Origin of the sequence: Pleomorphomonas oryzae DSM 16300 (assembly GCF_000422965.1) — a bacterium.
Taxonomy (GTDB): Bacteria; Pseudomonadota; Alphaproteobacteria; order Rhizobiales; family Pleomorphomonadaceae; genus Pleomorphomonas; species Pleomorphomonas oryzae.
In genome coordinates, this window is record NZ_AUHB01000015.1 from 1 (window position 1) to 113,108 (window position 113,108).

Genomic DNA, 113,108 nt, shown 5'->3' on the forward strand with positions numbered 1-113,108 from the left:
GGCCTTGCCCGAGCCGTTGCGCGCCTCCGTTACCTTCGACAATGGGGGCGAGTTTGCCCGTCATCACCGCCTCGCAGAGGAGCTCTCCTTGCCCACCTACTTCTGTGACCCGCACAGGCCCTGGCAGAAGGGCGGCATCGAAAACGCCATCGGACGCATGCGCCGCTACCTGCCCAGCACCACAGATCTCCAAGCCATTCCGACAGATGGAGTTGAGACCGTCATGCGCCAATACAACGAAAGCCCGAGAAAGATCCTTGGCTACAGGACACCCGCAGAGGTATTCAAAGACTTCATCTCTGTTGCGCTTCAAACGTGAATCCATCCTGCGCCTTCGCGCAGGATGACAGTTTGATAATGAGGGGCGACAACCTATCCAACTGTTCCCATTATATAAATCTGTCATCCTCTGCGCAGGCAGAGGACCTCGGGCAGGATAGGGCGGGACGCGCATATAGGGCTGCTTCACTCGGCGGTTGGATATAAATTAACAGGAAGACTTGCAAGTTTTCCTGCTGAGTCGTATGTCTCGGCCATGAGCACTCCCCCAGACCTGCCGCCAGAGGCCATCGTCACCGAGTTGACGATGGCTGTCGGCCAGTTGCTGCGCCGCCTGCGCAGCGAGACCAATCCTGACGGCCTTTCCTGGTCGCAGAGCACGGCGCTGGCCCGGCTGGAACGGGGCGGGCCGACGACGACGGCCGATCTGGCGCGGGCCGAGGCGGTGAAGCCGCAATCGATGGGCGCCACGCTGGCCGAGCTGGAGCGCGAGGGGCTGGTCATGCGCCATCCGCATCCGACGGACGGCCGGCAGGTGCTGTTCGCGCTGACGGGGGCCGGCGTCGAGGCGCGGCGCAAGCGCAGCGCCGCCAAGCAAAAGTGGCTGCTGGCCGCCTTGGGCGGCCTCGATGCCGACGAGCAGCGGCTGCTGGTCTCGGCCATTCCCCTGATCAGGCGGCTGAGCGAAGCCGACTGAAACCCATCCGGCCCCGTGGAGCGATCCCCATGACCCTGACCGCCATCGACCCCAGGACGGCGCTAGTCGTCGTCGATCTCCAGAAGGGCATTGTGGCCCTGCCCACCGCCCAGCCGATCGTCGATGTGGTGGCCAACGCCGCCGCGCTGGCGGACGCGTTCCGCTGGCGGAGCCTGCCAGTGGTGCTGGTCAACGTGGCCGGCGCCGCGCCGGGTCGCACCGAGGTGCCGCGCACGCTCAAGGGCTTCCCGCCCGGCTGGACCGAGCTGATCCCCGAACTCAACCGGCAGCCTCAGGATCACCTGGTGACCAAGCACACGCCGGGCGCCTTCACCGGCACCGGCCTCGACGACTACCTGAAGGCGGCCGGCGTGACGCAGGTGGTGATCGCCGGCGTCGCCACCAGCAATGGCGTCGAGGTGACCGCCCGCCAAGCCTTTGAGCTAGGGTTCAACGTGACGCTGGCGACCGACGCCATGACCGACATGCGCGCCGAGGCGCATGCCTATTGCGTCGCCCAGGTGTTCCCGCGCATCGGCGAGACGGGGGCGACGCAAGAGATCATCAACCTGCTGACAGGGAGCGCCTGACATGAACTGGCTCTACGATCTCGCCTATCTCCTGGGTGGCGCCTTCCTGTCCAATGGCGTGCCGCATTTCGTCTCCGCCGTCATGGGCCGGCCGTTCCAAAGCCCGTTCGCCAAGCCACCGGGCAAGGGGCTGTCGTCGTCGACCGTCAACGTCGTCTGGGGTTTTGCCAATTTCGTCGCCGCCTATCTACTGATCGTCCATGTCGGCAGCTTTGACATCCGAGCCGGGGATCAGGCGGCCGCCGTCGGCCTCGGCATTCTGGCGCTGGGGCTGGTGTCGGCGCGGGGCTTCGGCCGGTTCCACGGCGGCAACTCGGCTAAGGGCGCCTGACGCATGGCCACCGCGCCCGACAGCGAGCGGCTAAGCCCGGAGGTCTGGAAGGTTTCGGCCGTGGCGCTGTTCGGCACGCTGCTGTCGCAGCTCGATGCCACCATCGTCAACGTGTCGTTGACCAGCCTCGCCACCGATCTTCATAGCAGCTTGTCCGTCATCCAGTGGGTGACCAGTGGTTACCTGCTGGCGCTGACGCTGGTGTTGCCGCTCAACGGCTGGCTGGTCGACCGGATCGGCGCCAGGGCGCTCTACCTCTGGTGCTTTACCGCCTTCACCATCTCCTCGGCGCTGTGCGGCCTTGCCTGGTCGGCGCAATCGCTGATCGCTTTCCGCGTGTTGCAGGGAGTGAGCGGCGGCCTCCTGGCGCCGATGGCACAGATGATGATCGCCCGGGCGGCTGGCCGGCAGATGGCGCGCGTCGTCGGCCTTATCGTGGCGCCGGTGCTGCTGGCGCCGGTGCTCGGGCCGATCATCGCCGGCGCCATCCTGCAATATGCCTCTTGGCGCTGGCTGTTCCTGGTCAACCTGCCGGTGGGCGTGGTGGCCTTACTGCTGGCTGTGTTCCTGCTGCCAGCCGATCGCGACGCGGCGACGCGGCGCAAGCTCGACTGGGTCGGCCTGATGCTGCTGTCGCCCGGTTTGGTGCTGTTTCTCTATGGCTCGGACAAGCTCGGCGACACGACGGGCCGGATGAGCTTCGGGCTGGGCATCGTCATGATGGCCGCCTTCCTGATGACGGCGCGGCGGAAGGGCGGCGACGCGCTGGTTGATCTTCGCCTGTTCAAGTCAAAGGTGTTTTCCACCTCCGCCATCACGCAATTCCTGTCGAACGGCGCCCTATTCGCCGGTCAGATGCTCATTCCGGCCTTCCTGATCGCTGCCTGTGGCCGCACGCCGGGCGAAATGGGCTGGATGCTGGCGCCGCAGGGGCTGGGCATGATGGTGACCTATCCCTCGATGGGCTGGCTCACCAAGCGCTTCGGCATTCGCCAAGTGTCAGCGGGCGGCGCGCTCGTCGCCTGTCTTTCCACGCTGGCCTTTCCCTATCTCGCCCATGCGGGCTTCGCTCTCGGCGTGCTCATTCCGGCGCTGTTCTTGCGCGGCATGGGCATGAGCGCGGTGGGCCTGCCGTCGATGACGGCGGCCTATGCCTCGGTCAGCAAGGCGAGGCTGCCGATGGCGACGACGTCGATCAACATCGTGCAGCGGCTCGGCGGCCCGACCATGACGACCATCGCCGCGACATTCCTGGCTTGGCGGTTGGGGGCGAATGCCGGCGGACCGGCCATTTCCACGGCCTATGCGGCGGTCTTCCTGCTGCTCGCCGCGCTGCATGCCGCCACGTTCCTGTCGGCGATGCGGCTACCACGCCGCCTCAACGACGTGGCGCCGCCGCCGGGAGAATAATGACGGTCAGGCCGCCTTGCTGGCCGCTTGTTGACGATCGAGCGGGCCGCGGCGGAGGCGGACGAGGAAGTCGTTGACGGTTGTGGCGAGGCGATCGCCTTCCGAGGAGAGAGTGCTGGAGGCCTTGAGCAGTCCTTGCGCCAAGTCCGCCGTCTCGTGCGCAGTGCCGGTGATGGAGGAGATGCGATCGGAGACCTGCCGAGTGCCATCGTGGGCGCTGTCGACATTTTGGGCGATTTCCGCGGTGGCCCGGATCTGTGTCTCGATCGAGGCGCGCATGCCGGAGGTCAGCGTATGGATTTCGGCGATAGTGCCGCCGATACCCTCGATGCTGGCCACCGCCGCCTGGGTGGCGGCCTGCACTTCGCCGATGTTGCGGGCGATCTCCTCGGTGGCCTTGGCGGTCTGGCCAGCCAGGTTCTTTACCTCGGACGCGACAACTGCAAAGCCTTTGCCCGCTTCGCCGGCGCGGGCCGCCTCGATGGTGGCGTTGAGCGCCAGGAGGTTGGTCTGGCCGGCCACCTGTTCGATCAGCCCGACCACCGCACCGATCCGCTCGGCGGCGGCCGACAGGCCGTCGACGATGCGGCGCGTTTCCTCGGCGCGGGCCACGGCGCCCTGGGCGATGGCGGCGGACCGCTCGATCTCGGCGCCGAAATCATTGGCAGACGCGGACAGCCGGCTTGCCACCTCCGATGCCTTTTCCACGTCGGTCGAGGCGCTCTTCGAGGTGGCGGCGGCGTCATTGGCGCGCTGGTCGGTGGAGTTGGCGCCATCGCGCAGGTGCGTCGCCGTCGTTCCCATGGTGTTGGACGCCGCGACGAGGCCTTCGACGATCGAGTTGATGGTGGCGCTGAAATCGTCGGTCGACTGCTCGAAGGCGGCGACCTGACCCTGGATCACGTCGGTGGCGTCGTTGATGGTGCGGGAGGCGCGAAGCAGGGCGCCTTCCATGCCGTTGCGGAGGATGCGGCGGTAGAAGCGGTTCTGGCGGACCGCGTCCATCGAGGCGCTGGCTTCGCGGACAAAGGCGTCGAGATGGTCGGCCATGTCATTGAGAGCTTCGGTGAGCGCGCCGGCGTCGCCCTTCTGGTCGAAGGTGAGGATGCGGGTTTCGAAATCGCCCGAGCTGAGCGCCCTGGCCAGGGTGACGGCGCGCCCGATAGCCCGATGGGTGCGGAGGGCGAGCGCCGCCGACGCCAGAGCGGCGAGCATCGCAAGGGCGAACAGCACATATTCGGCGGTGGAGAGATCCAGCCAGGCACAAAGCGCCGCCGCAGCGATGATCAGGGCCGTGACAAGGCCGGGCACGATCGCCTCAAAGGGAGAAGATGAGCTCGTCATAGCTGGACGCCTTTGATTTCACGATGTTGTTCAGCGCGGCATAGGAGGCGACAAGCCCCTCTTTGGCACCTTTGTCCGATGCTTCGATCTTGAGGAGTTCGCCGTAGAGCGGCTCGATCACCTCGCGCACCACTCGCCGGTCGGGCACGCGGCGGTTGGAGTGATAGCCGACCATGGTGCCATCAGCGTCATAGGAGGGCGTGACATGGGCGAACACCCAGTAGTAGGCGCCGCTCTTGGCCATGTTCTTGACGTAGGCGAAAACCTCGTGCCCGTCCTGAATCCGGTCCCACAGCAGCTTGAAGACGCATCGCGGCATGTCGGGATGGCGAATGATCGAATGCGGCTGGGTCATCAGTTCGGCGCGGCTGTAGCCGGAGACCTTGGCGAACACTTGGTTGGCGTAGGTGATCCTGCCCTTGAGATCGGTTTTGGAGACGATGATTTCATCCACTTGGAAGGTGACTTCCTCGGATGTCGGCCGAACGCTCATTTGACTCATTCCGGCTTGCAAGACGCGGGATGTCCGACACCTAGTGCAAGTTCGTAAACAAGTTTTCCATGTCGCTCGTTCAATGCATCCTTTCCTGGCACACCTTTCGTCGCAGTGGGCGACAGACGAGATCGCGAGGGTGCCGGCAGGCTCCGCTCCAAGCGGCCTAGGCTGGCGGCGCTTCGTAGGTCCAGACGCGGAAGGCTTTCAGGACGTGCGGCCCGAATGAGTTGATGAGCGGGACGTCGGCGGCGTCTCGGCCGCGCGCGATGACGATGCGGCCGATCCGGCGGGCGTTGTTGCGCGGATCGAACGTGTACCAGGCGCCGTCGAGAAAAACCTCGATCCAGGCGCTGAAGTCCATCGGGTCGAGAATGGGAACGCCGATGTCGCCCAGGTGTCCATTCACATAGCGGGTGGGGATATTGAGGCATCGGCAGAAGGTCACTGCCAGATGGGCGAAATCGCGGCACACTCCGACGCGCTCGTGGTAGGCCTCGAAGGCGGTGCGCGTCGCTCTGGCCTGCATGTAGTCGAAGCGGATGTGGCCCTGCACGAAGTCGCAGATCGCCTGCACTCGACCCCAGCCGGGCGGCGTCTTGCCAAACAGGTCCCAGGCAATCTGGCTGAGACGATCGGTCTCGCAATAGCGGCTGCCCATCAGATAACCGAGGCAGTCATCGGGAAGGTCAGGCACCGGCGTTTCTCGGGCCTCGGGAACGAAGGCGTCCAGCTGGCCGTCGTCCTCGACGGTGGTGTCGCCCCAGATCATGAAGTCGCCGGCCGGCGCGACGAGCCGTCGGCAGCGATTTCCGAACATGTCGAGATAGGTGGAGACCGGCACATCCGGCTGGGTGAAGTGGGTCTCGGCCCCTCGGATGTCGGCCGCGCGATCTTCATGCACCGACAGAAGGCACACCAATGCAGTGGGTTGGGGGCAGGTCAGGGTGATCTCGTAGCCACATCGAATCAGCATCAGGCCCCCTATCGGAAGTCGGTGGTGGTGAGGGTGTTCGTCTGGCGATGGCTGCCGGTGTAGACCTTGAGGGCGACATCCTGGATGGAGGCGCGCATCGCGTCGAAGGCCGAAAGATACTGCTGTTCCGATACCGGCGAAGGCTGATGCCGGGCGAGCACCGCCGCCTCGACGAAGAACGCGATTTCGAACATGCCATCATGGCCGGAAAAACTGACGCCGCGGCGTGTTTCGTTGAAGTTTCGGCTTGGATTGGGGAATGACAGCGTCATGGTGGATGTCCTGCTTCGAGGGGCGTTAATGGTGTGGAACTCACTCGACAAGGACGGTCGGCCGTGCTGACGGCAAGTCCGTCACTGGCTCGTTTTGCGAAAGAGGGACCATTTGCTCGCTGCTTATGACGGCTGGCGAGCGGCTCTCACAGCACCGCTCATCCTGATAAAGGCGGTAGCTATAGGCTGAGGCGACAGCCACGAACACCATCAGAACGACATAGAGGAAAGGGCGAGGCATCGGTGGCAGTCCTTCTGGAATAGCGATTGACCCGGTGGACCCGAGATATGACCGGCAGAACGATCAGGCCGGCAGCAACGCGAGGCCAAGTCTAAAACCATTCCGCACGAAAGAATAATTTAGATTTTTTGCAGATCAAAAAGTGCTCTATTGAGTTCTAAATATATAATATTTATCGAAAATATCAATGGCCGTTCTTGATTAATGATAAATCAGGCCCACTTCAATTAGTAGCGACTATGCCGACAAAACTGTCCCGGATGGAATTTCGGGCCTGTGCAAATGGGACTCGGCAAATTCAGACTTGAAATACAGTGGCGTGCGAACTCCGGCGCCAATTTGTCTTGCTGTTCGTCGCGTCGGCGAGGGACAACTATCCGAGGCCGATGGTGCTCGCCGGGTGCCTCCGGTTTTCCGCTGCATCGCCCAACCCAGAAGGATGTCGACCATGGCCAAGCAACAGAAGCGCAATGGCAAAGAGGCGCGAAAGCCGAAGGGCGACAAGAAGAAGCCGGCGGTCAGTGCCAGCGTGTCATCGTTGATGGCCAGCAGCGGGCCACTCGGGCGGATGCCCAAAGCGAAATCCTGAGAGACATCATGCCCGACAGAGAAGTTGAATCCACCGTCACCTTTCACCACCCGGTCGTCCTGAGGGATTTCGAAACGCCGCAGGCGGCGGGTACCTATCGGCTCGTCTACGACATGCAGGAAATCCAGGGCCTGTCCTTTGTGGCGACGCGGCGCACTGGTATCCGCCTGCATCTGCCGGCCCTGTCGGTTTCGGCCTTGCCGACGTCGATCGTCACGATCAGCCAGGGCGAACTGGATGCCATGATCAAGAGCGATGCCAACCCGCGATGACCGTCACCCGGCGATCACCAGGTGAAGCCGATGGATGACGGTGAGCCGAGGGCTTCCGCAGCCTTCTGATCGGCCACCGCCCGTCGAGCCAGCCCTTCAAGAAGGAACGACCGCCATGACCAAGGTCAACCGAATTGCCTTCATCGGCAACTCCTTACCTCGACGATGTGGGATCGCCACCTTCACCACCGAGCTGCAACAGGCGGTGGCCACCACCAAGCCCAGCCTCAAGACGTCGATCGTTGCCATGAACGACGGCGGGCGAACCTACGCCTATCCCGATACCGTTCGCGTCGAGATCGCTGAGGACCGGCCGGAGGATTATCTGGCCGCAGCCGAAATCCTCAACAGCAATCAGGTCGACGTGGTCTCCCTCCAGCACGAGTTCGGCATTTTCGGTGGCGAAGCGGGCAGTGACATCCTGCCGCTGTTGTCCCGTCTGGCGGTACCGGTGGTCACCACTCTGCACACCGTGCTGGCCGAACCGTCGGCCGCGCAGCGCCATGTGACCGAGCAAATTGCCAAAGTCTCGGCGAAGGTGGTGGTGATGGCCGAAAAGGGTCGTCGGATGCTGATGGACATCTATGGCGTACCGGCGGAGAAGATCGAAGTCATTCCGCATGGCATACCGGACGTTCCCTTCGAGACGTCGGACCGCACCAAGCATGCCGAGGGCTATGACGACCGCAAGGTCATCCTCACCTTCGGCCTTTTGTCGCCCAACAAGGGCATCGAAGTGATGATCGATGCCATACCGACCATTCTGGCGGCATGCCCATCCGCCGTCTATGTGGTGCTCGGCGCCACTCATCCGAGCTTGATCCGCGCCGAAGGCGAGGCCTATCGCAGACGGCTGATCGCCCGCGTCGAAGCGTTGGGTATCGCCGACCACGTGGTGTTCCTCAATCAGTTCGTCGATCAGGCGACATTGCTCCGCTGCATCTCGATGTGCGACGTCTACGTCACGCCCTATCTCAATGAGGCGCAGATGACCTCCGGTACGCTCGCCTACAGCTTCGGGCTGGGCCGGGCGGTCGTCTCGACTCCCTATTGGCACGCCGCTGAACTGCTGGCCGATGGCGGTGGCATGCTGGTGCCCTTCAACGATCGCGATGCGATCGGCGAGGCGGTGGCCGGCCTGCTTGCCGACGATGGCAAGCGGCAGGATCTGGCGCTCGGCGCCTATCGGCGCAGCCGTTCGATGACCTGGAAGCACACAGCCGAGCGTTATATCAAGACGTTCGAGGGCGTGGTTGCCCAACGCTCGCAGCGCATGGTCGCGAGCGAAGATCCGACAGCTATCACCCGGGCGGTCACCCGCATACCGGAACTCAGGATCGATCATTTCCTGTCGATGTGCGACGATACCGGCCTCTTCCAGCACGCCGTCTACACGATCGCCGACCGGGACCATGGTTACTGTGTCGATGACAACGCCCGCGCGCTGCAGTTGGCAACGGTGCTGGAGCACGCTGGCGAAGCCGGTCCGCCAGATCACGTGGCGGGCCGCTTCGCCGCCTTCGTTCAGCACGCCTTCAACCCCGATAACGGACGCTTTCGCAACTTCATGAGCTTCGATCGCCGCTGGCTGGAGGATGTCGGCTCCGAAGACAGCCATGGTCGTACGATGTGGTCGCTCGGCGAATCTGCCCGCCATGCTGCCGATCTGTCGCGACGGCGCTGGGCGTCGGATCTTTTCGCCAAGGCCCTGCCGGTAGTCGAAGACTTTCGCTCACCACGCGCGCTCGCGGCCACGCTGCTGGGTCTCGTGCCGTTCCGTGCCGCTCGTCCTGACGACGAAACAGCCGGCCGACTGCAATTGCTTCTTTCCGACCGGCTGATGGCATCGATCGCCGCCGTAGAGTCGCCCGACTGGACGTGGTTCGAAGAGGGACTGTCCTATGATAATGCGCGGCTGCCGCAGGCCCTGATTGCCACAGGTCTTGCCATCCGGGAGGGCGCGCTCGTTCGGGCTGGCCTCAGGGCCCTCGATTGGCTGGTGAACGTGCAGACGGCACCCTCCGGGCTGTTCCGTCCCGTCGGGTCGCACTCATTTGGGGCGTTGCGCCAGGCACCGGAGCCGTTCGATCAGCAGCCCCTTGAAGCCGCTGCGACGATCTCAGCCTGTGTCGTGGCGTGGAATGCCACCAAGAACCTAAAATGGAAGATCGAGGCAGAACGCGCTTTTGCCTGGTTCATGGGCGCCAACGACCTTTCCATCCCGCTCGTCGACATCAAGACGGGTCGGTGTCGCGACGGCCTGCATCCCGATCGTGCCAATGAGAACAGTGGCGCGGAATCGGTCGTGTGCTACCTGCTCAGCCTCGCCGAAATCCGCCAGCTGGCTCAGGTCCGCGAGGTTCAGTCGGACAGCGGGACGGTCGTCAAGCAGCTATTCCCACGCCGGCACTTGATGGCTTCGACGGCGGCCCAATAGCCTTCCCGCTTGGGGCGCGGCGCCTCCCGGGGATTGCGCCCTGGGAGCCGCCGCCGCAAGTGCTAGATCTGCATGCCGCCGGAGACTTCGATGCGCTGGGCGTTGACCCAGCCGAAGTCGTCGGAGAGCAGGGCGGCGATCACCGGGCCGACGTCGTCGGGCTGGCCGACACGGCCAAAGGCGGTGTGGGAGGCCACCATCTTGTTGACCTCGGGGTTGTCGCGGACGATGCCGCCGGAGAAATCGGTGGCGATGGCGCCGGGTGCCACCATGTTGACGGCGATGCGGCGCGGCCCCAGTTCCTGCGCCATCTGGCGGGTGAGCGCCTCGACGGCGGCCTTCATCGGGCCGTAGATGGCACGGCCGGGCATGGTGACGCGGGCAAGGCCGGAGGAGATGTTGATGATGCGGCCGCCGTCGTTGATCAGCGATAGCAGCGCCTGCGTCAGCAGGAACGGCCCCTTGAAGTGGACGGCGAACTGCTCGTCGAGCTCCGCCTCGCTGCCGCTTGCCACCGTGGCGGACGACGAGGTGCCGGCATTGTTGACGAGATAGTCGAAGCGCGTCGTACCCATTTTGCCGAGGGCGGCCGACACCCGCTGAGCGAAATCGGCGAAGGTGGAGGCCTTGGCGACGTCGAGCTGCAGGGCGATGGCCGGTGCGCCGGCTTCGGTGGCCAGCGCCACCACCTTGTCCGCTTCTGCCTGATTTTGATGGTAGGTGAAGATCGAGCGCACGCCGCGTTTGGCGAGCGACAGGACGGCGTTGCGGCCGAGGCCCCGGCTGCCGCCGGTAATGATGGCGATCTTCTTGTTTGAATTCGCTGCATTTTCTTCGGTCATGATCCGCTCCTTTTTGAGAACTGTTGGCAAGTATAAGGGCGGGAGGCGGGGCACTTGAATGCCTGGATACGGCGAATTCTTGCCTAATCCTGCTCATCCGCCTAGGCTTGGTAGCGGAAATCAGCAGGGTGGCGGTCATGATGGAAGAGTTGGCGGCAGCGATGCTCGCCTATACCGAACGGCAGACGGGCGATAGCCCCTATGTCACGGCCATCGGCACCATGGCCATTCTCCGCTCTGACCGGCCGAAGCCGCCGGACCATCGGCTGGTGCAGCCGGCCATGTGCATCGTCGCCCAGGGTGCCAAGTGGGCCAACTTCGGTGACGAGCGCCTGGATTATCGGGCGGGCGAGGCGCTGGTGATCGGCGTCGAGGCGCCCTCGGTGGGGACGGTGAGCATGGCGAGCCCCGACAAGCCCTGCCTGGTGTTGGCCTTCGAACTCGATCTCGGCATTATGCGGGCGGTGGCCGCCGAGCTGCCGGCGCCGCCGCGGGCGAGCAAGGCTGGGCGCGGCGTGTTCGTGGTGGATGTCACGGGGCCGCTGACCGATTGCGCGTTGCGCCTCGTGCGCCTGCTCGACACGCCCGAAGCCATCCCGGTGCTCTATCCGGTGATCATGCGCGAGGTCTGCTACTGGCTGCTCACCGGGCCGCAGGGCGGCGACATGGCGCGCATGGCGCTTCACAATACGCCGTCGCAACGGGTGCTGCAGGCCATGCACTGGATGCGCGATCATTTCGCCGAGCCGATGCGCGTCGACGACGCGGCGGCGGTAGCGCAGATGAGCCCCTCGGCCTTCCATCGCCAGTTCAAGGCGCTGACGGCGCTGTCGCCGCTGCAATACCAGAAACAGATGCGGCTTCTGGAGGCGCGGCGGCTGATGGCCTTGCACGGCAATACGGTGGAAGCGGCCGCCTTCGCGGTGGGCTACGAGAGCCCATCGCAGTTCAGCCGCGAATATGCCCGCCTGTTCGGCGAGCCGCCGAGGCGCGACCTCAAGCGCCTCATCGCCAACGCCGAGCTGGCCGACGAGGAGGTGCGGGGCGTCGCCTGAGGGCGCATATTGGCGCAATTCGGTGGGAGAAGCGCGACCATGACCGACGCCAAGACCAGGATTTTAGCCGCCGAGCCGCAGCTTTTCGTCGCCGACCTCGAAGCCGCCTTGGCCTTCTATGTCGGCAAGCTCGGCTTCAACGTCGTCTTCGCTTATGGCGAGCCGCCGTTCTATGCGCAGGTATCGCGCGACGGTGCCCGGCTGAACCTCAGGCACGCCGACGGCCCGGTGTTCGACAATGGCTTTCGCAAGCGCGAGGCCGACGCGCTGTCCGCCACGCTGACGCTCACCGACGCCGAACCGCTCTATCGCGAATATCGGGCGGCCGGGGTGGCGTTCCACCAGGCTCTCAGGACCGAGCCTTGGGGCGCCCGTACCTTCGTGGTGGCGGACCCCGACGGCAATCTCATCGCCTTCGCCGGCAGCTGACGCTCGCCGTGGGCGGCGGCGGCGACGCATTGAAGGTGACCGTGCGCCTGCCTCCTCCGACGATCGCGCACCCAGCGGTGGGCCGAAGGGCTCCCATGGCGACCCTGAGGGGGGAGGACGACGCTTTCGAGGCGAAAAACGGCAGCGTTAACCGGATCTCTGTGGTGCTATCAATCTTTCGGTCATAAATCCTGACCGATATATACATAATTGATTATACGTAGAGCGCCCGATTAGCCGCAGCGCGATACGTACAAGGAATATACTGGGCACTCGCCCGCCTGACGGCCGCAGGGCCTTCGGGCGAACCACTGGAAAAGGGGGCGACGAGAACAGATGTTCGATCAACTGATTGCCCTCAGCCAGGAGACGTCCAGCACCAGCCGTGCCGATCTTCTTAAATCCCTGTCTGGCCTGTTCGCGGACGGGGTCGAGAGCCATACCGACCGAGAAACCGAGCTGTTCGCCGACATTCTCTGCCGGCTGATCGATCAGGTTTCGATCGAGGCGCGCGCCGAACTATCGCACCGACTGGCGCCGCTCACCTTCACGCCGCATGCCGTGGCGCTGCGCTTGGCCACCGACGCCGAAAGAGAAGTGTTCGCGGTGATGCTGGAGCACTCGGTCGTACTGACCGACGCCGACCTCCGCGCCATCGCTAGTTCGCAGAGCCAGGGGCATCTGCTGGCGATCACCCGGCGCAAGGGGCTCAGCGAGCGGGTGACCGACGTGCTGGCCATTCGCGGCAACGCGGCGGTACTGATCGCGGTGACCGACAACGCCTCGGCGCGCTTTTCCGAGCCGGGCGTCGAGTGGCTGGTCATGCGCGGCATCGACTATCCCAAGGTGCTGATGGCGCTGTCGCAACGCGCCGATATGCCGCGCGAGCGCCTTGTCCGTGCCATGGCCATGCTTGACGCCGACGCGCGCGCCAGGTTGGAAAACCTCGTTGCCCTGGCGCCACGCCTTGCACTCATGCTGACGACCGAGGCGAGTGACAGCGCGCGGTGGAAAAAGGAAAGGCTGGAGCGGGAAATCGCCTCGCTGATCCGGCGCGTCAAGCAAGGCTACGTCACCCTTGACGATTGCATCGCCCGCTTTGCCCGCGAAGGCCGGATCGAAGTGATGGCCGAGCTGTTGACCCAGGCGACCGAGCTCGAGGAGGCGCACATTGCCAAGGCGCTTGCGCGCGGCAACGATCTGGCGCTGGCCGTGGTCTGCCGCAGCCTCAGCGTCAGCAACAACGCCTATCTGATGCTGGCCCACATGCTGGCTGACCATCTCGGCCTGACGGCGAAGGATGCCCGGAGCTGGGCCAAGAATTATGCCGAGGTAGACCGCGCTTCGGCCGTGCGTGCCTTGCGCTTCCACCGGATGCAAACTGGCGTTGTGCAGGGCAGGACCACGCCCGGCCGCATGATGGCGGGACGGCCGAGGTAGCAATACCCGGCTGGCGAATGAGAAAGATTTGAATTTTCCCCGCAAGACTTTCGTAACGGTAATCTCGCGCAACTGTGGCATTCAACCACGTGTTAATGGTTGCAGATCAAGTTTCCCCTATTGGTATTTGCGTAGTTGGCATTTGGCGTCGCCGAAAACACCTCAGTCTCTGAGGGGAAATCGACGAAGTCTGACCGCCAGAGCAGTCGCCCGCCGACCATATTGGGTCGTATGGCCGGCGAGTGCTCCTGAAGGGGCGACTAGATCATGCTGTTCGATAGATTGATTGCTCTCAGTCAGGAGAAGACCAGCGAAAAGCGCCGGGATCTCCTCGTCTTGATCTCCGAGCTGTTTACCGACGGCGCGGGAAACCATAGCGACGCGGAAACCAAGCTGTTTGGCGATATCCTCTGCCGGCTGGTCGATCAGGTGTCGGTGGATGTGCGAGCCCAGTTTTCCGAGCAGATGGCGCCGATGGCCTGCACGCCGCATTCGGTGGCGCTGCGCCTTGCCCAGGATGAAGAACTTGCCGTTTCCGGCGTGATGCTGGAACAGTCCGAGGTGCTGACCGACGCCGATCTGCGCCAGATCGCTGGCTCACTGAGCCAGGGGCATCTTCTGGCGATCACCCGGCGCAAGGGACTCAGCGAAACGGTGACCGAAGTGTTGGCCGACCGTGGCGACGTGGAGGTTCTGGAGGGCGTGACCCATAACGCCACGGCGCGTTTTTCCGACTTCGGCCTCAAGCGGCTGGCGACGCGTAGCCTCGATTACCCCGAGGTACTGAGAGCCCTGTCGCGGCGGGCGGATGTGCCGTCCGACCGTCTGGCGCGGGCCGTGGCCTCGTTCGATGCCGAAGCGCGCGCCAAGCTGGAAAACCTCGTGGCTCTGTCGCCGGACTTTGCAGCCCTTCTTGTCAGCGAAGCGGCCGGCATCGCGCGCGAGCGCAAGCAGGAGCTCGAGCAGGAGATCTCGGCTCTGTTGCGGCGGATCAGCCAGCGGATCGGCACGCTCGACGAGAGCATTACCGAATTCGCCCGCGATGGCCGGATGGAGGCGGTGGCTGAGCTGCTGACCCAGGTGACCGGGCTCGAAGACGCTCACATCGCCAATATTCTCAATCACGACAATGACTTCGGCCTCGCGGTCGTCTGCCGCAGCCTGAGCATCGGCGACGAAGCTTATCTGAAGCTGTCCCAGTTGCGCGCCGAGCATCTCGGCCAGGCGGCATCGATCGCCGACGCTTGGGCCGGCAATTATGCCCAGATCGATCGCGCATCCGCCGATCGCGCCTTATACTTCCACCGCATGCGCGTCGCCGCCCTGCGGGGCGAGAAGAGGTGATCCCCTTACGGTCGGCATATGGCCGCGACGATGCCGCGCAGCCAGCGGTGTGCGGGATCGGCCTCAAGGCGCGGGTGCCAGGTGAGCGATATGGCGATTTCCGGCGTTTCGACCGGAAGGTCGAAGGCGACAAGGTCTTCGGCTAGTGCCGCGCCGCCTACCGGATGGAACGATGAGCGGGCGACCAGGGCCACCAGATCGGTGCGACGGGCTATGGCCAGCGCATCGGGAAAGCCGGGGACCACTGCGACGATTTGTCGCTTCAGGCCGAGATCTCCGAGCGCCGTATCGACCGGTCCCTCGGTCTCGCCTCGGCGCGACACCACCACATGGCGGCAGGCGGCATAGCGCGCCGCCGTCACCGGTTCGCCGAGCAGCGGGTGGTCGACACGCACCGCGCCGACGTAGCGGTCGCGGAACAACAGCGTGGTGCGCACTTCCGGCGAAGCGGCGCCGAGCACGCCGATTTCAAGATCGATCTCGCCTTCGCGCAGCGCGGTCGCGTCCTTCACTGGCTTGGGCGCAAAGCGCAGCCGCGCGCCTGGCGCCGCCTCGCTGACGGCGCTGACCAGCGGTGCGGCGAACACGGCGAGAAACCCTTCGCTGGCACACAGCGTGAAGGTGCGGTCGAGTGCCTTGAGATCGAGGCTATCACGACGCGGGCTCAGCACCGCTCTCGCGTCGCGGGCAAGTTCATGCACTCGGCCGGCTATCTCCTGGGCGCGCGGCGTCGGCACCAGACCGCGCCCGGCCCGCACAAGCAGCGGATCACCGGTGGCCTCGCGCAGGCGGGCGAGGGTGCGGCTCATGGCCGAGGCGCTGAGGCCGAGACGGCGGGCGGCGCCGGTAACACTGCCTTCCGTGAGCAGGGCGTCGAGGGCCGGCAGAAGGTTGAGGTCGATGTCATTCATGGCGGGCAGCATGGCCTGGGCATGGCGTCTTGCGCAACATATCAATGCAGGCTGTGCGTCTGGCGCCTCATCCGGGTAGCGCGCATATGCGTTCCTGGTACATTCAGGAAAGGCATTGCCATGACCCTTGGCTTCAAAGGCGACATCCTTCTCATCGGCGCGTCGCGCGGCCTCGGCCTCGCCATGGCCAGCGAATTCGTCAGCCGGGGCTGGCGCGTCACCGGCACGGTGCGCGGCACGAAGCGGACGGGGCTGCAGGACCTTCAGGATCAACAAGGCGAGGCGGTGGAAATCGTCGAGCTCGACATGACCCGCATCGAGGATATCACCGCCCTGCATGAAAAGCTGGAAGGCCGCCGCTTCGACATGCTGTTCGTCAACGCCGGCATCGCCAACGCCAACCCGGAGGAGACCATCGGCGCCGTCTCCACCGAGGAGTTCGTGCGGGTGATGGTGACCAACGCGCTGAGCCCGATGCGGGTGGTGGAGCGGCTCGACCATCTCGTGGCGCCCGAGGGGCTGATCGGTGTGATGACGTCGGGCCAAGGCAGCATCACCAACAACGTCAAGGGCGGGCGCGAAGTCTATCGCGGCAGCAAGGCGGCGCTCAACCAGTATATGCGCAGCTACGCCGCCCGCGAGACTGGCCGCGCCCTGCGTTTGGTCGCGCCCGGCTGGATCCGCACCGACCTCGGCGGCCCCGATGCGCCCTTCACCATTGAGGAAACCGTGCCGAAGATCGTCGATCTGCTGATCGGCGACATGGGCAAGCCGGGGCTGAGATATCTTGACCGCGAGGGTAAGGATGTGCCGTGGTGAGGCCGCATTCTATGGGGACAGGCAAAAGCCGCTAGGGTAAGCTCAGGGGCTCGTTCGAGGATTCTCATGGTCCACTCAGCAGATTTGCCCGCCTTCATCCTTTCCGAAATCCGCATCGGTTCGGTGGCGGAGATCGGCCATAGCGGCATTCGATCGGCGATCGGCAAGCGCCCACTGGGAGCGCCGATTCGCATCGATCTCAACGGCCCCGTAGGCGACCAGCATGCTGAGCGCTTCCATGGCGGGCCCGAGAAGGCGGTGCTGCACTATGACAGCGCCCACTACGCGGCCTGGCAGGCGGAGTTTCCCGACATTGCCGCGGCCTTCCAGCCGGGCTCCTTCGGCGAGAATTTCGTGAGCATCGGCCTCTCCGAGGCGACGGTCTGCGTCGGCGACATCATGCGCGCCGGCAGCGTGCTGCTGCAGGTTTCGGAATCGCGCCAGCCCTGCTTCAAGCTCAACCACCGCTTCGGCAAGGACGGCATTTCGCGTCGCGCACAGGAGAGCGGCCGCACCGGTTGGTTCTACCGGGTGCTCGAACCCGGCGAGGTGGCGGCGGGCGATGTCATCACCGTGGTGGATCGACCGTTGCCCGATTGGCCGATCACCCGGCTGCAGCGCTACCTCTACCATATGACCGACAACGTGGAAGCGGCGCGGCTGCTCAGCGAACTGCCCCATCTGTCCCCCGGTTTCCGGGCGCTGTTTGCCAAGCGTGTGGAGACTGGCCGGGTAGAGAACTGGGAGAGCCGGCTATCGAACGGGCCGGTGGGCAGACGCCCGTCGGCTTAGGGCAGTTTTCGCTTTCGCCCTTGCAGGCGCCGGTGCAGGGTGTCATGACTCCGCCATGACCGACCTTGCCGACCTCAGCCGTCTCGTCTGGTGGCGCTCCTTCTAGGAGCGGCAGTCGTCATTTCATGTCTGACCTTGCCGCCGTGACGCGGTAAGGTCCTTTGCAAAATTCCCTCAATCCGACGATCGCGGCGGCTCCTTTTCTGGAGCAACCATGTCCATTCTCAAATCCAAGCCGGTGATCCTGACCGGAGACCGCACCACCGGGCCGCTTCACCTCGGTCATTATGTCGGCTCGCTGAAAAGCCGGGTGACGCTGCAGCACTCGCACGAGCAGTTTCTGTTGCTCGCCGACACCCAGGCGCTGACCGACAATGCCGACGATCCGGCCAAGGTGCAGCGCAACGTGCTGGAAGTCGCGCTCGACTATCTCGCCGTTGGCATCGACCCCGACGTCACCACCATCTGCGTACAGTCGGCACTGCCGGCGCTGGCCGAGCTGACCATGCTCTATCTGAACTTCGTCACGGTGGCCCGGCTCGAGCGCAACCCGACCATCAAGACGGAGATTCTACTTCGTGGCTTCGAGCGCGACGTGCCCGCCGGCTTCCTCTGCTATCCGGTGTCGCAGGCGGCCGACATCACTGGCTTCAAGGCCACGATCGTACCTGTGGGCGAGGATCAGGCACCGCTGATCGAGCAGACCAACGAGATCGTCCGACGGGTGAACCGCCAGATCGGCCGCGACCTGTTGTCCGAGGCGACGGCGATGATCCCGAAAGTCGGTCGCCTGCCGGGCATCGACGGCAAGGCCAAGATGAGCAAGTCGCTTGGCAATGCCATTCCGCTTTCCGCTTCGGCTGACGAGATCCGCACCGCCGTGCGGCAGATGTACACCGACCCCAACCACCTACGCGCCGCCGACCCCGGCCGGGTAGAGGGCAACGTCGTCTTCACCTATTTCGACGCTTTTTGCGGCGATCAGGCCGCCGTCGCCGACCTCAAGGCCCGCTACCGGGCGGGTGGCCTCGGCGACATGGTGGTGAAGCGTCAGCTCGAAGACGTGCTGCAGGCGCTGCTTGCTCCGATCCGCGAGCGGCGCGCCCATTACGCGGCCGATGCGGGATACGTGCTGGACAAGCTCCGGCAGGGCACGGCGAGGGCGCGGGCGCGGACGGAGGAAACGCTTGATGAGGTGAGGGAGGCTCTGGGGCTGTTCCGGTTCGCGGGTGATGCGGCTGCATAGAGGAGCCTGATATCGGCCGCTTGTTCCATCCAGCAGGCGAGGACCTCAGGACGAGTAGGGCGAACGGCGCGTATAAGACACACCGCTCGCTGACTTGTTCCATCACACCTGCGCCGAGCCACCATCGACGAACAGCTCCGCGCCGTTGACGAAGCTGGACTCGTCGCTGGCGAGGAACAACACTGCCTTGGCGATCTCTTCCGCCTCGCCGACACGGCCGAGCGGCACGGTGGAGGCGAGATAGTCGAGCAGGCCCTGCTGCTGCGCCTTGTCGTCGCCAGCCAGCTCGACGAGTCCTGTGGTGTGCGTGGGGCCGGGGGCGACGACGTTGACGCGGATGCCGCTGCCCTTGAGGTCGAGCGCCCAGGAGCGAGCGAGGTTGCGCACCGCTGCCTTGGAGGCTGAATAGACCGAGAAGGCAGCCGTGCCCTGGCTGCCGGCGGTGGAGCCGGTGAGGATCACCGACGATCCGGCTTTCAAGAGCGGCAGCGCCTTCTGCACGGTGAAGATCACCGCCTTGACGTTGCGGCCGAAGGTGTCGTCCACCTGCTCCTCGGTGATCTGGCCGAGCGGCAGCATGCCGCCGCCACCGGCATTGGCGAACAGCACGTCGAGGCGGCCGTGCTTCTTCTCGATCTCGGCGTAGAGACGGTCGAGGTCGGCATTGCTGCTGGAATCGGCCTGCACACCGGTGACATTGCCGCCGATCTCCTTGACGGCCGCATCCAGCACCGACTGACGCCGGCCGGTGATGGTGACGTGGGCACCCTCGCTGGTGAAAAGCTTGGCGGTGGCGAGGCCGATGCCGCTGGTGCCGCCGGTGACGAGGGCGATCTTGCCTTGAAGTCTGTTGGTCATGTGGATCTCCATGGGCGAGCGCGAGGGTTCAGCCGGGGCGCTCGGGCTGCTGGGTAATGTTTCGGTTTTCGAGGTTGCCGGCGGGGCTGGGCCATCTGGCCATCGCAGCGCCGTGTTCGATGACCGGAAGCTAGGCGGTCAGACGCCGCGCGAGAAGCCAGCGCCCGTGGAAGGATTATTCATCGGCATGGATAATCTGATGGACGCCTTATCGCCGCCCATGGGCAGCGCAGATGCCGGCGATCCAGTCGGAGAAGGCGCGGAGCTTCTGGCTGGGGAAGCGACTGGCCGGGTAGACCAGACTGAGCACGCGGCTTTTCGGCTTGAATTGGGCCAGGAGCTCGACCAGTGCGTCCGGGTGCTGGCGCATCATGAAGCCGAACGTCTGGCCGATGCCAAGGCCAGTGAGCAGGGCAGTGATGTGGGCGGTGCTCTCGTTGACCGACAGGCCCGACGGGGCAAGGATCTCGATCGGCTCGTCGTCTTGGATATAGCGCAGAGGCTGGGTACGTCCGGTTTCGGCGGAGAAGTAGGCGATGAGGCGGTGGCCGCGCTCAAGGTCGGCCGGCACGTGTGGCAGCTCCCGCCCCGCAAGATAGGCCGGCGCAGCGCAGGTGACCCGATCGAGCTCGCAGAGCTTGCGGGCAATCAGCGAGGTGTTGTCCGGCAGCGGCCCGACACGCAGCACGCAATCGACGCCCTCGCCGATCAGGTCTACCACTCGGTCGGTGATGCCGAGCTGCAGGTCGATCTCGGGATAGGCGGCGTGAAAGGACGGTAGCGCCGGGATCACCAGGATATTGGCGAGGCTGGAGCCGACATCCACCCTCAGCCGGCCCTTCGGCGCGATGCGCCCGCCAGCCACGGTGCTGTCCATCTCGTCGATCTCGGCCAGCACTCGCGCCGCCCGCTCGCGATAGGCGGCGCCCTCGTGGGTCACCGTCACGGCGCGGGTGGTGCGTTCGACCAGCTTGGTGCCGAGATGCGCCTCGAGGTCCTGCAACAGCTTGCTCACCGAGGAGCGCGGCAGGTTCATGGTATCGGCCGCCTTGGCAAACGAGCCGGCCTCGGCAATGCGGACGAAGGCGCGCAGGGCGAGAAGATGATCCATGGGGTGCTCCGGCAGATGACGGCCCATCATCCACGGAGATGGATAATCTGTCCATCGCCACGCGCTTCTGCCAGCTGCCCGCTCGCGCTAGCTTTCCCTCACGGCCACCGATTGAAGGCGGCCCGTGAAGGAGAGACACCATGTCACAGGACATCGCAACGCTGATCGACCGCAACCTTCAGGGCGTGTTCGGCGAAGGCGACGCCGCGCTGCGCCGGGCGACGGCGGCCGAGATCTACGCCGACGACGTCGTGTTCGTCGAGCCGCACGGCGTCTATCGCGGCCGCGACGAGGTTGTGCGCACCGCCGGCGTCATCCGCGCCAAGCACCCGAGCTTCCGTTACGAGGTGATCGCTCCGGTGGAGGTGCTGCGGGACGCGGCGCTGCACCAGGAGATCGGCCGGGCGAAGTGGGTGTCCGGCGCGCCGGGCGAACCGCCGGCCTACGCGGGCACCGACGTGGTGCTGGCCAGAGATGGCCGGATCACCGCCATCTACATGTTCTTTGACGGCTTGCCGGACCCAACCCATTGAGGGCGGCGATGGCTTGCCAAAGGCTCGCCGACGGCCATAGTTTCTGTCGGGTCGTCCCGCCAAGGCAGGCAACGCGCCTGGCTCGGGACCTGCCACGACGATCGCGGTGCTCGGAGATGCCCTGTGAAATCCATCGCTACATCGCATTGGCGTCTGGAGCTGCTGCCCGCCTCGCCCTACTCAGTGCGCTATGTCGTGGCGGAGAACGAGATCGGCTTTGCTTATGATTGGCAGAGCGGCGAGCACGCCATCGGCACCGACCGGCGATCCACCTTCAAGGTGCGGGCCAATAGCCTGGCGGTGCGGGCCCGGGGCTGCGACATCTATTCCAGTTCGCGCCGAGGCGGCGAGTATCTGCGGCTGGTCTCGGAGGATATCGACGTCCGGCACTCGCGCAGCGATTTCATGGACGAGGGGGCGGTCGGCATTGCCCACCGGCTCAGAAGCCTGCTTCTCACCCACGCCGACCCGCTCGATTGCGAGGCCCTAGCCCTGGCCCTCCGCGACCGGGTGGTCGGCGTTTGCGAGGCGCCGCAGGAGGCCGAGCCCGGCTGGATGACGCCCCAGCGGCTACGCCGCGTCGACGAGATGATCGACGCGCGGCTGTCGGAGCCCATTCTGGTCGCCGATCTGGCGGCGGCACTCGGCCTGTCGACGCGTTACTTTTCTCGCGCCTTTCACCAGGCGACGGGGCGCTCGCCGCGCGAACACATCATCGAATGTCGGCTGCGTCGTGCCCGGACGCTGATCGAGACGACCGACCATCGCCTGACCGACATCGCGGCGGACTGCGGCTTTTCCTCGCATGCCCACATGACCTCGCAATTCGCGATGCGGATCGGCGTCGCGCCGAGCGCTCTCAGGGCCTGACGGCTGTCGCACCGTCGCGTTCATGTTCGATTTTTGAAAGCCCGTGGCTCCGGCCTCCGCTAGCTTTGCGGCAAAGGAGGCTCCCATGCAGCTTACGCAAGATGACATCGAAGACGCCTTGGCCGTGGTGCGGCGGGTCGTGCCGCCAACTCCGGCCTATGCCTGGCCGCTCTTGGCCCGCGAGACCGGAGTGGAGGTGATCGTCAAGCACGAAAACCACACGCCAACCGGCTCGTTCAAGGCGCGCGGCGGGCTGGTCTTCGTCGATGCGCTCAAGCGCGCCGGGCTTCCCAAGGGCCTGATCACCGCCACCCGCGGCAACCATGGCCAATCCATCGCCATCGGCGCGCGGCAAGCCGGCATACCCTCGGTGATCGTTGTGCCGGAGGGCAACTCGCGGGAAAAGAACGCGGCCATGGAAGCCTTCGGCGGCGAGCTCTTGATATCCGGGCGCGATTTCGACGAGGCGCGGCGGGTGGCGGCCAGCGAGGCGAGCCGGCGGGGCTTTCAATTCGTGACCTCCTTCAACCGCGACATCGTGCGCGGGGTGGCCACCTATGGCTGGGAGCTGTTCACCCAGCACCGCGATCTCGATGCGGTGTTCGTGCCGATCGGCATGGGCTCGGGCATCTGTTCGCTGATCGCCGTGCGTGATCTCCTCGGCCTCAAGACCGACGTCATCGGCGTTTCAGCCGAGCGGGCGCCGGCTCACGCGCAGTCGTTCCAGAGCAAACGCCGGGTGATCGGCAGGGAGGCCGCGACCTTTGCCGACGGCATGGCCTGCAAGGAGCCGCCCGAGGAGGTGGTGGAGATCGTGCTCGCCGGGGCGGCCGATGTGGTGACCGTCAGCGAAGACGAGATCGCCGAAGCCATCCGCTCGCTCTACAGCGCCACGCACAATGTGGCCGAAGGCGCCGGCGCCGCCGCCTATGCCGCCCTGGTGCGACACCGCCAGCGGTTCCAGAACAAGAAAGTCGCGGTGATCCTGACCGGCGGCAACATCGATCGCGAGCTGATGGCGATGGTTCTCGCCGGCCAGACGCCGCAGGTGTGAGCGAGGGCGGCGGTGTTGTTGAGTGGGTGAGGCTCGCGCCTGCCCAGAAAGCCGCCGCGGAGCTCGGCTTCAGCCGGTAAAGACGACTATTGTTGCGGACATATCTGCACTCCGCACCACGCGATACGCACACCGGCATCGAAGACGATGATGGCGTCGCCGGCGTGATCCGCGCCACGCCCCCCCTAGCATCCGCTACGAGATCATCGTCCTCATTGAGGTGCCGCCGGGCGATATCGCCCGCGCCAAGTGGATCTCCAGTGCCCCGGTGAGCCGCCAGCCTCTGGCGGCACCGACGCAGTACTTGCCATGGACGGCCGGATCACCGCCATCTACATGTTCTTCGACGGCCTGCCCGACCCGACGCATTGAGTGGCGACCCGTTCGCCGCCGCTAGCGCCTACGCAAAAACACCGATAAGTTGTCTGCGAAGGGGAATCGGCCATGCGGACAATCGATGAGGGCGTTGCGAGGCGGGCGACATGAGCGGCGCGGATCATCCGCTGTTGCGTCACCGCGATGGGCACCATGCCCGCGTGACCTTCGAGGAACTGTTCTTCGACCTCGTCTACGTCTTCGCGGTCACCCAGCTCAGCCATGAGTTGCTCGGCAACCTGACGCTCATGGGCGTCATCGAAACGCTGATCCTGTGGTTCGCGGTGTGGCTCGGCTGGCAATATACCTGCTGGACCACCAACTGGTTCGACCCGGAAACGCCGCGCATCCGCAGTTTGCTGTTCACGGTGATGCTGGCGGCGCTGATCATGGCGGCGGCCATTCCCGGCGCCTTCGGAGAGCGCGGCCTGGTGTTTGCGCTGGCCTATGCGGCGATCCAGGTGGGGCGTACCGCCTATATCGTCTGGGAACTGGGGCCGGACCATCCGCTGTCGGCCAACCATCGGCGGATGCTTGGCTGGCTCAGCATTGCCGCGGTGTTCTGGATCGGCGGCGCCTTTGCCGAGGGGGCGGCGCGCATCGGGCTGTGGGCCGTGGCCGTCGCCTGCGAATATGGCTCACCGATGATTGGCTTCGCACTGCCAGGCCTTGGCCGTTCCACCACGGCTGACTGGACGATCGAGGGCGGCCACATGGCCGAGCGCTGCCAGCTGTTCGTCATCGTGGCTCTCGGTGAAACGCTGCTGGCCACCGGCGCCACGCTGGCCGAGTTCGAAAGCTGGAACCCGGCGCTGCTCTCGGCCATGCTCGCCACCTTCCTCGGTACACTGGCCATGTGGTGGCTCTATTTCGGCACCTCCTGCAAGGACGCCACCGAGGCGATCACCCATGCCGCCGACCCCGGCCGCATCGGCGCCTATTTCCACTATATCCACGCGATCCTGGTGGGCGGCATCATCGCCACCGCCGTGGGCAACGACCTAGTGATGGCCCACCCGCACGATGGGGTGAAGGCGGCCTATGCGCTGACCCTCTGCGGCGGACCGGCGATCTACCTTCTGGGCAGCGCCGTTTACAAGAAGGTGGTCTATGGCGCGCTGCCTGCCTCGCATCTGGCGGCCGCTCTGGTGCTCTTGGCACTGCTCGTCGCCGCGCCGTTCGCCGACCTCCTCACCATGGGCTGGCTGACCACGCTGGTGATGATGGGCGCCGGCCTCTGGGAAGGGCGGGTGCGCAGCCGGCATCGGCACGGGACTGCTGGCGCGGGGTTTGCGCCACGCGGCTGAACGACAGGCTTTACGGCCGGTCGTCGCAGTCACCTATGTAACGCATTCACGCTCGCGCCCGTGCGTAGCGAGCGATTGGGATAGGCCGGGTTACGGCTCCGGTCGGTGGATCACCGAACGGACGAGCAGCCGGCTGAATGGCTCATCTGCGGCACGGGCTCCGGACGGAACTGGGGGCTGGGTATGCCGCCGATGTTTCTTGGAGGGGTCATCAATGAGCATGAAGAAATATACCGCCGAAGCGATCGGCACATTTTGGCTGACGCTCGGTGGCTGCGGCAGCGCGGTGATCGCCGCTGGCCTGCCGAACGTCGGGATCGGTTACCTCGGCGTTTCGCTGGCCTTCGGTCTGACCGTGGTCACCATGGCCTATGCGATCGGCCACATCTCGGGCTGCCATCTCAACCCGGCGGTGACCGTGGGCCTTGCTGCCGGCGGCCGTTTCCCGGCCAATCAGATCCTTCCCTATATCATCGCCCAGGTGATCGGCGGCGTGGTTGGCGGCGCCATCCTCTATGTGATCGCCACCGGCAAGGCCGGCTTTGATGTCAGCAGCGGCTTTGCCTCCAACGGCTACGGCGCCCATTCGCCCGGCCAGTATTCGCTGCTCGCCTGCCTGGTAGCCGAGTTCGTGCTGACGGCGGTGTTCCTGTTCGTCATCATGGGTGCTACCCATGGCAAGGCGCCGGCCGGCTTCGCACCCCTGGCCATCGGCCTTGGGCTGACACTCATCCACCTGATCAGCATCGACGTGACCAACACCTCGGTGAACCCCGCCCGCAGCACCGGCGTGGCGGTGTTTGTCGGCGGCTGGGCGCTGCAGCAGCTCTGGCTGTTCTGGCTGGCGCCGATCGCCGGCGGCATCGCTGGCGGCGTCACCTACCGTTGGCTCAGCTCCGAACCGCGCGGTGAGATCGTCGGCTCCGTGCCGGCCGAGTAAGGGTGAGGGAACGAGATTGGTGTGGTGCCCCGCTCGGCGGGGCAGGCATGGAAACCTCGCGGGGCGGGGAGGTTCGCCCCGCGAAGAGGGTGAGGTGTTGGGGGCGCGCAGGGCTGGCTGCCTTAGCCCGCCGGCTCCACCTCGGCCTCGCCGTCCATATCCAGTTCCACATCTTGGCTCAGCTTGACGGTGTTGCGCCCCGCCGCCTTGGCCTCGTAAAGTGCGGCGTCGGCGTCTTTGATCAGTTGTTTGAGCGGGGCGCCGCCTGCCGGGGAGATGGCGATGCCGGCGCTGATGGTGTTGCGAACGCCGGCGATGGCGGTCGCTTCTACCTCGGCGCGCATGGTGTTGGCGACGGCCAGCGCGCGAGGGGCACTGGTGTTCGGCAGGAACAGAATGAATTCCTCGCCGCCATAGCGGGCGAGAATGTCGCCGCTTTCGAGATGGGTAGAAAGGGCGCGCGCCATGGCTTGCAGCACCTCGTCGCCCACCGCATGGCCCCAGCTGTCGTTCAACTTCTTGAAGCGGTCGGCGTCGAAGACGACGATGGCGTCGCCGGCCTCCAGATGTGTCGGCACGGTGGCAAAGAAGGAGCGGCGGTTCCTGAGGCCGGTCAGCATGTCGGTGTGGGCGAGGCGGTCGAGCTTCACCACCGCTCGTTCCATGGTGAGGATCATCACCGAAAGAGCGATGGCGAACATCAGCGTCAGGATCAGCACAAAGGCGAGCACGGGCGCCGGCCAGAACTGGCCGAGGGAAAACTCCACGGCCATGACCAGGCTGACCAGACCCGCTGCTGCGATGGCCAGCGTGACGATGCGGCGCCCCGGCAGCGGCTCAGCCCGGCCGTCGCGATGGAAGATCCAGGCGGCGGTCAGCATGGTGACGGCGGCGATGCCGTTGAACACCGTGGCGCGCAGCCAATTGATGGCGTGAAAGCCGGTCCAAAGGCCGATGGCCAGGGTCAGGACGGGCGGCAGCAGCACGATCCAGAATGGGCGGACCGGCGAGCGGCGGCTGAGCTCCATCGCGCCGATGAAGAACAGCGCATAGCCGAGCGTGCCAAGCGTGATGTTGATGAGGCTCAGACGCGCGTAGTCTGCGCTGTTGACCTCGGCCTTGCTGGCCACCATGGCGCCAGCGGCCAACACCAGAAAGGCAAAGGCGATGATCTCGGCACCGGCCGCGTCGGCTGAGCGATAGCGCGCATAGGCCAGCGCCGTGGCTCCGGCAATGTAGGAGGCCTGAAGCACAAAGAGAACAGTAGGCAGATCGAGCGCGATCGTCATGGAGTTTCGGAGGTCCGTTTGACGATCAGTCTAGGCCATATCCAATGAGAACAGGTTAACCGGAAGGTCCTATCTTCTTGTTGTAGCGCAATTTTAAGGCGCAAGACCATGCGGCGGCGTTGCGGAGGTTGATCGAAGCGCGTGGCGAATGCGCCGGTCCGACTGGGACGGACAGGCCGGCGCGCCAGTCGTTACTTGCCTGTCGTCAGCTTGGGATTAAGCGAATAGGTGGCGATGGCTTCGCCTTGGGCGAGGACGTGGCCCTCGACGGCTTTCTCCAGAGCAGCACCATTGAAAGCGCCGGAGAGGCCGAGCGTCGGAACATCCAGGGCATAGACGCGGATGGTGTAGTGATGCCGGCGCTCGTCGTTCATCGGCGGGCAGGGGCCGTCGTAGCCTCCATAGGTACCGGCCATGTCGGGGTTGGAGGCGAGGAAGCCGGTGAACACGTTGGCGCCGCGACGGCCGTGATCGGTGTCGCCGATCGGCTTGCCGTGCGGGGTAAGGGTGTCGCCCTCGGCGCCCTTCTTCAGCGCGGTGATATTGGCGGGAATGTCGGCCAGCACCCAGTGATGGATGGTGACGCGCGGCGCACCGTCGTCGATGGTGGTGCCGGGCTTGTTGATCAGGCTGAGATCCCTGGGCACGTCGGGGTCGGTCATGGTCAGTGCGTAGGAGCGGGTACCGGCCGGGCCGGCCGACCAGGAGACGGCGGGGCTCACATCCTTGGCGGCGCTGGTGGCAGGCGGACAGAAAGCGGCATCGTCGGCAAAGCGGCCGGAGGCGTCGAGCCCGTCAATGGTCACGGTGAGGCGGTCGGCGGCGGCGGCGAGCGAGGCGGTGGCCAGGAGGACGAAGGCGACGGCGGAAAGGCGATAAAGGGTTTTCATGGGTATCCTCTTGCTCTGAAACAGCGAGAGGATAGGCAAGCGGCAGTGTGCCTGTGCGCCGGGGTTGCTCAGATTTGCGCCCGATCCGATCAGGAGGTGACGTGGTCCTTGGCCTCGGGCCGGAAGGGGCGCGGGATGGACATGGGGCACCCTATCTAGGTCGCCGCGCTTTTTTCCAGGGCAATGCGGGCGATTTCCGCCAGCGTGGTGGCGCCGTAGATCTCGACGAGCCTGGCTTCGGCGGCGGCATGGGCGGGCCGCGCAAGGCCGGCGACGGCACGCCCAGCCCGTTCGGCATGGTCAGGCGTGCTGAGGGGCTGCTCGGCAGCTTGCCCGAGCCGGCGGCGCTGCCCGGCTGGCTGGAGGAAGAGACCTTCGAGCGCCTCGTCGAGACGTTTCGGCGGACGGGCTTTACCGGCGGGCTCAACTATTATCGCAACCTCGACCGCAACTGGGAGCTCCAACAGGCCTGGTCAGGCGCGAAGGTGGGAGTGCCGGCTTTGTTCCTGATCGGCGAGCGCGACACCGGCCTAGCCATACCCGGCATGGCTGAGATCATCGCGGCGATGCCAGATCTGGTGCCGGACCTCAGGGGATCGCACATCCTGCCCGGCGCTGGCCATTGGTTGCAGCAGGAACGGCCGGCCGAGGTGACGGAGCGGATCCTGGCCTTTCTCGGCAGCCTAGGTGCCTGATGACATCAGCTTCGCCACCACGACCCGCAGACGTTCGATATCGTCTTCCGATAGGCGTCCGGCGGTGACCGCGCCGAAATTGTTGGGGATGTGGGAGATGGAAGTGAAGCCGGGGATGGGGATGGTACGGTCGGAGGCGCCGAGGATCCAGGAGAGGGCGCCTTGCGACAGGCTGCGGCCGCCGGTGGTGAGCGCCGGGGCGATCTTTTCCAGGATGGCCACATAGCTGGGGTTGGCGGCGCCCTTCTTGAAATACTTGAGCCAGGGCGCCGTGCCGGATCGCACGTCCGTGTCGGCAAGTGGCGCCGAGGCGTTGTATTTGCCACTGAGCAGGCCCATGGCCAGCGGCAGCCGCGCCAGCGAATAGAGCCGGTGCGCCTCCACGAAGCGCAGCATGTCCCAGGCGTTGTCGAACACGTTGAGATCGTGCTCGACGATGCGGAAGCCGGGATAGTCGGTGACGGTGGCGAGCTGGCCGACATGGTCGGTACTCCAGCCATAGCACTCGATCAGGCTCTCGGTGCGCAGGATCTCCAAGGTGTCGAACACTGGGCGCGCCTTGGCGGGGTCAAGCTCGTTGTGGTGCAACAGTACGGCGTCGATCATCGGCCGCTTCAGGCGGGCGAGCGAGGCTTCCACGCCCTTTCGGATGGCGGCGGGGCTGAGGTCCACCGGGGCGATCCGCCGGGTGGCAGGGTCGCCGGTGAAGCCGCATTTGGTGACGATAACGGCGTCGGCCTTGTCGCGTAGCGCCTCGCCCAGGATGAGTTCGGCGTTGCCGGCGCCATAGGCGGCGGCCGTGTCGAACAGGCGGATGCCGAGATCGTAGGCGCAGCGGATGCCGGCGATGGCCTCATCCGGCGTCACCCGCCCATAGCTGACCGGGCCGTCCGGCCAGATGGTGAGGCCGCCGGCCGCCCAGGTGCCGAGGCCCATGCGAGGGATCGTCACGCCGTTCCAAAGATTGATGGTCTCCATGGCCGCTCCGTTGACGGGTTCGACGCTTGGCACTCGGCAAGCGCGTATGCGTAACATCTTTTGCGTGCGTTGTTGAAGCCGGGAGTGGGGTGGGAGCGCGATAGGGGGCCGTTCTGCCTGAGGTCCCTTGCCTGCGCGAAGGATGGCAGCCGAGTAAAAGAACGCACCAATCTATCCCATTGTTTCAATTATATAAAACTGTCCTCCTTCACGAAGGCGAAGGAGTTCGGGCAGGATGGAGCGAAGGGCGAATATAGGGTGGCGGGCCGGGTCAGCTCGCCAGAGCGGCGGGGTAGGGCGCCAGCGCTTCGAAAGCGGGTTTGCCGAAGTAATAGCCCTGGAACAGGTGGGCGCCAAGGTCGGTGAGCACGGCGAATTCCGCCTCGGTCTCCACGCCTTCGCAGAGGGCGGCGACGCCGAGGTCGTCGAGCATCCTCAGGATATTGCGGACGATGACGCGGCGGGCGGGATCGGCATCGATGCCGCGCAACAGGTCCATGTCGATCTTGACGATATCAGGCTGAAAATCGGTGAGGAGCTTCAGGCCGGCATAGCCGGCGCCGAAATCATCGATGGCCGTCTTGAAGCCGATCTCCTTGTAGGTCTTCAGGATCTTGAGGAGATGGGCGCTGTCGAGCCGCTCGTTTTCGGTGAATTCGAAGATGATGGCTTCGAGCGGAAAGCCCACCCGCCCGGCGGTCTCCAGCGTACGGCGAATGCAGGCGCGCGGCTCGTAGACGGCGTTGGGCAGGAAGTTGATGGAAAGCTGGGTGGTGCCGCCGGCTGGAAAGAGCCGAGCCGCCAGCTCGATGGCTTTGACGCGGCACTGCTGGTCGAAATAATAGCGGTTGTCGGCATCGACCTTGGAGAGAACACCGCCGGCGCCTTCACCCTGAATACCGCGCACCAGCGCCTCATGGCCAAAAACGCGGCGGTTGGCGATGTCGATCAGCGGCTGAAAGGCCATGGAGAAGGGCATGGGAAAGCCCTCGTCGCGTTGGCATGCTTGACAGCCCTGGTGCATGGCGGCCCTTCCGGACATTCGTCTCGTCTTCGTGAGACATAGCCGACTTCGGGTTACGGCGGCGTAAAACCAGCCGCACACAGAAAAAAAAGCGCCTTTCGGCGCGGCGGGGCTGAACCGTTGGGCATGGCTGTGCGTAGTTCTCCTGTGGTCGCTTGACCGCTGCCAACGAGAGGAGAACGACCATGACCCTACGCCGTCAGATGCCGAGGCTCGGCGCGTTCGTCGCCGCTTCGCTCGTCTCAATGTTTCCAACCGCCAGCTTCGCCGCCAACGATCCGTCGCCCTTTGGCCTGTGGGCGCGCGGCGACGGCAAGGCCAAGGTGCGGGTCGAGCGCTGCGGGGCCGATCTCTGTGCCACCAACACCTGGGTGCGCGAGGGCACCAAGGGCGAAAAGGCCGGCGACGTGCTGGTGATGTCGGTTAAGCCGGACGACCCCGCACATTGGTCCGGCACTGCCTTCGACCGGCAGCGCGACATGACCTATCGGATGACGCTGAACGTCGGCGAGACGTCGATGACTACGGAAGGCTGCGTGCTGGCCGGCATCGTCTGCAAGGAAATGGACTGGACACGCATCGCCGGCAATTGAGGAGGGCGCGGTCGAGGTTCGTCCGCCTTGGTCATAGATACTTATGCGGCATTGTGCCGACGCGTCGGTGAATTTATATAACGATCGATGCAGAAATCTATGACACCTTCCCGATCCGAGGAAAAGCCGCGCGGTCGCGGCCGCCCGCGCGCGTTCGACCGCGAGGCGGCGCTGGCCGAGGCCACACGGCTGTTCTGGACCAAGGGCTATGAGGCGACATCGATCGCCGATCTCACCGAGGCCATGAAGATCGGCTCGCCCAGTCTCTACGCGGCCTTCGGCTCGAAAGAAGCGCTCTATGCCGAGGCGCTCGACTATTACCGGCGCCATTACGATGCGCTGGTGTGGACTAACTTCACGTCGGCCGACACAGCCCGCGAGGCGGTTCGGGCGCTTCTCATGGATTCGGCGGCAGCACTGACTGGTGCGGTCGTCGAGGTACCCTGCGGCGGCTGCATGGTGACGCTGTCGACCGTTGGCAGCGAGGGCCACGCTGAGCTGGGGGAACTGGTCCATTCGGCGCGCTCTGCCTCGATCGGCCGGGTGAAGGTGCGGCTCGAACGGGCGGTCGCCGAGGGCGAGATTCCCGGAACGACCGATATCCACGCGCTCACCCGTTATATCCAGACCGTGCAGAACGGCATGTCGCTGTTGGCGCGCGACGGGGTGAGCTGCGGGGAGCTGCGCAAGGTGGCCGAGGTCGCCATGCTGAGTTGGGACGCCTACATGGGCAGCCCCGCCGAACCGGTGCCGGAACTGACCTAATCCATTGACGAGTCACCAATTTTCATGGGACGCCGTCTTCCTTCACTCATTTGTGTAATGATCGATATAAAAATACTTGACGGAATGCCGTCGCGACGGTTACATTTTTTGTAGTGATCAATATAGATATGCCATGAGTGACATGGCCTGGAAAGCGGGCGGGACGATTTTCCTCCGGCGTCTCGCGCTTTCATTGCCTTCAAGGCCGTGGCTCTGGCCCGGTGATCTTCCATCCAGACGCGAGGTTGGCTCGCCAGCCGGCACGGCATCCGTGTCGGCCGCTTTTTTCGCTCACTCGATAGGGACGGCTTATGAACAGCAATCCAGCAACGACGGACTCTCGCAATGAGGCCCGAACCGAGGCAGCCTGGGCCGGCGTTGCCTCTCTTGCCCTCGGCGTGTTCGGCCTCGTGACGGCGGAGTTTCTGCCGGCGAGCCTGTTGACGCCGATGTCGCACGATCTCGGCGTCAGCATCGGCGCGGCCGGCCAGTCGGTGACCATGACCGCCGTGGTCGGCGCGATTGCCGGCCCGGCCGTGGTGGTGGGCACCAGCCGCTTCGACCGGCGCCACACCCTGTTGGCGCTGACGTCGATGCTGATCCTTTCGAGCTTCATCGCCGCCTTTGCCACCGGGCTGCCCCTGCTCCTCCTGGCGCGCGGCCTGCTCGGCATCGGCCTTGGCGGCTTCTGGGCCATGTCGCTGGCACTTGCCATGCGCCTTGTGCCAAGCGAGCTGATGCCACGGGCGATGGCCATCATCATGGGCGGCGTGTCGGTGGCCACCGTCTGCGCGGCGCCGGTCGGGGCCTGGATCGGCGACGTGCTGGGCTGGCGCTATGCCTTCGGTATCGCCGGCGGGCTTGGCGTGCTGGCGCTCATCGCCCAGGCGGCGACGCTGCCGGCCATGCCCTCCACCGGTCCGGCCAGCCTGAGCACCATGGCCGCCGTGCTGCGCCGGCCGGCCATCCGCATCGTGCTTCTGACCATCCTGCTGACGGTGGCCGGCCACTTCGCGGGCTTCACCTTCATCCGCCCGTTCCTCGAGGATGTGCCGCACTTCGGCATCGACGGCGTGTCGCGCATCCTCCTGGCCTTCGGCATCGGCGGCTTCCTGGGTAACTTCGCCGGCGGCTTCATGGCCGAGCGCAACACCTCGCTCTCCCTGGCGCTTGCGGGCGGTGGCATTGCCGTCATGGCCCTGCTGCTCACCCTGGCCGGCGCCTCGCCGGTGATCGCGGCCGTTGCCACCGCCCTCTGGGGCTTCGCCTTCGGTGCCTTCCCGGTCAGCGTGCAGAGCTTCGTCAACCAGGCGGCGTCCGACGAGCCGGAAAGCGCCGGCGCGCTGATGCTGACCACCTTCCAGGTGGCGATCTCCAGCGGCGCAGTGTTCGGCGGCCTGATCGTCGACTTCGAAGGGCCGTCCGGCGTGTTCATGTTCGCCGCCCTGTTCGCCCTGGCGGGCGCCACGCTGATCGGCTTCGCCGGCCGCGCCCGCGTCGTTCCAGCCATCGGCGAATGAATCTGCCGACGCCCGGCCTTGCGCCGGGCGCCTGCGTTATCTGATGGACTTGAGCTCGGCGTTCTCATGCAGGTGACGGCCGGCGCCAGTGCGGCCGATCAGCGCCACGATGGCGTCGGCCACCGTCTCGGCGCGGATGGCGGCATAGCGGGTGAGCGGGCCGGCCATGATCGGGGTGAGCGCGGCGAGCACAGTCTGGCTGATCGCCTCCAACGGCCGCGGCTCGGCGCGGTGGCCGAGCAACACGCCGGGGCGGATCAGGTCCACCCGGTCGAAGCCGAGGTGGACGACGGCCTCTTCGATGGCGCCCTTGGTCTTGAGGTAGAAGCCGGGGCCGCCGGCGCCGGCCGAGGTGACCAGGATGAATTGCCGAGCACCGAGCGCCCGCGCGCCCTGGGCGACGGCCAGCACATAGTCGTGGTCGACGCGAAACATGGCCGGCTGGGACCCGGCGGTGCGGATGGTGGTGCCGAGGCAGGAGATCGCCACGTCGAGCCCCTCGGGGGCGAGCGGGCTCAACAGGGCGCCGGGCGTGGCGCAGAGCTGTTCGAAGTCGATGGGTTCGCCGGGCGCCGCCGATCCCTGGCGGATCAGGCTGATGAGATCGACATCGCGGCGGGTATCGAGGCGGGTGCGCACGAGGCCGCCGATCAGCCCCGAGCTGCCGGCCAGAAGAACACGTTGGGTCATCCGAAGACCTCCCTTGATACCGGTATCGGTCTCCGGCCGATGCCGGGAGCACTGAATTTCAGCTGGCTGAACGGCTGATAACTGAATGCTAGATAATGGCGCCCGGAGGTTGCGCAAGCCTGACTTAGGATTGCATTCGCTATTTGATGAATCGCAAGCGGTTTCAGGCCTGTGTCTGCCATTCCGGCAGCGGGAACACCCGGTCGTAGCCCCAGTTGAAGACGAAGGCGTAGGCCATGTAGAAGAGCGCGAAGGATACATCCATCGCCAGCGCCTGCCAGAGCGATATGCCGAGATAAACGGCAATGAAGGGCAGCAGCACGCAGAGCAGTCCGGCCTCGAACAGCACGGCGTGGAACACGCGCAGCACGCCGCCCTTGGCGGTGGTGCCAAGGGTACGCGTCATCGCGAGATCGAAAAGATAATTGTAGATGAGGTTCCAGGCCGTGGCGATCATGGCGCTGACGACGCTGACCACGCCCATCTCCTGCATCGGCAGATCGAACACCAAGGCGCCCATGGGGGTGACGAGGAGAAGGCCGATCGCCTCGAAGCTGATGGCGTGGCGAATACGGTCGGAAACGGAGCGCATGGATCCCTCCAAGGGCCCGGGTCGTCCCGAGCGATTGAAACCCCTGAAGGGGGAGGTCGTCCTCGCTTTACGAGCGGGTAGATAAGGGCGGAACGGCGGAAATGCAACGGTTCAACGGGAAGGGCTGATGGGCGCGGGGTGCATGGTCATCCCGTGAACGCGGTCATTGCCGGATGCGCAACCCGGTGTCGGCGTCGAACAGCTGCGTCGAGGCAGTAGGCAGGTTGAAGCGCAGGGTCGTTTGGTTCTTGAGGCTCCAGCGCTGACGGAGTTCGGCAGCCAGAACGACGCTCGACGCGCAGTCGGCGTGAACGAAGGTGGAGGCGCCGAGCTGTTCCACGGTCTTGACCGATGCGGTGAGCGCGCCGTCGTCGGTGATCTCGATATTCTCCGGCCGACAGCCGAGCACCACGCGGCGGCCGGGCGTGAGACCGCCGACCGGCGATGGCAGGTCCGCCGCGTATCCGTTGGGACGGAGCCGTCCGTCGGGCTGCACCTCGGCGGTGAGGAAGTTCATGCGCGGCGAGCCTAGGAAGCCGGCTACGAACAGGTTGTCCGGGTCGTCGTAGAGGTCGAGCGGTGCGCCGATCTGTTCGACGCGGCCGGCCCGCAGCACGACGATCCGGTCGGCCAGCGTCATCGCCTCGACCTGGTCGTGGGTGACGTAGATCATGGTTGCGCCGAGGCGGGCGTGCAGGGCGGCCAGCTCGCCGCGCATCTGCACGCGCAGTTCGGCGTCGAGGTTGGAGAGCGGCTCGTCGAACAGAAAGACGTCGGGCTCGCGGACGATGGCGCGGCCGATGGCCACGCGCTGGCGCTGGCCGCCGGACAGCTGGGCCGGCCTGCGGTCGAGAAGCTCGGTGAGCTGGAGGAGGGCGGCGGCCTTTTCCAGCCGGGCGGCGGCTTCGGGCTTGGGTACCCGGTTCACCCGCATGCCGAAGCCGATATTCTGGCGCACCGTCATATGCGGGAACAGCGCGTAGGACTGGAACACCATGGCGACGCCGCGCTTGGCCGGATCGACCTTGGTGACGTCGTGGTCGCCGATGACGATCTGACCGGCGGTGACGTTCTCCAGCCCGGCGATCAGGCGCAGCAGCGTCGACTTGCCGCAGCCGGACGGGCCGACGAAGACGACCAGCTCGCCGTCGGCGATCTTCAGATCGACGCCGGAGATGATCTCCGTGAGGCCGAAGGCCTTGCGCAGGCCCTTGAGTTCCAGACCACTCATGGCGTCATCCCTTGATGCCAGAGCCGGCAAGGCCCTGCACGTAATAGCGTTGCAGCGGGATCAGCAGCAGCATGGGGATCAGCGCGGTGATCACCGCCGCCCCGAACAGCTGGTTCCACGCCGTTGTGTACTGGTCCTGGAAGGCGGCCATGCCGACCTGGATCACCTTGAACTGCTGGGCCGGCATGGCGAGCAGCGGCCACAGGAAGGCTTCCCACTGGAAGATGAACAGCATCAGCCCGGCCGAGATGCAGGTGGGCAGCGACAGCGGCACGTAGACCGACCAGAGGATGCGCAGCCATCCCGCGCCTTCGAGGCGGGCCGCCTCGTAATAGTCTTTCGGCACCTGCTGGAAGAACTGGTAGAACAGGAAAACGGCAAGGCCGTTGGCGACCGACGGCACCACCAGCGCCGCCACGTGGTCGATCCAGCCGAGCTGGCTCACCACCGAGTAGAGCGGCATGGCGATGGCCTCGAACGGCAGCATGAAGCTGACCACCACGATGCCGAGCACGGCGGATTTGCCGGGAAACTCGAACAGCGCAAAGGCATAGCCGGCGAGACCGTTGACGATGAGGCCCAGCGCGGTCGTCAGTCCGGCAACCAGCAGCGTGTTGGCGATGATGGTGCCGAATCCGCGCTCGAAGATCGCCACATAGGCGTCGAGCGTGAAGGGCTCGGGCCAGAGCGCCCTGGGCGTGAAGGGGAAGAGGTCGCGGAAGATCGCCTCGTTGGGGCGGAACGACGACAGGATCGCCCACCACAGCGGCAGCACGAAGACGAAGGCCACCGCGGCGATGGCGAGATAGATCAGGGCCTTGCGCAGGATGGGCGGCATCACTTCGCCTCCTTGGGCGCGGAGGACAAGAGGCGGAACTGGATGGCGACAATGACCAGGAGCAGCGCCACCAGGCAGACGACGATGGCCATGGCCCGCCCCATGTCGCCAAAAACGAAGCCGGACTTGTAGGCCTCGTACATCAGCACGTTGGTCGAGCCGCGCGGACCGCCGCCGGTCAGCATGAACACTGGCGCGAACAGCAGAAAGTTGATGGTGATGTCGGCCACCAGCACGAACAGCAGCGTCGGCCTCAGAAGCGGCAGGGTGATCAGCCACAGCCGCTGCCAGGGGGAGGCGCCTTCGAGCCGCGCCGCCTCGTTGATCTCGGGTGGTATGTTCTGCAACCCGCCGACCAGGAAGATCATCCAGTAGCTGATGCCCTTCCAGGTGGCGATGGCGATGATCGAGTAGAGCGCGAAATCCGGGCTGGTCAGGAAGCGGTAGGGGCCGAGGCCGACGATGCCCAGGGCGCCGTTGAGAAAGCCCTCCGGCAACAGCACGATGCGCCAGATGATGACGGCGACCGGCAGCGAAATGCCGATGGGGATCAGGAACAGCAGGCGGAAGAAAGCCATGCCCGGCAGCTTCTGGACGAACACCAGGGCCAGCGCCAGGGCGAGCGCCACCTGCAGCGGATTGATGATCAGGTTGAACCACAGCGTGACGCGCAGCGACTTCCAGAAGCCGACATCGGTCAGCAGCATCAGGTAGTTGTCGAAGCCGGCGAACACCCGCTCGCCGCCGATGGTGGTGTAGAGGCTCTCGTAGAGGGCGAGGCCGATGGGATAGGCGCGGAACACCGCCAGCCCCAGCAAGGCCGGCGCGAGCGTCAGGACCAGGAGCGGGATGGGCGAGCGGTTCATGCTCTGGCTCTTTACTGGGCGCGACCGCGCCTTTCGGCGCGGCCGTCCGGGCGAAGGATTACTTGCGGTTCAGTCGGGCGGCGGCCTCATTATAGGCGTCGACCGCCGTGCCCAAAGCTTCGTCCACGGCAACGCCGTTGGCAATGTCGGTGAAGGCGGTACGGAAGGCGTCCTGCAACTGGCTGAAGGCGACGGTCACCGGACGCGGGGCGGCGGTGTTGCGCGATTCCCAGGCCGACAGGCGCATGACGTTGGCCGGGAAGGCGTCGAAGGCCGGGTCGGCATTGATCTGGTCGAGCAGCCGGTTGGTGGTGGGCAACTGGTTGAGCGTCTTGAACCAGACGTCAGTGCCTTCGTCGCTCAGCGCGGCGTATTTGGCAAAATCGGTGGCCGCCGCCGTGTCGGGGCTCGCCTTGGTGACGGAGAGATACCAGCTGCCGGTGGGCGTCGCGGCCTTGCCGTCGGCGAACTTCGGGTGCGGGGCGATGCCGAAGTTGATGGAGGATTTCGCCACCGCCGGCACGTTCCAGGTGCCGCCGACGAACATGGCGAGCTGGCCGTTGGTGAACATCTGCGCCGCCTCGCCGAAGCCGAGGGAGCGCGGGCTGACGTTGGCCTTGTTGAACAGATCCGACCACCAGGTGGCGGCCTTGGTCCAGGCGTCGCCGTTGAGATAGCCGTCGGCCGTCTTGGCATCAGTCGAGATCAGCTCCGAGCCCAGCGAGGCGCCGAGCGGCTGCAACTGGTAGAGCTCGGCGAACTGCTCGAAGGCGAAGCCCCAGGGCTTGCCCTTGCCGCCTTCGTCGCCGGACACCGCCTTGGCGGCCTCGGCGACCTGCTCGAACGTCCAGCGGTCGCCGGTGGCGAGCTGGGCGATGGCGTCGGGCTTGGTGATGCTATCGCGGGTCAGCCCCTTGGGCGGCGTCACGCCGGCTGCCTTCAGGAGATCGGCGTTGTAATAGAGAACCTGCGCCGACGAGTTCATCGGCAGCGAATAGAGCTTGCCGTCATAGGTGCCGGTGGCGACCGATGGGGCGACCAGCTTGGCCTTGGCATCGTCGGCAATGGCGGCGTCGAACGGCAGGATGTAGCCGTTGGCGGCATAGGAGGCGACGACCGGCGCATCGGTGTAGATCAGATCGACGGCAGCATCCTTCGACTTCAGCCGCATCTCCGACACCTGGAAGAACTGGTTCCAGGGCAGGCTCTGGATCTCGACCTTCACATCCGTATGCTCGCGCATGTACTGGGCGGCCACCGCCTCCATCGCGCCCTTGTCCAGGCCTTCGATCATCAGGACGGTCAGCGTGGTTTCGGCATGGGCGGTGGCGGTCAATCCAAGCGCCAGCGCAGTGGTCAACATCGGCAACCGGGTCATGGGCTTCTCCTCGGGGCAGGAACTTAGTTGCGGTACTAGCGGTCCAATTTTTCGTTATGCGTTGTTGGCGATGCGTTTGGCGGCCTCGACCAGCGCGTCGGTGACGCGGGCGGCAAGGCGCGGCCGGTCGAGCTCGAGCGCCACGTCGATGCGCGGCAGATGATCGGGCGCCCAGGTCCGGCGGTCGGCGTCGGTGGCGCCATAGCGCGGACCGGGCGACGTTTCCACCGTCACCGGCAGGCTTTCGGTTTGAAACAGCGTCGGGTCGATCAGCCAGGCCACCGGGCAGGTGTCGTGCAGCGACGGTCCGTGCACCCGTCCGGCCGCCACGTCGCCGGAGCGCTCGGTGTAGAACTGGATGATGTCGGCGACAGGGTTGGGCGCGGGCACGGCGGCCCGGAGCCGGGCGAGGTCGTCGGTGTCGATGAAGGCCCGGTTGGTGACATCGAGGCCGAACATGGTGGCCTTGATGCCCGAGCGCAGCACGATGGCGGCGGCCTCAGGGTCGGCCCAGACGTTGAACTCGGCACGAGCGGTGACGTTGCCGCCGACGATGCCGCCGCCCATGAACACCAGCTCGCGCACCTTGGAGGCAAGGTCCGGATCGAGCGCCAGGGCGAGCGCGAGGTTGGTCATCGGCCCGAGCACGACCAGCGTGATCTCGCCCGGCGCGGCGTTGACGCGGGCGGCGATCTCCAGCGCCGCGTGGCCGGGCGCGACGGCTCGGCGCGGCGGCGGCAGCGTGGCGCCGGCGGAGTCGAGCCCAGTGACGCCGTGGAAGGCGGCGGGAAACTCATAGCGATGGAGGAGCGGCGCCACCGCTCCGGCATAGACCGGAATGGATGTGCCGAGCGCGTCGGCGATGGTCAGCGCGTTGGCGACGGTTCGATCGAGCGGCGCGTTGCCGCAGACGGCGGTGATGGCCTCGATATCGAAAGCGCCTGATGTCACCGCCAGCGCGATGGCCGCGAAATCGTCGTGGCCGGGGTCGCAGTCGATGATGAGGCGGCGGCGGGGCATTGGTTGGGCTACTCCTGTGGCGCCTAACAATGCGGCCTTTCGGCCGGCGGCAAAATCGACGCTTTGTCCTTTCGATTGAGTTTGGCTCAAGTGTCGGCGCCCCAGTCGTCGATCAGCCGGGTTTGGCTTTGGTTGCGCAGACGGCAACAAGCGTGTTGGCGGGATGCGCCAAGTGCGCCGACTGGTGGGGATTTGATCCAACCCGATCAATCAGCCGATGAACAAGAGCAGCTCGTGCCGCGTCACAGAGACTTTGACGGGGCGAACGGCGGATCGCTTCTGCCCCGAAGGGGACTCTCGCTCCGCATGGACAAGGCGGCAACTTTTCGCCCCGGTGTGGTCAGGAGATGCATCCTGTCGGGTGGGAAAGCCGGACACTCGACGCAGGCGTCGGCACGATGCGGAGATCGTCCGTCAGGGAAACACGGATACAAACCAATAACTTGCGGGCGCCGTGTGCAGCGCCCGCTTCTGTTGTTTTCCGCCTCAGATGAACGGGCGACGCCGTCCGCGCTTCCGTCACCCCCACCCCGTATCGTTTTCTACCGTCTCACGAATAGGGGCTCGGGGGCTGTGGTCCGCAACTCGGTGGCGAGCAGCTCGGCGGGCAATAGGGTTCGCAGGAGGAGTCATCGGGCGTGCAGGGCGCACACAGCGGTTGGCACATGGGATCGCACGAGCTCGGCTCGCACACGGGGTCGCAAACGCTGTCTGGTCCGCAAGGGTCGCAAGGGTTGCAGGTCGGGTCGCATTTGTCAGGTTGGCAGCCGGCGAAGAGCACGCGGTGCGCCGGGTCCGTCAAGAGTTCAAATCTGTAATTCGGCATAATCCGACTCCTTTCGGTATGTGGCTTTGAGCGTTGCAATGAATGCGTCGGGTGGGGTCCATGTCCCGGTCTCCGGCACGTAGGTGCAGTACCAGGGCTTGGCGAATTTGCCGGCCCCACAGGCGTCGGGGCGGCAATCGAAGCAGAAGTACCGGTATTCGCAGGCGGAACAGCTTGCGACCTGGTCCTTGGTCAGGTGCTGGATACCGGGGTCGAGGATGTCGCCAAGAGCGCCTGACCTGAGGTTGCCATGGCTGAAACGTCGTTCCATGACGCAGGGAAAGACTTCAAGATGGCAATCAATATAGATGTTGCGGGCAAAGCAATTGTGCCCCGTTGCTTTCGCCCGGACATCGGACAGGGACTGAGCGCGGCGGAAATTATTCTGGGTGATGAGCTTTCGTCTCAGCATGGCGTCGTTATAGAGCGCCAGGTCCGCTCGCCCGGTCAGCCGCACCAGATCACGTTTGTTGATCGGGTAGGCATTGGTCTGGCCCGGGTCGATCTCGGCGATCTCCACGCCGCAGATCCGGTATTTCACGGCGTGGGAGCGCAGCAGTTCGATGCTTCGGGTGGTCCGTTTGAAGGATCCTCTGGTGCGGGTCATGCGGTCGTGTTGGGCTTCGTCGCTCGAATGGAGCGACAGCGCAACACTGACGTCCAGGGTCTTGAGGTCCTTGACGAGTGGTTCTTTCAACAAGGTCGCATTGGTGAACACTTCGACGGAGTCGAAGTGATCGCGATACTGGCGGATGTAGGCTGTCAGCCTTGACCCGAGCAGCAGGGGTTCGCCACCGATGAACTGGATCTTGCGAATTCCGTAGTCGCAAAGGCGGTGCATGGCGAGGTGGAAGTCCTCCTCCGCCATTTCGTCTCCGTTGGTTGGGCTGGAGTCCTCGTAACAATGCAGGCAGCGCATGTTGCAGCGCTGGGTAACTTCGATCCATGCGAAGTCCACGCGCCGATCATCCAGGGGCGAAATCTCAAGGATCTTGAGAGCACCAGTCGCTTCGACAGGCCGAACAAGGCCAGCCGTTTCGAACTGTTCGATCAGGTTGGTCTCCTCGGTCCCGAGCCCGTCGACACCTTGGGTCGCAAGGCGCTGGAGGAGGCCAAGCGTATCGTTATTGATGTGATAGACCGTGCCGCTGCCATCGTGGAAAAGGCAATGGCTCATCGCACCCGAAATGAGACGAACATGTTGGTCCAGTTGGTAATAGGTCATTGGACGTCATCCAATGGACAACCGTTTTAGCCCTAACCGAGAAGCTGTCTCGCAGGCCCTCTACTGCGAGACTGGCAATTATACGCCGGCGCACTCTGGGGTTGAACGCCCAGATACTACCGATGAACTTAGGGAGTAGGCGCGAACACAGCAGCATGCGGCAAGCGCGTTCCCCGCTGCGGTTGCTGCTGCGCGTGCGGCAAGGCCGAACGGAACTGACGTGAGGAAGAACGCGGTGGACAGGGATATTCGCATTGGGGCGGGAACAGATACTGACTTCCCCGACCCAATGTGTGCCGGTTTTCCGCGTCGTCATCTCGGAGCCGTCAGTCGGTGGATGGCCAACTTCGGTCCTCCAAGCGCTGTGGGCCACTGCCCCCTTCTGGCGCAAACCGATCACGCCCTCGTGGCCCAGCCGTCCATCCGACGAAACCCGAACTCACTGGTACCAGACCTGAGCAGCCAGGATGGCTATCGCCTGTAACCCGTCAAACCTCTGTGCAGACGGTAATCGGCTGCCCTAGTCTCTGGCGCCCCAGCCGTCGATCAGCCGGGCGCTGAGGCCGGCCTTCTCGGATGCTGGCAGGAAGGCGTGGCGGACGGCTTCGAGATTGTGGGCGAGGAACTCGCCGGCCCGCCAGCCGAAGCACTTGGCGAGGCGGCGATACTCCAGCGACAGGCTGAGCGGCGCCACCGTGCGGGCGTCGGTGTTGATCGACAGCGACAGGCCGCGCCGCGACAGCTGGTCGACTGGGTGGTCGCCATAGGCGCCGAACACGCCGACCTGGATGTTGGACGACGGGCAGATCTCAAGGTGCAGGTTGCGCGCCTTGATCTCGGCCAGAATGTCCTCGCTCTCGATCGCCCTGACGCCATGGCCGATGCGGGCGGGGCGCAAGAGGTCGATGACCTCGCGGAGGCTGTCCGGCCCGGCCGCCTCGCCGGCATGGGCGGTGACGGGCAGGCCGAGTTCGTGGGCGCGGTTGAACACCGAGCGATTGGCCGCCGCCGGATGGCCCGCTTCGTCGCCGGCGAGATCGACGCCGACCACGCCGCGGTCGCGCCAGCGGTGGGCGAGATCGATCACCGGCAGGTTCTGCTCGGGCGTATAGTCGCGCAGGGCGCAGAGGAGGAGGCCGGCGGTGATGCCGGTGGCTTCCATCCCCGCCGCGAGGCCGTCGGTGACCGCCGCCATCACCTCGTCGAGGCCGAGGCCGCCGCCTTGATGGGTGTGCGGCGCGAAGCGGATTTCGGCGTAGATCACGCCGTCGCTCGCCAGGGCGCGCAGCAGTTCCTCCATGGCGATGCGGAGGGCCGGCGCGGTCTGGAGCACGGCGCAGGACGGCTCAATGGCCATCAGGTAGGTGAGCAGCGTGCTGCAGCGTTCGGGCGCGGTGTAGATCCGCCGGAAGTCTGTTTCGCCGATCGGATCGCCCAGCCGGTGGAGGGCGCTTCTCATCAGCGAGCAATCGAGATGGATGTGCAGCTCGATCTTGGGCTGGCGGGTAAAGTCGGGCGTGCCGGTCACATCCACGAGCATGGTCAGTCTCCGTCGTCGGAGGACTGTCGCGGCATATGCCCGGACCGGCAATCGAGTTTTCGGATTTTCAGTTGAGGGACGCTCAACTCTCGCCGAAAGCGGCGGCCTCCGAAGCGGCGAATTCGGCCTGGAACCAGCGCAGCGCCGACATGTGCAGCGCCGAGGTCTGGTCGGTGCGCCAGAGCAGCGCCCAGTTGCCGTCGCGCTTGTAAAGGCCGAGCGGCGCCACCAGCTCCCCGGCGGCGATGGCGTCCCAGACGGCGGGGCCGGGCGCCAGTACGGCGCCAAGGCCGGCCTCGGCCGCCTTGATGGCGAACAGCAGCCGTTCAAAGCGCAGCATGGGCGACTCCGGCAGTGCCACGCCGCTTTCCACCGACCAGTTGCTCCACATGGCGGTCGGCCACACCGTGGTCAGCCGCTGGACGCCCAAGATGTCCTCGGGCGGCCCGCCCTCCGGCAGCAGCGCGGGGGTGGCCACGGGGCCGAAGGTCTCAGGGCCGACGATGTGCCTGACCATGCCGGGGATGGCCGTTTCGCCGCCGACCACTACGTGCATGTCGATGGAGCGGTCGGTGGCGACGGGGTCCTTGTTCCAGGCCACCACGTCGATCTCTGTTCCCTTGAGGCGGGCCAGCAGCTTGGGCAGGCGCGGCAGGAACCAGCGGACGAGAAACGTGGCGGGCGCCGCGATCACCAGACGGCCGCGCTGGCCGGAGCGCTCGGTCCGCTCGACCGATCGTACGATGCTCTCGAAGGCGGCGGCCAGCGACTGCGCCAGCCGCTCGGCCGGCTCGGTGAGGATCAGCTTGCGATGGCCGCGAATGAACAGCTCGGTCTTCAGCGACGCTTCCAGAGCCCGGATCTGCTTGGACACCGCCCCATCGGTGACCCCAAGCTCCATCGCCGCCAGCCGCACGCTGCCAAGCCGCGCAACCGCTTCGAACACGCGCAAGGCCGACAGGTGATCGAGAGGGTCGAGCATGGTTGGTGAGCGTGGTTCGGGGGCGAGAGGAGGATGACGGAAGAGGGCGCCATCCTTGTCGGGCAACTCTAGGCCATCGTGCCAAGGGATTGGAAGATCTCCAGGGCATGCGGTAGGATTCTTTCAAGGCGACGATTGTCTTGAAGACCAGTCGTCAAAGCACGCCGAAGCGCGATACCAGCCGTATTGCGCGGATATAGGGCGGTCCATGGCAGCGGGCGCGCCGGTGGCAATCAAGCTGCTCCCACCACCTCACCCGCCAGAATCCTGTCGACGATCGTCGCCAGCTTCTCATCGATAATGTGGAGATACTCCGTCCAGTCGGCGAACTTGGTCACTTCGGCCTTGCCGTCGGATATGCCGCGTAGGCTGAGCATTGGCACGCCGAATTTCTGCGATGCGCGCCAGACGGCGAAGGTTTCCATGTCGACCATGTCGGCGTCGACAAGGTCATAGGCAGCGCCGGAGACGACGTTGCCGCCGGTGGAAAGGCTGGCTTCCGGCACGCCGGGCAGGCGCAGCGGCAACGGCACGACGGCCGGTAGATCGAGGAGCGGCGTGGTGCCCTTGGCAAAGCCGAGCGGGGAGGCGTCGATGTCGCGATAGGCGATGGATACAGCCTGATAGACCTCGCAGTGATTGAGCCGGCGCGAACCGGCCGAGCCGAGGCTGACCACCAGTTTAGGCAGACTGCTTCGTTGGGCGCGGGCGCTGAGCTCGACCGTGAGATTGACGGCGGCCTCCACCGGGCCGACGCCGATCATCACCGGTTTGATGCGCGCCCGAAGCGCCGGGCCGTATTCCTGCTCCGCGGCCATGGCAAACAGTATCGATCCGCTCATGGGAGCCCCTTTCGAATCCCTACTGAAATCGAAGGATTGGTAGCCGAAATCGGCCGATACGGCGAGGCTTCGCCTCCATGGTCGCGCTTTATTGGCGCCCGCCGATGAGCTAAGATTTTCCGCACCGTTCGCCTGTTTGGGAGCCCTGCGCCCGAACGTTCCGGAGCCCAAGGAAGCCATGAAAGCCGCTGTTCTTGCCATGGCGGGTCTTGCCGCCCTTTCGGTCGGCGCCCGCGCTGACGACCGCATCTGGCTGGGGCTCGACTACGAAAGCGGCGCCTCGCTTGTTTATGGCGTGCCGGAAAGCGACGACGCGCCGATCGCTTTCGTCTGCGAGCTGCCGGCGCGCGAGCTGATCATGGACCTGTCGCTCGGCGAGGCGTTCCAGCCGCGCTCGGGCAAGGTCAACGTGAAGATCACCGCCCCGCCGACGACGGACAGCCTGGCACTGGGCGGCGAGGTGCAGGTGTCCGAGGAAATCGGCGATGTCATTCTTGAGGCGCGCGGCCGCCTCACGCCACAGCTGTCGAACATGCTCGCCAAGGGCAAGGAGCTGATCATCGCCATCGGTGAGGAGAAGCGGACTTTCCCGCTCACCGGCGCGTCGGAGGCGATGCGTCCGCTCAGCAGCGCCTGCGGTGAGCCGAAGTAGCCGCCGTTCAGTCGGATTGACGCTGCGAGAACGCCCGTGCGGCCATCAGCACCGGCATCAGGGCCAGGCCCAGGGGCGTCAGCGTATAGTCTACGCGCGGCGGCTGCTCGCCGAAATCATGCCGGGAGATCAGGCCGTCGTTCTCCAACTGCCGCAGATGCTGCGTCAGCATCTTCTGCGAGACGCCCTCGATATCGCGCAGCAGCTCGGAGCTACGTAGCGACGGTGCGGCGAACAGGCGGAACAGGATGGGCAGCTTCCAGCGCCCGCCGAGCATGCGCAGCACCCGGGCGACATGCGCTGCCGATCCGTCCGGCCCCAGGCAGGTCGCCCGGTCCTCCAGCTCTACAGGCACTTTAAAGTGCGTAATTGCCTCGCTCGTCATTGCCGTTTCCTATCGGTGCCGCATCTCGGCATGAGGAATAGATGATGGATTTGCAGCTTGAGGGAAAGGTTGCGCTGGTCACTGGCAGCAGCAAAGGCATCGGCGAAGGCATCGCCCGGGGGCTGGCGTTCGAGGGTGCCGTGGTGATCGTCCACGGCCGCGACCGGGCCAAGACCGAGGCCGTGGCCAGCGACATCGTCGCCAGCGGCGGGCGGGCGCAGGCGGTGGTTGGCGATCTCACCGTCGACGACGAGGTGGCGCGTTTGATCGAGGCGGCGCAAGCCGCCGGGCCGGTGGAAATCCTCGTCAACAATGCTGGCGGTGCCGGTCCGGCGGAGGATTGGTCCGCGACGCGGCCGGAAAGCTGGGCCGCCGGCTACGACCGCAACGTGCTCGCGGCCGTGCGGGTAACCACCGCCCTGCTGCCGGCCATGCGGCGGGCGAAATGGGGGCGGATCGTCAACATTTCCAGCCTGGCGGCGCTGATGGCACCGGCCGCCCGGCCCGACTACGGGGCGGCCAAGGCGGCGATGCTGGCGATGACCGCCTCGCTCGCCAAGGCGGTGGCAACAGACGGTATCACCGTCAACACCGTCTCGCCCGGCACCATCCATAGCGACAGCCTGGACCGGGCTTTCCGCAAAGCGGCGGTCGAGCGAGGCCTGGCGCCCGACGCGCCCTGGGCGGAAGTCGAGGCAGCGGTGCTGCCGCTGTTCGCCGCCGTGCCGCTCAGGCGGGTCGGTACGCTCGCCGAAATCGCCGACGCGGTGGCCTTCCTCGTCAGCCCGCGGGCGGGCTACATCACCGGTGTGAACCTGAGGCTTGATGGCGGCCTTTGGCCAGGGTTCTAGAAGCCTGGCGGCAAACCAAGCGAAGTGACCGGGCGGTCGGCCTCTGTGTTGAGCGTGGCTGTAGCCGGGGTATCGTGCTTTCTTGCAGAAAAGACCAATCCCTCGGCGGAAACGACATCCGCATTTAGAATGATATACTATTGATGCACTACTTCTTTCTGGAACATAGATCATACTCGCCCAGTTAATTCATTGTCCGATTAGAATGTATTCAGTCGCGGGCGGCTTCAGCCAAAGCGAGAAAAACATGACGACATTTACCCAGTATCAGTTGGAAGCCATTGCTGGTGCGCTGGGGGATACGCCCGGCGGCCTCACCGAAGGCGAGATTTCGGCGCTGCTCGAAACAGCCAGTATCCCCGATCCCGACGCCGGCCTGGAGACGAGACAGCGCCTGTTCAGCGCCTTTGCCGACGTTCAGACGACGCGTAACGATCGCACGCATATCTTGGCCTTCATCTCCACCGCCTTGAGGCCCGAGCGCTTCGCCCGGGAGCCGGAGCGCTTCGAGACGATGCGCGTCAATATCAACCGCGCCTTGGCTTTGGCCGGCCTGACGATCAGCGAGGAGGGCAAGCTGGAGGCGATGCGGGCGGCGACCAAGCTCAGCGAGGCCGCCAAGCGGGCGCGCGAGCTGCGCGCCGATCTCACCTATCGCGGTGCTCATCCCGAGGTGATGCGCTACTGCCAGCAAGAACTCTTGGTCGACAACTACGTCCTCGCTGTGCAGGAGGCGGTAAAAGGCATTGCTGACAAGATCCGCCGCCGCACCGGCCTCAACGACGACGGCGCTCGCCTCGTCGATCAGGCCTTCGCGGGCGATCCGCCTCTTCTTGCGATCAACTCGCTCGCCAACGAGGGGCATGTTGGCGAGCAGAAGGGATTTACCAGCCTGCTCAAGGGCGTGTTTGGCATGTTCAATGATCCGGCAGACAGCGAGCCAAGGCCGCACTGGCACATGACCCGGAACGACGCGGAGGATCTCCTCAGTCTCATTTCGCTGATCCACCGGCGGATCGACGCGGCCAGCATGCCGCAGTTGATGTGAGCATTCAGCAGCAGTCGGCGGCGCCTTCGTCATCCGGCGACGCGCCGCCCGAACAGTTGAAAGGACCAAAGTGGGTGGAGCGGTCGCCGAACACCCGGAAATGCCGGCCGAACCGACTGCCGCCGATCATGGCGGCGGTGTTGCCGCAGACCAACATGGGCTTGCCGGCGATGAAGCTGTGATGGTCGTCGAGCGCGAAGCGGTGCGGATGGTTCGGCAGCGTGCCGAGATAGGTCGCCACCTGGCCGTAGTCCTCGCAGATATCTTCAAGCCCATCGACCTTGAGGGCGCGCACCTTGATCGACCAGAAGGTCGTCGGCCCCACCAGAAGCTCGGCATAGGGGTGGCTGATGGCGATCTGACTGCGCCTGACAATGCGGTAGTCCGGCCAGCCGACCTGGCGCATGAGACGGCGGAAATCCTCAACATAGAGGGCACCACCCAGGCACTCGCCGATGAGCAGTGGGTCGGATGCGACTTCGTCCGGCAGGCGGCGGCTGGCAAACACATCGGAGAATAGGAGTTCGCCGCCCGGCTTGAGCACCCGATGGATCTCTGAAAACACCCGGTGCTTGTCAATGGCAAGGTTGATGGCGCAGTTGGAGATGACCACATCGACGCTTTCCTTGGCGATGCCGAGGGTGGCGAGGTCTTCGAAGGTTCCTTCCAGGAATGTGATGTTAGACTTGGCATGACCGAAGGCGCGAGCCTGGGCGGCCTGATGCTTGCGGCCGATGGCGAGTTGCTCCGGTGTCATGTCGACGCCGACGGCTCGCCCCGCTTCGCCCACCAGGGCGGAGACCATGTAGAGGTCCCGCCCGGCGCCGCAGCCAAGATCGAGAACGGTACAGCCGTCGACATCGTCGGGGATGGGCGAGCCGCAGCCATAGAAGCGGGCTGAAATCTCCGGGTCGATCTGGCGCAGGATGGCCTGGTGGACAGGGGACAAGGCTTCCGTCGAGCAGCAGGCCGCGGTCTTGAGATCGTGAGACCCTTGCAAATCCTTGCCATAATAGGCCCGAACGGCGGCCGTTGCCTTGTCCATCATGCCCTCCAGGCCCACTTCACAAAGAAGGTCTCATTCGGGAGCATGGCGCCGATCGGGGCGGAGGTCTGTCAGAAAGAGGACAGGAAAAGAAAAGGAAAGTCGGCTGGGTGACTCAGTCGGACCGGACGGTGGGAAGCCTTCCGGAGGGACCTGGCTGCTCGGTTTATCCTACCCGAGGCGCTTACGCCCCGGAGATGAAGCAGTCTGATGGATCGGTGCTAAAGCTTCAGTTTCATGCCTTCGTGGCTCGCTTCGAAGCCTAGCCGTGCATAGAAGGCGTGGGCGCGGGTGCGGCTCTTGTCAGTGGTGAGTTGAGCGAAGCCGCAGCCACGGGCACGGCACTCGGCGATGGCCCATTCGAGCATGGTGCGACCGATGCCGACGCCACGGCGAGCCCGGGCAACGCGGACGCTCTCGAAGAGGGCACGCCACTGGCCCATGCGCGATAGGCCGGGGATGAAGGTGATTTGCAGGCAGCCGACCACCGCTCTGCCATCGTCGGCCACGATGAGCAACTGGTTCTCATCGCTGGAAATCGCGTCGAAGGCTGCGACATAGCCTTGGTGGAGTGGAATTCGCGGGTCTTCGCGCGTGCTGCCGAGATCGTCATCGGCGAGAAGACCGACGATCGCCGGCAGGTCTTCGCGTGTTGCCACTCTGATTTCAATCATGATGCCCGTTTCCCTGGTTCGAACTTGCATAATGCATGGGGGCCTGCCGCGTCACGGCGGGAAACGGCGGAAAGGATGACGTCCCGGTTGGTTGGTGCGCCTCATGATCTTTCGGCGCACCAGACCGGCGTTCGGCTTGGTTGAGGCTCGGATTTAGCCGACACAAATTTATTCGCGACGTCGGGAACAACTATTCTCCTCCCGAGTTTAGCGCGATGGAGCCAGGTAAAAGAGGCGGGTAAATATTTCCTGATAATCCTCCGGCTTCGATTATTGCAATCAATGACGATGGTTACGGAAAAATGCGTATAATTTAAGTATGACTTAAAGAGCTATGCTCCAGAGGCATAGCAATCGGGAGTTATATTTCTTGATATTCTTCACGTTAGTGTTATCTTTTCCGGGCAGTGTTGCGTCGAACATGTTTGGGAGGATGTGTCATGAACGTCACCGAAGTGTCTTTCGTCGCAGCGGCCGCTGCAGCGGCGAACGGAAAGGCTTTGCCGGCCATTGGCCAGACGCCGGCGCGCTATGCCGGTCACGCCTTTGAGACAGGTGCTGATGCGCCTGATCGCCCAGGTGTTTTCGTCCTGACCACCCAGCTGTCCGGCCGTGCTCATCCGGTGTATGTCGGCGAGAGCGACTCTATAATCGTGGCCGTTTCGGCCATTATGGCCGCCAACCCCATCCTGAAGCGGCTCACCGCAGGCGTCTTTTGGAAGGTGTCGCCTTTTGCTCTCGACCGGAGGCATCTCGTCGAGGAATTGGTGGAAGAATATCAGCCGCATTTCAATGCGGTGGCCGAGGCCGAGAAGCATACGTCCGAGCATTTGTCCGACCGGGATGACTGGGTGCGCGATCCCCTCGAGTTGATTGCGCGCTTCTGATCGGTCGTCGGTCCGATTGATAGGGACCGCAACGTAAAGGGCCTCGAACCGCGGCGGTTCGAGGCCCCTTCTTTATGCAAGCGAGAACGTAAGTCAGCCTTCGTTTGGCTGCATGGCAAGACGCATGTCGAGATAGCGGCCGCAGTGGTCGATCAGCTCATCAATCTTCTGCTCGAAGAAGTGGTTGGCGCCTTCGATGATCTTGTGATCGATGACGATACCCTTCTGGGCCTTCAGCTTATCCACCAGGGTCTGCACATCCTTCTGCGGCACGACCTTGTCGATGTCGCCATGAATGATCAGACCCGAGGAGGGGCAGGGGGCCAGGAAGGAGAAATCATTGAGGTTGGCCGGCGGGGCGATCGAGATGAAGCCCTCGATTTCCGGGCGGCGCATCAGAAGCTGCATGCCGATCCAGGCACCGAAGTCGAAACCGGCCACCCAGCAAAAGCGGGCCTCCGGATGGATCGACTGCACCCAGTCGAGCGCCGAGGCGGCATCCGACAGTTCGCCCGAGCCATGATCGAACTGACCTTGGCTGCGGCCGACACCGCGGAAGTTGAAGCGCAACACGGCAAAGCCGCGCTCCTTGAACATGTAGAACAGCCGATAGGCTATCTGGTTGTTCATGGTGCCGCCGAATTCCGGATGCGGATGCAATATCATGGCGATCGGCGCGTTCCGCACGGTGGCCGGCTGGTAACGGCCTTCGATGCGCCCAGCAGGGCCGTTGAAGATCACTTCGGGCATGTTGTCCTCGATCTCGACTTTTCCTGGCGCCGTTGCCGTCATCGGCAGGGGCCGTCGTATTGACGCGGGAAAGGTCTGGTCCTAGATTTAGAATGACTCAAAACTGATGCAAGCACTGCATCGTTTCGGCTTGTGCGCTTGCACTGGACCGCCGGCCGGTCCGGCGTCAAGAAAAATCGCATCTCCGAGCATTGTTGAGCGGCCCGAGGCCGATCTGGCAGGCCAAAAGCAGATAGTATAGTGAACGCAACGATCGGCCGATCGTTCCGGACGGCTGTCGATAATGGGGTAGGCATGGCGGAGGCGCGGCTTTATTTCGACTGGAACGCTGGGGCGCCCATGAAGGCGACCGCCCGGGCGCGCCTTGTCGATCTCATCGACCGCGCCGGCAACAGTTCGTCGGTGCATGCCGAAGGGCGGGCGGCGCGCTCAGTCGTGGAGGGCGCCCGTCGCTCGGTGGCGCGGCTCTGTGGCGCCGAGGCGAAGGGCGTCACGTTCTGCTCGGGCGGAACGGAAGCCGCCAACACGGTGTTGACGCCGGATTGGACGTTGTTCGGCAAACCTTACCACCTCGATCGGCTTCTGGTGTCGGCGGTCGAACATCCGGCCGTGGCGCGTGGTGGCCGCTTTCCAGCCGACCGTGTCGAGGTTATCCCTGTCGATGGTAACGGCCTTGTCGATCTCGCCTTTATCGACCGGCGTCTCGCCGAACTCGCGGCGGAGGGCAAACGGGCGCTCGTGTCGGTGATGATGGCCAACAATGAGACCGGCGTCATCGAACCGGTCAGCGAAGTGGCGCGGATGGCCCGTGCGCATGGCGCCGTCTTCCACACCGATGCCGTGCAGGCGGCCGGCAAGCTTCCGATCGATATCGAGGCGCTCGGAGTCGATGTGCTGACGCTCTCCGCCCACAAGATCGGTGGCGGGCAGGGGACCGGTGCCGTGGTGCGCAGCCGCAACGGATTCGCCTTCTCGCCGCTGATCACCGGCGGTGGCCAAGAGTCCTGGGCGCGCGCCGGCACGGAAAACGTCGCGGCCATCGGTGCCTTTGGCGCGGCGGCCGACGCGGCCCTTGCTGATCTTGCCGGCATGGCTGAGGTTGCGACGCGACGCGATCGTCTCGAGGCGATGATCCGGGATATCGTGCCGGACGTGACCATCTTCGGCGAGGATGTGTCCCGGCTGCCGAATACGCTGTCTTTTGCCGTACCGGGCGTTTCCGCTGAAACGACGGTCATTGCCTTCGATTTGGCCGGCGTGGCGCTATCGTCGGGTTCGGCCTGTTCTTCGGGTAAGGTGACGGCGAGCCCGGTGCTGATGGCGATGGGCGTCGACCCCGCGCTCATCAAGGGCGGCCTCAGGGTATCGATCGGCCCGGAGACCACCGACGAGGAGATCACCCTCTTCGGTTTGCGGGCGCGCAACGTCTTCGCCGCTATGAAGAAACAACATGGGACCGCCGCAGCCTGAGTGACTACCGGCCGCGAAAAAAAGCGACTACATTGAGGACAGATTTCCCACGGTCCTTGAAACCGCGTGGAAGGAGCGAGAGATGGCAGCAGTTAAGGAGACGGTCGATCACGTCCTGTCGATCGACGTCGACAAATACAAGTATGGCTTCGTCAGCGACATCGAGTCGGATGTGGCGCCGAAGGGACTGGACGAGAGTACCGTCCGCTTCATTTCGGCCAAGAAGGACGAGCCGGAGTGGTTGACCGAATGGCGGCTCGAGGCGTTGCGCCGCTGGCGGACCATGGACGAGCCGACCTGGGCGCGTGTTGACTATCCGCCCATCGACTTCCAGGATTTGCATTATTACTCGGCGCCGAAAAAGACAGCCGGTCCGAAGAGCCTCGACGAGGTCGATCCGGCGCTGCTCGAGACCTACAAGAAGCTTGGCATTCCGCTGAAAGAGCAGGAAATCCTGGCTGGTGTCGAAAAGGGCGAACGGCTCGTCGCCGTTGATGCCGTGTTCGACAGCGTCTCGGTGGTCACCACCTTCAAGGCCGAGCTTGCCAAGCACGGCGTGATCTTCTGCCCAATTTCGGAAGCTGTGAAGACGCATCCGGAACTGGTGAAGAAGTATCTCGGTTCGGTCGTGCCGGTCAGCGACAACTTCTATGCAACGCTGAATTCGGCGGTGTTTTCAGACGGTTCCTTCGTCTACGTGCCGAAGGGCGTGCGCTGCCCAATGGAGCTGTCGACCTATTTCCGCATCAACGAGAAGAACACCGGCCAGTTCGAGCGGACGCTGATCATCGCCGACGAGGGCGCCTACGTCTCCTATCTCGAGGGCTGCACCGCGCCGAGCCGCGACGAGAACCAGCTGCATGCCGCCGTGGTCGAACTGATTGCCCTCGACGATGCCGAGATCAAGTACTCCACCGTCCAGAACTGGTATCCGGGCGACTCGGAGGGCAAGGGTGGCGTCTTCAACTTCGTCACCAAGCGCGGCGATTGCCGCGGCAAGAACTCCAAGATCTCCTGGACGCAGGTGGAGACCGGCTCGGCCATCACCTGGAAATATCCGTCCTGCATCCTGCGCGGCGATAATTCGCGCGGCGAGTTCTACTCGATAGCCATCTCCAACGGCCGCCAGCAGGTCGATAGCGGCACCAAGATGATCCACATCGGCAAGAACACCTCGTCGAAGATCATCTCCAAGGGCATTTCGGCCGGCCGGTCCAGCAACACCTATCGCGGCTTGGTGTCCGTCGGCCGCAAGGCCTCCGGCGCCCGCAACTTCACCAACTGCGACAGTCTGCTCATCGGCAACAAGTGCGGTGCACACACCGTGCCCTATATCGAGAGCAAGAATGCCTCGGCCATCGTCGAGCACGAAGCCACCACGTCGAAGATCTCCGACGATCAGCTCTTCTACTGCCTGCAGCGCGGCCTGCCTCAGGAAGAAGCCATCGCCCTGATCGTCAACGGCTTCGTCAAGGACGTGCTGCAACAGCTGCCGATGGAATTCATGGTGGAGACGCAAAAGCTGATCGGCATCAGCCTCGAAGGTAGCGTCGGCTAAGTTTGCTGGGCGCGCCCACGCGCTCTTCTCTCAAATTAACGACAACGAGCCTCCGCCATGGGCGTCGAGGCCAAACGGACGACAGGACAAGACCATGCTTGAGATCAAGAACCTCCACGCCCGGATTGGCGACCGCGAGATCCTGAAGGGCCTCAGCCTCACCGTGAAGCCCGGCGAAGTGCACGCCATCATGGGGCCGAACGGCGCCGGCAAGTCGACGCTGTCCTATATCCTGGCCGGCAAGGACGACTACGAGATCACCGAGGGCGAGGTGCTCTTGAACGGTCAGTCGATCCTCGAGCTGTCGCCCAACGAGCGCTCGGTGGCCGGCCTGTTCCTGGCCTTCCAGTATCCGATCGAGATCCCCGGTGTCGCCACCATGACCTTCCTCAAGGCGGCGCTAAACTCTCATCGCAAGGCCAAGGGCCAGGACGAGCTGACGACGCCAGAGTTCATGAAGCTGGTGAAGGGCGTCGCCGAGAAGCTCAACATCACCTCGGACATGTTGAAGCGGCCGGTCAACGTCGGCTTCTCCGGCGGCGAGAAGAAGCGCGCCGAGATCATGCAGATGGCGCTGTTGCAGCCGTCGATCTGCATTCTCGACGAAACCGATTCCGGCCTCGACATCGACGCTCTGAAGGTGGTGTCCGAGGGCGTCAATGCGCTGCGTTCGCCCGATCGCGCCTTCGTGGTGATCACCCACTACCAGCGTCTTCTCGACCACATCGTGCCGGATATCGTTCACGTGCTGTCCGATGGCCGCATCGTCCGCACCGGCGGGCCGGAGCTGGCGCTCGATCTCGAGAAGAACGGTTACGCCGCCTATGTGGCGGACGCGGCCGCTTGAGGGGAATGACCATGGTTGCCACCCCCGTCCGTACGCCAGCCGAACAGGCGCTTGCCGCCCGCTACCCGGCTGAGAGGACGTCGCTGCCCGGAACGGCCGACGTCATCGCCATCCGAGATGCCGCCTTCGGCGGCGTCGACAAGAGCGGCTTGCCGCATCGCCGTGTCGAAGATTGGAAATACACCGATCTGCGCGCCCGGCTGAAGACGTTCCCGCCCGCCGCCGGCGCTGCCGACGTGGCACGCCTGCTGATCGCCGCTCCGGCGGTGGAAGGCGATAAGGCGCGTCGTCTGGTGATCGCCAATGGTCGTTACCGCCCCGAGTTGTCCGACCTCGATGGGCTGGAACATGGCCTCTCCATCTTCTCGCTCGCCACGGCGCTGGAAGCGGGCGATGCCACCGTACTCGCCGCATTGAAGCTTGAGGATGGCGTCGCCACCAACACGGCCGTGGCACTCAATACCGCGTTCATGACCGATGGCCTGGTCATTACCGTCGCCGATGGTGCGGAGATAGGGCGTCCCGTGGAGTTGGTTCATATCGCGGAGGGCGAGCCTGCCGCTTCGACGGCGGTGCGTCATCTCGTCACTGTCGGCAAGGGCTCCAGGTTGACGTTGATCGAGACGATCGAGTCGCTCGACACCGTGGCTCATCATTCCAACGTCATGACCGCGCTCGAGGTGGGGGACGGTGCCAAGGTCGACCACATCCGTCTGCAGCTCGAGCCGGACGAGGCGGTGAGCCTGACCTCGCTGGTGGCGAAGATTGGCCGCGAGGCGAGCTTCGATACGTTCAACGCCGCGCTGGGCGCCGGCCTTGCCCGGGCGCAGATTTTCGCTGAGTTCGTTGGCCGCGACTCGCGCGCCGGCTTCCGTGGCATCACCATGCTCAGCGGGCGGCGCCATGCCGACACGACGCTGTTCCTGGTGCACGGCGCCGAGAATTGCCAGAGCCGCGAGCTCTACAAGGCGGTGATCGACGACGAGGCCCGCTCGGCCTTCGCCGGTCGGATTGCCGTGCCGGCCCATGCCCAGAAGACCGACGCGCGCATGATGACGGCGTCGCTGCTGCTGTCCGAGGAGGCCGAAGCCGACGCCAAGCCGGAGCTTGAGATCTTTGCCGACGATGTTCAGTGCGGCCATGGCGCCACCTGCGGCGCCATCGACGATGATCTTCTGTTCTACCTCCTGTCGCGCGGCATTCCGAAAGCCGAGGCCGAGAGCATGCTGATCCTCGCCTTCCTCGGCGAGGCGATCGACGAGATTCAGAACCAGGCGGTCCACGATGCCCTGATCCACCGGGTCGAGGGCTGGTTGAAAGCTAGGGCGGCGTGAGCCGGCATGGCCGCCCGGCGTGCTGGGTGGCTCAGATAAGAGACGATGATGATGTCCGTTCCGTCCTATGACGTCGAGACCGTCCGCAAGGATTTCCCGATCCTTGGCGAGATGGTCTACGGCAAGCCGCTGGTCTATCTCGATAACGGCGCCTCGGCGCAGAAGCCTTTGGCTGTGCTCGACCGCATGCGCTACGTCTATACGCACGAATATGCCAACGTTCACCGCGGCCTGCATTATCTGTCGAACGCGGCCACCGAAGCCTATGAAGATGCTCGTGAAGCGGTGCGCGCCTTCCTGAACGCGCCATCGACCGAACAGGTAATCTTCACCCGGTCCTCGACCGAGGCGATCAACCTGGTGGCGGCGAGCTATGGCGGCATGGTGCTCAATGAGGGGGACGAGGTCATCCTCTCCATCCTGGAGCACCATTCCAACATCGTGCCGTGGAATTTCCATCGCGAGAAAAAGGGTGTCGTCATCAAGTGGGCGCCGGTCCACGATGATGGCGGCTTCGACCTCGAAGCGTTTGAAAAGCTGTTCACGCCGCGTACCAAGATCGTTGCCATCACCCAGATGTCCAACGTGACCGGCACGATCGTGCCGATCCGTGAAGTGACGCGCATCGCCCATGCCCACGGCGCCGTCGTGCTGGTCGATGGCAGCCAGGGTGCTGTGCATTTGCCGGTCGATGTCCAAGACCTTGATGCCGACTTCTATGTGCTGACCGGCCACAAGGTCTACGGTCCCACCGGCATTGGCGTGCTCTACGGCAAGCAGCACCTCCTCGAGGCTATGCCGCCCTGGCAGGGCGGTGGCGAGATGATCGAGACGGTGACCACCGAGGGCGTGACCTATAACGAACCGCCTCACCGCTTTGAGGCAGGTACGCCGCCGATCGTGCAGGCGATCGGCCTGGGCGCTGCGCTTCGCTACATGGAAAGCCTCGGCCGAGAGGCCATTCTCGCCCATGAGACCGATCTGCGCGATTATGCCATGCAGCGGCTCGGCGAGATGAACTCCGTCCGCATTTACGGCACTACCAAGGAGAAGGGCGCCATCGTCGCCTTCTCGATGAACGGCGCACACGCGCATGACGTCGCCACGGTCATCGACCGTTCAGGCGTTGCCGTTCGCGCCGGCACCCATTGCGCCATGCCGTTGCTCAACCGTTTCGGCGTGACATCGACCTGCCGTGCTTCTTTCGCCCTTTACAACACGCGCGCCGAAGTCGACGCGCTCGTCACGGCCCTCAGGAAGGCCGAGGCCATGTTCGGATGACAGAAATGACCGACCAAGCCGATCCGTCCCCCAATCAGCCTGAGACAGTCGCCGGCTCTGCCATCCCGCCGGCTGACCTGGAGCGCCTCACCGATGACATCATCGCGGCGCTGAAGACCGTCTATGACCCGGAGATCCCGGCCGACATCTACGAGCTCGGCCTGGTCTATCGAATCGATATCGATGATGATCGTCTCGTGACCATCGACATGACGCTGACCGCGCCGGGCTGCCCGGTGGCAGGCGAAATGCCTGGTTGGGTGGAGAACGCCGTCGGCGTGGTGCCCGGCGTTTACGGCGTCAAGGTAAACATGGTGTTCGACCCGCCTTGGACGCCCGATCGAATGAGCGAGGAGGCTCAGGTCGCTACCGACTGGTATTGATCCTCGTTCTGCCATTTCTCACTGACGTAACCTGTGGCCGCCGGAGAGATCCGGTGGCCGCCTGTCTTTTGACCATCTGTCTTTTCAATCGTCTGTCCTTTGGCCGCCTTGCCTTGACGGCTGCGGCGCTCTATGCGCATTTAACCGTATGGGTAAATACGCATCCGACCTCGACATGGTGTTTCTGGCGCTGGCCCACCCGGCGCGCCGGGCCATGTTGGCGCGGCTTGGCCAGGGCGAGGCGACGGTCGGCGAACTCGCCGAGCCGCTCGGCATATCCCTTCCGGCGGTGACCAAGCATCTCAAGGTGATGGAGCGGGCGAAGCTGATCAGTCGCAGCCGCAATGCTCAATGGCGGCCTTGCCGGCTGGAAGCCGGGCCGCTCACGGCGGCGTCCGGCTGGATCGACGAACAACGGCGGGTATGGGAGGGGCGGTTCGACCGCCTCGAGACCTATCTCGGTGCACTTGAAGGCGAAGAAGGACGACGCGATGACCGATGAAGCGGACCGCGAATTGGTATTGCAGCGGGAAATTCCCTTTCGACGCGAGCTGGTGTGGAAGGCGATGACCGATCCGGTCCACGTCAACAAGTGGTGGGGACCGAACGGCTTCACCTCGGAGGACGTTCGCATGGATTTCCGCGTCGGCGGCGCCTGGGTCTTCACCATGGTGGGGCCGGATGGCACGCGCTACCCCAACCACTCGGTGTTCAAGAAGATCGTGCCGCCGTCCAAGCTGGTGTTCGACGTTGGTGACGGCAAGAAAATCTGGTTCGAGATGACCGTCACCCTGTCCGAGAAGATCAGCGGCACGCTGGTCATGCTGCGCCAGCTTTACGCGACGGCGGCGTTCCGCGACGAGGTGGTCGAGAGGTCCGGCGCCGTCGAGGGCGGCAAGCAGCATCTCGCCAAGCTGGAAGCCTATATCCGGCAACACCTTACGAAGTGACTTCAGGGTTCGCATTGCGGCCATGCGGCAAGGCGCTTGTCCACGATGCATTTGCTCCCTATTTTCAGGTCTGTCGTCTCGGCCTTGAACCGAGGCGGCTTCGGAGATTGATGACATGGCTCTCGCCAAGTTCGCCGTTATGACGCTGACCGAATCCGCTGCCGAACGCGTGCGCGAAATCGTCGACAATGCCGACGATGCCGTGGGCATCCGGCTTGGCATCAAGAACGGCGGCTGCGCCGGCATGTCCTACACGATCGATCTGGCCCGCGACGCCCAGCCGGGCGACGAGCGGGTCGAGGGGCACGGCGCCACTGTGTTCGTGGAGGCCAAGGCGGTGCTGTTCCTGCTCGGCACCGAGCTGGATTTCGAGCAAACGCCGCTCCGCACAGGCTTCGTCTTCCGCAATCCCAATCAGGTCGGCGCCTGCGGTTGCGGCGAGAGCGTCAGCCTGAAGCCGGCCGAGCAGATCGACGCCTGAGGACGACGGTTGTTAAGGCGACTTTGAAATAAAAGAAGGGGAGCAGGACGATCATCCTGCTCCCCTTTGTCTTTACGTGTCGCCGTCGTTCACCAGTTATGCTGGTGGGCGCCGATTTCTTCCAGGATGCGGTCGACGTCCGCCTTCCGGCAGAGCTGTGTACCGGGCATCATCACCGAAGCGGTACCCGAGGCAACGCCCAGGCGGAACGCATCTTCCGGAATGAGGCCAGAGGCGAGGCCGTAGACCATGCCGCCGACGAAGCTGTCACCGGCACCCGAGGCGCTCTTCACTTCGACATCGGGCGCCTTGAGGAAGAGATGATTGTCGGCGGTGACTAGAAGCGCACCGTCTCCACCCATGGTGATGGCGATCATTTTCACCTTGCCGGAAGAGATGAGCTCCTTGGCGGCGGGAACCATATCGTCGACGGTGGGCAGCGGTCGGCCAACCAGCTTGGCGAATTCGCTTTCGGACGGCTTGAACAGGGTGATGCCGCCGCGCGCCAGCGCCAGCTCCAGGGGTTTGCCGGAGGTATCGAGCACCAGGTTGCTGCCACGGTCGATCACCAGGTCGGCGAGCTGGACGTAGAAATCCTCAGGCATGCCGCGCGGCAGCGAGCCCGAGCCGACGCACCAATCCCACTCGAGATCCTTGAGCGCATAGAGGCAACGCTTCCACTCGATCTCGCTGACCTGAGGGCCTTCCGGGATGAAGCGGTATTCGAGCCCGGTTGAACGCTCGTAGACCAGATGGGCGACGCGGGTACTCTGGGCGATCGGAATGCGGCGGCGCGGAATGTTGTGAGCCGCCAGCAGCTCATCGAACATCTGGCCGGTCGTGCCGCCCGACATATAGAGAGCGATGGAGCTGCCACCCAGTTCCTGAATCACGCGCGTGACATTGATGCCGCCGCCGCCCGGATCGTGCTGCTCGTTGGTGATGCGAATCTTGTGGGTGTGTCGAACGACCTCGGCTTCAGCCGTGTCGTCGATGGATGGGTTGAGTGTGAGCGTGACGATCGGTTTCATTGGTCGCTATTTCATCGCCCGTTCGTTGTTTCGTAACGGCCCAGTTCCAGACGCTTCCTGCTTTCCACCGGTCTTTGCGCCGTGATCGGCGTCTCTTACCGGTCCTATCGGCGCTTTGGGCTTGCCCACTACGCCTTTTGGACTGGTTGTCGGTTTAACTCGGTTTCGCTACAAAAACTATGTCGTAGATCAACTACACTGGCATAGAGTGTACGTATCGCTACGATAGTTTTCTTTGCACAGAAATTTATGCAACCAAAAGTTGCTTATGCGCTGGCTGCACTTTAGTTCTGAATCTGGTCCCCGCCTATCTCGCCTTGGTTTTGCTTCGGAACGTCGCTCCGAGTGCGCAGCCAAGTCCAGCCTCAAACTCCCAGCTTCAGGCTTTCCATGGCGCACTGTTCTCCCCCGCGCGCCACGGTTGCCTTGGAAATCGCTTGCTGAAATCGTTTCGTTTCAAGCAAGACCTTTCATCATAGGTCTTGGCACAGCTAAGCCTTTTGTGCAAGCGCCGAGGTACTACGAAAGGTCAATCGAACGTTAGCAACCGTGGTGTTCAGCTGTCAGAACCGATAGATGCGAACGCCGGTTGTATCGCCGTCAGTCAGAAATGCCCAAAATCAAGGTTTTCGGTCGAGGTTTCGGAATGTGGCTCATTTCGGCTCGCCGTAGGCGCGTGGCGCATTTTTCGACACGAACGGTTCAAGAAAAAGCAGCCATGCGTCGGCGGGCCGCTTGCTCGGATCGCCGAGGCACTGGTATCTCCCTTAAAGGCGGAATCGGCTAAATGCCGGAAGAGGTGGTTCTGGTTCCGCAGGCGAATCTGGGGCCGGAATCCACGGGGGCGGGGTGTCATGGAACCACAGCAAGACCCGGTCGTCGTTCGCCATCGAGAGCTCGAGCGGATCGCCAACATGGCTCTCCGGGCCGGTCGCATCATGATGGAGAGCGGTGCGTCGGTATCCGTGGTTCACAACGGCGTCGGCATGATCGCCCGCGGCTTTGGTGTCGACGACGTCGGCATGCGCTCGGGCTACGCCTCGCTGGAGGTGACGGTCCATGCCGGCGGCAACACCATCACCCGCATGATGCAGGTGGGTCGGCTGGGGGTGAACCACCGGCTCGACCAGGCCATCCGCCGCTTGGCGGTGCGCGTGTCGCACGGCGGTATGAGCGTCGATGAGGTGGAGGCCGAGATCGCCCGCCTCGTCAAGGAAACGCCGCGCCATCCGGCCTGGGTGGTTGCGGTGGCCGTCGGTATTGCCTGTGCCTCGTTCGGCCGGCTTCTCGGGGTCGACTGGCCGGCCTTTACCGCCATTCTGATCGCGGGAACGGTGGGGCAATATGTACGCCATCAGTTGCTGCACAACGGCGTCAATGTGTTCATCGTCGCCGGCCTCATCGCCTTCCTTTCGGCGACGCTGGGCGGCGTCGGAGCGATCCTTCTGAAAAGCGGCACGATCAGCCTCGCCATGATGGCGTCGATTCTGCTGCTGGTGCCCGGCGTTCCCTCGACCAATGCCCAGACCGACATCATGGATGGCTATCCCACCATGGGCAGCGCCCGGGCCGTCTGGGTATTGATGATCATGGTGTTTGCCTCCGTCGGCGTCTGGTTCGCGGAGGCCTTGCTCGGGTTGAGGTCGCTCTGATGGTCGAACTTCTGCCGCATCTCCTCCATCAGGCCGTATTCGGGGCGCTCGCCGCCGCCGGATTTGGCGTGCTGTTCAACTTCGGCTTCCGGGCGCTGCCTTGGTGCGCGGCGGCCGGTGCGCTGGCGCTCGCCGTGCGTACTGTCGGTCAGGATCTCGCCTGGAGCCTCGAAGGCGCCTCGTTCGCTGCCGCCATCGTGACGAGCTGTTCGGTGTCGGCGCTCAGGAAGCAACTCGGCCCAGCCTGCAATGCCGTGGGGCTTGCCGGCTGCATCCCGATGGTGCCGGGCGCCTTTTTCGGGCAGGCGCTGCTTGGCTTCCTGTCGGTCACCGCGCCCAACCTCGTCGACGCCGAAGCGACCCTGATCCTCGCCGTCCAGTCCTTGCTACGGGTGATCTTCACCCTCGGGGCAATCGGAGCCGGTCTGCTCATTCCAGCCCACCTTCTCAGGAATCAGGATTTCTAGGAGACATTTGCTCCGGCCGTTCGGCAGGGCATTCGCAGCGAGTTTCGAAACAGCTCCAGACAGTAGCTTTGCCTTAGGCACGCACTGGACAAACCAGCACCCGAGCCGGTAAAGCCTTTGCCTTCAAACAAGCCGCTTACCCGCGTTGTCTGCGGGAGTGAGCGAGAAAAGGACCGACCATGATCCACGTTACTTTCCCCGACGGTTCGCAGCGCGAATACGCTCCGGGGACCACCGGCGCCGAGATCGCCGCCCAAATTTCCAAATCGCTGTCGAAGAAGGCCGTCGCCATGGCGCTCGACGGCGTGCTGTCCGACCTCAACGATCCCATCGTCACCGACGCCCGGCTCGAGATCGTGACGCGCGATGATCCGCGTGCCCTCGAACTGATCCGCCACGATGCGGCGCATGTGATGGCAGAGGCGGTGCAGGAGCTGTTTCCCGGCACGCAGGTGACCATCGGCCCGGTGATCGAAAACGGCTTCTACTACGACTTCTTCCGTCCGGAAGGGCCGTTCACCACCGAGGATCTGCCGAAGATCGAAGCCAAGATGCGGGAGATCATCGCCCGCGACAAGCCGTTCACCAAACAGGTCTGGAGCCGCGACGAGGCCAAGGACTGGTTCGAGAAGAAGGGCGAGGCATTCAAGGTCGAACTGGTCGATGCCATTCCGGCTGACCAGAAGATCAAGATGTATGCGCAGGGCGACTGGATGGACCTCTGTCGCGGTCCGCACATGACCTCGACCGGCAAGATCGGCAATGCCTTCAAGCTGATGAAGGTGGCCGGTGCCTATTGGCGCGGCGATTCCGACCGCGACATGCTGACCCGCATCTATGCCACCGCCTGGCACACCGAGGAGGATCTCAAGGCCTACCTCACCATGCTGGAAGAGGCCGAGAAGCGCGACCATCGTCGCCTCGGCCGCGAGATGGATCTGTTCCATTTCCAGGAAGAGGGGCCGGGCGTCGTCTTCTGGCATCAGAAGGGCTGGGCGCTGTTCCAGGAACTGACCGCCTATATGCGGCGGCGGCTCAAGGGCGACTACCAGGAAGTCAACGCGCCGCAGGTGCTCGACAAGGTGCTGTGGGAGACCTCAGGCCACTGGGGCTGGTACAAGGAAAACATGTTCGCCGTGCAGTCGGCCGGCGACGAGGCCGAGGACAAGCGCATCTTCGCGCTGAAGCCGATGAACTGCCCCGGCCACATCCAGATCTTCAAGCACGGCCTGAAGAGCTACCGCGACCTGCCGATGCGCCTCGCCGAGTTCGGCGCCGTGCACCGCTATGAGCCGTCGGGCGCCATGCACGGGCTGATGCGGGTGCGCGGCTTCACGCAGGACGATGCGCACATCTTCTGCACCGAGGCCGACATGGCCGCCGAGTGCCTGAAGATCAACGAACTGATCCTGTCGGTCTACGAGGACTTCGGCTTCAACGAGATCACCGTGAAGCTATCGACCAGGCCGGAGAAGCGCGTTGGCTCGGACGACCTGTGGGATCACGCCGAGGAGGTGATGACCCGCGTGCTGGGCGAGATAGCCGAGCGGTCGAACGGCCGCATCAAGACCGGCATCAACCCGGGCGAGGGCGCCTTCTACGGTCCGAAGTTCGAGTACACCCTGCGTGACGCCATCGGCCGTGAGTGGCAGTGCGGCACCACGCAAGTGGACTTCAACCTGCCAGACCGCTTCGGCGCCTTCTACGTCGACGCCGACGGCTCCAAGAAGACGCCGGTGATGATCCATCGCGCCATCTGCGGCTCGATGGAGCGCTTCCTCGGCATTCTGATCGAGAACTTCGCCGGTCACTTCCCGCTGTGGTTTGCCCCGGCGCAGGTGATGGTCACCACCATCACCTCGGAAGCCGACGATTATGCCAAGGAAGTCTACCAGAAGCTTCTGAAGGCCGGCGTGCGCGTCGATATCGACCTCAGGAACGAGAAGATCAACTACAAGGTCCGCGAGCATTCGCTGGCCAAGATCCCGCTGATCTTCGTCTGCGGCCGCAAGGAGGCCGAGGAAAAGTCGGTCAACGTCCGCACCCTCGGCTCGCAGCATCCGAAGTCGATGTCGCTCGACGAGGCGCTGTCGATGGTGAAGGCGGAGATCGTGCCGCCGGACGTCAAGCGGGCGCTTGCCGAGGACTGAGCGGCCTCTCATTGGCCACGAGTACAAAAGGCCCGGAGCGATCCGGGCCTTTCTGCATGTGCCAAGCCTGGCGCAAGTTCCGCCGGCTAGGTTTAGACCGCAACCCGTTGCAGAAATTCGTCGATTGCCGCTTCCAGATCGTGGGTCTGGCTGAGGACCAGCGTGGCGGCCTTCTCGACGTGGCGGGCCGTGTCGGAGGTCTTGCTGATCGCCTCGACCACATGGCCGACGCTTTCGGACACGGTGACCGTGTTGCCGGAGGCGTCGTTGACGTTGCGGCTGATCTCGTTGGTGGAGGCTTCCTGCTGTTCTACGGCGGAGGCGATGCCGAGCGTGGCGCGGTTCACTTCCTCCATGGTGGCAGCAATAGCACGGATCGATTCCACCGCTTCGCCGGTCGAGGTCTGCATTTCCGTAATCTGAGCGGCGATCTGCTCGGTGGCGCGGGAAGTCTGGTCGGACAGACCCTTCACTTCGGCGGCGACGACGGCAAAACCCTTGCCGGCCTCGCCGGCGCGGGCCGCCTCGATGGTCGCATTGAGCGCCAGCAAGTTGGTCTGTTCGGCGATGGAGCGGATCAGCGTCACGACCTGTCCAACGCGGCTTGCCGCGTCGGCGAGGCCGGCCACTTGCTCGTTGGTGCGGCGGGCGCCTTCGGTCGCGTTGCCGATGATCGTCGTGGTCCGGCCGACGTGGTTCACCACCTCGCTGATCGACGATGCCAGTTCCTCGGCGGCACCTGCGACGACCGTGACCCTCTCCGAAGCACCTTGCGAGGCCGCTGACGCGCTTTCGGCCTGCGTCCGAGTCCGCCCGGCTTCGTCGAGCAGCTCGCCGGCGGCATTTTGCATGCCGGCCATGGTATCGGTGACGGCGCGGGTCAATTCGCCGGCTACCGAGCGGAAATCTCGCACTGCCATTTCGAAGGCCCGCTGGCGGCGGAGGCGTTCCTCGGCGTCGGTCTGTTGCTCGGTCTCAAGGCGCGCCTTCTCGGCTTGGTTCGCCTGGAAGACGGCAAGCGTGCGCGCCATGGCGCCGATTTCGTCGGCGCGGTCGGTATCGGCAACGGCGGCTTCCTCGCCGCGTGACAACACTTCCATGGTAGCGCGAATGCGGCCGAGCGGGTTGGTGATCGAGCGGCTGATCTGCCAGCTGATCAGGCCGCCGGCGAGAAGCGTCAGCGGAACGATGAGATAGATGAGGCGCAGTGCGAACTGAGTGCCGTTGGTGAAGGCTTGGGTGGTGGACCCGTCGAGATCAACGGCGGCGCGCTTGATGGCGGTGGTCAGGGGCTCGGCGAGATCGAAGGACAGCGAGGTCTGGTCGGCGACCTTAACCCAGGACGTATAGAGCTCGACATAGGCGGAAAAAGCCGAGGAATAGGCAGCTAGGCGCGCCTTGAGACTATCCTTGATGTCGGGGGCGAGCTGGGTCGTCTTGTCGAGTTCGCGAGTAAAGCGGCCGGCGGCGGCGTCGAAGGCGCCGGAACTTGGACCGTCGTGCCGCAGCATGAATTCGGCGCGCGCCTGATTGAGCTGGGCGAAGGCCTGAACGACGCGGACGGTATCGGGATTCTGTCCGCTCTTGGTGGCCTTGTTGAGGTCGGTGCGGAGCGCCTGGAAGGCGGTTTCCATATCACCGCGAATACCGTTGTCATCGGCAAAGCCCAGCTTTGTCTGACCGCTCTTCACTTCGGTGAACTGGCCGGCAATCTTGTCCAGCAAGGCGGCAAGCTGGTCGGCTTCGGCGGTTGCGGCCCCGACGGCATGGGCCGCGGCTCCGAGGTGCTTGATGGTCGTGCGCGTCTCCTCGATCAGCCCGTCGATTTCTTTGACACGCTCCGGTGTGGGCGCGACCATGAACAATCGTTCCTTGGCGGCGAGCTTGTTGGCAAGGCTCTGGGTTTGTTCGGAGAGCAGCGACAGGCCGGCGGCAGCTGACGAGGTTTCCTCCAACGAGCGCATGGATACGACGGCATAGCCGCCCGTGCCGGACACGACGGTCAGGCCAGCCAGCCAGACGAGGGAGAGCGAAGCGACTTTGAGACGGATGGACAGCCCACCACGCGAGCGGCGCGAGCCAGCCGACTTGGAACGAAACAACATGCCGGATCCCCTGTTTGGTCAGCCTATAATAGACTTTCGGTTGATTAACGGCAGACTAACTCGGCTCTCCAGGTTGAGTGACCTTTCGGCTGGGGTTTAGCTTCGGTTAAAGCGGCGAAATTGCACATGAAATAAGCTAATGACCGCCTATTCCCATGTCATTTCAGACGATGTCTTTCATTGGTTGTAGCGAGATGATCCGGATTGCCATCCTCTCGCGCAGAACATGCAAAGAAATCGAGCAGGCAACACGTACTGGGGGAAGCGGAGAAAATGCCTCAGAAAAAGCGCGACCTCTGCAACGCGAGCCTGTAACGTGGCGATCCGTTTTCATCGGACCTTTTAGCAATGAACGTTACGCTTCGCCCTGGCTTTGCCCATTCCGCATGCCCGCACGATTGCCCGTCGACCTGCGCGCTGGACGTCGAGATAACGCCGGAGGGTCGGATCGGCCGGCTGCGCGGCTCGGCCGACAACAGCTATACGGCCGGCGTCATCTGCGCCAAGGTCGGCCGCTACGCCGAGCGTCTCTACCACCCAGACCGGCTGATGAAGCCCTTGCTCAATGTCGGAGTGAAGGGGGAGGGGCGGTTCCAGGAAATTTCCTGGGAAGAGGCGCTGGATCGCGTGGCGGATGCCTTTCTGACTGCCGAGCGCGAGTTCGGTGCCGAAAGCATCTGGCCCTATAAATATGCCGGCACCATGGGGCTCGTGCAGCGCGACAGCATCGAACGGCTGAGACACGTCAAGAAATACTCCCGCAGCTACGAGACTATCTGCGTGACGCCGGCTTGGACGGGCTGGATCGCCGGCACGGGCCTGCTCGCCGGACCCGACCCGCGCGAGATGGCCGTGTCTGACTGCGTCGTCATCTGGGGCACCAACGCGGTGACGACACAGGTCAACGTGATGACCCATGCCGTTCGCGCCAGAAAGACCCGTGGGGCGAAGATCGTTGCCGTCGACGTCTATGAGACCGAGACGGTGCGACAGGCCGATCTGGGGCTGGTGCTGCGGCCCGGCTCCGACGCGGCGCTCGCCTGCGCCGTCATGCATATCGCCTTCCGCGACGGTTATGCCGACCGCGCCTACATGGCGAAATACGCCGACGCGCCGGCCGAACTGGAAACGCATCTCAAATCCCGAACGCCGGAATGGGCGGCGGCCATCACCGGTCTCACCGTTGCCGAAATCGAAGCGTTCGGCAAGCTGGTGGGGACGACGCCACGTACCTTTTTCCGCCTCGGCTATGGCTTTACACGGTCGCGCAACGGCGTCGTCTCCATGCATGCGGCGCAGTCGATCGCCACGGTGCTCGGCCTTTGGCAGCGCGAGGGAGCGGGTGCGTTTCACAACAATGGCGCCCTCTTCCGCTTCAACAAGACGATGATCGAAGGCCTCGACGTGGAGGATGAGGGCACCCGCCATCTCGATCACTCGCGTGTCGGTCCGGTGCTCACTGGCGAGGCGGATGCGCTGAAAGGCGGGCCGCCGGTTAAGGCGATGCTCATCCAGAACTGCAATCCGATGACGGTGACGCCCGAGCAGGAGAAGGCGCGGCGCGGTTTCCTGCGAGATGACCTGTTCGTCTGCGTGCACGAACAGTTCATGACCGATACGGCCAAGGTCGCCGACATCGTACTGCCGGCCACCATGTTCCTGGAGCACGACGATATCTACAAGGCGGGCGGTCAGCAGAGCATTCTGTTCGGGCCGAAGCTCGTCGAGCCGCCAGAGGGGCCGCGCGAAAATATCTATGTCATCAATGAATTGGCGAAGCGGCTTGGTGCCGAACATCCCGGCTTTCACATGACGGCGCGCGAACACGTCGACTGGATGTTGCAGCATTCGGGGCTCGGCACCCTTGCCGAGCTCGAGGAGAATCGCTTCCTCGACATGCAGCCAGACTTCGACACGGCACATTATGTGAAGGGCTTCGGCTATCCAGACGGCAAGTTCCGCTTCAAGCCGGACTGGACCAACGTGAAGACCTCCAACATCGGACCCATGGGGCCGTGGCGAGACATGCCGTCGCTGCCCGACTACTGGCCGGTGGTGGAAGAGGCCGACGAGACGCATCCTTTCCGCCTCGTCACCGCCCCGGCGCGCAACTTCCTCAACACATCCTTTGGTGAGACGCCGACCTCGGCAAGCCGCGAGGGGCGGCCGACGCTGAAGGTGCGATCCGACGACGCGGCCCGGCTGGGGATTGCCAATGGCGATGCCGTGGTGATCGGCAACCACCGAGGCAGTGTCGAGCTCAATGCCGAGCTGTTCGAAGGGCTGCAGGCCGGCGTTGTGGTGGCGGAGGGCATCTGGGCGAACCGGGCTCACAGGGGCGGGATGGGTATCAACACCTTGACCGGTTCTGATGAAATCGCGCCTTTCGGTGGAGTGGCTTTCCACGACACGAAGGTTTGGCTCAGAAAATTGTGACCAATGTGCAAGGGTATGGCCCGAAATCGGCAGAGACGGCTAGAAGCCGGTTGCGAGAACTGGCGACGTTGCCATAAGTAACCGCCGTTTCAAGGCCACACGGCGTGGCCTGACGATTCTTTCTTAGAACGAGGCCATGATGCGGGTCATTTCCGGTACGGTTGCCGCCGTTGCGCTGACGGTGGGTGTGGTGGGGGCGCTGCCAGCAAGCGCCGACACGATCTCCCGCGAAACGCTGTCGCGCAAATTCGTCGATTATTGCGTCAACACGCAATATCGGGTCGAGGGCATCGACCGGAACTCCATGATCGAGCGCTGCCGCAAGGCGTCCGAACAGGCGATGACGCAGTTCGAGGGCAACAGCTTCGATGCGCCATCCCGTTCCAAGTTCACCGCTGAGCAGGACCAGGCGATCCGCGCCGCCATCGCCGCTGTCTTCGCCAAGAAATAAGCCCCCCTCGCCAGAGCGGATTCGCCTCGCCGGGCTTTGTCCGGCGAGCTTGCGTTTGTGCGTTACGCCATGATGGCCTTGATGCCATCGGCGACGAACTGCACGGCGAGCGAGGCGAGCAGCACGCCCAGAAGGCGCGTCAGCACATTGCGGCCGGTATCGCCGAGATAGCGGTCGATGCGGTCGGCTGCCAGGAAAATGGCGAACGACAGCGCGATGATCGCTGCGATGATCAGCACAAGCGTCGCCATGGTCAGTGCATTGTGCGCATCAGCGGCCAAAAGGATGGTCGCCGAGATAGCGCCGGGGCCGGCGAGGAACGGGATGGCGATCGGAAACACCGCGAGGTGACGGATGTCCTCGCCGATCGGCTGCGGATGGCCGACCGCGACGTCGGCGTGTACGCTCTTGTCGCTTGTGCCCGATTTAGGCTTTTCGAACACCATTTCGAAGGCGATCCAGAACAGCAACAGGCCGCCAGCGATCCGGAAGGCCGGCATGGAGATGCCGAGGAAAGTCAGGATGCCGGCGCCAATGAAGGCAAAGGCGATCAGCACCAGGAAGGCGATGACCGAAGCGCGGACGGCCATGGCGCGGCGCATTTCGGGGCGGGCGCCGGCCGTCAGGGCCAGCACCAGCGGCGCAAGCCCGACGGGATCGATCGTGACAAAAAGCGTCGCGAAAGCGTTGAGGATATAGTCGATCGGCATGGTTTGTCCGCCGTTTCGGAAGTTGCCCGTTGCTGTGCCAGAAAAGCGACGCTACCGAAAGGGGAAGGACGGCTCGTCGGCACAATGGCGGGGGAAAGGTATGGCCATACCCTCCAATAAGGCGGAACTGGCCGAGGCCATCCGCCTCAACTACCTGAAACTCCGTATCGATCTCGAGGGTGTGCCCGAGTCGCTCTGCCGCGAGCAGACACTTGAGGGCCACGCCAAGGATACGGAGATGAGCGTGCACGATCTCGTCGCCTATCTCGTCGGCTGGTGCGAGCTAGTGCTGAAATGGCAGGCGGGCAGGGCGGCCGGCGAGCCGGTGGACTTTCCCGAGACCGGCTACAAGTGGAATGAGTTGGGCCGTCTGGCGCAAAAATTCTACGCCGACTATGCCGCTCTATCCTATCCGACACTGCTCGATCGCTTCGCCACGGCCAAGGACCGCATCCTCACTATCGTCGATCAAACGGAAAACGCCGATCTCTATGGCCGCCCCTGGTACGAGGCTTATACCTTCGGTCGCATGATCCAGTTGAACACCTCGTCGCCGTTCGGCAATGCCCGCAAGCGTCTCCGGCGCTGGAAGAGGGAAAAGGGCCTTTCCTGATCCGCGGCGCCACCGAAAGCGCCGTTTTCCGCTGGACAAACCAGTCGTTCCGTGGTCTTTGCCCCGCCACAGCAATATCAGGACAAGCCGCCCTCTCGTGGCGCCTTTCGCATCGCTTCGGTGGGGCGCGGCGGCGTTCTGAAACGACGATTCAGCGCGAATGAGATCCTGGAGGCTGCTCCGGTCGATCCCGGCGCTCTGGGAGACAGGTAGACTATGACCGACGACCGATCCGGCGCCAGATCCGAGCCGCGCCCGGCCAACCAGCGCGGCGCCGCCCGCCTCGCCGCCGTACAGGCGCTCTATCAGCTCGAGATTGGTGGCGGCGACCTGTTGGAAGTGGTGCAGGAGTTCGAGGCATTTCGGCTCGGTAAGGAGCTCGACGGTTTCGAATATCGGCAGGCCGATGCCGGCTGGTTCCGCGACATCGTCGGCGGCGTGGTCACCGATCAACGGACCATCGATCCCATGGTACATACGGCGCTGGTCGAAGACTGGCCGCTGAAGCGCGTCGACGCGACGCTGCGCGCCATCCTGCGCTGCGGTACCTACGAGCTGTTGCGGCGCGACGACGTGCCGGGCCGGGTGATCATTTCCGAATATATCGACGTTGCCCGGGCCTTCTTCGAGGATGACGAACCGCGCCTCGTCAACGGCGTGCTCGATCGCATCGCCCATGAAACCCGGCCCGATGAGTTCCCGAAGGCGGGAGCCTGACATGACGGAGGCGGGCGGCATCGGTGAGTTCGAGCTGATTGCCCGCGTTTTCGCGCCCCTGGCGGCCGATGGCGCCCTCGGGCTCACCGACGACGCCGCCTTCTATCGCCCGCGCCCCGGCCGCGATCTCGTGCTGACCAAGGACGAGGTGGTCAGCGGCGTGCATTTCTTCGCCGACGACCCCTGGGACGCGGTGGCGAAGAAGGCGTTGCGGGTCAATCTTTCCGATCTTGCCGCCAAAGGGGCGGTGCCAGTTGGCTATCTCCTGGCCCTCGGCCTTCCCAAGGACTTCACAATCGAGCAGATCGATGCGCTGGGTGCCGGCCTTGCCGCCGATCAGGCGGCTTACAGCATCTCGCTTTATGGTGGCGACACGGTGCGTTCGCCGGCCGGTCTGACGCTGTCGGTGACGGCGATCGGTGAGGTCGCGGAGGGCGGCATGGTGAGGCGCGGTGGCGCGAGGGCTGGCGAGATCATCGTCGTTACCGGCACCATCGGCGATGCGGCGCTCGGCTTGGCGTTACGCCTCGATCCGGCGCTGTCCGGCCGGCTTGGCCTTTCGGATGAGCATCGCGATCATCTTCTCGACCGCTACCTGTTGCCGCGGCCGCGTGGCACGTTGGCGGCGGCAGTGGCTGACTGCGCCTCCGGCGGCATGGACATTTCCGACGGCCTTATCGGAGACCTCGCCAAGATGGCGGCGGCCTCGGGCGTCGCCGTTGAGATCGATGCTGAGCGGGTGCCGCTATCGGACGCTGCTCGGGCGGCGGTGGACGCCGAGCCGCGTCTCCTAGCCACGGCGCTGACGGGTGGCGACGATTATGAGTTGGCGCTCTCCATCCCCGAGGCGAAGCTTGAGGCTTTTATTGCCGCCGCGAATGCAGCCGGCATCGGCGCTGTGCCGATCGGCCGGGTCCGGGGCGGGGCGGGGATTTCGGTTCAAGGCGATCATCCGGCGCTCGCTGATCTGGGGTCTGGCTCCTACCGGCATTTCTGAAGGCTCGGCCCAAAAGTTGCTAAGGTTCAGGGCAAGTGGATGCCAATGAGGAGTCCGGCTTGCGTCGCCAGGGGCGAGTCGGTAGACCTCGACGGCCCCGTTTATGGGCGATGCCGATTGTATTTTTCGAGATGTTTCTGGTTTTGTATTTTCCGGAGGACTGATGTTCCGCAAACTCTATGACTGGACCATGTCGCTGGCCGGCAGTCCCAAGGCCGGCACATGGCTCGCCGCCGTTTCCTTTGCGGAAAGCTCGTTCTTCCCCATCCCGCCGGATGTGATGCTGGTGCCGATGGTGCTGGCCCGCCGCGACAAGGCCTTTACCTACGCTCTGATCTGCACCATCGCCTCGGTATGCGGCGCCGTCCTTGGCTATTCCATCGGCCTGTTTCTGTTCGACAGCGTCGGTGCCTGGCTGATCCGCGTCTACGGCTATGCCCAAAACTTCGATGAGTTCCGCGCTGCCTATGCCCACTACGGCGCCTGGATTATCTTAATCAAAGGGCTGACGCCGATCCCTTTCAAGCTGGTCACCATCGCCTCGGGTTTCGCTGCCTATAATTTCCCTCTGTTCATCGGGCTCTGCGTCGTCACGCGCGGCATTCGCTTCTTCCTCGTCGCCTTCCTGCTGCGTCTGTTTGGCGAGCCGGTGCGTGACTTCATCGAGCGGCGACTCGACGCGGTGATGTGGGGTCTTTTGATCATCATCGTCAGCGGATTCGTGGCGGCGCGTTACATCGTCTGAGGACGCGTTTGTGCCCAGTTTCGGCGGTAAGCGAAGCGAAGCGGCTGCGGTTTCGTCCCGAATGGGGACAAATCCATAAAATCGCAGGCTTCGGGCTTTCACGGCCTTGACGCCACCAAACCAGACTATATCGGTAGTCCCGCCCTCGTATCTGTCCGCAGAACGGGATTGACGCTGCATGCCAGCGCCTTCTGCAAGGCGGAAGAAAAGAGGGTCGCTCCCAAGGCGAACGGGCACGGGAACCGTCAGGTTCCCAAGGGGCGTTCGCCTTCGGTTCGTGGCGCCAAGGCCGGGCTCTCGGGGGTCCGGCACTGCGGAGGGATCATGTACGTTCTATACATCGCGATCATCTGCGGACTTTTGTCCCTCGCCTATGGCGTGTGGGCAATCAAGTCCGTCATGGCATCGGACGCGGGCAGCGCCCGCATGCAGGAAATCTCAGGGGCTGTCGCTGAGGGCGCCAAGGCCTACCTCAAGCGTCAGTACACCACGATCGGCATCGTCGGCGTGGTCATCCTGGTGCTGATCGCGTGGCTGCTCGGCTTGCCGGTTGCCATCGGTTTCGTCGTCGGCGCCGTTCTGTCGGGTCTCGCCGGCTTCATCGGCATGAACGTTTCGGTTCGCGCCAACGTCCGCACCGCCGCTGCGGCCATGCAGTCGCTGGCTGGTGGTCTCAATATCGCCTTCAAGGCGGGTGCCGTCACCGGCATGCTGGTGGCCGGTCTGGCGCTGCTCGGCGTGTCGGTCTACTTCTGGGTGCTGACCGGTCCGATGGGCCATGCGCCCAATGACCGCGTCGTCATCGACGCCTTGGTTGCCCTCGGCTTCGGCGCTTCGCTGATCTCCATCTTCGCCCGTCTCGGCGGCGGTATCTTCACCAAGGGTGCCGACGTCGGCGCCGACCTCGTCGGCAAGGTCGAGGCCGGTATTCCCGAGGATGATCCGCGCAACCCGGCCACCATCGCCGACAACGTCGGTGACAACGTCGGCGACTGCGCCGGTATGGCGGCCGACCTGTTCGAGACCTACGCGGTGACCGTGGTCGCCACCATGGTGCTCGCCTCGATCTTTTTCGCTGCCGATCAGGTCCTCCTGCTCAAGGCGATGCTCTATCCGCTGCTGATCTGCGGCGCTTGCATCATCACCTCGATCATCGGCACCTTCTTCGTGAAGCTCGGTGCCAACAACTCGATCATGGGCGCCCTCTACAAGGGGCTCTGGGCTTCGTCGCTGCTGTCGATCATCGGCCTTGGTGGCGCTACGTCGCTGACCATCGGCTGGGGTGACGTCGGCGTTGTCGACGGCGTCATGCTCACGGGCACCAAGCTGTTCGTCTGCGGCATCCTGGGGCTGGTTGTCACTGGCCTGATCGTCTGGATCACCGAGTACTACACCGGCACCGGCAAGCGCCCGGTGGTGTCGATCGCCCAGGCATCGGTCACCGGCCATGGTACCAACGTCATCCAGGGTCTCGCCGTCTCGCTCGAGTCGACGGCTCTGCCGGCTCTGGTCATCGTTGCCGGTATCATCGCCACCTACCAGCTCGGTGGTCTGTTCGGCACGGCGATCGCCGTCACCACCATGCTCGGCCTTGCCGGCATGATCGTGGCCCTCGACGCCTTCGGCCCGGTCACCGACAACGCCGGTGGTATCGCCGAGATGGCCGGCCTGCCCAAGGACGTGCGTCACACGACCGATGCGCTCGATGCCGTCGGCAACACCACCAAGGCCGTCACCAAGGGCTATGCCATCGGTTCGGCTGGCCTCGGCGCCCTGGTGCTGTTCGCTGCCTACACGAACGACATCAAGCATTTCGCTGAAAGCGGCGTGCCTTACTTCCAGGGCATCGGCAACATCGACCTGTCGCTGTCCAACCCCTATGTCGTCGCCGGCCTGATCTTCGGCGGCCTCATCCCCTACCTGTTCGGTGGTATCGCCATGACTGCCGTCGGCCGCGCTGCCGGCTCGGTGGTTGAGGAAGTCCGTCGTCAGTTCAAGGAAAAGCCTGGCATCATGGCCGGCACCGAGCGTCCCGATTACGGCCGGGCCGTCGACATGCTGACCAAGGCGGCGATCAAGGAAATGATCATCCCGTCGCTGCTGCCGGTGCTGTCGCCGCTGGTCGTCTACTTCGGCGTGCTCCTTGCCTCGGGTTCGAAGGCCAATGCCTTCGCCGCCCTCGGCGCCTCGCTGCTCGGCGTGATCGTCAACGGCCTGTTCGTCGCCATATCCATGACCTCGGGTGGTGGCGCCTGGGACAACGCCAAGAAGAGCTTTGAAGACGGCTTCGTCGACAAGGACGGCGTCAAGCACTTCAAGGGTTCCGACGCTCACAAGGCTTCGGTGACCGGTGATACCGTCGGCGACCCCTACAAGGACACCGCTGGTCCCGCCGTCAACCCGGCGATCAAGATCACCAACATCGTGGCTCTGCTGCTGCTGGCGGTTCTCGCTCACAGCTGATAGACCCAAGTCAGTATTTCGACTGAACGAAGCGGCGGTCGGGCAACCGGCCGCCGCTTTGGCTTTTCGGGTGGCGCGGTTTGGCGCCGCACGCCATTGTCCGGAACCATGACCATGACAACCGCCCAAGCCGCTGCGCCGGTCGGCCCCGGCCGCTATCGCGGCTTCGCCTTTGCCTTCACGGCCTATCTTCTCTGGGGTTTCCTGCCTTTCTACATGAAGGCCGTCGCCCATATCTCGCCCTACGAGGTGGTGGCGCACCGCGTGTTGTGGTCGGTGCCGATCACCGCGGCGATTCTTGCGGCGCAGGGTGGCCTGGGAAGTTTCTTTGCGGTGTTTCGACAGCCGCGCACGCTTGTTATGGGCCTTATCACGGCCAGCTTGATTTCGGTGAACTGGGCGATTTACGTCTGGGCGATCGGCTCGGGCAGGGCGCTCGAGTCGGCGCTTGGCTATTTCATCAACCCGCTGGTCAATGTGGCGCTCGGCACCATCTTCCTCGGGGAACGCCTCAATCGGGCGCAAATGTTCGCCGTGGCGCTGGCCATCGTCGGCGTCGGCCTGATGACGGTGGAAAGCGGCGGCCTGCCGTGGGTGTCGCTGGCGCTGGCTCTGAGCTTCGGCATCTACGGTTACCTCAAGAAGACGCTGCCGATCGCCCCGACACACGGCTTTCTGCTGGAGGTGGTGCTGATCTCACCGCTGGCGCTTGTCTACATCGGCTGGCTGGCGGCCACCGGCAGCGGCCATTTCGCCGGTACCGGCATCACAACCACCGGGTCCGACACGCTGCTTCTGGCCGCTTCGGGACTTGTCACGGCGGTGCCGCTCATCCTGTTCGTCTATGGAGCTCGGTTGCTGCGCTATTCGACCATCGGCTTGATGCAATATATCGCGCCGTCGATGATCTTCGTCACCGCCGTGTTCATATTCCACGAGCCGTTCTCGGCGGGCAAGCTCGTAGCCTTCATGTTCATCTGGGCGGCGCTGGTGGTCTACACGGCCACTATGTTCTCCGGTCGCAAGGCGTAACTGCGCGGTCGAAGCCGCCCGTTGCACGCAAGATACTTTTGCGGAGACGCTCGTTGGTTCAGAATATGCCCGGCCGGCTGGCCGGGCATGATCCGTCACTTAAGCAGGCGGCACCGAACATGACTGAGATGGTGGTCGTTCGCGGCGACATAACCGTGCTGAACGTCGATGCCATCGTGAACGCGGCAGCGCCCCACCTGCGTGGCGGCGGCGGTGTCGACGGCGCGATCCATCGCGCTGCCGGTCAACAGCAGTTACTATCCTGGATGACGGCGCACTATGACCATTGCGCGGTGGGCGAGGCCGTTGTCAGCCCGGGCTTTGCGCTGCCGGCACGTTATATCATCCATACGGTCGGGCCGATCTGGAGGGGCGGAAACGACCGCGAGGATGAATTGCTGGCGCGATGCTATACGTCGTCCATGGCGCTGGCGGAGCAGAACGGCGTCCGCTCTGTGGCGTTTCCCGCCATTTCCACTGGCGTCTACGGCTTTCCTGCCCTTCGGGCGGCGCGCATCGCCGTCGATACGGTGCGGCAGCGCATCGCTGACGGCACGCGCTTGGAGAAGATCGTCTTTTGTTGCCTGCAAACGGAAATCGCCGAGTTCCATCAGCGTTTTCTAGACGCTGTGTAGCCGCTCGCCATTGCGGGCCTGACGAGGTTGAGATTCCCGTGCGGAGAGAGCCCGCGCCAAAGGCTCCTTGGCCTTCCATCGCGGTATGATGCAAAAAGGGCGCGGTGGATGCCGCGCCCTTCAGTCTGACTGTCAATGGGATCAGTTCTGCAAATTGCCGATCGGATTGACGTTGCCGATACCCTTGAAGATCTGGCCGATGAGGTTGAGGTCGGCGCCGGTGGTACGGGTCTTGCGCTCGATGAAATCGAACACCTTGCCGTCCTTCAGGCCGTAGTTGGCGATCTGTTTGACCAGGCCCTTATCGTCAAAATAGACGGCGAGTACGCGCTGATCGGTAATCGAGCGGCCCATGATCGGGTTCTCGTCGATCGTCTGGGAGATGTAGTAGAAGGCCGTATCGCCGGCCATCACCGAGGTGGTCGAGGGCGAGCCGAGCACCAGCAGCACCTGTTCGCGTGACGAACCAACCGGCACCTGCGCCAGCGCCTGTTCGGAGAGTACATAACCGTGCTGAATTGGCGGCGTGCCACAGGCCGACACAGAGACGGCCGTCAGCAGGGCGATCGCCGCACCCTTCAGACCAAACAACAAGCCCGACGGGCGTTCAATCCGGCTAAACTTCACATGAGCCTCCCGGCACTCCCAACCACACTCAGAACAATCGCGTGAAGGCGATTGTCCAGTTTCTCAGTCTCAGTCGCCAGCGGGCATACGGCCCTCGGCTTCGCAAAGAAGCTTGTTGAGGCTTTGCCCCCAATTTCCGCTCCGCGCGGCGCCGCTTGGCGTCGGAAGTCGCTGACGCGGCTTCAAGCTTTGTCCCTGACTCCACGCTTGGCAACTTGGTTACCTTGCGATAGGTCACGAGGCAACGTCAATTCGTGTGCCTGGCGCGGTTTCCTGTCGATCACCGTGCCGAATTCGGTCTTCGTTGAAGGAAACGGCAAAACTATGGTGTTCGGCCTCTTTCGGCGAAAGACATCTGCCCATGTCGCGCCGCTCTATGAAGAATTGATGCGCGCTTCGCGGCAGCCGGTGTTTTATGCCAAACTTGGAGTTTCCGACAGTGTTGAAGGACGGTTCGAAATGCTGATGCTGGTCGTCGGCCTCGCCGTTCATCGGTTGTCGCAGGAGGCCGCGGGGCGAGAGGCGGCCCGCAAACTCAGTGAGCTGTTCATCGACGATATGGAACGCTCGATGCGCGAGATCGGTTACGACGACAGCGGCCTCAAGCGCCGCCTCAAAAAGGTCGTCGGCGCTTTCTACGGGCGGACGGAGGCGACGGCAGCAGCGCTTGCCTCTGATGAGCCTTCCGTTCTCGCCAATACGCTCGTCCGCAATGTCTATGCTGGCGCGGCGGATCCACGCCATGTGGCCTGCCTTGCCGATTATGTGCGCGACTTCGCACAGCGCCTTGCCGAAACACCCGTCGAGAAACTCACCGCCGGGGCCTTGCCTTCAGGGACGTCCTCTTCCATCTCAGCCGGCGACCCCGCAATTTCGGACCTTGAGACATGACCGCAGAATCCGACATTCCCTTTTCCCGTCCCTTCGCCTGGGATCGTGTGCAGCCGCGCGGCACGTCTGTCGCTTTCGAAGCCAGCCCTTCCGAGTGTGAAGCCATCGCCGAGGCGCTCGGCATCGTCAAAGTGGCCAGCGCCTCGGCCGAGTTCACGATATCGCCCTTCCGCAAAGATGGGTTCAAGGTGGTGGGCGAGGTGAGGGCAGAGGTTGAACAGGCTTGTGTCGTCACCCTTGACCCGGTGCCCGAGACCATCCGCGAGACCATCGATCTGCGTTTTCTGCCAGAAAGTGAAATCGAGCCGATCAACGAGGAAATTGAGGTGGACGTCGATGCCGAGGATCCGCCGGAGCCGATCCTGGGCTCTACCGTCGACCTCGGCGTGCTGACCACCGAATTCATCGCGGTTGGCCTCGATCCCTATCCGCGTAAGCCGGGCGTCGAATTCACGCCGTTTATTGAGGATGATGGCAGCGCGGACGAAGCGGAATCGCCCTTTGCCGGCCTCGCCGCGCTGAAGGACAAACGTCCGTGATGACCGCCGCCGCGCCGCCTCCCGGGCGGTCGGCGCGTATTTTGGTATTGTTTCCTGGGGGGGAACGGTTATCTTCCCGCCCGATCAATTTCGGCGGTCCGCCGCGCTTCTGAGGATTCATGGCCGAACCCCTAATCATATCCATCGACGTCATGGGTGGCGACTTTGGCCCGTCCGTGACGCTCGCCGGCGCCGACCTTGAACTGACGCGGCGTCCCGATCTGCGTTACGAACTGTTTGGTGATGAGGCGATTGTCCTCCCGGTGCTCGAGCAGTACCCGAGGGTCAAGGCCGCCTCCCGCTTTCACCACTGCGAAGTGACGGTGGCGATGGATGAAAAGCCGTCGAGCGCGTTGCGCCATGGTCGATGGAAGTCATCGATGTGGCGGGCGATCGAGGCAGTCAAGAAAGGCGAAGCGCACTTTGCCATTTCCGCCGGCAACACCGGCGCGCTGATGGCGATGTCGAAGTTTTGCCTGCGGACCATGGCCAATATCGAACGGCCGGCCTTGGCGGCGCTGTGGCCCAACCTCAAATCAGAATCGATCGTGCTCGACGTCGGCGCATCGATCGGCGCCGATGCCCAGCAGTTGATCGGATTTGCCGTGATGGGCGCTGCCATGGCCCGCGCGTTGTTCCACACGGACGTCGCCTCGGTGGGGCTGCTCAACGTCGGCGTCGAGGACGTCAAGGGCAACGAGGAAGTGCGGGCGGCCGGTCAGATTCTCAAGGAAACGGCACTCGCCAATCTCCAGTACGAAGGCTTCGTCGAGGGCGACGACATCGGACGGGGCCGGGTGGACGTCATCGTTACCGAGGGCTTCGCCGGCAACATCGCACTGAAGACTGCCGAAGGAACGGCCAAGCAGCTGACAAGCTATCTGCGCACGGCGCTTGGCCGCACCTGGATGACGCGCATCGGCTACGTGCTGGCGCGGGGCGCCTTCCAGGGTCTCCGGGAGAAGATGGATCCCCGTAAGTACAATGGTGGCGTCTTCCTGGGACTCAACGGCATTGTCATCAAGAGCCACGGCGGCACCGACGCCTTCGGCTTCGCGGCCGCGCTCGATCTTGGCTACGACATGGCGCGCAACGGCCTGATGAGCAAGATCGAGACAGACCTCGCACATTATTACCGTGAGCAGGCGGCGATAAGCTTTGCCGCCGGCGAGAAAGGAAGCTGAGCGTGATCCGAAGCGTCATTCTGGGTACGGGAAGCTACCTGCCCGCCAAGGTTCTGACCAACGCAGATCTCACCAAACTGGTCGACACTTCGGACGAGTGGATCGTTCAGCGCACGGGCATCCGTGAACGCCATATCGCCGCCGAGGGCGAACTGACCTCCGATCTCGCCACCGCCGCAGCCGCCAATGCGCTGGCTGCCGCTGGCGTCAATGTCGATGAGATCGACTTGGTATTGCTCGCCACGGCGACGCCGGACCGCACCTTTCCGTCATCAGCGGTGGAAGTGCAGCGCAAGCTCGGCGTCACCCATGGGTTTGCCTTCGATCTGCAGGCGGTATGCTCCGGCTTCGTCTATGCGCTGACGGTCGCCGACAGCCTGCTGCGTACGGGGCTTGCCCGCAAGGCGCTGGTGATCGGCGCCGACACCTTCTCACGCATCCTCGACTGGAACGACCGCACCACCTGCGTGCTGTTCGGCGACGGTGCCGGCGCAGTGGTGCTCGGAACCGAGGAAGGCGAGGGAACGTCGGCCGACCGTGGCTTGCTCGCCGCCAGCCTTAGGGCCGATGGTCGCCATGTCGACAAGCTGTGCACCGATGGCGGGCCGTCGATGACCGGTGCCCCCGGACATGTTCGCATGCACGGCCAGGAAGTGTTCAAGTTCGCCGTTGGCGGTGTCGGGGACGTCATCAAGTCGGTCTTCGGAGCCACTGGTTTCGATGGTGCCAGCATCGACTGGTTCATCCCTCATCAGGCCAACCGGCGGATTATCGAGGGGTCGGCGAAGAAGCTTGGCATACCCTTGGAAAAGACCATCATCACGGTTGAGGGGCACGCCAACACTTCGGCGGCAACTATTCCGCTTGCACTCGATTTTGGCGTGCGTTCGGGCAAGGTCAACCGTGGGGATGTGCTGCTGTTCGAGGCGGTCGGTGGCGGCCTTACCTGGGGAGCTGCCATCCTCCGTTGGTAGAATCCATCGGTTTTTTGTTTGTTTGGAAAGACTTGCGCTAAAAACGGATTGACCCCATCCGTATCTGGCACTACGTTTGTCGCCTACATCTTTGGATCTCGACCGTCGGCCAGATCCACGGTCGACTGGAACAACGGGAGCTTGCGGTCCATGGGGGGCAAAACTGTAACCCGCGCCGATCTTTGCGAGGCCGTGTACCAGAAGGTCGGCCTTTCGAGGAGCGAGTCGGCTGAGCTCGTTGAATCAGTGCTGCGTGAGATTGCCGATTGCCTAGTTACAGGCGAGACGGTGAAGCTCTCCTCGTTCGGCACGTTCTCGGTGCGCTCCAAGACCGAACGTATCGGTCGCAACCCAAAGACCGGCGAGGAAGTTCCGATTCTTCCCCGGCGCGTGCTGGTGTTCAAGCCCAGCAACGTGCTGAAGACGGAAATCAACGGCGGTGACGCTTCGTCTGCTGAGGCCGACGATTGAGCGGATATCTGGCGGGCCGACTGCCCGCCTGCGAATCCCATTAAAATACAGTTGATTAGCCGGCGATCTTCGCGTTGCTGCGAGTTCGGGCTTGGCTTCTTTCGCCTGTCGCTTCTATAGTAGGGCGCTTTGCGAATCCGGTCTTGGGGACTGAGTGGGCATCAGGTCGAGCGGCGGCGTGGAAAAGGCAACGGACGCTTTCAGGACGATCAGCGAGGTTGCGGAGGATCTTGATCTTCCGCAGCATGTGTTGCGATTCTGGGAGACCAAATTCAGTCAGATCCGGCCGATGAAGCGTGGCGGCGGTCGTCGCTATTATCGCCCCGACGACGTCGAACTGCTGCGCGGCATCCAGTATCTGCTCTACGGCGAAGGCTATACGATCAAGGGCGTCCAGCGCATCCTAAAGGAGCAGGGCGCCCGTTTCGTCATGGAGATCTGGCGCCATCCCGGCGAACCGATTCCCATGGCTCCCAATGCCGGCCTCAACGAAGAGGACGAGGCCGAGACGGTCGAGAGCGTTTACGAGGCGGATGAGGCGCATGCGGACGTCGCTCCTGAACCGCCTGTTCGATCCAGTCCGCGCGTCGAGCCGCGGATAGAGCCGGCGCCGGTTCGCGCGGCGGAGGTCGAGGAAGAGCCATTGCCAGCCGGTATCCTGCCGGAGAGCGCCAGCCGTGGCGGCTTTCGCTTCATGGAGCGCTTCCGCGGAGCGTCCGAACATGCAGCACCGACGGGCTCGAGCAGCGGCTTGTCTCGCGAAGATATCCGGCGCCTGCAGTCGACGCTGTTCGAGCTCCTGGAGTGCAAACGTCTCCTGGATCAGACGCGCTGATACACCGCTCGCGGGGGAGAGGTGAAATTAGCACTTGTCCCGCCGGATCGAACCGGCTAAATCCCTCCCGTCCGGCGGCGACGCTCGGACGATGATGGGACGGGCAGTAGCGCAGCCTGGTTAGCGCACGTGTCTGGGGGACACGGGGTCGGAGGTTCAAATCCTCTCTGCCCGACCATTCATTCCCCCTCCTGGTGACTATATTCGTTTTTTAGTGCGACCGGATCGCCGAGGCGATCGGTCGCTCTTGATTCGAAGAATGCTCCCTTGAGGTGGCTTTCGCTGGGATGAGGCCTCCATCCTTTGCTGGCGATCCCGACGTCAGAACAGCCGCTCCGTTTGTCTGGGCAGGTTAAGGCGCATCTTGCGCCTTCCGGGTTGATTCCGTTCCGTTCTGGCGGCGGCGATTTTCCCCAGGAAACGATTCAACAAACCTGATAGCGCATTACTACATATCTTCCAAACCGGTTCGGATTGCTTTATTTCTGCTGTTGAATTAATCCGTACACCGTCGATGGTATTCCCCATTTTTATCGGAAATGAGTGGGTGCCTCGCTTGGGTCGGGTTTTCAAACCGGTTCGAAGCCTTGGATTGCAAGGCATCGTATCCGGCCGTGGCTTGGAGGGCCGGCGGTGAACCTGAGAGAGCTGGCGCAGCATCTGGGATTGTCGAAGACGACGGTCAGCCGTGCTCTCAACGGCTTCTCCGAGGTCAACGAGGAGACGCGCCTGCGCGTCGTCGAGGCGGCGCGGCGCTTCAACTATACGCCCAACGTCAGTGCCAAGCGTCTCGCCACCGGCGAGACCGGCGCCTTTGGTGTGGTTCTGCCCGGCGCTTCCGCGGAAATGGCCGATCCGGTGTTCGGCGAGTTTCTCGCCGGCCTTGCCGATGGGGCAGGGCGCTGCGGCCGCGATCTCTACGTCAACGCGACCTTCGATGGCGAGGAGGCCGGCTATCGCCGTCTCGCCCGCGCCAAGGCGGTGGATGTGATGATCCTCGCCAATCTCAAGGTCGACGATCTCCGCATCCGCCTGCTGTCGCATCTCGGATTGCAGACCGTCACCTGTGGCCGCACCGCCGGCTCATTGATCTATCCGCATCTCGACGTCGATCATGAGGACGGCGTCCGCCGGGCCGTCGAGCTGCTCGCGGGCCTCGGTCACCGGACCATCGCGCTGGTCAGCGGCCCCGCCGATCTTTCTGCCTCCGAACAGCGCATGGTCGGCTGGCACGCGGCGCTCAGCCATCATGGCCTTGCGGCGGCAGCCCATCTTTTCACCGCCGGTCCTTCCACGGAAGGCCACGGCTACCGGGCGACGCGCACGCTGCTGGGAGCGCCGACACCGCCGACCGCCTTCGTCTGCGCGTCGATGTTCCTCGCCTCCGGCTGTTGCCGAGCGATTGGCGACTGCGGCCTGAAGATCGGCCGAGACGTGTCGGTCATTGCCCACGACGACGGTCTGGCAACCGTGAGGCCGGAGGCTTTCGAGCCGGCGCTCACCACCACTTTCTCGTCAATCCGCGCCGCGGGTGTCCGCATCGCCGAGCTTGCTGCCCAGTTGGTCGGCGGTGCCGATCCAGCCGACCTCTCAGAAGTGTGGGCGGTTGACCTGATCTTTCGCGACAGCGCCCAGGCGCCACCGCGACGATGATGCGCCTCCCGGCCGGAGCCGAGGGGCACGAAGAACAGTTGAGCGAAAGAAACAAGGCGCTATTGCCGCCTGCTGGAGAAACCCGAGATCTGACGGAGTCTTGATGTGGTTGATCATGTGAAAGACGCGTCCGGCGGCGGCAAGCCGCTCGACGCGAAGGACGGTCTTTATCTGCGCGCTCCGATTGGCGGCTGGCTCGTATCCATCGCCGATGTTCCCGATCCGGTATTCAGCGGCCGGATTCTCGGTGATGGCTTTGCCATCGATCCGACGGACGCAACGCTGCGCGCGCCGTTTGCCGGCGTTGTCACGTCGGTTCACCGCGCCCATCACGCCGTGACGCTGCGGGCCGAGGACGGCGCCGAGGTTCTGATGCACATCGGCCTCGACACCGTGGCACTGAAGGGCGAGGGCTTTACGCCGCATGTCGCCGAAGGCGATCGGGTCAAGACCGGCGATCCGCTGATCAGCTTCGACATGGATGTCATTTCCCAGCTGGTACGCAGCCTCGTCGTGCCGGTGGTGCTGACCAACGGCGAGCGCTTTGCTCTGGCCGTCTCTCCTGTCGGTCGTGAGGTCGCCGCCGGCGAAGCACTCGCCACCATCGCCGCGCAGGGCGAGACCTTGTCGGCTCCGGTCGGAACGTCGGCTGGCGAGGCAACCGTGGTCAAGGTGCGCATCGCCGATCCGAACGGCATCCATGCCCGCCCCGCCGGCCTGATTGCCGAGGCAGCCAAATCCGGCACGGCCGAGGTCATCATTCGCCTCGGCGACCGCAAGGCCAGCGCCGCCAGCCCGGTTGGCCTGATGCTGCTCGGTGCCCAGCACAACGACGAGCTGACCATCGAGGCCAAGGGCGCCGATGGCGCTGAGGTTGCCAACCGCATCGCCGCCTTGCTGGGCGGACCGGAGGCAACTGCGACCGTCGCTCCCGAAGCCGCACCGCAGGTCGCCGCCACACCGGAAGTCACCGCCGTGCCAGCGTCCACCGATACCCCCGAACTCTGGGGTCCGGGCGTCGCCAAGACCATCGAAGGCACCACGGCCTCGCCCGGCCTTGCCGCCGGCACCTCGGTGCGGATCACCTCCGAGGACTTCGAGGTTTCCGAGACCGGCGCCGATGTCGAGATGGAAATCAAGGAGCTGCGCGCCGCCCTCAAGACGGCCGCCGCCGATATCAGCGCCAAGATCGCTGCCAGCAAAGGGCAGCAGGCGGAGATTCTCACCGCTCACCTGTCCTTCGTCGAGGATCCGGATCTGCGCGATGCCGCCTGGACGCTGATCCGCGATGGCAAGAGCGCCGGCTATGCCTGGAAGACGGCCATCGACCGTCAGGTCGCAGCGTTGCGCAAGCTGGGCAATCCCGTGCTGGCCGAGCGCGCTTCGGACCTTGAAGACGTTCGCCGCCGGGTCCTGGCGATCCTGCTCGGCGTTTCCGGGTCGGCGACGGTGCTGCCTGACGACGCGATCATCTTCGCAGCCGACCTGTTGCCGTCGCAGTTTGCCGATCTCGACCTCTCGAAGGTTGCCGGCATCGTCCTGGCCTATGCCGGCCCGACGGCTCACGTGTCGATCCTCGCGGCGTCAAAGGGCATTCCGGCCGTCGTCGCCGCCGGCGTCGGCGTATTGTGCGTGCCCGATGGACAGCCGGTCATTCTCGATGCCGACCAGGCGACCGTGCGGATCAATCCGCCGGCGACCGACCTTGCCGACATCCGTGCCGCCGTGGTCCGTCGTCGCGAGCGGCTTGCCGCCAATCGCGCCGCAACCCAGGACGACTGCTACACGGCCGACGGCAAGCGGATCGAAGTGGTTGCCAACCTCGGCGGTCCGGCCGATGTCGCGGTCGCACTCGAGAGCGGTGCCGAGGGCTGTGGCCTGATGCGGTCGGAATTCCTGTTCCTCAACCGCACCACGGCGCCGAGCGAAGACGAGCAGTATGCCCAATATCAGGCCATCGCCGATGGTTTGAAGGGACGGCCGCTGATCATCCGCACCCTTGATGCCGGCGCCGACAAGGACGTGCCCTACGCCCATCTGCCGAAGGAGGAAAACCCCGCCCTTGGCATGCGCGGCGTGCGGATGAGCCTCTGGCAGCCGGAGCTCCTCAGGACGCAGATCCGCGCCCTCCTGCGGGTGAAGCCCTATGGTCAGACCAAGATCCTTCTGCCGATGATAGCCACGCTCGCCGACCTCAGGGACGTGCGCAAAGTGATCGACGAGGAGATGAAAGCGCTGGGCCGCACCGCGCCGATCGAAGTGGGCATCATGGTCGAGGTTCCCTCGGCGGCGCTCATTTCCAAGACGCTGGCCGCCGAAGCCGACTTCCTGTCAGTCGGTACCAACGATCTGGCGCAATACACGCTGGCCATCGACCGGGTGAACCCGCGCCTTGCCAAGCAGCTCGATCCCTTCCACCCGGCGGTGCTGCGGCTGATCCAGCTGGCGGCCGAGGGGGCGAAGGCGCACGGCCGCTGGGTTGGCGTCTGCGGTTCGCTCGCCTCCTTCCCGCTCGCCGCGCCGGTGCTGATCGGCCTCGGCGTCACCGAACTGTCGGCGACATCAGGCTCGATCGCCGAGATCAAGGCGATGGTACGGACGCTCGACATGTCCAAATGCAAGGCGGTCGCCGAAGCGGCGCTTGCCCTCGAATCCGGCGAGGCGGTGCGCCGAATGCTCGCCCAGTCCTGGCCCGAAGTTTAAGTCCTAGAGGTATCCCATCATGTTCAAATCCGCATTCGGAGTGCTGCAGCAGATCGGAAAGGCGCTGATGCTGCCGGTCGCTGTGCTGCCGGTCGCCGGCCTGCTGCTCGGTATCGGCGCGTCCAACTTCTCCTTCCTGCCGGAGATCGTATCGCAGGTGATGGCCAAGGGTGGTGACGCCATCTTCGGCAACCTGCCGATCATCTTCGCGGTCGGCGTCGCCCTCGGCCTTGCCAAGAATGACGGCGTCGCCGCCATCGCCGCTGTCGTCGGCTACTTCGTCATGACCGCGACGCTCGGCGTCATGGCCGTGTTCCTGCACGTGCCCGTTCTCGCCGGCAAGACGGTGCCGACCATCGACACCGGCGTGTTCGGCGGCATCATCATCGGCGCCATCGCGGCGTCGCTGTTCAACCGCTACTTCCGGATCCAGTTGCCGTCCTATCTCGGCTTCTTCGCCGGCAAGCGCTTCGTGCCGATTGCCACCGGTCTCGCGGCCATTGTTGCCGGCGTGGTGCTGTCCTTCGTCTGGCAGCCCGTGCAGTCTGGTATCGACATCTTCTCGCACTGGGCGGCTGAAAATGACCCGCGCCTTGCAGCCACCGTCTACGGCTTCGTCGAGCGCCTGCTGATCCCGTTCGGCCTGCATCACATCTGGAACGTGCCGTTCTTCTTCGAGATCGGCTCCTACACCGATGCCGCCGGCAAGGTCGTTCATGGCGACATCAACCGCTTCTTTGCGGGCGATCACACAGCCGGCATCCTGTCGGGCGCCTTCCTGTTCAAGATGTGGGGCCTGCCGGCCGCTGCGATCGCCATCGCCCAGACGGCCAAGCCGGAAAACCGCGTCAAGGTCATGGGCATGATGATTTCGGCCGCCCTGACCTCGTTCCTGACCGGCATCACCGAGCCGATCGAGTTCTCCTTCCTGTTCGTGGCTCCCGCCCTCTACGCCGTGCATGCCGTGCTTGCCGCCACCACCCAGTTCGTGGCCAACACGCTCGACATCCACATGGGCTTTACCTTCTCCCAGGGTGGCATCGACTTCCTGCTGTTCAACGTGTTCGGCTCGAACGCCCATAACTGGTGGATGACGCTGATCCTCGGACCGATCTACGCCGCCATCTATTACGGCGTGTTCCGGTTCGCCATCCTGAAGTTCAACCTCAAGACCCCCGGCCGTGAAGACGATGGCGTTGCCACCGTTGAAACGGCGGATGAGGCGCTCGACGGCAGCGATCGCTTTGCCACCGCCCGCAAGCTGGTCACCGCCTTCGGTGGCGCGCAGAACATCACCAACCTCGATGCCTGCATCACCCGCCTGCGCGTCGGCGTCGCCGACATCGCCAAGGTGGATCAGCCGAAGTTCAAGGAAATGGGCGCCGCCGGTGTCATGGTGGTTGGCCAGGGCCTGCAGGTGATCTTCGGCACCCAGTCGGAGAACATGAAGACCGACATGGAAGAGTATCTCCAGTCGCAGCCGGCCGGTGGCGCCGCCCCCGTCGCCGTCGCGGCGCCGGTTGCCGCCAAGGTTGCCGCCGGTGCGCCGTCGGCCGCCGCCCGCCTCAAGGCCGATCAGATGATCGACGCCCTCGGTGGACGCGCCAATATCGTCTCGGTGGAGGCGGTGTCCGGAACGCGCGTGCGCGTCGAGGTGGCCGATCCCAAGCGGTTCGACCAGTCGCTGATCAAGAAGGCCGGTGTGCGCGCCGTGGCGACGCTCGGTGCCGCCAATTATCACCTGATCGTCGGCGACGACGCTGGTGAGGTGGCACAGGCCCTGTCCGCCTGACAAACCCATTGTCGCCGGTCTCGAACCGGCGGCATTCCTGGCTCAACAGCGACGCCGCTTTTCCCCAGGGAAGGGCGGCGTCGTTTTGTTTGGGGATGCCGTTGGCCGAAAGGGAGGCGGATCATAGGCGTTCGTACCGATCCGAAACCTTCGTTCGACATGATACGAAAGAGAAAGCGAACTAAAACGAAGATCAATCGAACTTCGCAGACGAAAATGGACGGCGCATCGGACAGCTGTCGTTTGCGCGTTTGGAGCAAAGCATGACAGGCAGTTTCGGACCGGGGCCTCTTCCGGAAAGTGCCGATGTCGTCGTCATCGGCGGCGGCGTGGTCGGGTGCGCCATCGCCCGCGAGCTGTCGCGCTTCGACGTGTCGGCGGTGCTGATCGAGCGGTCGCCGGATGTCGCCACCGGAACCTCCAAGGCCAACAGCGGCATTCTGCATGCCGGTTTCGACGCCGAGCCGGGCACCTGGAAAGCACGCCTCAATGTGCGTGGTTCGCGGCTCTATGCCGAACTGGCCGAAGGACTTGGCATTCCGCGCAAGGCGACGGGCTCTCTCGTGGTTGCCAAGGATACCGCTGAGATGGAGACCGTTGCGGAGCTTCGTCACCGTGGCATCGACAACGGCGTGGCTGGCCTTGAGATCTGGAACCGCGACCAGGTGGTCGCCCACGAGCCGAACATCTCGTCCGATATCGCAGGGGCGCTCTGGGCGCCCACCGGTGCCATCGTCTGCCCGTTTCTGGCCACCGTGGGCTTTGCCGAGAATGCTATCCGCAACGGCGTGCGCATCGTCATCGAATGCGCCGTGACGGGGATCGACGTTGCCGACAGGCAGATTGTCGGCGTACGGACAACGCGCGGCCGCGTTGCGACTCGTTTCGTGGTCAACGCCGCCGGACTGCATTCGGACGAGGTGGCGCGTCTGGCCGGTGACGACAGCTTCACCATCAAGCCACGCCGGGGCGAGTACATCCTGTTCGATCGCAGCGTCGGCCAACTGGTCAATACCGTGCTGTTTCCGACGCCCGACAAGGTGTCGAAGGGCATCTTGGTGTCGCCCACGGTGCATGGCAATGTGTTCATCGGCCCTGATGCCGTCGACATCGACGATCCCGAGGACAGGGAAACGACGGCCGGCGGCCTTGCCGGCATCATCGCCGGCGCCCGCCGCATCGTACCGGCATTGCCGCTTGGCACGGCCATCACCGAGTTTGCCGGATTACGCGCCGCTGCCGGCAAGGATTTCGTCATCGGACCGTCGCCCGCCGCGCGCGGTCTCGTCCACGCTGCCGGAATCCAGTCCCCGGGCCTGACCTCGGCTCCGGCGATCGGCGAAGTCATTGTCGAGATGCTGCAAGACGTCGGTTTGAGACTGAGGGCAAAGGCGAGCTTCGTTCCGGTCAATCCGGAAAAGCCGCGCTTCCATGAACTCGATCGCGAGGCCCAGGCGCGACTGGTTGCCCGCGATCCGCTGTTCGGCCGCGTCATCTGCCGTTGCGAGACCGTCACCGAGGCAGAGATCGTCGCGGCCATCCGGTCGCCTTGCGGCGCCCGCACTGTCGACGGCGTCAAGCGGCGGGTGCGGGCCGGAGCAGGCCGCTGCCAGGGTGGCTTCTGTGGTCCGCGCGTCACGGCGATTCTCGCCCGTGAACTCGATGTCCCCATCACCGCTGTCCGCAAGGACTCAATCAAATCATGGCTGTTCCTGTCGCGTGCCGATCTCGAAGCTGGGGAGGGCATCCATGCGTGAGTTTTCCTACGACGTGGTGACCATCGGTGGCGGTCCGGCCGGCATGGCTGCGGCCCTGGCGGCGCGGGAGGCCGGCGCGAAACGCGTGCTGATTCTCGAGCGCGACCGCGAACTCGGCGGCATCCTGCAGCAATGCATCCATAACGGCTTCGGCCTCAGGCGCTTCGAGGAGGAGCTGACCGGGCCGGGCTATGCCCACCGTTACATCGACATGGTCAAGGCCACCGACATTGATGTCTGGCTCGACACGACGGTGCTGGCGGCCGAGCCGGGTGGAGTCATCACCTCGGTCAGTCCGCAGGCCGGGCTGACGGTCGTCAGGGCGAAGTCGGTGGTCTACGCTATGGGCTGTCGCGAACGGACACGTGGCGCCATCCGCACGCCGGGCAGCCGGCCGGCCGGCGTGTTCACCGCTGGCGCCGCCCAGCGCATGGTCAACATGGAGGGTTATCTGCCGGGCAAGGAAGTGGTGATCGTCGGCTCGGGCGACATCGGCCTGATCATGGCTCGCCGCATGACCTTCGAGGGCGCCAAGGTGAAGGCGGTGTTCGAGATCATGCCGTATTCCAACGGCCTGACGCGCAACATCGTCCAGTGCCTGGAAGATTTCGGCATTCCGCTTTACCTCGGCCATTCGGTCACCGCGATCCATGGCAAGGACCGGGTGACAGGCATCACCGTGTCTGAGGTGAACGATAAGCTGGAGGTGATCGAGGGCACGGCCTTCGACGTCGCCTGCGACTGCGTACTGCTCTCGGTCGGCCTCATTCCCGAAAACGAGCTGGGTCGCGCGGCCGGTATCGCCGTCGATCCGATCACCAGCGGCGCGCGGGTCGATCAGTTCCGTGAGACCTCGATCCCCGGCTTCTTCGCCGCCGGCAACGTGCTGCATGTCCACGACCTCGTCGACTGGGTGTCGGAGGAGGCGGCGATCGCCGGTCGCTCGGCGGCTCGCCATGCGCGCGGCGAGCTGGCGCCGTCGGGTCGGGAACGATCGGTCATGGCGGGCGAGGGGCTTCGTACCGTGGTGCCGCAGCGGCTCACGGATTTCGAGCCGGGGAAAATGAGCGTCCGCTTCTATTTCCGGGCGGCAAAGCCGATGGGCGCATCCCTGCTGCAATTCTGGGCCGACGACGCGCTCGCCTTCGAGCGCAAGCTCAGGGTGGTCAAACCGAGCGAAATGATCGTCGCCGATATTCCCGTGCGCAAGATCGGTGACGCCGCGACGCTGGAATTCCGCGTCGTGCCGGCACCCGAGAAGGTCGCGGCCGAGGATGAGATCGAGGAGGAGGCATGATGGCGCATATGGTTCATGCCATTCAGTGCATCGGCTGCCCGATTGGCTGCGGCGGCGAAGTCACCGTCAAGGACGGCGTCGTTGCCGAGATGACCGGCTTCACCTGCAACAAGGGGCTGGCCTATGCCGCCGAGGAAGTGGTGGCGCCCAAGCGCATGGTGACGACGACGGTGCGGGTATCGGGCGGTGGCTTGCCGCTGTTGCCGGTGGTCTCGGTGACGCCGGTGCCGAAGGAGCGCATCTTCGACTGCTTGCGGCTTCTGCGCTCCGTGTCGGTTGCCGCGCCGGTCACGGAGGGCACGATCATCGTGTCCGATGCCCTAGGCCTCGGTGTCGACTTTCGCGCCGCCCGTGACATTGCCTAGCTTTAGTAGGCGTTTTCCTGGTTGATGATGCGCACCGGTGTCAGCATCAGGATGTAGAGGTCGAACAGCACCGACCAGTTTTCGATGTAATAGAGGTCGTGCTCGACGCGTGCCTGGATCTTGTCGGGCGTGTCGACTTCGCCGCGCCAGCCATTGATCTGCGCCCAACCGGTGACGCCCGGCTTGACCTTGTGACGTGCAAAGTAGCCGTCCACCACCTCTTCCCAGAGCTTGTGCGCGGTATGGGCATTGACCGCGTGCGGGCGCGGGCCGACCAGCGACAGGTCGCCCTTCAATACGTTGAACAACTGCGGCAGTTCGTCGATCGACGTCTTGCGAATGAAGCGACCGACCGGCGTCACGCGCGGATCGCCGCGCGTCACCACCTTCTCGGCCTTGATGTCCGCCTGATCGGCATACATCGAGCGGAACTTCATCACCGAGATCACTTCGTTGTTGAAGCCGTAGCGGGGCTGGCGGAACAGGATCGGTCCCTTCGACGTCGTCCTGACGGCAATGGCCGCGCCGAGCATCAGCGGCGACAGCGCAACGATGGCCAGGCTGGCTATTGCGACGTCGAACACGCGTTTCGATACCTGCGACCAACCGGTGATGGGACGGTCGAACAGGTCGAGAAATGGCACCCGGCCGATGTAGGAATAGGAGCGCGGGCGGAGGCGCAGCTTGCTCGAGTGGGCGGACAGGCGGATGTCGACGGGCAGCACCCACAGCTTTTTCAGAAGTTGAAGGATGCGCACCTCAGCCGTCGGCGGCAGGGCAACAATGACGAGATCGACGGCAGCAAGGCGGGCAAAATCAACCAGGTCGGAGGTGTTGCCGAGCTTGGGGAAGCCGCTCTTGCTCTCGGGACTTCGGTCGTCGTTACGGTCATCAAAGATGCCGAGAATCGCCAGTTCGTTGCCGCCGGTCTCTTCAAGCGCGGTGATCAAGGCCTCGGCCATGGCGCCGCCACCGAGGATCACGGCCCGCTTCTGCAGGCGACCGGCGCGGGTGAGCCGGCGCGTCGCCAGCGCCGTTATGGCCGAGGAAAGGCCCAGCGTCATCACGCCGGCCACATACCAGACCGGGAACCACAGACGTGCGATGTCGGGCACGCCGTCGCCAATGACCAGCAGCACGGAGACGAAGCCGAACACGCTCGACCATGCCACCAGAAGCTTGGCGAAACGCCGGGGGTGGTGGCGCAAGAGCGACAGGTCGTTGGCACCGAGGACTTGGGCAACGATGAGCGTCAGGAAGGCGGCACCGACGGGAATCGTCGTGGTCAGGCCGGCCAGCGAAACCGAAAACAATGGCAGCAGGGCGACACCAACCACGGACAGGCAAAACCATTCGAATGCCGCGGCAAGGCCGCTTACCAGCGATGGAGCGATGGAAGCATTGCGATAGTTCTGGGCGACCGTTGCCGCCGTGGCCGCAAGGGGTGAAGCAGGTCCGGTGGCTGGCTCTGTGGTGCTCATCACTATCCATTCCCAAGGCGGCCGAAACCGCCAAGATGCTGCAAAAGTCCTGAAATGAAGTAAAATTGCGGACAATCTGCCCGCCTAAACGCCGGCAACTTCCAGCGTCAAAACAGCCGCTGGGCAACCTTCAACACGTCGCCAGGCCGCACCAGGGCACTCGGTGGCAGCGTACCCGTATAGGTCTTGCCGTTCAGTCGGCGCGATACCCCGATGTGGCGCTCGTCGGCACGCGAGGTAAACCCACCGGCGATAGCAACGGCGGTCTCGATGCTCATGGTGTTGACGTAGGTATATTGGCCGGGATTGCGCACCTCGCCCATGATGAAGAAGGGGCGATAGGTGTCGACCTCGACCGTCACATCGGGCTTGGTCAGATAGCCGTTCCTGAGGCCTCGGGTGAGGGCGCCCGCCACCTCCTGCGTGGTCAGGCCGCGCACTGCGACGTTGCCGACCAGGGGATAGGCGATGTAGCCCGCCTGATCGATGGTGAATGTGCCCGACAGCGCCGTCTGCTCGAAGACGGTGACGCGTAATTTGTCGCCGCTGTCCAGTCGGTATGGACCGTCGAGCCCGTCCGGAACGGACGTGCCTGGCAGCTGCCGTTGGGGCAGGGTCGTGCAGGCGCCGAGGCCGAGCAAAGCCAGACCGAGAAAGGCGCGTCGCTGCATGCGAAAATCCCCACGAAATCAGCGCGAATACGTGGGACGACCCTAGTCCGGCATGGTTAATGAAAGGAAAATGCTGTTCAGCAATTCTTTATGAAGTCTTGGCGCGCTGATCAAAACGCCGGTGCCAGTAACAATTTTGCGATGCTTAACGGGCTGGTTACCATACCCGACCATGCTTTTGGCATGCAAAGGCAAGCTCGACCCATGAACGTGTTCGGCCCAACCCCCGCCGGTGAGGCGGGAGAGGGCCTGCGTCCGGCTGGTTTCCGGCTTGTTTTGAGGCGAGCAGCTCTCGTGTTCGCACTGGCTGTCTCAGCTGCCGCGGCGACTCACGGCCTTTTGTCGACCCTGCCGTCGGGCGTTGAGGTCGGGGCCAGTCTGACCATCGACCGAAAGGGCGCGGCTGAAAGCGTCGTCGATGCCGCTTTTCTTGAGGCGCAGGCCAAGCTCATTGCCTCTCGCGATACATTGCGTCGCGCAGCGAGCGAGCTGGGTGTCAACGAGGCCACGGCGTTTGCGCAGCCACCATTTCAGACGCGCATATTGGCGGCGATCGGGCTGGGAGGCGCCAGCAAGCTGGTCTCGCCGGACGAGCGGCTGACCGATGCGTTGGCAGCGCGATTCTCCGCTGCGCCATCCGGACGTGGCCGGGCGATCAACGTCCGTTTTTCGGCTGAAAATTCCGATTTTGCCGTCCGCTTCGTCAACCGGGTCGTCGCCGACTATCTTTCCCTTCAAGGCACGGATGGTGGCGTCGGCGCGCGATTGGTGGCGGACGCGGCACCGATCGAGGAGGCGGCAAGCCTTTCACCTTCTTCAGGGGCTTGGCTGGTTGGGCTGTTAGTGCTGGCCTCGGGCGGGATCGCGGCAGCCTTCGGTCGCTGGCACCGGCGCGAGACGATCGAATTGCCCCAGGAAGCGCCGCTTGCCGTCGGTGCCCTCGACTCCGTGGATCCCGAGGTGTCCCACGACGAGGCTCCTCCGGCGGTAGAAAAGACTGTCCCGCCTCTCGCCCCTGCACCGATTCCTTCTGATGCTATTCCCGGCGTCGATCTCGCCGGGCGTCGGCGGGTCGCGGTCGCCTGCTTTGGCGAAGGCGACGAGAACCGGCGGCTTGTCGACGAACTTGCCCGTGAGGGCGGCTTCAATGGCGCACGCATCGTCGTGGTCGATGCCGGTCGACGTACCGACGATCGACCGGGGCTCGCCGAACTCCTGGCTGGCGAAGCGGATTTCGCCGACGTCATTCAACGCAATGCGACTTCACGGGCCCATGAAATCGGCGCCGGTCGCCTGCCGCTGGCGGCGCTCGCCGAAGATACGGAGGCTGCCGCCATGCTTCTCGAAGCGCTGGAGCAGACCTATGACCTCGTGCTGATCGACCTGGGACGGCTGCGTGCCGATCCGGCCTTCACGCTGTTCGCCCGGCTCGCAGGCCAGCTCATGCTGACCGGAGATGCCGATCCCGGAGCCGTCGACACGCTGCTCGCCGCCCTCGGCCGACGAGGCGTCACGAGCATCGTACGCGTGGCTGCGCCGGCCGGCGACATGGCGGCCTGATCCTTTAAATTATAAGTCTAGCCCTCGACGCGCCGGTCGGCTCGCGCCATCCAGGCGACGAGCAGGCCGGCTGGCGGCACCCAGAGCAAGCCGGCTACGACGTAGTAGACGAGCTGCCACCAGAAGTTCACGCCGGGCAGCATTGCCACGCCGATCACCATGGCGATCAGCGCATACACCGGCACCGTGATCACCAGGATGATGGTGCCGATCAGCTTTCTGAGACTTGAGGACACGCCTGCCTCCGCCGTTCCTAGGGAGCGAGCTTCAGTGAAACTGTGGCTTGCTAGGCCGTGGGACTCCGACATGCGCCTCCGGAAGGTATCCGCGAGCGCGAATGTCGGAGTGAACCACTCGTCAGTCGATGCGGGCGAGCGCCTGCTCAAGGTCGGCGATGATGTCGGCAACATCCTCGATGCCGATCGACAGGCGCACCACGTCCGGCCCGGCACCGGCCGCCACCTTCTGCGCATCGGTGAGCTGCTTGTGCGTCGTCGAGGCAGGGTGGATGACCAGCGAGCGGGTATCGCCGACGTTGGCGAGGTGAGAGAACAGTTCCACGCTCTTCACCAGTGTTACGCCGGCCTCGTAGCCGCCCTTGAGGCCGAAGGTGAAAACGGCGCCAGCGCCCTTCGGCGCGTATTTCTGCTGCAGGCCATGATAGCGATCGCCCGGCAGACCGGCGTAGGACACCCAGGCCACCTTGGGATGGTCGGACAGGTATTCGGCGACTGCCATGGCGTTGTCGACGTGGCGCTGCATGCGGAGCGGCAGCGTCTCGATGCCCGTCAGGATCTGGAAGGCATTGAAGGGCGAGATGCAGGGGCCGAGATCACGCAGGCCGAGGGCCCGGCAGGCGACGGCGAAGGCGAAGTTGCCGAAGTTCTTGTGGAAGACGAGACCGTTATACTCCGGCCGTGGTTCGCACAGCATTGGATAGCGGTTCTCGCGCGACCAGTCGAAGTTGCCGGCGTCGACGATGATGCCACCCAGCGAGTTGCCGTGACCGGCCAGGAACTTGGTCAGCGAGTGCACCACGATATCGGCACCGTGTTCGATCGGCCGACAGAGGTAAGGTGTCGCCAGCGTATTGTCGACGATCAGCGGCACGCCGGCTCGCTTGGCCACATGAGCGACGGCTTCGATATCGGTGATGATGCCGCCGGGGTTGGCGATCGATTCAACGAAGATCGCCTTGGTGCGCGGCGTCACCGCCTTCTCGAAGGAGGAGGGATCGGCCGGATCGGCCCAGACGACGTTCCACCCGAAATTCTTGAAAGCGTTGTTGAACTGGTTGATCGAGCCGCCATAGAGCTTCCGGGAGGCGATGAACTCGTCACCGGGCTGCAGCAAGGTATGGAAGACCAGAAGCTGAGCGGCGTGGCCAGACGCTACGGCGAGCGCCGCGACGCCACCCTCCAACGCCGTCACGCGCTCTTCCAGCACGGCCTGTGTCGGGTTGGTCAGGCGACCGTAGATATTGCCGAAGGCCTCAAGACCGAACAGTTTGGCCGCCTGATCGACGTCCTCGAAGACGTAGGACGCCGTCTGATAGATGGGGGTGATGCGGGCGCCGGTGGTCGGGTCGGGAGCGGCGCCGGCGTGGATGGCAAGCGTCGAAAATCCGGGGGTCTGTTCGGTCATTTGTCTCTCCCTCATCGCCTCTTGGCTTGGGCCGACCAAGCCGAAAGACCGGGCCGATAACGAGCGCTGCGGATCGATCGGCGCGTCGGCCGGCATTTGGGCCGACACCCTAATCCTTCGACCGGCGACGAGACAAGGGCAGCTTCAGCTTTGGCGTCTGCCGCCCGACAACCGGCCGGCTGCCAGCGCGGCCGCGGCCAGAAGCGCGCAGAGGAGAGCGCCAATCAGCGGCAGGCGCGGTCGTCCGATGATTGCGGCCAGGAAAGTCAGCGGCGGCACTTCACTCTTGAGGCGTTTCTCGCCGCTTCGGATAGCTGCCGGGTCGCCCAGCCAGAAGCGCTCAAGGAAATACAGGCGAGCCTCGCCGATCGGCTGCCCTTCGAACTCCACACCGAGCAGATGCCGCTGGTCGTCCGGCCCGTTGCCGAAGGCGCAACGCAGACGGCCTGACCGACTGCCGAACAGGTCGCTGATGCGATAGTCGACGGCGAAGACCGCAAGCAGGCTATCGGAGCGCGTCAGTCCGTCGACGACAAGCTCGCCGTTTTCCTCAAGGGCGGGCAGGACATTGAGGCAAGCATGGGCGTCGCGGTAGCCCTCCGCCAGCCACCAGCCCTCGGTGGCGAACACCGCGGCGATGGCCGCGGCGGCGGCGATCGTGAGAAGACGGGCCGACCGCACGTCAGCCCTTCAGCTTGCGGGCGACATCGCGGGCGAAATAGGTGAGGATGCCGTCGGCGCCGGCCCGCTTGAAGGCGAGAAGGCTTTCCATCATCGCCCGCTCGCCGTCCAGCCAGCCGTTGCGGGTTGCTGCCATGATCATCGCGTACTCACCGCTGACCTGATAGGCAAAGGTGGGCACCTGGAACTCGTCCTTGAGGCGTCTGAGGATGTCGAGGTAGGGCATGCCCGGCTTGACCATGATCATGTCGGCGCCCTCGGCGAGGTCGAGCTCTGCCTCCTGGATCGCCTCATCGGAATTGCCGGGATCCATCTGGTAGGTGCGCTTGTCGCCGCGCAGCGTCTTGTTCGTGCCGATGGCGTCACGGAACGGACCGTAGAAGGCCGAGGCATATTTGGCCGAATAGGCCATGATCTGCACGTGCTCGAAGCCGGCATCATCCAGCGCCGTGCGGATGGCACCGACACGGCCGTCCATCATGTCGGAGGGGCCGATGATATCGGCGCCAGCGCGTGCCTGATTGAGCGCCTGCTCGCAAAGCACGGCCACGGTCTCGTCGTTGAGGATGACGTCGCCTTCAAGAAGGCCGTCGTGACCGTGGCTGGTATAGGGATCGAGGGCGACGTCAGTCATCAGGCCGATGTCTGGAACGGCCGTTTTGATGGCCCGGAGCGCCCGGCAGATAAGATTGTCGGGCGACAGCGCCTCGCTGCCGTTCTCGTCGCGTCTCGTCGGATCCGTGTAGGGGAAAAGAGCGATGGCGGGGATGCCGAGGGCGGCTGCCTCGGCGGCGTCGCGCACCGCTTCGTCGACCGATAGGCGCTCGACGCCGGGCATGGAGGCGATCGGCGTGCGCACGCCGACACCATCAATGACGAAGATCGGCCAAATGAGATCATCCACCGACAGGCGGGTTTCGCGCACGAGGCGCCGCGACCAGTCGGTCTGGCGCAGGCGGCGCATGCGGCGGCCGCTCAGAATGGCGCGCATGTCAGGCGTGATAGCGCCTCGGGAGAAGGGGGTGTTCGCGGTCATAATGGGAAATCCTGCCTGCGGAAAGCGGAGCCGCTTTAGCACGGCGCAGCCTCCGGCTCTATACGCGGGTCATGATTTGATCGATACTCCGGCGCAAAATTGAGGCAGCCGAACAAACTGAAAGGAATACCGGATGAGCGGCAACGGCGAACAGCGGCAGCCCGAGGGGCTCGATACCGGGCTCTGGAGCAGGTTCGATGCTCGCCTGACGCTGGTCATCTATGTGCGATTTCTGTCCGCGGTATTTCTGGTTGCCGGTCTTCTGCGCTGGGCGACCATCCTTGGCTTCGGGGTTCCCAACGGCAACTTTCTGACGCTGTCATCACCGATCATCGTGGCGACGTTGTTTTTCGCCGTGGCCGATCTCGTGGCGGCGGTGGGGCTGTGGCTGCTGGCTTCCTGGGGCACGGTGGTGTGGATGATCAGCGCGCTGACCGAGACGGCGCTCTACAGCGCCTATAATCCGCAGTTCGGCCGAAACTACCCTCTCATGGTCTTCCACATCGGAACCGTGGCGGTCTACGCCGTACTGTCGGCTTATTACGAGCGGACACGCGATCGTTTGTGAGAGTCAACGAAGAGTTATTGCGTAAAATTTGCCAATTCGTCTCAACCGGCCTTCTCGACTAGAGTCGGGTCGATGAAAACTAGGTCGAATTTTGCGGATTCTCGCTGAAATTCATGGGGTCGTTGGTCTTTTAGGGCCGTAAAGCCCTGCTTTACCAAAGCGAAGACTCGGGTGGGTTTGGAGTCGCGTTAAACTAATATTCAGCTTGCCCCTTAAGCCGATTTTCAAAGCTCTCGGCTACTGTCGTGATCAAGGCGGACAAAGAGCCGCATCCAAAAAGTACGACAGAGAGGCTTTCCACCATGGCCAACGCCAAGCGCGCCTATGATCTTTATGCTAACGAGCCCGAAGAAGAGCAGGGCCTCCAGCCGCTCTACCTTGAGGCACTCCGCCTCGTGGAGCGTCTGCACCGCCGCCTGCTCGATGTCATCAAGGACGAGTTCGACCGTTCGGGCCGTACCGACGTCAACGCCGTTCAGGCCCTCCTGCTGTTCAACATCGGTGACAGCGAACTGACGGCCGGCGAGCTCCGGACGCGCGGTTACTATCTGGGGTCCAATGTCTCCTACAATCTCAAGAAGCTGGTTGAGATGGGATACATTCATCATCAGCGTTCGCGCATGGACCGCCGCTCGGTTCGCGTCAAGCTGACGGACAAGGGCCAGGCGATCGCCGATATCGTCGGCAAGCTCTACAACCGCCATATCATCTCGATCGAGACAGTCGGCGGCATCAACCGCGACGACTTCAAGGTGCTCAACAAGTCGCTGCAGCGTCTTGAACGCTTCTGGACCGATCAGATCCTCTATCGCCTGTAAGGTATTCCGGAAGCGCTCCGTGAGCTGGACTTCCGAAGTCGAAACAGTCGACTTCGGTGCGCTTTCGAACCATCAGGTCTTCGCCTTGCGTAACGGCCGCCGTTTGACACGGCGGCCGTTTGCTTTCTTGCCGCTAGGGCCTTCGGTTAATCGGATGCGCATGGCGTGGAAGTCAATGCGCGTGATTCATTCCGAATATCCATCGATCCACTGTCAATTGTGACATGGGCATTTCGAAAAAGATAATATCCGAAGGAAATACCCATCAGGGTGAACGCCGATACACGGCCTTTGCTGCCTCGTTAACCATTTTTTAACATTTTGATGTCAGATGTTAAGTGTATCGAGCATGTCGGTTGGAATGCTTCCTCCCCTTTCCTGAGACCGGATGCATCGAACGTCTCAACTCCTCCCGAGACGCGCTACTTGGCCCTGAGCGCCCTCCTGCGCTCAGGGTCTTTTCACGTCTTTTTGTTGCCATGCCATTTGATCGTGTCTGGTCTGCGCAGCTGGCAGAGGTATTTATAGTCCTCGATTTCGCCATGAATTCCCGATAAACGGCGTGCCATTGAAGCTGTCATGCGAGTCTGTTGCAGGCGCTTCGTTTGCACGGGAATCTGCTGGAAAGGCTCCGTTAACCAAGGCCGTTGTCCATTGGGCCAAGGTTTCCGACGCTGTTGCCCGATTTCCGGCGTTTGAACAGTTCGATCTGGAGTGCGGTCGTGAAGGGATCATTTTTGTCGATGGCGGCAAGCCGCCGCGGGGTGCTCAAGGCTGGCATCGCCGGAATGACGGCGATGGCGGCTTCTGCCTCCAAGGCCCAGACGCTGATGGCCCAGACGGAATGGACAGAAGGGTTCGACACGTCCGCTCCCGCCGACCTGTCGTCTCAGACGACTCGGCCGTCGATCTCCGGCCAGTCGGTGCTTTTTACCAACCAGGCCATCTCCCAGTATTCGTCCATCGCCGCGCAGGGCGGTTGGCCGCAGGTGCCGGCTGGTGGCGTGCTTCGTGTCGGCTCGGAAAGTCCAGCCGTAGCGACGCTGCGACAGCGTTTGATGATCACGGGCGATCTCGATCAGAATGCTGGCTTGTCTACCGCTTATGACACCTTCGTCGACGGCGCCGTCCGCCGCTTCCAGACGCGCCACGGCATCATTGCCAACGGCGTGGTCGACGACGCGACACTGCGTCAGCTCAATGTGCCGGTCGAGACGCGCCTTCAGCAGCTTCAGCTCAATCTCGTCCGTCTGCAGACGCTGCCTAATCCGCTCGGCGGCACCGGTGATCGCTACGTGATGGTCAACATCCCTGGCGCGGAGATCGAAACCATCGACGGCGATACCGTCCATTCTCGCCACCGGGGTGTGGTCGGCAAGATCGACAGGCAGACGCCACTCCTCAATACCAAGATCACCATCATCAGATTCTTCCCCTACTGGACGGTCCCGAAGAGCATCATTCTGAAGGACCTGATCCCGCAGATGCAGAAGGATCCGTCCTATCTCGACCGTCAGAAGATCCATGCGTTTGATCCGCGCTCGGGCACCGAGGTTCCCTGGCAGTCGATCGATTGGAAAACCGATCAGGCGGTCAACTACATGTTCCGCCAGGAGCCGGGCGACCTGAACTCGATGGGCACGGTGAAGATCGATTTTCCGTCGCCAGAAGGCGTCTATATGCACGACACGCCCAGCAAGGGGCTGTTCGGTGGCAACGACCGCTTCCATTCCTCGGGTTGCGTGCGCGTTCAGAACGTTCGCGAGTACGTCTACTGGATCCTGAAGAATACCCCCGACTGGCCGAAGGATCGCATCACCGAGGCGCTGACCTCCGGCGAGCGCATCGATGCGCCGGTGGCCGATCCGGTGCCGCTCTATTTCCAGTACATCACCGCCTGGGCGACGCCGAACAACACCGTGGAATTCCGCGACGACATCTACCAGCGCGACGGCTTGGGCGTGCCGATGTCGCCCGAAGCGCAGAACCAGGCGCAAGCCGGCTGAATTTTGGCGCGTGTCATGCTAGCTTCGGCCCGTCCGGTATATCCGGGCGGGCTTTTGTTTTGACGGTGCTGGAATGGCGGAACAATCGGGAGAGCGAGAGGTCTATTTCGAGTTCATCGCTCTCGGCAACACCGTGCGCGTTTCCGCCATCTGTTCGGTGACCGGCACCGAGGTCCAAGTGATCGGCCCAGTTGGCGCGGCGCGCCACGATCTTGAGCGGTTGGCGCTCGGAAAGCTTCAGCGGCGGCTTGCCGAGACCAAGGCGCAGCCGTTGCCGGCCGCCAGCCGGGGAGGGTTCACGGTCTAAATGCGTCCCGAGCTTACCGAAACGCTTTCTTTCCTCCACGCGCTTTCCAAGCGAGCGGGTGTCGTGCCGGTTCTGTTCGGCACCGCTGTTCTGGAAATACTCGGCATTGGTGACTTTCACGCCGCAGATATCGACGTCATTGTCGATGCCGAGCAGGCCAGGGCTCTGGCGTCGGCGGCTGGTGTCGATCCGGGCGGGGAGGGTGGCAACGACAAGTTCCGATCGACGGTGCACCTCCATCTCGCCGGTGCGCCGCTTGTCATCGACGTCATGGCCGGCATGAGCATCCATGCCGCCGACGGCTGGGTGCTTTACGAGCTGAGAGAAACCGTGGAGATCGAAGCTGATGGCAGGCGATTCCACGCCGTCTCGCTGGCCGATCTCAATCGATTCTATCGTCTTGCCGGCCGCGCGAAAGACAGGGCCAAGATCGCTGCGCTCGACGTCTTGACCGCCTGAATCGCCCGCATATTCGATTTAAGCAGGGCTGCCGGCCACCGGATGGGTGGTCCTCAGGTTGATGGCACCCCCCCGCCCGTGATAAGCGACGCCCGTCACGGGCGCGCGTGACGCCGGGGCATTTCGTCCCGGTCAGTCCGGCCCAAGAAACGTCCCTTGACGGAACGGAAACCCAAATGTCCAACACGACCAGCGCAGAGCTTGCCAATTTCTTCCATAGCTCCCTCGCCGAGGTTGATCCCGCGATCGCCTCTGCCGTGGCGAAGGAGCTCGGTCGTCAGCAGCATGAAATCGAACTGATCGCTTCGGAGAATATCGTCTCCAAAGCGGTTCTCGAGGCGCAGGGTTCCGTTCTGACCAACAAGTATGCCGAGGGTTACCCAGGTAAACGCTATTATGGCGGTTGCCAGTATGTCGATATCGCCGAAAACCTGGCCATCGAGCGCGCCAACGCGCTGTTTGGCAGTAAGTTTGCCAACGTGCAGCCCAACTCGGGCAGCCAGGCCAACCAGGCGGTATTCCTGGCGCTCGCCAAGCCGGGCGACACGGTGCTCGGCCTCGACCTTGCTTCCGGCGGCCATCTGACGCACGGCGCCAAGCCCAACATGTCGGGCAAGTGGTTCAACGCGATCACCTATGGTGTCCGTGCTCAGGACCACCGCATCGACATGGATCAGCTTGTGGCGCTGGCCAAGGAACACAAGCCGAAGATCATCATCGCCGGTGGCTCGGCCTACAGCCGCGTCTGGGACTTTGCCGCCTTCCGCGCCATTGCCGACGAGGTGGGCGCCTACCTGATGGTGGACATGGCGCATTTTGCCGGTCTCGTTGCGGCCGGCGAACATCCTTCGCCGTTCCCGCATGCGCATGTGGTGACCACCACCACCCACAAGACGCTGCGCGGACCGCGCGGCGGCATGGTGCTGACCAACGATGAGGACATCGCCAAGAAGATCAACTCGGCGGTGTTCCCTGGCCTGCAGGGCGGCCCGCTGATGCATGTCATTGCCGGCAAGGCGGTGGCTCTGCTCGAAGCGGCCCAGCCGGCCTACAAGGCCTACATCAAGGCGGTGGTCGAGAATGCCCGCGTGCTATCGGACGAGCTGAAGCGCGGCGGCGTCGACATCGTCTCCGGCGGCACGGACAACCACCTGATGCTGGTCGACCTGCGTCCGAAGGGCCTCACCGGCAAGGTGGTCGAAGCCGCCCTCGGCCGTGCCGACATCACCTGCAACAAGAATGGCGTGCCCTTCGATCCGGAGAAGCCGACCATCACCTCCGGTATCCGCCTCGGCTCGCCGGCCGCTACCTCGCGTGGTTTCGGCGCTGGCGAGTTCAAGGAGATCGCCAACCTGATCCTGCAGGTGCTCGATGGCCTGAAGGTCAACGGTGAGGATAAGAACGACGGCGTCGAGGCGGCCGTGAAACGCCGCGTCAAGGCGCTGACCGACGCCTTCCCGATCTACAGCTGATCCAAACAGCACAAAAAACAAAGCCGCCGCGTGGGATATCCATGCGGCGGCTTTGTTTTGGGTCGCAGACGAAAAGCCTGGGATCAGGCGGCGTCCTTGTTGCTCTTGTCGAGGCGGTGGAGGAACTCGATACTGCTGACCGCCTGGTCGACACTGTTCCGATGGCTGGCGACGGTCGACGACAGGTCGGCAATCGAACGCTCGAAATGGCCGCTCTGAGCGAAGATTTCTTCTACGTTGCCAACGATGTGCTTGTAGCGTTCGCCTTCCTCGGAAAATTCCACCTTGGTGGCCTCGATGATGAGGCCGAGTTCGCGAAGCGATTCCTCGATGTTGGCGATCGCCGTCTGCGTATGGCCAAGCGTCGCCTTGGTGTCATTGGCGAGCTTTTTCACTTCGCCGGCCACCACGCCGAAGCCTCTGCCAGCCTCGCCGGCGCGGGCCGCCTCGATGGTCGCGTTGAGGGCCAATAGGTTGGTCTGGCCGGTGATGTTGTCGATGACTGCCACGACCTGCCGCAACGCTGCCAGCGCGTCGTTGAGGCCACCAAAGCGAGCGGCCAGCGCCTCCGTATTGGAAGGTTTACCGCTGTGTTCGGAGCGAGAGCCGACCATGGCCGCTCTGATGCCGGCCATGACGTCGCCGATATTGGAAATCTCCGACAAGGTGCCTTCGATCTTCGAGGACATCTCCAGATAGTCCGACACCTTATCGATGACGCCGGTTCTCAGGCGATTGAGGATCTCGACGCGCTTCAGCCGGTTGCGAGTGAAGTAATTGACGAAGCTTGCATAATGGATCGCAAAATTGTCGAGATAGTCGTCTTTGAATTCCTGCTTCACATCGGAGAAGAAGACGATCGCCGACAGGGTCTGATTGATGTTGATGCCGAACAGCTCCCCGTAGGTCGAGAAGCCTGCTACGGGGGCTGGCCAGATACCGCCGGTTCGCGACAGTGCCTCGGCGTTGGACAGTCGGCGCAGGATGCAGTCGTTCATGAGAACGCCGGCCGGCTTCGGCTTGCCGCGCAGGAAGCGTTCGACGTCGGTCCGGGTTTGCTCGAGAAAGTCGGTCTGTTCCAGCAGCGTCAGATCATCGCCCGGGCCGATATCGCAATAGAAGTAGAACACTTCTTTTTCGACATCGATCCTGGCCACCGAGCGAACGAACAGCTCGTTGCCCAGTTCGACGCCGAATGCCTTGCCTTTCAAGGCAGCCTCGAGCTTCGCCGGCTCGACCCTCAGGGTGGTGGACAGGGCTTTGACGAGCGAGACGACCTGTCCGGTCTTCTCGTCGATGACGGCGCTGACCGACCGACGGTCGGGATCGGCATCGACCACGACGAAACTCGGGCCGATTTTGCGGAAGTTCTGGCTTTTCATAACGCTGTAGCGCTGCCCCGGCGCCATCTTGACGAAGGCGACGACCGCGTGATCCTTGACGATCTGCCGGCCATCGAACAGCAATGTTTCCGTAAAGGTCAGCGCATCGCCGGCGGAGCCGCCGATAAACAGGCAGGGGAAGCGGCCGGCTTCATACACCGCCTCCATGAAGTAGCTTTCCGACATCGACAGGCCGTCGACGAAAGTCAGGGCGAAGGTCGACTTGGCGTCGAGATGCATGGCCGGTTTGACGCTGCCCAGCGCCGAGATGATCTTGGCAATGCGCGTTCCGTGCGACATTTTCGACTGGCCCGCTCGCAGGTCTTGCGACGAAAGCGGGACCGAGAATACTTCTACCTTTTCGATAAGGGCAGGCGAGAAGATCTGAACGACCACGTTCTGCCAGCTGCCATCCGTCTCGCAGTAGATCTTTTCGCTGCCACGAGCGCATAGCTCACCGGCCGTTGTCGTTGCCACGACCTCGGACGAAGGGGCGAGCGACTTGATCCTGCGGGTCACGCTGGCGAAGTCCACCTTGGGCGAGACAAAGGCAAGGACCAGACTGGCTGGGCGACCATCGAACAGGAAATCGTTCGAGCCAATGCTGGAGAGGCTGGCGTCCGTTCGCAGGATGCGCAGTGGCTCCGCTGCGGTGCGTGGCGCCTCGGCCTGCACCTCGGCCCCCTTGCCGCTGGCCACACCCACGATGGCCTCACGCGGCGCCTCGTGCTTCGACAGTACTTTGCCGAAAAATCCCATTCTATCCCCCAGAGTTCAGCATCCGCCCGCGTCTCTCCAACTTCATCTCTAGGCGTTGAGCGTTAACGTTGTGCTATTTTGAATGTGTATTATTTCTCTTGCGACTTTTGTCGCAGTGCCTCGTGCTGAGGCCACCTTGCTTTTCGTGCCTCGCTGGGGACGGTCCTTATTTAGCTTCGTCGGTCATCCAGAAGGCGCTTCCTATTAGCTTCTCGCCGCAGCTGTCTTCGTGCGATAGCATAACTGCTCAGCCGGAGAGGGACCGTGGCCGTTCGACGTTTTGCGCTGGTAGTGGTGGCAGCCGTGACGATATCGCTTGTCGTCGGCGGCTCGCTTGTGACGTTCGGCTTCCTGCGTCTCGTCGATGCCACGCCGCCTGTCGATCTGTTTGCGCCGACGTCGCAAGTCGTCACGGCGCGCAACGGCGAGATCTTGCGGGCCTATACCGTCAGTGATGGACTGTGGCGCTTACCTGTCGATCCGGCCCGCGTCGATCCGGCCTATGTCAAGCTGCTGCTGGCGACCGAGGATGGTCGCTTTCGCGAGCACACCGGCGTCGACCCGAAAGCACTTCTCCGTGCCGGCTGGCAGTTGATGACCCACGGCCGCATCGTGTCCGGCGGGTCGACCTTGACCATGCAAGTGGTGCGTCTTTCGGAGCGTCTGCATACCCGATCGCCGAGTGGCAAGTTCGGCCAGATCGTCAAGGCGTTGGCCCTCGAACGCTTCGCCAGCAAGGATGACATCCTCGCTGCCTATCTCGGTCTTGCGCCGTTCGGCGGCAATATCGAAGGAGTGCGCTCGGCCTCGCTTGCTTGGTTCGGCAAGGAGCCGTCGCGCCTGACGCCTGCCGAGGCGGCGTTTCTGGTCGCGCTGCCGCAGGCGCCTGAGGCCCGGCGTCCGGATCGCGACCCAGTCGCCGCCAAGGCAGCGCGCGACCGCATCCTGAGGCGTGCCGTCGACAGCGGCGTTCTTTCCAAGGCCGATGCCGACGCAGCTATCGCCGAGCCGGTGCCGACCCGGCGGCGCGATTTCCCACTGCTGGCCGCTCATGCCGCCGATCGAGCAGTTGCGTCCGCTCCCAAAGAAGGTGAGATTCGCCTCACCATTGACAGCAAGCTGCAGGCCTCGCTCGAAGGCCTCGCCGCCGAGCGGGCAAGCGCCATCGGCCCCAACGTTTCCGTGGCAATCATGGTGGCGGAGGAAACGAGCGGTGACGTGCTGGCGTCGGTCGGGTCGGCGGGACTGTTCGACGAGAGACGGGCCGGTTCGATCGACATGACCAGGGCGATCCGCTCCCCGGGCTCGACGCTCAAGCCGTTCATCTATGGTCTCGCCTTCGAAGCCGGAATTGCCCATCCCGAGACGCTGGTGGAGGACCGGCCGACTGCCTTCGCCGGTTACACGCCCAACAACTTCGACAAGACGTTCCGTGGCACGGTGACGGTGCGGCAGGCGCTTTCGGAAAGCCTCAACGTACCGGCGATCCAAACTCTGGAACTGGTGGGGCCGGCGCGGCTGATCACGCGCTTCCGCCGGGCTGGCGTCGAGGCGAAGCTGCCGGATATGGCGCCGGCCAATCTTGCGGTCGGTCTCGGCGGCGTCGGGCTGACGCTCGACGATTTGACGACGCTCTATACGGCATTGGCCCGGGGCGGCCGGCCGATCGCGCTTCGCGAGCGGGTGGATGCCGTAGGACCTGCCGAACCACCCAAGCCGCTGATGGACGAACGGGCTGCCGCCTATGTGACCGATATCCTGGCCGGCCCGCTTGGCGCGACCAAGGGGGATGTGCGCGTCGCCATCAAGACGGGTACCTCCTATGGCTACCGCGATGCCTGGGCGATGGGCTACGATGGCCGCTACGTGGTGGGCGTCTGGGTGGGCAGACCGGATGGCGCGCCTCTCCCCGGTCTGATGGGCGTCGATGTCGCCGTGCCGATTCTCGCCGATACCTTCGTTCGGGCGGGGGGCACCACCCGATTACCGCCGGAGCCACCGGGCCTTCTCAAGGTATCCAACGCCGAGCTGCCGCCGCCGCTTCAAAGGCTGCGCGGCGCACGAGCGGCGGTGGCGTCGAGGGACGCCGGGCCGGAAATCGCTTATCCGCCGACGGGTGCCCACGTCGATCTCGGTTTCCGTGCCGGCTCGCCGCAGCCACTTGCGCTGAAGGTCCGCAATGGCAAAGGGCCGTTCACGTGGCTCGCCGATGGAGCGCCGGTGGCGCAGGAGCCGTGGGCGCGGCAGTTCAGCTATTTCCCAAAGGGCGCCGGTTTCGTGACGCTGTCGGTCATTGACGGCGAGGGCAGGGCCGATCGGGTCACCGTTTTCGTGGAATGACGGCCGCTGACGCTTGCGTTCCGGTCTTCAGAAGAGCATGCCACGTCTCCGTTAGACTACGGAAGGCGAGGGGCGATGACCAGGAAAGAACGGGTGGCGCTGGTATCGCTGTTCGCCAGCATCGGCCTCACCGCCGCCAAGCTCATCGTTGGCCTGTTGATCGGCTCGCTGGCGCTGGTTACCGACGCGCTGCATTCGGGAACCGATGCCATCGCCACTCTGGTCACCTTTCTGGCGGTGCGCTTCGCCGACCGGCCGGCTGACGACGACCATCCCTACGGTCATGGCAAGTTCGAAGATCTCGCCGCGCTCGGGGAGGGAACGCTGCTTCTGGTGCTGGCCGGCGGCGTTGCCGTCGAGGCCTGGAATCGCTTTGTTGGCGCGGCGGCCCCACCCTCGGTCAACTTCATTGCCTTTGCCGTGTTGGGCGTGGAGATCCTCATCAACCTGTGGCGCGCCCGTGCGCTCCACAAGGCGGCCGTTGAAACCGGCAGCCGGGCGCTTGCCGCCGACGCCATGCACTTCCTATCCGATGTCGCTTCTTCGACGATCGTCATCGTCGGCTTCGTCGCGACCATCTATGGCGCCGACTGGGCCGACTCGGTGACGGCGGCGGCCATCGCCCTCTTCATCGGCTGGCTGGGCCTCAGAATGATCCGCCGCACCGCCGATGAGCTAACCGATCGGGTGTCGCCCACCATTGGCCGGACGCTTCGCAGATTGTTGCAGGATCTGCCGGGCGTGGTGGCTATCGATCAGCTCCGGGTGCGCGCCGTCGGTCCCCGACATTTTGTCGACATATCGGCAGGAGTGCCGCGAACTTTCAGCCTGAGCGAGACGGCTGCGGTCAAGCGAGCCATGGCCGCGACAATTTCGGCGGAGATCGCCGACTCCGAGGCGACGGTCAGCTTGCGACCGATGCCGATCGACGACGAGAGTCTCAGGGAGAGAGTGTTCCTGGCCGCCTCGCGCGAGCGCATCCCGGTACACCACATCACCATTCAGCATCTCGGCGATCGTCTGTCGGTATCACTCGACTGCGAGGTTGACGGCGCCATGCCGCTCGGAGAAGCCCACGAGGTGGCGAGCCGTCTCGAAGCGGCTATCCGCGCCGAGATCGGTGCCGAGATCGAAGTGGAAACGCATCTGGAGCCGCTCTATCCCGATCTGATCCCCGGCGCCAAGCTGCCGGACGATCGGGTTGCCGCCTATGCCGCCGTCCTCAAGGAGGCGGCGGAACAAAATGGCGTCTCGGACATCCACAACGTTCGGGTCCGCGAAATCGACGAAGGCGTGTTCGTCGCCTTCCATTGCCGCTTCCCACCGGCGCTCAGCGCCGCCGAGGTGCATCGCCGTGCCGACGCGGTGGAACGGGGCGCGCGGATTGCCTTCCCGGAGATTCGACGCATTGTCAGCCATCCGGAGCCCTTGAGGGAATGACCGGCTGGTGCACCCGCCACGGATAGCGAACCAGGCTTTTCAGCGTGGCGTCATGCCACGCCGATGCGCAGCAGATCGAGGGTGTGCAGGACGCCGACCGGCTTCTGGTTTTCAACGACGAACAGCACGGAAATCTTGCGATTTTGCAGCAGGTCGAGCGCTTCCGCCGCGAAGATCTGGGGTGCTACGGTGACCGGTTTGCGCGTCATCACCTCAATGACCGGCGTTTCCAGCTTGGCGGCGCTCAACTGCGGGCCGAGATCGGAATGCACGAAGCGGCGGAGGTCACCATCGGTCACTACGCCGACCAGACCGCCATCCTTCCCGGTGACGCCAACCACGCCGAAACCACCTGAGCTGATCGCCAGGATGGCGTCGGTCATTCGGCTGCCTTCGTCAATGATGGGCAGGCGGTCGGTATGCATGATCTCCGCAACGCGTCGAAGCTGCGAGCCGAGCTTGCCGCCCGGATGCACGATATGGAAATCTGCTTCCGAGAAACCCTTTTTCACCATGACGCCCATCGCAATGGCGTCACCGATGGCGAGTTGGAGTACGGTCGAGGTGGTCGGCGCCAGGTTGTGCGGGCAGGCTTCGCGCACTCTGGGCAGAATGAGAGCTACATCGGAGGCGGCGGCCAGCGTCGATTCGGCGCCGGCAGTCAGCGCGACGACCGGAACATCAAAGCGCTTGGCGAAGGCCAGCACGACCGCGAGTTCAGTGGTTTCTCCCGACCAGGACAATGCCAGGATGACGTCGCTGCCGTCGACCATGCCGAGATCGCCGTGACCGGCCTCGGTGGGGTGGACGTAATAGGCGGGTGTGCCGGTGGATGAAAACGTGGCGGCCAGTTTACGAGCAATATGGCCGCTCTTGCCAATGCCGGTGACGATGAGCCGCCCCTTGCCGTTGGCGATGATGTCAATCGCCTTGTCGATGGCTTTGCCAAGCGGGC

At 64.0% G+C, this 113,108-nt stretch carries 110 protein-coding genes and 1 tRNA gene (1 of these 111 running past the window's edge); 72 read left to right on the forward strand and 39 right to left on the reverse strand.

Annotated features, from left to right (window positions below):
- The 5 genes from G522_RS28015 to G522_RS0120885 form a co-directional block, all read left to right on the forward strand.
- A partial coding sequence (locus G522_RS28015) for an IS30 family transposase (RefSeq protein WP_036840355.1) occupies positions 1-319 on the forward strand: 319 nt, incomplete at its 5' end.
- A gap of 216 nt (positions 320-535) precedes the next feature.
- Positions 536-976, forward strand: a complete 441-nt coding sequence (locus G522_RS0120870; RefSeq protein WP_026792695.1) for a MarR family winged helix-turn-helix transcriptional regulator — start codon at positions 536-538, stop codon at positions 974-976.
- 29 nt (positions 977-1,005) lie between these two features.
- Positions 1,006-1,566, forward strand: coding sequence for a cysteine hydrolase family protein (locus G522_RS0120875; protein WP_026792696.1), 561 nt, complete (start codon positions 1,006-1,008; stop codon positions 1,564-1,566).
- Position 1,567: 1 nt separating this feature from the next.
- Positions 1,568-1,897: a hypothetical protein gene (locus tag G522_RS0120880; protein ID WP_026792697.1), complete on the forward strand. Its 330-nt coding sequence runs from the start codon at positions 1,568-1,570 to the stop codon at positions 1,895-1,897.
- A gap of 3 nt (positions 1,898-1,900) precedes the next feature.
- A complete protein-coding gene (locus G522_RS0120885; protein ID WP_026792698.1) occupies positions 1,901-3,307 on the forward strand; it encodes a DHA2 family efflux MFS transporter permease subunit in 1,407 nt (468 codons plus the stop codon).
- 6 nt (positions 3,308-3,313) lie between these two features.
- Here G522_RS0120885 and G522_RS0120890 read toward each other — a convergent pair whose 3' ends face one another.
- From G522_RS0120890 to G522_RS0120905, 4 genes are all read right to left on the reverse strand, one after another.
- Complete coding sequence (locus tag G522_RS0120890; RefSeq protein ID WP_026792699.1) at positions 3,314-4,651, reverse strand: methyl-accepting chemotaxis protein; 1,338 nt, start codon at positions 4,649-4,651, stop codon at positions 3,314-3,316.
- The gene (locus tag G522_RS0120895) at positions 4,626-5,144 is read right to left on the reverse strand and encodes a PAS domain-containing protein (RefSeq protein WP_051228986.1); all 519 of its coding nucleotides are present in this window, start codon (positions 5,142-5,144) and stop codon (positions 4,626-4,628) included. Before G522_RS0120895 ends, G522_RS0120890 begins: the two co-directional genes overlap by 26 nt.
- 166 nt (positions 5,145-5,310) lie before the next feature.
- Positions 5,311-6,120, reverse strand: a complete 810-nt coding sequence (locus tag G522_RS0120900; RefSeq protein WP_026792701.1) for a transglutaminase-like domain-containing protein — start codon at positions 6,118-6,120, stop codon at positions 5,311-5,313.
- Between the two features lie 8 nt (positions 6,121-6,128).
- Positions 6,129-6,392 carry a DUF1488 family protein gene (locus tag G522_RS0120905; protein WP_026792702.1) on the reverse strand — a complete coding sequence of 88 codons (264 nt, stop codon included), beginning with the start codon at positions 6,390-6,392 and terminating at the stop codon, positions 6,129-6,131.
- Between the two features lie 689 nt (positions 6,393-7,081).
- Here G522_RS0120905 and G522_RS30145 point away from each other — a divergent pair.
- From G522_RS30145 to G522_RS0120920, 3 genes are all read left to right on the forward strand, one after another.
- Positions 7,082-7,222: a hypothetical protein gene (locus G522_RS30145; RefSeq protein ID WP_156887009.1), complete on the forward strand. Its 141-nt coding sequence runs from the start codon at positions 7,082-7,084 to the stop codon at positions 7,220-7,222.
- A gap of 8 nt (positions 7,223-7,230) precedes the next feature.
- Positions 7,231-7,494: a hypothetical protein gene (locus G522_RS0120915; RefSeq protein WP_026792703.1), complete on the forward strand. Its 264-nt coding sequence runs from the start codon at positions 7,231-7,233 to the stop codon at positions 7,492-7,494.
- A 115-nt stretch (positions 7,495-7,609) separates the two neighbouring features.
- Positions 7,610-9,931, forward strand: coding sequence for a glycosyltransferase family 4 protein (locus G522_RS0120920; protein WP_026792704.1), 2,322 nt, complete (start codon positions 7,610-7,612; stop codon positions 9,929-9,931).
- Positions 9,932-9,993: 62 nt separating this feature from the next.
- Here G522_RS0120920 and G522_RS0120925 read toward each other — a convergent pair whose 3' ends face one another.
- Positions 9,994-10,773, reverse strand: a complete 780-nt coding sequence (locus G522_RS0120925; protein ID WP_026792705.1) for an SDR family NAD(P)-dependent oxidoreductase — start codon at positions 10,771-10,773, stop codon at positions 9,994-9,996.
- 137 nt (positions 10,774-10,910) lie between these two features.
- Here G522_RS0120925 and G522_RS28020 point away from each other — a divergent pair, with 137 nt between their 5' ends.
- The 4 genes from G522_RS28020 (at position 10,911) to G522_RS0120950 (ending at position 15,041) form a co-directional block, all read left to right on the forward strand.
- Positions 10,911-11,828, forward strand: coding sequence for an AraC family transcriptional regulator (locus tag G522_RS28020; RefSeq protein WP_036840358.1), 918 nt, complete (start codon positions 10,911-10,913; stop codon positions 11,826-11,828).
- A gap of 39 nt (positions 11,829-11,867) precedes the next feature.
- The gene (locus G522_RS0120935) at positions 11,868-12,257 is read left to right on the forward strand and encodes a bleomycin resistance protein (protein ID WP_026792706.1); all 390 of its coding nucleotides are present in this window, start codon (positions 11,868-11,870) and stop codon (positions 12,255-12,257) included.
- 336 nt (positions 12,258-12,593) lie between these two features.
- A complete protein-coding gene (locus G522_RS0120945) occupies positions 12,594-13,697 on the forward strand; it encodes a DUF2336 domain-containing protein (protein WP_026792707.1) in 1,104 nt (367 codons plus the stop codon).
- A gap of 267 nt (positions 13,698-13,964) precedes the next feature.
- The gene (locus G522_RS0120950; protein ID WP_026792708.1) at positions 13,965-15,041 is read left to right on the forward strand and encodes a DUF2336 domain-containing protein; all 1,077 of its coding nucleotides are present in this window, start codon (positions 13,965-13,967) and stop codon (positions 15,039-15,041) included.
- 5 nt (positions 15,042-15,046) lie between these two features.
- Here the strand turns inward: G522_RS0120950 and G522_RS0120955 are convergent, their stop codons facing one another.
- Positions 15,047-15,952, reverse strand: a complete 906-nt coding sequence (locus G522_RS0120955; RefSeq protein ID WP_026792709.1) for a LysR family transcriptional regulator — start codon at positions 15,950-15,952, stop codon at positions 15,047-15,049.
- 120 nt (positions 15,953-16,072) lie between these two features.
- On the opposite strand from G522_RS0120955, the gene G522_RS0120960 reads away from it, so the two are divergent.
- From G522_RS0120960 to trpS, 3 genes are all read left to right on the forward strand, one after another.
- Entirely contained in the window at positions 16,073-16,771 is a 699-nt protein-coding gene (locus G522_RS0120960; protein ID WP_036840362.1) for an SDR family oxidoreductase, read from the forward strand.
- A gap of 66 nt (positions 16,772-16,837) precedes the next feature.
- A complete protein-coding gene (locus tag G522_RS0120965; protein ID WP_051228988.1) occupies positions 16,838-17,563 on the forward strand; it encodes an MOSC domain-containing protein in 726 nt (241 codons plus the stop codon).
- A gap of 214 nt (positions 17,564-17,777) precedes the next feature.
- Complete coding sequence (trpS, locus tag G522_RS0120970) at positions 17,778-18,809, forward strand: tryptophan--tRNA ligase (protein ID WP_026792712.1); 1,032 nt, start codon at positions 17,778-17,780, stop codon at positions 18,807-18,809.
- 102 nt (positions 18,810-18,911) lie between these two features.
- On the opposite strand, the gene G522_RS0120975 is transcribed toward trpS, so the two are convergent.
- Entirely contained in the window at positions 18,912-19,667 is a 756-nt protein-coding gene (locus G522_RS0120975; protein WP_026792713.1) for an SDR family NAD(P)-dependent oxidoreductase, read from the reverse strand.
- 208 nt (positions 19,668-19,875) lie between these two features.
- Positions 19,876-20,778: a LysR family transcriptional regulator gene (locus tag G522_RS28025; protein WP_036840365.1), complete on the reverse strand. Its 903-nt coding sequence runs from the start codon at positions 20,776-20,778 to the stop codon at positions 19,876-19,878.
- Positions 20,779-20,918: 140 nt separating this feature from the next.
- Here G522_RS28025 and G522_RS0120985 point away from each other — a divergent pair, with 140 nt between their 5' ends.
- The 6 genes from G522_RS0120985 to aqpZ all read left to right on the forward strand — a co-directional run bounded on the left by G522_RS0120985 (position 20,919) and on the right by aqpZ (position 25,857).
- Positions 20,919-21,311, forward strand: coding sequence for a nuclear transport factor 2 family protein (locus tag G522_RS0120985; RefSeq protein WP_026792714.1), 393 nt, complete (start codon positions 20,919-20,921; stop codon positions 21,309-21,311).
- 123 nt (positions 21,312-21,434) lie between these two features.
- Positions 21,435-22,181, forward strand: coding sequence for an AraC family transcriptional regulator (locus tag G522_RS28030; RefSeq protein ID WP_051228990.1), 747 nt, complete (start codon positions 21,435-21,437; stop codon positions 22,179-22,181).
- A gap of 85 nt (positions 22,182-22,266) precedes the next feature.
- The gene (locus G522_RS0120995) at positions 22,267-23,235 is read left to right on the forward strand and encodes a threonine dehydratase (RefSeq protein ID WP_036840368.1); all 969 of its coding nucleotides are present in this window, start codon (positions 22,267-22,269) and stop codon (positions 23,233-23,235) included.
- Between the two features lie 249 nt (positions 23,236-23,484).
- The gene (locus tag G522_RS30650) at positions 23,485-23,607 is read left to right on the forward strand and encodes a hypothetical protein (RefSeq protein WP_281168504.1); all 123 of its coding nucleotides are present in this window, start codon (positions 23,485-23,487) and stop codon (positions 23,605-23,607) included.
- A gap of 110 nt (positions 23,608-23,717) precedes the next feature.
- Positions 23,718-24,917 carry a low temperature requirement protein A gene (locus tag G522_RS28035; RefSeq protein ID WP_051228992.1) on the forward strand — a complete coding sequence of 400 codons (1,200 nt, stop codon included), beginning with the start codon at positions 23,718-23,720 and terminating at the stop codon, positions 24,915-24,917.
- Between the two features lie 214 nt (positions 24,918-25,131).
- Positions 25,132-25,857 (forward strand): aquaporin Z, encoded by a 726-nt coding sequence (gene aqpZ / locus G522_RS0121010; protein ID WP_026792716.1) that lies wholly within the window; start codon positions 25,132-25,134, stop codon positions 25,855-25,857.
- Positions 25,858-25,979: 122 nt separating this feature from the next.
- Here aqpZ and G522_RS0121015 read toward each other — a convergent pair whose 3' ends face one another.
- Together G522_RS0121015 and G522_RS0121020 are read right to left on the reverse strand one after the other, a co-directional pair.
- Positions 25,980-27,146, reverse strand: coding sequence for a GGDEF domain-containing protein (locus G522_RS0121015; RefSeq protein ID WP_026792717.1), 1,167 nt, complete (start codon positions 27,144-27,146; stop codon positions 25,980-25,982).
- Positions 27,147-27,337: 191 nt separating this feature from the next.
- Positions 27,338-28,036: a YbhB/YbcL family Raf kinase inhibitor-like protein gene (locus G522_RS0121020; RefSeq protein ID WP_026792718.1), complete on the reverse strand. Its 699-nt coding sequence runs from the start codon at positions 28,034-28,036 to the stop codon at positions 27,338-27,340.
- Positions 28,037-28,137: 101 nt separating this feature from the next.
- Here G522_RS0121020 and G522_RS28040 point away from each other — a divergent pair, with 101 nt between their 5' ends.
- Positions 28,138-28,731 (forward strand): alpha/beta fold hydrolase, encoded by a 594-nt coding sequence (locus G522_RS28040; RefSeq protein ID WP_051228994.1) that lies wholly within the window; start codon positions 28,138-28,140, stop codon positions 28,729-28,731.
- Here the strand turns inward: G522_RS28040 and G522_RS0121030 are convergent.
- Together G522_RS0121030 and G522_RS0121035 are read right to left on the reverse strand one after the other, a co-directional pair.
- Positions 28,720-29,709, reverse strand: a complete 990-nt coding sequence (locus G522_RS0121030) for an aldo/keto reductase (RefSeq protein WP_026792719.1) — start codon at positions 29,707-29,709, stop codon at positions 28,720-28,722. The genes G522_RS28040 and G522_RS0121030 overlap by 12 nt on opposite strands.
- A 271-nt stretch (positions 29,710-29,980) precedes the next feature.
- The gene (locus G522_RS0121035) at positions 29,981-30,751 is read right to left on the reverse strand and encodes an EAL domain-containing protein (protein WP_425414086.1); all 771 of its coding nucleotides are present in this window, start codon (positions 30,749-30,751) and stop codon (positions 29,981-29,983) included.
- A gap of 167 nt (positions 30,752-30,918) precedes the next feature.
- Here G522_RS0121035 and G522_RS28045 point away from each other — a divergent pair, with 167 nt between their 5' ends.
- The 3 genes from G522_RS28045 to G522_RS0121050 all read left to right on the forward strand — a co-directional run bounded on the left by G522_RS28045 (position 30,919) and on the right by G522_RS0121050 (position 33,611).
- Positions 30,919-31,326 carry a DUF2147 domain-containing protein gene (locus G522_RS28045; RefSeq protein ID WP_245586706.1) on the forward strand — a complete coding sequence of 136 codons (408 nt, stop codon included), beginning with the start codon at positions 30,919-30,921 and terminating at the stop codon, positions 31,324-31,326.
- Between the two features lie 87 nt (positions 31,327-31,413).
- Complete coding sequence (locus tag G522_RS0121045) at positions 31,414-32,091, forward strand: TetR/AcrR family transcriptional regulator (protein ID WP_026792721.1); 678 nt, start codon at positions 31,414-31,416, stop codon at positions 32,089-32,091.
- Positions 32,092-32,402: 311 nt separating this feature from the next.
- On the forward strand, positions 32,403-33,611 hold the full coding sequence (locus G522_RS0121050; RefSeq protein ID WP_026792722.1) for an MFS transporter: 1,209 nt from the start codon (positions 32,403-32,405) through the stop codon (positions 33,609-33,611).
- Between the two features lie 36 nt (positions 33,612-33,647).
- Here the strand turns inward: G522_RS0121050 and G522_RS0121055 are convergent, their stop codons facing one another.
- The 11 genes from G522_RS0121055 to G522_RS0121105 form a co-directional block, all read right to left on the reverse strand.
- Positions 33,648-34,301 (reverse strand): Rossmann-fold NAD(P)-binding domain-containing protein, encoded by a 654-nt coding sequence (locus tag G522_RS0121055; RefSeq protein ID WP_026792723.1) that lies wholly within the window; start codon positions 34,299-34,301, stop codon positions 33,648-33,650.
- 163 nt (positions 34,302-34,464) lie between these two features.
- On the reverse strand, positions 34,465-34,893 hold the full coding sequence (locus tag G522_RS0121060; RefSeq protein ID WP_026792724.1) for a PACE efflux transporter: 429 nt from the start codon (positions 34,891-34,893) through the stop codon (positions 34,465-34,467).
- Positions 34,894-35,056: 163 nt separating this feature from the next.
- Positions 35,057-36,124: an ABC transporter ATP-binding protein gene (locus G522_RS0121065; RefSeq protein WP_026792725.1), complete on the reverse strand. Its 1,068-nt coding sequence runs from the start codon at positions 36,122-36,124 to the stop codon at positions 35,057-35,059.
- Positions 36,125-36,128: 4 nt separating this feature from the next.
- Entirely contained in the window at positions 36,129-36,962 is an 834-nt protein-coding gene (locus tag G522_RS0121070; RefSeq protein ID WP_026792726.1) for a carbohydrate ABC transporter permease, read from the reverse strand.
- Positions 36,962-37,828 carry a carbohydrate ABC transporter permease gene (locus G522_RS0121075; RefSeq protein ID WP_036840373.1) on the reverse strand — a complete coding sequence of 289 codons (867 nt, stop codon included), beginning with the start codon at positions 37,826-37,828 and terminating at the stop codon, positions 36,962-36,964. Before G522_RS0121075 ends, G522_RS0121070 begins: the two co-directional genes overlap by 1 nt.
- A 58-nt stretch (positions 37,829-37,886) precedes the next feature.
- The gene (locus G522_RS0121080) at positions 37,887-39,206 is read right to left on the reverse strand and encodes an ABC transporter substrate-binding protein (protein ID WP_026792728.1); all 1,320 of its coding nucleotides are present in this window, start codon (positions 39,204-39,206) and stop codon (positions 37,887-37,889) included.
- 54 nt (positions 39,207-39,260) lie between these two features.
- A complete protein-coding gene (locus tag G522_RS28050; RefSeq protein WP_051228996.1) occupies positions 39,261-40,226 on the reverse strand; it encodes a nucleoside hydrolase in 966 nt (321 codons plus the stop codon).
- Between the two features lie 806 nt (positions 40,227-41,032).
- The gene (locus G522_RS0121090) at positions 41,033-42,277 is read right to left on the reverse strand and encodes a radical SAM protein (protein WP_026792729.1); all 1,245 of its coding nucleotides are present in this window, start codon (positions 42,275-42,277) and stop codon (positions 41,033-41,035) included.
- 520 nt (positions 42,278-42,797) lie between these two features.
- Positions 42,798-43,817, reverse strand: coding sequence for an adenosine deaminase (gene add, locus G522_RS0121095; RefSeq protein ID WP_051228998.1), 1,020 nt, complete (start codon positions 43,815-43,817; stop codon positions 42,798-42,800).
- Between the two features lie 82 nt (positions 43,818-43,899).
- Positions 43,900-44,799, reverse strand: coding sequence for a LysR family transcriptional regulator (locus tag G522_RS28055; protein ID WP_051229000.1), 900 nt, complete (start codon positions 44,797-44,799; stop codon positions 43,900-43,902).
- A gap of 233 nt (positions 44,800-45,032) precedes the next feature.
- Positions 45,033-45,641, reverse strand: coding sequence for a 5'-methylthioadenosine/S-adenosylhomocysteine nucleosidase (locus G522_RS0121105; RefSeq protein WP_026792731.1), 609 nt, complete (start codon positions 45,639-45,641; stop codon positions 45,033-45,035).
- Between the two features lie 178 nt (positions 45,642-45,819).
- On the opposite strand from G522_RS0121105, the gene G522_RS0121110 reads away from it, so the two are divergent.
- Positions 45,820-46,293 (forward strand): hypothetical protein, encoded by a 474-nt coding sequence (locus tag G522_RS0121110; protein WP_026792732.1) that lies wholly within the window; start codon positions 45,820-45,822, stop codon positions 46,291-46,293.
- Positions 46,294-46,300: 7 nt separating this feature from the next.
- On the opposite strand, the gene G522_RS0121115 is transcribed toward G522_RS0121110, so the two are convergent.
- Positions 46,301-46,678, reverse strand: coding sequence for a winged helix-turn-helix transcriptional regulator (locus G522_RS0121115; RefSeq protein ID WP_026792733.1), 378 nt, complete (start codon positions 46,676-46,678; stop codon positions 46,301-46,303).
- A gap of 44 nt (positions 46,679-46,722) precedes the next feature.
- Between G522_RS0121115 and G522_RS0121120 the strand changes: the two genes are divergently transcribed.
- Positions 46,723-47,529 carry an SDR family NAD(P)-dependent oxidoreductase gene (locus G522_RS0121120; protein WP_026792734.1) on the forward strand — a complete coding sequence of 269 codons (807 nt, stop codon included), beginning with the start codon at positions 46,723-46,725 and terminating at the stop codon, positions 47,527-47,529.
- Between the two features lie 247 nt (positions 47,530-47,776).
- Positions 47,777-48,577 (forward strand): TIGR02391 family protein, encoded by an 801-nt coding sequence (locus tag G522_RS0121125; RefSeq protein WP_026792735.1) that lies wholly within the window; start codon positions 47,777-47,779, stop codon positions 48,575-48,577.
- A 4-nt stretch (positions 48,578-48,581) separates the two neighbouring features.
- Here the strand turns inward: G522_RS0121125 and G522_RS0121130 are convergent, their stop codons facing one another.
- On the reverse strand, positions 48,582-49,625 hold the full coding sequence (locus G522_RS0121130) for a methyltransferase domain-containing protein (RefSeq protein ID WP_026792736.1): 1,044 nt from the start codon (positions 49,623-49,625) through the stop codon (positions 48,582-48,584).
- Between the two features lie 218 nt (positions 49,626-49,843).
- Positions 49,844-50,296, reverse strand: a complete 453-nt coding sequence (locus G522_RS0121135; protein ID WP_026792737.1) for a GNAT family N-acetyltransferase — start codon at positions 50,294-50,296, stop codon at positions 49,844-49,846.
- Between the two features lie 440 nt (positions 50,297-50,736).
- On the opposite strand from G522_RS0121135, the gene G522_RS0121140 reads away from it, so the two are divergent.
- Entirely contained in the window at positions 50,737-51,183 is a 447-nt protein-coding gene (locus G522_RS0121140; protein WP_026792738.1) for a hypothetical protein, read from the forward strand.
- A gap of 93 nt (positions 51,184-51,276) precedes the next feature.
- On the opposite strand, the gene G522_RS0121145 is transcribed toward G522_RS0121140, so the two are convergent.
- Positions 51,277-51,933 (reverse strand): alpha/beta hydrolase, encoded by a 657-nt coding sequence (locus G522_RS0121145; RefSeq protein ID WP_026792739.1) that lies wholly within the window; start codon positions 51,931-51,933, stop codon positions 51,277-51,279.
- Between the two features lie 294 nt (positions 51,934-52,227).
- Between G522_RS0121145 and G522_RS0121150 the strand changes: the two genes are divergently transcribed.
- The 9 genes from G522_RS0121150 to sufA all read left to right on the forward strand — a co-directional run bounded on the left by G522_RS0121150 (position 52,228) and on the right by sufA (position 60,237).
- Positions 52,228-53,403 (forward strand): cysteine desulfurase family protein, encoded by a 1,176-nt coding sequence (locus G522_RS0121150; protein ID WP_026792740.1) that lies wholly within the window; start codon positions 52,228-52,230, stop codon positions 53,401-53,403.
- Positions 53,404-53,485: 82 nt separating this feature from the next.
- Positions 53,486-54,961: a Fe-S cluster assembly protein SufB gene (gene sufB, locus G522_RS0121155; RefSeq protein ID WP_026792741.1), complete on the forward strand. Its 1,476-nt coding sequence runs from the start codon at positions 53,486-53,488 to the stop codon at positions 54,959-54,961.
- A gap of 94 nt (positions 54,962-55,055) precedes the next feature.
- Positions 55,056-55,808, forward strand: a complete 753-nt coding sequence (gene sufC / locus G522_RS0121160) for a Fe-S cluster assembly ATPase SufC (RefSeq protein WP_026792742.1) — start codon at positions 55,056-55,058, stop codon at positions 55,806-55,808.
- An 11-nt stretch (positions 55,809-55,819) separates the two neighbouring features.
- Entirely contained in the window at positions 55,820-57,142 is a 1,323-nt protein-coding gene (sufD, locus tag G522_RS0121165) for a Fe-S cluster assembly protein SufD (protein ID WP_026792743.1), read from the forward strand.
- A 45-nt stretch (positions 57,143-57,187) separates the two neighbouring features.
- Positions 57,188-58,423 (forward strand): cysteine desulfurase, encoded by a 1,236-nt coding sequence (locus G522_RS0121170; protein WP_026792744.1) that lies wholly within the window; start codon positions 57,188-57,190, stop codon positions 58,421-58,423.
- Positions 58,424-58,428: 5 nt separating this feature from the next.
- A complete protein-coding gene (locus G522_RS0121175) occupies positions 58,429-58,806 on the forward strand; it encodes an SUF system Fe-S cluster assembly protein (protein ID WP_051229004.1) in 378 nt (125 codons plus the stop codon).
- 148 nt (positions 58,807-58,954) lie between these two features.
- Positions 58,955-59,308 carry an ArsR/SmtB family transcription factor gene (locus G522_RS0121180; protein WP_026792746.1) on the forward strand — a complete coding sequence of 118 codons (354 nt, stop codon included), beginning with the start codon at positions 58,955-58,957 and terminating at the stop codon, positions 59,306-59,308.
- A complete protein-coding gene (locus G522_RS0121185; RefSeq protein WP_026792747.1) occupies positions 59,298-59,756 on the forward strand; it encodes an SRPBCC domain-containing protein in 459 nt (152 codons plus the stop codon). The genes G522_RS0121180 and G522_RS0121185 overlap by 11 nt, the downstream gene beginning before the upstream one ends.
- Before the next feature lie 115 nt (positions 59,757-59,871).
- A complete protein-coding gene (sufA, locus tag G522_RS0121190; protein ID WP_026792748.1) occupies positions 59,872-60,237 on the forward strand; it encodes a Fe-S cluster assembly scaffold SufA in 366 nt (121 codons plus the stop codon).
- Between the two features lie 89 nt (positions 60,238-60,326).
- Here the strand turns inward: sufA and G522_RS0121195 are convergent, their stop codons facing one another.
- A complete protein-coding gene (locus G522_RS0121195) occupies positions 60,327-61,268 on the reverse strand; it encodes a 1-phosphofructokinase family hexose kinase (protein WP_026792749.1) in 942 nt (313 codons plus the stop codon).
- A gap of 854 nt (positions 61,269-62,122) precedes the next feature.
- On the opposite strand from G522_RS0121195, the gene G522_RS0121200 reads away from it, so the two are divergent.
- The 3 genes from G522_RS0121200 to thrS all read left to right on the forward strand — a co-directional run bounded on the left by G522_RS0121200 (position 62,123) and on the right by thrS (position 65,537).
- On the forward strand, positions 62,123-62,920 hold the full coding sequence (locus G522_RS0121200) for a threonine/serine exporter family protein (protein ID WP_026792750.1): 798 nt from the start codon (positions 62,123-62,125) through the stop codon (positions 62,918-62,920).
- Positions 62,920-63,387 (forward strand): threonine/serine exporter family protein, encoded by a 468-nt coding sequence (locus G522_RS0121205; RefSeq protein ID WP_026792751.1) that lies wholly within the window; start codon positions 62,920-62,922, stop codon positions 63,385-63,387. Before G522_RS0121200 ends, G522_RS0121205 begins: the two co-directional genes overlap by 1 nt.
- Before the next feature lie 179 nt (positions 63,388-63,566).
- Complete coding sequence (thrS, locus tag G522_RS0121210) at positions 63,567-65,537, forward strand: threonine--tRNA ligase (protein WP_026792752.1); 1,971 nt, start codon at positions 63,567-63,569, stop codon at positions 65,535-65,537.
- Between the two features lie 92 nt (positions 65,538-65,629).
- Here the strand turns inward: thrS and G522_RS29240 are convergent, their stop codons facing one another.
- A complete protein-coding gene (locus G522_RS29240; RefSeq protein ID WP_026792753.1) occupies positions 65,630-67,642 on the reverse strand; it encodes a methyl-accepting chemotaxis protein in 2,013 nt (670 codons plus the stop codon).
- A gap of 348 nt (positions 67,643-67,990) precedes the next feature.
- Between G522_RS29240 and G522_RS0121220 the strand changes: the two genes are divergently transcribed.
- On the forward strand, positions 67,991-70,078 hold the full coding sequence (locus G522_RS0121220) for a molybdopterin oxidoreductase family protein (protein WP_026792754.1): 2,088 nt from the start codon (positions 67,991-67,993) through the stop codon (positions 70,076-70,078).
- A 136-nt stretch (positions 70,079-70,214) separates the two neighbouring features.
- A complete protein-coding gene (locus G522_RS0121225) occupies positions 70,215-70,529 on the forward strand; it encodes a hypothetical protein (protein WP_156887011.1) in 315 nt (104 codons plus the stop codon).
- A 62-nt stretch (positions 70,530-70,591) separates the two neighbouring features.
- Here G522_RS0121225 and G522_RS0121230 read toward each other — a convergent pair whose 3' ends face one another.
- Positions 70,592-71,239, reverse strand: a complete 648-nt coding sequence (locus tag G522_RS0121230) for a MarC family protein (RefSeq protein ID WP_026792756.1) — start codon at positions 71,237-71,239, stop codon at positions 70,592-70,594.
- A 100-nt stretch (positions 71,240-71,339) separates the two neighbouring features.
- On the opposite strand from G522_RS0121230, the gene G522_RS0121235 reads away from it, so the two are divergent.
- From G522_RS0121235 to G522_RS0121265, 7 genes are all read left to right on the forward strand, one after another.
- Positions 71,340-71,852, forward strand: a complete 513-nt coding sequence (locus G522_RS0121235) for a ClbS/DfsB family four-helix bundle protein (protein ID WP_026792757.1) — start codon at positions 71,340-71,342, stop codon at positions 71,850-71,852.
- 216 nt (positions 71,853-72,068) lie between these two features.
- Entirely contained in the window at positions 72,069-72,569 is a 501-nt protein-coding gene (gene nusB / locus G522_RS0121240) for a transcription antitermination factor NusB (RefSeq protein ID WP_026792758.1), read from the forward strand.
- Between the two features lies 1 nt (position 72,570).
- Positions 72,571-73,566: a thiamine-phosphate kinase gene (thiL, locus tag G522_RS0121245; RefSeq protein ID WP_026792759.1), complete on the forward strand. Its 996-nt coding sequence runs from the start codon at positions 72,571-72,573 to the stop codon at positions 73,564-73,566.
- Positions 73,567-73,729: 163 nt separating this feature from the next.
- Entirely contained in the window at positions 73,730-74,311 is a 582-nt protein-coding gene (locus G522_RS0121250) for a YqaA family protein (protein WP_026792760.1), read from the forward strand.
- Positions 74,312-74,635: 324 nt separating this feature from the next.
- Positions 74,636-76,774, forward strand: coding sequence for a sodium-translocating pyrophosphatase (locus G522_RS0121255; protein ID WP_026792761.1), 2,139 nt, complete (start codon positions 74,636-74,638; stop codon positions 76,772-76,774).
- A gap of 114 nt (positions 76,775-76,888) precedes the next feature.
- Positions 76,889-77,806 (forward strand): EamA family transporter RarD, encoded by a 918-nt coding sequence (rarD, locus tag G522_RS0121260; RefSeq protein WP_026792762.1) that lies wholly within the window; start codon positions 76,889-76,891, stop codon positions 77,804-77,806.
- 119 nt (positions 77,807-77,925) lie between these two features.
- Positions 77,926-78,441 (forward strand): O-acetyl-ADP-ribose deacetylase, encoded by a 516-nt coding sequence (locus tag G522_RS0121265; protein ID WP_026792763.1) that lies wholly within the window; start codon positions 77,926-77,928, stop codon positions 78,439-78,441.
- A 141-nt stretch (positions 78,442-78,582) separates the two neighbouring features.
- Here G522_RS0121265 and G522_RS0121270 read toward each other — a convergent pair whose 3' ends face one another.
- Positions 78,583-79,068: an outer membrane protein assembly factor BamE gene (locus G522_RS0121270; protein ID WP_210162955.1), complete on the reverse strand. Its 486-nt coding sequence runs from the start codon at positions 79,066-79,068 to the stop codon at positions 78,583-78,585.
- 324 nt (positions 79,069-79,392) lie between these two features.
- Here G522_RS0121270 and G522_RS28065 point away from each other — a divergent pair, with 324 nt between their 5' ends.
- From G522_RS28065 to G522_RS0121335, 13 genes are all read left to right on the forward strand, one after another.
- Complete coding sequence (locus G522_RS28065) at positions 79,393-79,959, forward strand: ubiquinol-cytochrome C chaperone family protein (RefSeq protein ID WP_051229006.1); 567 nt, start codon at positions 79,393-79,395, stop codon at positions 79,957-79,959.
- Positions 79,956-80,498, forward strand: a complete 543-nt coding sequence (locus tag G522_RS0121280; RefSeq protein WP_026792765.1) for a YceD family protein — start codon at positions 79,956-79,958, stop codon at positions 80,496-80,498. Before G522_RS28065 ends, G522_RS0121280 begins: the two co-directional genes overlap by 4 nt.
- Positions 80,499-80,617: 119 nt before the next feature.
- Positions 80,618-81,682: a phosphate acyltransferase PlsX gene (gene plsX / locus G522_RS0121285; RefSeq protein WP_026792766.1), complete on the forward strand. Its 1,065-nt coding sequence runs from the start codon at positions 80,618-80,620 to the stop codon at positions 81,680-81,682.
- Positions 81,683-81,684: 2 nt separating this feature from the next.
- Complete coding sequence (locus G522_RS0121290) at positions 81,685-82,656, forward strand: beta-ketoacyl-ACP synthase III (protein ID WP_026792767.1); 972 nt, start codon at positions 81,685-81,687, stop codon at positions 82,654-82,656.
- Between the two features lie 150 nt (positions 82,657-82,806).
- Positions 82,807-83,127, forward strand: a complete 321-nt coding sequence (locus tag G522_RS0121295) for an integration host factor subunit alpha (RefSeq protein ID WP_026792768.1) — start codon at positions 82,807-82,809, stop codon at positions 83,125-83,127.
- Positions 83,128-83,305: 178 nt separating this feature from the next.
- Complete coding sequence (locus G522_RS0121300) at positions 83,306-83,962, forward strand: MerR family transcriptional regulator (RefSeq protein ID WP_026792769.1); 657 nt, start codon at positions 83,306-83,308, stop codon at positions 83,960-83,962.
- A 100-nt stretch (positions 83,963-84,062) separates the two neighbouring features.
- Positions 84,063-84,140, forward strand: a tRNA-Pro gene (locus tag G522_RS0121305).
- 455 nt (positions 84,141-84,595) lie between these two features.
- Positions 84,596-85,615: a LacI family DNA-binding transcriptional regulator gene (locus tag G522_RS0121310; protein WP_026792770.1), complete on the forward strand. Its 1,020-nt coding sequence runs from the start codon at positions 84,596-84,598 to the stop codon at positions 85,613-85,615.
- Between the two features lie 105 nt (positions 85,616-85,720).
- A complete protein-coding gene (gene ptsP / locus G522_RS0121315) occupies positions 85,721-88,318 on the forward strand; it encodes a phosphoenolpyruvate--protein phosphotransferase (protein ID WP_210162956.1) in 2,598 nt (865 codons plus the stop codon).
- Between the two features lie 19 nt (positions 88,319-88,337).
- Positions 88,338-90,110, forward strand: coding sequence for a PTS glucose transporter subunit IIBC (gene ptsG, locus G522_RS0121320; RefSeq protein WP_026792772.1), 1,773 nt, complete (start codon positions 88,338-88,340; stop codon positions 90,108-90,110).
- Between the two features lie 263 nt (positions 90,111-90,373).
- A complete protein-coding gene (locus tag G522_RS0121325) occupies positions 90,374-91,867 on the forward strand; it encodes an NAD(P)/FAD-dependent oxidoreductase (RefSeq protein ID WP_036840383.1) in 1,494 nt (497 codons plus the stop codon).
- Positions 91,860-93,164, forward strand: a complete 1,305-nt coding sequence (locus G522_RS28070) for an NAD(P)/FAD-dependent oxidoreductase (protein ID WP_051229008.1) — start codon at positions 91,860-91,862, stop codon at positions 93,162-93,164. The genes G522_RS0121325 and G522_RS28070 overlap by 8 nt, the downstream gene beginning before the upstream one ends.
- Entirely contained in the window at positions 93,161-93,529 is a 369-nt protein-coding gene (locus G522_RS0121335) for a DUF1667 domain-containing protein (protein WP_210162957.1), read from the forward strand. The genes G522_RS28070 and G522_RS0121335 overlap by 4 nt, the downstream gene beginning before the upstream one ends.
- Before the next feature lie 2 nt (positions 93,530-93,531).
- Here the strand turns inward: G522_RS0121335 and G522_RS28075 are convergent, their stop codons facing one another.
- Complete coding sequence (locus tag G522_RS28075) at positions 93,532-95,010, reverse strand: undecaprenyl-phosphate glucose phosphotransferase (RefSeq protein ID WP_051229010.1); 1,479 nt, start codon at positions 95,008-95,010, stop codon at positions 93,532-93,534.
- A 107-nt stretch (positions 95,011-95,117) separates the two neighbouring features.
- Positions 95,118-95,681 carry a polysaccharide biosynthesis/export family protein gene (locus G522_RS0121345; protein WP_026792775.1) on the reverse strand — a complete coding sequence of 188 codons (564 nt, stop codon included), beginning with the start codon at positions 95,679-95,681 and terminating at the stop codon, positions 95,118-95,120.
- Positions 95,682-95,975: 294 nt separating this feature from the next.
- On the opposite strand from G522_RS0121345, the gene G522_RS0121350 reads away from it, so the two are divergent.
- Positions 95,976-97,241 carry a hypothetical protein gene (locus G522_RS0121350; RefSeq protein WP_169453572.1) on the forward strand — a complete coding sequence of 422 codons (1,266 nt, stop codon included), beginning with the start codon at positions 95,976-95,978 and terminating at the stop codon, positions 97,239-97,241.
- A gap of 17 nt (positions 97,242-97,258) precedes the next feature.
- Here the strand turns inward: G522_RS0121350 and G522_RS0121355 are convergent, their stop codons facing one another.
- The 4 genes from G522_RS0121355 to hemB form a co-directional block, all read right to left on the reverse strand.
- Complete coding sequence (locus tag G522_RS0121355) at positions 97,259-97,477, reverse strand: DUF2842 domain-containing protein (RefSeq protein ID WP_026792777.1); 219 nt, start codon at positions 97,475-97,477, stop codon at positions 97,259-97,261.
- Between the two features lie 121 nt (positions 97,478-97,598).
- On the reverse strand, positions 97,599-98,885 hold the full coding sequence (locus G522_RS0121360) for an O-acetylhomoserine aminocarboxypropyltransferase (RefSeq protein ID WP_026792778.1): 1,287 nt from the start codon (positions 98,883-98,885) through the stop codon (positions 97,599-97,601).
- A 144-nt stretch (positions 98,886-99,029) separates the two neighbouring features.
- The gene (locus tag G522_RS0121365) at positions 99,030-99,566 is read right to left on the reverse strand and encodes a hypothetical protein (RefSeq protein WP_026792779.1); all 537 of its coding nucleotides are present in this window, start codon (positions 99,564-99,566) and stop codon (positions 99,030-99,032) included.
- A gap of 1 nt (position 99,567) precedes the next feature.
- A complete protein-coding gene (gene hemB, locus G522_RS0121370) occupies positions 99,568-100,557 on the reverse strand; it encodes a porphobilinogen synthase (protein WP_051229012.1) in 990 nt (329 codons plus the stop codon).
- A 178-nt stretch (positions 100,558-100,735) separates the two neighbouring features.
- On the opposite strand from hemB, the gene G522_RS28080 reads away from it, so the two are divergent.
- From G522_RS28080 to glyA, 6 genes are all read left to right on the forward strand, one after another.
- Entirely contained in the window at positions 100,736-101,170 is a 435-nt protein-coding gene (locus tag G522_RS28080; RefSeq protein ID WP_051229013.1) for a DUF6163 family protein, read from the forward strand.
- Between the two features lie 302 nt (positions 101,171-101,472).
- Positions 101,473-101,988: a transcriptional regulator LdtR gene (ldtR, locus tag G522_RS0121380; RefSeq protein WP_026792781.1), complete on the forward strand. Its 516-nt coding sequence runs from the start codon at positions 101,473-101,475 to the stop codon at positions 101,986-101,988.
- Between the two features lie 722 nt (positions 101,989-102,710).
- Entirely contained in the window at positions 102,711-103,994 is a 1,284-nt protein-coding gene (locus G522_RS0121385; protein ID WP_245586707.1) for a L,D-transpeptidase family protein, read from the forward strand.
- A gap of 73 nt (positions 103,995-104,067) precedes the next feature.
- Complete coding sequence (locus G522_RS28085; RefSeq protein ID WP_036840386.1) at positions 104,068-104,301, forward strand: DUF6898 family protein; 234 nt, start codon at positions 104,068-104,070, stop codon at positions 104,299-104,301.
- On the forward strand, positions 104,302-104,760 hold the full coding sequence (locus G522_RS0121395) for a hypothetical protein (protein WP_026792783.1): 459 nt from the start codon (positions 104,302-104,304) through the stop codon (positions 104,758-104,760).
- A gap of 176 nt (positions 104,761-104,936) precedes the next feature.
- A complete protein-coding gene (gene glyA / locus G522_RS0121400; protein WP_026792784.1) occupies positions 104,937-106,232 on the forward strand; it encodes a serine hydroxymethyltransferase in 1,296 nt (431 codons plus the stop codon).
- Positions 106,233-106,315: 83 nt separating this feature from the next.
- On the opposite strand, the gene G522_RS28090 is transcribed toward glyA, so the two are convergent.
- Entirely contained in the window at positions 106,316-108,373 is a 2,058-nt protein-coding gene (locus G522_RS28090; protein WP_084633328.1) for an FIST N-terminal domain-containing protein, read from the reverse strand.
- Between the two features lie 264 nt (positions 108,374-108,637).
- Here G522_RS28090 and pbpC point away from each other — a divergent pair, with 264 nt between their 5' ends.
- Positions 108,638-110,713, forward strand: a complete 2,076-nt coding sequence (gene pbpC, locus G522_RS0121410; protein ID WP_169453574.1) for a penicillin-binding protein 1C — start codon at positions 108,638-108,640, stop codon at positions 110,711-110,713.
- Positions 110,714-110,788: 75 nt separating this feature from the next.
- Positions 110,789-112,153, forward strand: a complete 1,365-nt coding sequence (locus G522_RS0121415; protein ID WP_026792786.1) for a cation-efflux pump — start codon at positions 110,789-110,791, stop codon at positions 112,151-112,153.
- A 50-nt stretch (positions 112,154-112,203) separates the two neighbouring features.
- On the opposite strand, the gene G522_RS0121420 is transcribed toward G522_RS0121415, so the two are convergent.
- Positions 112,204-113,108, reverse strand: partial view of a KpsF/GutQ family sugar-phosphate isomerase gene (locus G522_RS0121420; protein ID WP_026792787.1) — the 3' portion only. Its footprint extends 103 nt past the window's final position; 905 of the gene's 1,008 nt are visible here — the last part of the coding sequence; its start codon lies beyond the right edge, outside the window; its stop codon occupies positions 112,204-112,206.

Excerpts from the sequence above, each read along its gene's own strand:
- G522_RS0121045 (WP_026792721.1), top strand. The coding sequence starts at position 31,414 with ATGCAGAAATCTATGACACCTTCCCGATCCGAGGAAAAGCCGCGCGGT.
- G522_RS0121060 (WP_026792724.1), bottom strand. The coding sequence starts at position 34,893 with ATGCGCTCCGTTTCCGACCGTATTCGCCACGCCATCAGCTTCGAGGCG.
- G522_RS0121070 (WP_026792726.1), bottom strand. The coding sequence starts at position 36,962 with ATGCCGCCCATCCTGCGCAAGGCCCTGATCTATCTCGCCATCGCCGCG.
- rarD (WP_026792762.1), top strand. The coding sequence starts at position 76,889 with ATGACAACCGCCCAAGCCGCTGCGCCGGTCGGCCCCGGCCGCTATCGC.
- G522_RS0120955 (WP_026792709.1), bottom strand. The coding sequence starts at position 15,952 with ATGAATGACATCGACCTCAACCTTCTGCCGGCCCTCGACGCCCTGCTC.
- add (WP_051228998.1), bottom strand. The coding sequence starts at position 43,817 with ATGCTCGTGGATGTGACCGGCACGCCCGACTTTACCCGCCAGCCCAAG.
- G522_RS0121170 (WP_026792744.1), top strand. The coding sequence starts at position 57,188 with ATGATGATGTCCGTTCCGTCCTATGACGTCGAGACCGTCCGCAAGGAT.
- G522_RS0120870 (WP_026792695.1), top strand. The coding sequence starts at position 536 with ATGAGCACTCCCCCAGACCTGCCGCCAGAGGCCATCGTCACCGAGTTG.
- thiL (WP_026792759.1), top strand. The coding sequence starts at position 72,571 with ATGACGGAGGCGGGCGGCATCGGTGAGTTCGAGCTGATTGCCCGCGTT.
- G522_RS0121415 (WP_026792786.1), top strand. The coding sequence starts at position 110,789 with ATGACCAGGAAAGAACGGGTGGCGCTGGTATCGCTGTTCGCCAGCATC.
- thrS (WP_026792752.1), top strand. The coding sequence starts at position 63,567 with ATGATCCACGTTACTTTCCCCGACGGTTCGCAGCGCGAATACGCTCCG.
- G522_RS0120900 (WP_026792701.1), bottom strand. The coding sequence starts at position 6,120 with ATGCTGATTCGATGTGGCTACGAGATCACCCTGACCTGCCCCCAACCC.
- G522_RS29240 (WP_026792753.1), bottom strand. The coding sequence starts at position 67,642 with ATGTTGTTTCGTTCCAAGTCGGCTGGCTCGCGCCGCTCGCGTGGTGGG.
- G522_RS0121110 (WP_026792732.1), top strand. The coding sequence starts at position 45,820 with ATGAAAGCCGCTGTTCTTGCCATGGCGGGTCTTGCCGCCCTTTCGGTC.
- G522_RS0121280 (WP_026792765.1), top strand. The coding sequence starts at position 79,956 with ATGACCGCAGAATCCGACATTCCCTTTTCCCGTCCCTTCGCCTGGGAT.
- G522_RS0120935 (WP_026792706.1), top strand. The coding sequence starts at position 11,868 with ATGACCGACGCCAAGACCAGGATTTTAGCCGCCGAGCCGCAGCTTTTC.
- G522_RS28085 (WP_036840386.1), top strand. The coding sequence starts at position 104,068 with ATGGCGGAACAATCGGGAGAGCGAGAGGTCTATTTCGAGTTCATCGCT.
- G522_RS0120915 (WP_026792703.1), top strand. The coding sequence starts at position 7,231 with ATGCCCGACAGAGAAGTTGAATCCACCGTCACCTTTCACCACCCGGTC.
- G522_RS0121360 (WP_026792778.1), bottom strand. The coding sequence starts at position 98,885 with ATGACCGAACAGACCCCCGGATTTTCGACGCTTGCCATCCACGCCGGC.
- G522_RS0121325 (WP_036840383.1), top strand. The coding sequence starts at position 90,374 with ATGACAGGCAGTTTCGGACCGGGGCCTCTTCCGGAAAGTGCCGATGTC.
- G522_RS0121115 (WP_026792733.1), bottom strand. The coding sequence starts at position 46,678 with ATGACGAGCGAGGCAATTACGCACTTTAAAGTGCCTGTAGAGCTGGAG.
- G522_RS28050 (WP_051228996.1), bottom strand. The coding sequence starts at position 40,226 with ATGCCCCGCCGCCGCCTCATCATCGACTGCGACCCCGGCCACGACGAT.
- G522_RS0121020 (WP_026792718.1), bottom strand. The coding sequence starts at position 28,036 with ATGAAAACCCTTTATCGCCTTTCCGCCGTCGCCTTCGTCCTCCTGGCC.
- G522_RS0121120 (WP_026792734.1), top strand. The coding sequence starts at position 46,723 with ATGGATTTGCAGCTTGAGGGAAAGGTTGCGCTGGTCACTGGCAGCAGC.
- G522_RS0120950 (WP_026792708.1), top strand. The coding sequence starts at position 13,965 with ATGCTGTTCGATAGATTGATTGCTCTCAGTCAGGAGAAGACCAGCGAA.
- G522_RS0121180 (WP_026792746.1), top strand. The coding sequence starts at position 58,955 with ATGGGTAAATACGCATCCGACCTCGACATGGTGTTTCTGGCGCTGGCC.
- G522_RS0120885 (WP_026792698.1), top strand. The coding sequence starts at position 1,901 with ATGGCCACCGCGCCCGACAGCGAGCGGCTAAGCCCGGAGGTCTGGAAG.
- G522_RS28045 (WP_245586706.1), top strand. The coding sequence starts at position 30,919 with ATGACCCTACGCCGTCAGATGCCGAGGCTCGGCGCGTTCGTCGCCGCT.
- G522_RS0121205 (WP_026792751.1), top strand. The coding sequence starts at position 62,920 with ATGGTCGAACTTCTGCCGCATCTCCTCCATCAGGCCGTATTCGGGGCG.
- G522_RS0121035 (WP_425414086.1), bottom strand. The coding sequence starts at position 30,751 with ATGTCCGGAAGGGCCGCCATGCACCAGGGCTGTCAAGCATGCCAACGC.
- G522_RS28090 (WP_084633328.1), bottom strand. The coding sequence starts at position 108,373 with ATGGGATTTTTCGGCAAAGTACTGTCGAAGCACGAGGCGCCGCGTGAG.
- G522_RS0121220 (WP_026792754.1), top strand. The coding sequence starts at position 67,991 with ATGAACGTTACGCTTCGCCCTGGCTTTGCCCATTCCGCATGCCCGCAC.
- G522_RS0121080 (WP_026792728.1), bottom strand. The coding sequence starts at position 39,206 with ATGACCCGGTTGCCGATGTTGACCACTGCGCTGGCGCTTGGATTGACC.
- G522_RS0120985 (WP_026792714.1), top strand. The coding sequence starts at position 20,919 with ATGTCACAGGACATCGCAACGCTGATCGACCGCAACCTTCAGGGCGTG.
- G522_RS28070 (WP_051229008.1), top strand. The coding sequence starts at position 91,860 with ATGCGTGAGTTTTCCTACGACGTGGTGACCATCGGTGGCGGTCCGGCC.
- G522_RS0121250 (WP_026792760.1), top strand. The coding sequence starts at position 73,730 with ATGTTCCGCAAACTCTATGACTGGACCATGTCGCTGGCCGGCAGTCCC.
- G522_RS0120895 (WP_051228986.1), bottom strand. The coding sequence starts at position 5,144 with ATGAGCGTTCGGCCGACATCCGAGGAAGTCACCTTCCAAGTGGATGAA.
- G522_RS0120890 (WP_026792699.1), bottom strand. The coding sequence starts at position 4,651 with ATGACGAGCTCATCTTCTCCCTTTGAGGCGATCGTGCCCGGCCTTGTC.
- plsX (WP_026792766.1), top strand. The coding sequence starts at position 80,618 with ATGGCCGAACCCCTAATCATATCCATCGACGTCATGGGTGGCGACTTT.
- G522_RS0121055 (WP_026792723.1), bottom strand. The coding sequence starts at position 34,301 with ATGACCCAACGTGTTCTTCTGGCCGGCAGCTCGGGGCTGATCGGCGGC.
- G522_RS0121125 (WP_026792735.1), top strand. The coding sequence starts at position 47,777 with ATGACGACATTTACCCAGTATCAGTTGGAAGCCATTGCTGGTGCGCTG.
- G522_RS0120925 (WP_026792705.1), bottom strand. The coding sequence starts at position 10,773 with ATGACCGAAGAAAATGCAGCGAATTCAAACAAGAAGATCGCCATCATT.
- G522_RS28020 (WP_036840358.1), top strand. The coding sequence starts at position 10,911 with ATGATGGAAGAGTTGGCGGCAGCGATGCTCGCCTATACCGAACGGCAG.
- G522_RS0121255 (WP_026792761.1), top strand. The coding sequence starts at position 74,636 with ATGTACGTTCTATACATCGCGATCATCTGCGGACTTTTGTCCCTCGCC.
- G522_RS0120920 (WP_026792704.1), top strand. The coding sequence starts at position 7,610 with ATGACCAAGGTCAACCGAATTGCCTTCATCGGCAACTCCTTACCTCGA.
- sufA (WP_026792748.1), top strand. The coding sequence starts at position 59,872 with ATGGCTCTCGCCAAGTTCGCCGTTATGACGCTGACCGAATCCGCTGCC.
- G522_RS28035 (WP_051228992.1), top strand. The coding sequence starts at position 23,718 with ATGAGCGGCGCGGATCATCCGCTGTTGCGTCACCGCGATGGGCACCAT.
- G522_RS0121050 (WP_026792722.1), top strand. The coding sequence starts at position 32,403 with ATGAACAGCAATCCAGCAACGACGGACTCTCGCAATGAGGCCCGAACC.
- aqpZ (WP_026792716.1), top strand. The coding sequence starts at position 25,132 with ATGAGCATGAAGAAATATACCGCCGAAGCGATCGGCACATTTTGGCTG.
- G522_RS0121225 (WP_156887011.1), top strand. The coding sequence starts at position 70,215 with ATGATGCGGGTCATTTCCGGTACGGTTGCCGCCGTTGCGCTGACGGTG.
- glyA (WP_026792784.1), top strand. The coding sequence starts at position 104,937 with ATGTCCAACACGACCAGCGCAGAGCTTGCCAATTTCTTCCATAGCTCC.
- G522_RS0121015 (WP_026792717.1), bottom strand. The coding sequence starts at position 27,146 with ATGACGATCGCGCTCGATCTGCCTACTGTTCTCTTTGTGCTTCAGGCC.
- G522_RS28055 (WP_051229000.1), bottom strand. The coding sequence starts at position 44,799 with ATGCTCGACCCTCTCGATCACCTGTCGGCCTTGCGCGTGTTCGAAGCG.
- G522_RS0120960 (WP_036840362.1), top strand. The coding sequence starts at position 16,073 with ATGACCCTTGGCTTCAAAGGCGACATCCTTCTCATCGGCGCGTCGCGC.
- G522_RS30145 (WP_156887009.1), top strand. The coding sequence starts at position 7,082 with ATGGCCAAGCAACAGAAGCGCAATGGCAAAGAGGCGCGAAAGCCGAAG.
- G522_RS0121345 (WP_026792775.1), bottom strand. The coding sequence starts at position 95,681 with ATGCAGCGACGCGCCTTTCTCGGTCTGGCTTTGCTCGGCCTCGGCGCC.
- G522_RS28080 (WP_051229013.1), top strand. The coding sequence starts at position 100,736 with ATGAGCGGCAACGGCGAACAGCGGCAGCCCGAGGGGCTCGATACCGGG.
- G522_RS0120975 (WP_026792713.1), bottom strand. The coding sequence starts at position 19,667 with ATGACCAACAGACTTCAAGGCAAGATCGCCCTCGTCACCGGCGGCACC.
- G522_RS0120945 (WP_026792707.1), top strand. The coding sequence starts at position 12,594 with ATGTTCGATCAACTGATTGCCCTCAGCCAGGAGACGTCCAGCACCAGC.
- G522_RS0121175 (WP_051229004.1), top strand. The coding sequence starts at position 58,429 with ATGACCGACCAAGCCGATCCGTCCCCCAATCAGCCTGAGACAGTCGCC.
- G522_RS0120905 (WP_026792702.1), bottom strand. The coding sequence starts at position 6,392 with ATGACGCTGTCATTCCCCAATCCAAGCCGAAACTTCAACGAAACACGC.
- G522_RS28075 (WP_051229010.1), bottom strand. The coding sequence starts at position 95,010 with ATGAGCACCACAGAGCCAGCCACCGGACCTGCTTCACCCCTTGCGGCC.
- nusB (WP_026792758.1), top strand. The coding sequence starts at position 72,069 with ATGACCGACGACCGATCCGGCGCCAGATCCGAGCCGCGCCCGGCCAAC.
- G522_RS0121200 (WP_026792750.1), top strand. The coding sequence starts at position 62,123 with ATGGAACCACAGCAAGACCCGGTCGTCGTTCGCCATCGAGAGCTCGAG.
- sufC (WP_026792742.1), top strand. The coding sequence starts at position 55,056 with ATGCTTGAGATCAAGAACCTCCACGCCCGGATTGGCGACCGCGAGATC.
- ptsG (WP_026792772.1), top strand. The coding sequence starts at position 88,338 with ATGTTCAAATCCGCATTCGGAGTGCTGCAGCAGATCGGAAAGGCGCTG.
- G522_RS0121075 (WP_036840373.1), bottom strand. The coding sequence starts at position 37,828 with ATGAACCGCTCGCCCATCCCGCTCCTGGTCCTGACGCTCGCGCCGGCC.
- G522_RS0121135 (WP_026792737.1), bottom strand. The coding sequence starts at position 50,296 with ATGATTGAAATCAGAGTGGCAACACGCGAAGACCTGCCGGCGATCGTC.
- G522_RS28065 (WP_051229006.1), top strand. The coding sequence starts at position 79,393 with ATGGTGTTCGGCCTCTTTCGGCGAAAGACATCTGCCCATGTCGCGCCG.
- G522_RS0121230 (WP_026792756.1), bottom strand. The coding sequence starts at position 71,239 with ATGCCGATCGACTATATCCTCAACGCTTTCGCGACGCTTTTTGTCACG.
- hemB (WP_051229012.1), bottom strand. The coding sequence starts at position 100,557 with ATGCGCGCCATTCTGAGCGGCCGCCGCATGCGCCGCCTGCGCCAGACC.
- sufD (WP_026792743.1), top strand. The coding sequence starts at position 55,820 with ATGGTTGCCACCCCCGTCCGTACGCCAGCCGAACAGGCGCTTGCCGCC.
- G522_RS0121265 (WP_026792763.1), top strand. The coding sequence starts at position 77,926 with ATGACTGAGATGGTGGTCGTTCGCGGCGACATAACCGTGCTGAACGTC.
- G522_RS28025 (WP_036840365.1), bottom strand. The coding sequence starts at position 20,778 with ATGGATCATCTTCTCGCCCTGCGCGCCTTCGTCCGCATTGCCGAGGCC.
- G522_RS0121195 (WP_026792749.1), bottom strand. The coding sequence starts at position 61,268 with ATGAAACCGATCGTCACGCTCACACTCAACCCATCCATCGACGACACG.
- G522_RS0120965 (WP_051228988.1), top strand. The coding sequence starts at position 16,838 with ATGGTCCACTCAGCAGATTTGCCCGCCTTCATCCTTTCCGAAATCCGC.
- G522_RS0121185 (WP_026792747.1), top strand. The coding sequence starts at position 59,298 with ATGACCGATGAAGCGGACCGCGAATTGGTATTGCAGCGGGAAATTCCC.
- G522_RS0120875 (WP_026792696.1), top strand. The coding sequence starts at position 1,006 with ATGACCCTGACCGCCATCGACCCCAGGACGGCGCTAGTCGTCGTCGAT.
- ldtR (WP_026792781.1), top strand. The coding sequence starts at position 101,473 with ATGGCCAACGCCAAGCGCGCCTATGATCTTTATGCTAACGAGCCCGAA.
- G522_RS0121235 (WP_026792757.1), top strand. The coding sequence starts at position 71,340 with ATGGCCATACCCTCCAATAAGGCGGAACTGGCCGAGGCCATCCGCCTC.
- G522_RS0121065 (WP_026792725.1), bottom strand. The coding sequence starts at position 36,124 with ATGAGTGGTCTGGAACTCAAGGGCCTGCGCAAGGCCTTCGGCCTCACG.
- G522_RS0121030 (WP_026792719.1), bottom strand. The coding sequence starts at position 29,709 with ATGGAGACCATCAATCTTTGGAACGGCGTGACGATCCCTCGCATGGGC.
- G522_RS0121145 (WP_026792739.1), bottom strand. The coding sequence starts at position 51,933 with ATGCCCGAAGTGATCTTCAACGGCCCTGCTGGGCGCATCGAAGGCCGT.
- G522_RS0120880 (WP_026792697.1), top strand. The coding sequence starts at position 1,568 with ATGAACTGGCTCTACGATCTCGCCTATCTCCTGGGTGGCGCCTTCCTG.
- G522_RS0121150 (WP_026792740.1), top strand. The coding sequence starts at position 52,228 with ATGGCGGAGGCGCGGCTTTATTTCGACTGGAACGCTGGGGCGCCCATG.
- G522_RS0121140 (WP_026792738.1), top strand. The coding sequence starts at position 50,737 with ATGAACGTCACCGAAGTGTCTTTCGTCGCAGCGGCCGCTGCAGCGGCG.
- sufB (WP_026792741.1), top strand. The coding sequence starts at position 53,486 with ATGGCAGCAGTTAAGGAGACGGTCGATCACGTCCTGTCGATCGACGTC.
- G522_RS0121105 (WP_026792731.1), bottom strand. The coding sequence starts at position 45,641 with ATGAGCGGATCGATACTGTTTGCCATGGCCGCGGAGCAGGAATACGGC.
- G522_RS0121130 (WP_026792736.1), bottom strand. The coding sequence starts at position 49,625 with ATGATGGACAAGGCAACGGCCGCCGTTCGGGCCTATTATGGCAAGGAT.
- G522_RS0120995 (WP_036840368.1), top strand. The coding sequence starts at position 22,267 with ATGCAGCTTACGCAAGATGACATCGAAGACGCCTTGGCCGTGGTGCGG.
- trpS (WP_026792712.1), top strand. The coding sequence starts at position 17,778 with ATGTCCATTCTCAAATCCAAGCCGGTGATCCTGACCGGAGACCGCACC.
- G522_RS0121335 (WP_210162957.1), top strand. The coding sequence starts at position 93,161 with ATGATGGCGCATATGGTTCATGCCATTCAGTGCATCGGCTGCCCGATT.
- G522_RS0121090 (WP_026792729.1), bottom strand. The coding sequence starts at position 42,277 with ATGACCTATTACCAACTGGACCAACATGTTCGTCTCATTTCGGGTGCG.
- G522_RS0121395 (WP_026792783.1), top strand. The coding sequence starts at position 104,302 with ATGCGTCCCGAGCTTACCGAAACGCTTTCTTTCCTCCACGCGCTTTCC.
- G522_RS0121295 (WP_026792768.1), top strand. The coding sequence starts at position 82,807 with ATGGGGGGCAAAACTGTAACCCGCGCCGATCTTTGCGAGGCCGTGTAC.